The organism is Clostridium hydrogenum (assembly GCF_021432385.1).
In the GTDB taxonomy this organism is placed as follows: domain Bacteria; phylum Bacillota; class Clostridia; order Clostridiales; family Clostridiaceae; genus Clostridium_S; species Clostridium_S hydrogenum.
In genome coordinates this window covers 576,715-692,057 of the sequence record NZ_JAEACT010000004.1, presented here as the reverse complement: position 1 = coordinate 692,057, position 115,343 = coordinate 576,715, and the positions used below count along the sequence as shown (strand labels likewise).

Sequence of the window (115,343 nt, the reverse complement as noted above, 5' to 3'; positions counted from 1 at the left end):
GTGATGAAAAATATACTTCTCCACTTATTTTAGGAAGGTGGGGAGCATATGGAACAATAATAATTGTAATACTATTTTTTGTTATGAGCCTTAAAGTACAAGATTTTAGAATAGGATTTTATTCTGCAGCAATAATAACAGTTCTTATTAGCATCTCATATAAATTAGTTAAAAGATAAAAAACTTTTGTAAGCATATTCTCAATCTGTAATTGATATTGGCATTTGACAATAACTCTGATTAGATGTAATATGAAAATGGCAAATGCCAATATTGATTTAGGAGATGATGATGTGTCAGAGTGTAATTCATGCCCATCAAACGAAAAATGTTCAAAGGATAAACAAAGTTGTATGATTGAAAATAATTCTAAAAATAATGTAGGGAAAATTATTGGTGTTATGAGTGGAAAAGGTGGAGTAGGTAAGTCATCAATTTCAGTACTTATTGCAAAACATTTAAATAGCCTTGGATATAGAGTTGGAGTATTAGATGCTGATATAACAGGACCAAGTATTCCTAGACTTATGAATTTAAAAGATACAAAATGCGTTGCGATAGACAATATGATGATTCCAGCAAAGACTATTGATGGAATAAAGGTAATGTCTTTAAATCTAATGGTAAAAAATGAAAATGACCCTGTAATATGGCGTGGACCAATGATAGCAGGTGCAGTTAAACAATTTTGGACAGATACTCTTTGGGAAGAACTTGATTATTTAATTATTGATATGCCTCCAGGAACAGGTGATGTTGCTTTAACAGTAATGCAATCCATACCTTTAAATGGAATAGTTATGGTGTCTGTACCTCAAGATTTTGTTTCTATGATAGTTTCAAAAGCTATAAATATGGCAAGAAAAATGAACATCAATATTTTAGGTGTTATTGAAAATATGAGTTACATAGCTTGCCCAGATTGTGGTAAGAAAATTAAATTATTTAATGGAGAAGGTACTGACAAGTTTTTAGAAGAAATGGATTTAAAACTTTTGGGTAAGCTCCCTGTAATGACTACTATAAGTGGTTTGGCGGAGTATGGATATGAAAATGCAAATGAAAGTCTTGAGTTAATTTTTAATCCAATAGTAAAAAATATATTAGATGAGTTGGGGGAATAAAAATGAAGATAGCAATTTCAGCAACGGGAGAAACTAACGAAGCTTTACTTGATATGAGATTTGGAAGATGTAGATATTTTCAAATTTACGATACTGAAAATGGAGAAACTGTATCTTTGGAAAATAAGGGTATGACTTCTAGCGGTGGGGCAGGTATAGCTGCATCTAATCAGTTAGTTGATGAAAAAGTGGATGTTATAATAACAGGAAGTCTTGGGCCTAATGCTTTTGAAATCATTGAAAAGGCTGGAATTAAAGCATATAAATGTGGAAATATAGCCATAAGTTCCGTATTAGATAAATATAAGAATAATGAACTTTCTGAAATAAATACAGCTGGAGCTTCACATCAAGGGTAAATTACATAGATTGGAGGTGAATATATAATTGAATATAGCCGTTCTCAGTGGAAAAGGAGGAACAGGTAAAACTACAGTATCCACTAATTTAGCACTTGCATTAAAAGCAAATTATATAGATTGTGATGTAGAAGAACCTAATGGTTTTTTGTTTTTAAAGCCAGAGGTTTCTGAAGAAGAATCAGTTACCACAGAATATCCTTTTATAGATGATACTAGTTGTTCTAACTGCGGTAAATGTGCAGTTGTATGTCAATTTAATGCACTTGCAAAGGTAAGAGAAGATATTATGCTTTTTCAAAAGTTATGTCATGGTTGTGGTGCTTGCAAAATTGTGTGCCCGCATAATTCTATTACTTATAATGAAAGAGAAATAGGAAAAATTGAAAAAGGAACATCTAAGGGTATTAGCTGTCAAAGAGGAATTTTAAATATTAGTGAACCTATGGCAGTACCGGTTATTAAAAAATTACTAAAAGGATTGACAAATGAAGTAAATATAATCGATTGTCCCCCAGGAACTTCTTGCAATGTAGTAAATTGTTTAAACTATGCTGACGGCGCAGTACTTGTTACAGAACCTTCAGAATTTGGACTTCACGATTTAAGGATGGCAGTGGAAATTGTTAAAATGTATAAGATTCCTTTTGGTATAGTTATAAATAAAGATGATGGTACCGACAATATTATAAAGAAGTATTGTGAAAAAGAAGAAATAAAATTAATTGGAACGATTGATTACAGTAAAGACACAGCAGTACTTTATTCTAAGGGAGAAGTACTATATGATGATTTAAATCATAAAAAAGTATTTGATAAACTTTCCATTGGGGTAAAGGAGGTACTAGCTTGGAATTAACAGTTTTAAGTGGAAAAGGTGGAACAGGAAAAACTACTATTGTGGCAGCATTATCTGAACTTGCTGGAGATATAGTTAAAGTAGATTGTGATGTAGATGCCCCAAATCTTTATATGTTCTACAATGGAAAAGATATTGAAGAAAGTGAGTTTATAGGTGGTAAAAAGGCTGTAGTAGATAATTCAGTTTGCATTAAGTGTGGTAAATGTGAAAGTGTTTGTAGATTTGGTGCTGTAAAAAATTATTCTATAGATATGTTTTTGTGTGAAGGCTGCGGTGCATGTAAGCTTATTTGTCCACAAAATGCTATAAAATTAATTGATGAAAAGGCAGCAGATGCCTATATTACCGAACTTGATAAAGGAGTAATTTCAAGAGCAGAAATGAATATAGGTAGTGATGGCTCTGGAAAGCTTATAGCTTTTTTGAGGAGAAATGCTGAGAGATATAGTGAAGATGAAAAATTAACTATAATAGATGGTTCTCCAGGTATTGGATGTGCTGTAATATCCTCAATAACAGGTAGTGATGCAGCGCTAGTTGTTACAGAACCTACAAAGTCAGGCCTAGAAGATTTAAAGAGAGTTACAGCTTTAAGTGAGCACTTTGAAGTTTTTACAATGATTTGTATAAACAAATATGACATAAATGAAGATATGACAAAGAAAATAGAAGATTTTATATATGAAAAAAGATTGGCTTTGGTAGGCAAGATTCCATATGACGATACTGTTATGAAAGCCATAAATGAATTAAAGCCTATAACTTTTTATAAAGATAGTATAGCTGAAAAAGCTATCGAAAATATGTGGCATAACATAAAAAATACAATTTTTAGGAGGATTTAATATGAAAATAGCAGTTGCAAGTGAAGAAAAATATATAAGTGGTCATTTTGGACATTGTGGTGGTTTTACAATTTATGATGTGGATGGCAGCAAGATATTAAATCAGAGTTTTACTCCAAATCCAGGACACAAACCAGGATATCTTCCAGTATTTCTAAAAGAATTAGAAGTAAATGTTATTATTGCAGGTGGTATGGGTGAAACTGCACAAAAGTTATTTGAGGAAAATGAAATTAAAGTTGTAGTTGGTATTGAAGGCTTATGCGATGATGCTGTAAATAAATATATAGAGGGAAAATTACAATCTACAGGCAGTGTTTGCACGGAACATGAATATGAAGGACATTGCAATGAATAATTAATAAGGATAATATTATGGAAAATGATTTGATAATGTTTAAAAATTTATTATTACAAAATGGATATAAATTTACATCAAGTAGAAAACATATATTAAAAGCTATTTTAAATAGTGGAACACATTTAAGTGCAAAAGAAATATGTGAAAAGGTTAAAGAATATCATTTAGGACTTGCTACGGTTTATAGAGCTTTAAAGCTTTTTAATAAATTAGGAATAGTTAAAGAAATAACTTTAAGTGATAGGAGTTATTATGAATTAAAACTATTTAGTAAAAATCCCTTGCATATTCATTTTAAATGTTTTAAATGTAATAGTATAATTGATATAGATAGTCAGGATTTAAATCTTGACTATCTAAAATTAAGTAAAAAAGCAGAAACTGAAAATAATGTTGAAATATATGATTCTAATATAATGTTTGTGGGACTATGTAGCAAATGCAAGGGGGAAGTGAAATGCCAAGACGAACAAAATTTAGAAGAGTAGAGTTTTTCCCAGAGGATACTTATTTTGTTCCATTAGGAAAACCTAAATGTGAACTTGAAGAAATAGTTTTAAAAGTAGAAGAACTTGAAGCTATAAGATTAAAAGATATTGAAGGATTAAGTCAAGAAGAGTGTGCTGTGAAAATGCAAGTTTCAAGGCAAACTTTTCAGAATATTGTTGATGCTGCAAGAAAAAAGACAGCTAGTGCTTTAATAAATGGAAATGCCATAAGAATAAGTGGCGGAAATTATAAATCTAAGTTTTGTAAATTTAAATGTTTGAACTGTGGTAATGTATATGAACTAAATTATGAGCAAGATAAGCATATTTGTCCATCTTGTAGTTCGGACAAGGTTGTTTGCAACAAAAGAGCAGGCTTTTGTACAAAGTGGTGTAGATAGACAATGTATATATCCTTATTATCAAGTCATTAATTATATGAAAAGGAAGAATGTTTTATGAAAAAAATTGTAGAGAATATGAAATCATGTCTTCAACCAGCACCTAAGATATTAGTTTCTTGCAGAGATGCTGATGGTAGAAATAATGCTTTAGCAGTAGCATATTGCTGCAATTGTAGTTATGCTCCACCAATGATTATGGTAGGAATTGTACCTTCACGATACTCTTACAAAATGGTAAAGGAAACAGGTGCTTTTGCAGTAAATATTGTTACAAAAGATCAAAAAGAAATGTTTGATTATTTAGGCAGCCATAGTTGCAGAGATGAAGATAAATTTTCTAAACTTAATATTAAAGTTGAGGAAGGAATTAAAGTAAATGTTCCATTACTAGCAGATTGTCCTGTAAATATTGAATGTAAAGTAGTAGATTCTATAGTTACTGGTTCACATGAAATGTTTGTAGGCAAAATTGAATATGTACATGCTGATAGTGAAATAGTTGATGATAATGGAAACATTGATTTTTCAAAATTAGAACTTCTTTAGAAGCACTATAAATAGTTATTGAGGGGTGGTTTTCCACCCTTTATTTAGGTTATAAGTATATATTATTTTGGAATACAAAAATTAAATCTTATTAAAGGGAGAGAGAAATATGGCTTTAAGAAATATAACAAATTACAAAATAGATGACATATTGAGAAAAAAATCAAAACATGTCGATAAGATTGATAAGAGAACATTGAAGTTAATAGATGATATGGCAGAAACAATGTATAGTGCAGATGGAGTGGGGTTAGCGGCACCACAGGTTGGTATATTAAAAAGAATAATTGTAATTGATATTGGCAGTGGACTTATAAAACTTATAAATCCAGAAATAATAGAACAAGAAGGAGAACAAGTAGATACAGAGGGTTGTTTGAGTATTCCTGAAGTTATAGGAGAAGTTAAGCGTCCTTACAGAGTGAAAGTTAAAGGCTTTGATGAAAATGGTAAGAAGGTAGAAATTGAAGCTACAGAATTACTTGCAAGGGCATTTTGCCATGAAATTGATCACTTAGATGGTATTTTATTTATTGATAAGGCTATTCCAAACATTATTAACAACACTGATATATAGAGCGGATTGAGAAATATAGATATTAAATTAGATTGTATTTATTGTAATATGATAATGTAAAGGTGATTTAAAATGGATTTAAAAATAACAACTCTTATAGAAAATAAACCAAGTATTAATTCAGAACTTTATTATGAGCATGGATTGTCTCTTTATATAGAAACTGGCAAAATTAAAATTTTATTTGATACAGGCCAGAGCGGGGATTTTATAAGAAACGCGGAATTATTGAAAGTTGATCTGAGTAACCTTGATTATGTGCTGTTGAGTCATGGACATTATGATCACAGTGGAGGTTTTGAAAAGTTTGCTAACAAATTTAAAGAACCATACAAATTAATTGTTGGAAAAAGTTTTTTTGCAAAAAAATACAAGCTTGTAGAAAATGAAACTTACAAGTATAACGGAAATTCTTTTGATGAGAAATTTATTGATGAGAATAATATTTCAATAAAATATATTAAACAAGATATTTATTATATTTCGCCAAGTGTAATGGCTTTTTCAAATTTTAAAAGTAGCAATAATTTTGAATTGTTAAATCCAAAGTTTAAGATAAAGTTCAATGAAAACTACACAGTAGACGATTTCTCAGATGAAATAGTACTAGCAGTTAAACTTGATAAAGGATTAGTAGTTATAGTTGGCTGCTCACATGTAGGAATAGTTAATATTTTAGAAACCATTATGGAACGAACAGGCATGCCAATCTATGGGGTAATTGGAGGAACACACTTAATAGAAGCCGATGATTTAAGGTTAAATAGAACAATTGATTTTTTTAAGAAAAATGATATTAAAGTTTTGAGAATGTCACATTGTACAGGCGATAAAGCTATTGAAAAAATAAAAATGCAATTTAAAGAAAGCTTTATATATAATAATACTGGCAATGTTATTGAATTATAAAGTTAGTGAAAGTCTTAAAACAATGAAACTATAGATGTACAATTTGTCGAGCAGAGTACGGATGACAGAGTACAGAGTACAGTGAATGATGATTTACCTTTTGCTTCGCTTAGGTAAATCTTAGAACTTAATAGTGTTAGCTGCGCTAAGCACTATGTTTTACGCCATGCGCAAGCATTAAGTTTAAGATTTTTCAAAGCGATAGCGGAGAAAAATCATCCTAAACTGTCCTTTATCAATTGTCAAATGAGATAGATTCTAGCTTGTCAGTATAAACTTGAAATTTGAAATTTTCAAGTTCCAAGTTGTATATTTATTTAAAGACATTTCTACTAAGTTCTCTTTAAGTAAATATAAGGATTTTTAGGCTTACTTATATTTTTTTCACTTGTAACATCAATTATTGGAATTATTTTTTGATCACTATAATTTTTATCAAAATTTTCTACAGAATTTATTGTGCCGGTAACACTTATCCACTCATTATTTTTTAGGTCAACATTGCCTTTTATACGACAGGCTAGTCCAGTAATTTCAGCATCAGCAGCGCAGCATACTATAAGCATTCTTGAAATTGCAAAAGTATTTTTGGGGAAGTGCTCATCTTTGTATACAAAGCCTGAAATAGTTATTTCTTTACCCTTGTATTTATTTAAATTATAAGATATTTCATTTGTCATATCTGAAAAATTACTATCTGTAAGTGTTATTAAATTACTGATCTTATTTGAAGTAACATCTTTTTCAGTTGAATAAATATTTGAAGTTATACCTTTGTTTGCTGCAATATTTGAATTTAAACCTTGTGGGTTTATTATATATGCAAGAATTAATGGAACAAAAAATATTATAGAAACAGAGGTTGTATGCTTTTTATTAAATAAAATCTTTTTTAATTCAAGCAATGATAATACAAACAAAACTACCATTGAAAAAATTATGTAATTTGTCATTTTGGGATGAATAAATAAATATAATTTTTTGCTTGAAATTAGGTAGTACATGTAATATGAAAAGCCTATTAAAAATATGAACCATTTAAATTTATTTATCATTTATTAATCACCACCCATAAATCTATATAACTATGTTCAAAAAGTTAAATATAATTCCTATAAAAAAGCAAACCGTCATTACTATGCAGGTTAATTTAAATATAAACTTTCGATTAAAAACGTCACTAAGCATTAGGGTATTTTTTATGTCTATCATAGGACCACATATTAAGAAAGCTATTATGGAGCCGCTGGTAAATTGACCTACAAAAGTTTTTGCTATAAAAGCATCAGTTTCAGAACATACACACATTACATAAGCAAGTGCAATCATAGCTACAATAGACAATATTTTATGGCTGCCAATGGATAAAATATATCTTCTTGGAATAATAGTTTGCATTAAAGCGGATAAAAAAGCTCCAGCAATAATAAATTTACCCACTTCATTTAATTCAGAGCTTACATGTTCAAGAATATGAGAAATTGTGTGAATATGGTTTGTCTCATTATCGTGCTCATGGTGATGCTCATGATGACAGCAGTAGCCATGTTCATGTGAGCAGTTGTCATTTTTAGCAAGAGTAAAGTTGTAATAAAGAGGTCTTGTGTTTGAAGAATTATTTCTCAAACTAGAAATTCTATTGTGCTTGCGTTCTAAAATGCTTATTATAAAACCTATTAATATAGAGCTTGTCCAGCCTATAAAGCCTCTAAGCATTGCCATGTGCGAATCATTTAAAAAGGCATAATAAGTTGATGAAAGTACTACAGGATTAATTATTGGAACTGAAAGCATAAAGGTTACAGCAATATAAAGAGGAACGCCTTTTTTTAATAATCTCCTAGCTATAGGTACAATGGCACAGTCGCATACTGGAAATATTAAACCGATTGATGCGGCGGCTAGTAGACCTATGAATTTGTTCTTTGGTATTATTTTAGCTATGGTTTCTTCAGATACAAACATTTGAATAATGGAGGATATAAATACTCCAATTATGATAAAGGGAAAGGCTTCTAAAATTATACTTAAAAAAATTGTTGTGAAGCTTTGAAGAACACTATTTTGAAGCACGAAATTAAAGCTGTTCTTTAGTATATTTATATTTACAATAAACATAATTAAAATAGGCAATATAAGTATTAACATAGGAATAAAAAAAATTGATTTTTTATTTTCTTCCAAGGGGAAACCTCCTTTATAGATACCAAGGCTATTATGACAAATTACAATTTTTAGAGCAGAGTACAAAGTACAAAGTACAGAGTACAAAGAAGGATGATTTGCCTTTCGATTCTCTCAGGTAAATCTTAAACTTAAATGGTGTCAGCTTCGCTGACGCCATTTATGGCGCGATTGCGCAGCAATAAAAAAATAAGTTTTCAGATTTTTCGTAGTGCTAACGGAGAAAAATCCTCATTCATTGTACTTTGTACTCTGTACTTTGTACTTTGGCTTCTCCTCGACAAATTGTAATTTCCATTTTTTAAGTAGTATATCTATATGTAATATACATTTATATTATTACTAAATATATACCATCGTGAATTGTGAATTTTAAATTTAAGAAAATTTTACCTTAAATGATATTGACAAAGTAAGTTTAAGACATTAAGCTTAATGTAAATGCAATAAGTTTGCATTTACATAAATTCTGGGAGTGATAAAAAATGAAACAATCTAAATTAATTAAGAAGCATAAATACAACAAAATAGGATTATTAACAGTAGTTGCACTGTCTTTTATATTATCAGGCTGCGGTACAAGTAATTCTTCTTCAGTAACAGGAGGAAAGATAATTCAAGCTGTTGGAGCGGAAAATGAGTATGCAGATGTAATTAAACAAATTGGTGGGAAATATGTATCAGTTATAGGGATTATGAGTAATCCAAGTGCTGATCCTCACTCATATGAGGCAAATACGAAAGATTCAAGAGCTGTAAGCAATGCGGATTTAATTATTGAAAATGGTCTTGGATATGATGACTTTATGGACAAGCTAGAAGCAAGTTCTCAAAACTCAAATAGAAAAATAATAAATGTTGCAAAAACTCTTGGCTACGGAGACAATACAAAAAATCCTCATCTTTGGTATAAGCCTGATACAATGACAAGGGTAGCAGAAACTATTACAAAGTACTTCGAAACTAAGTTTCCAGATAAAAAAAGTTACTTTGAAAGCAATTTAACTAAGTTCAATGCTTCATTAAAACCTTTTAATAATGATATAAAACAAATCCAAGAGCAATATGCTAAAGCAGGAGTTGCGGTTACTGAACCAGTGTCAGATTATATGTTAGAAGCTGCCGATTTGGATATAAAGACTCCTTGGGCTTATCAAGCAGCTGTAATGAATGGAACAGACCCTTCACCACAGAATGTAAAAATTCAAGAGGATATTATGAAAAATAAAAAGGTTAAAGTATTTATTTATAATCAGCAAGCTATTGATGATTCCACCACTGCCTTATTAAAGCTTGCAAAAAGCAATAATATACCTATTGTAGGTGTGTATGAAACTATGCCTCCTAATTATTCGTATCAAAAATGGATGCAAACAGAGGCAGATAGTATAATAAAGGCTTTAAAATATGGAGTTTCTAGGGAGAAAATTTAATTATGGAAAATAGTAAATTAAGAAAAGATAAAGCAATATTATCTGTTGAAGATGTTGTTGTAAAATTTGGAGAACGTTCAGTACTTAATCATGTGAATTTTGAAGTTTATCCAGGCGAGTTTGTAGGGCTTATTGGAGCTAATGGAGCAGGAAAATCTACTCTGTTAAAAGTTATTTTAGGCTTATTATCGCCAACTAAAGGTAACGTAAAACTAACCGGGAGTAATGGTAAAACTGCAAAACATACAATTGGATACGTACCTCAAAAAATATTTTTAGAACCCAATATTCCATTAAGGGGACGTGATTTAGTTGCTCTTGGACTTGATGGACATAAATTTGGTATTCCACTTCCAAGCAAGAAAAAGGAAAAGCTCGTAAATGAAATATTAGAAGCAGTAGATGCCTTAAGATATGCAGATTCACCTATAGGAAAGTTGTCAGGTGGAGAGCAGCAAAGGCTTCTTATAGCTCAAGCTCTGCTTACAAATCCAGAAATATTAATTTTAGACGAACCACTGTCGAATCTTGATATTAAGAGTGCTTATGAAATAGTTAATTTAGTTTCAAGAATAGGGAGAGAAAGAAAAACTGCTGTTATTTTAGTGGCGCATGATATGAATCCTCTTTTAGGTGTAATGGATAGAGTTTTATATTTGGCGGATGGAAAAGCTGTTATGGGTCAGGTAAAAGAGGTTTTTCAAACTGATGTACTAAGCAAGTTATATGGTTATCCAGTAGAAGTATTACATGTAAAGGGAAGGATTATGGTGTTAGGAGGATTAGAACAAGAAAATATAAATGCCAACTTCAAAACCTCGGAGGTAACATCATGAAAGAAATCTTAAACTTTGTATTTGCACCAGGTTTTTTTCAAAGTACAGAAGTTAGAAATGCTTTAATACTTGGTACTATTGTAGCAGCGATATCTGGAGTTATTGGTGTATTTGTAATTATTCGTAATCAAACTTTTGCAGCTCATGCTATTGCTGATTTTGGAGGCGTGGGTGCTGCTATTGCATTTTTATTTGGAATCAATAATTTATGGGGATTTTTGGGATTTGGAGTATTAGCAGCTAGCGGAGTAGAATTTTTAGGAAATAAGGCAAAGGAGCGAGATTTAGCTACTGGTGTAATATTAGCTATTGCATTGGGAATACAAACTTTATTTTTATACTTGGATACACATTTTACTGGAAAAGCAAGTGCACCTATGATGATTTTATTTGGATCAATTTTTGTAGTGGATTTATCTTCAATTTATATTGTAATTTTGCTTACAGCAGTTACTGTAATTTTAATTTGCGTTTTTTATAGACAGCTTTTATTAAGTTCTTTAGATTTAGAAATTGCAAAAATAAGAGGAGTAAATGTTCGTCTTATAAGAATTATATTTGTAATTTTATTGGCGGTTGTAGTTGAAGAGGGAGCACTTATAACTGGTTCCTTACTTAGCAGTGCACTTTTAATTGGACCAGCTGCGGCAGCTATGAGAATTACACATAGAATGAATGCTGCTATGCTATTATCAGCAATTATTGGGGTTGCAGCTGTATGGCTTGGTGTTATTTTGTCTTATGATAGTTTTTATTGGCCACCGGAAGGAAAGGGATGGGCGGTAAGCTTTTTTATAACTATTCTTGTCATATTATTTTATATAATTTCTAGGATAAAAGAACAATTGCATAAGGCAAAAAATATTGAAAGTGAAAGGGTGATAGCTGATGAGTAGTGCTTGGATATTTACGGATACTTTCATGCTTCATGCCTTAGTTAGTGGTACTATAATAGCTGTACTTTGTGCTCTCGTAGGATTTTTTGTTGTTATAAGAGGAGATTCATTTGCAGCACATGCCTTGCCACAAGTTGGTTTTTCAGGAGGTGCAGGTGCAGTATTGTTAAATGCTAATCCTATGTATGGTTTGTTTATATTTGTAATTGGAGGTTCAATATTAATTGGAGTATTCAGTAAGAAAGAACGTAATGATATAGTAACTGCACTTTGTTTAGTTGGCGTGCTTGGGATTGGATCACTATTCTTAGGCTTAACGGATAAATATGCAGCGGGAGCTTATGGTCTCCTATTTGGACAAATTGTAGGTGTTAGCTATGCACAAGTAATTGAAACAGCAATTATAGGAGTAGTTTGTGTTTTTGCAATAATTTTTCTATATAGACCACTTTTATTAGTTTCGCTTTCTAAAGATATAGCTGAAGCAAGAGGAGTTTCTATTAGATTAGTAGAAATGCTTTTTATGATAGTGCTTGGATTAGTTTCAGCAGTGACAGTACCAATAGTAGGTGCATTGCTTTGTTTTAGTTTGCTTATTGTACCAACAGCGGCAAGCACTTATATAACAAGTAATCCTGTAAAGGGAATAATTATATCCATAATATTTTCTGTAGTTTCAATATGGCTATCATTAATTTTTGCATATTACTCAGATTGGCCTATTGGCTTTTTTGTATCAGTAATAACAGGAAGCATTTATTTACTTTCAAGACTATGTAGTAAAATTACTTCCAAGCTTTAAATATTCAAAGATAATGTATATAATTTTTAATGAGTCAATCTTGTGTGAATTGAAAAACATTACTAGAAGTAGCCTTGTAGCTAAACAAATTGTAGGGAGTATTGCAGCTTGTGCAGTATCTCGCTACAATTTGAATTATTTTAGCAGCCACCTGTGAAGGTGAAATATAGCAGTATTGCATTTAGTGATATTACGATAACAGCTATTAGTATGCCAAAAAATCTTGTGACGGTTTTATTTACAAGCGCTCCCATTAAATCTTTTCGTTTTGCTATAAGTAACATTTGGATAATGGGAAATGGCAGTATAAAGCTAAGCGCAACTTGACTTAAAACAAGAGCACTCATAGGATTTATTCCAATTGCTATAATAACTAAGGCTGGTATCATGGTTATGAGCCTTCTTACATTTACAGGTATACTTAAATTAACAAAGCCTTTCATAATAGTTTGACCTGCAAGAGTTCCTACCGCAGAGGAGGATAAACCAGAAGCTAGTAAGGCAATTCCAAAAGCTCCACTAGATAGTGAACCTAAAAGTGGTTTTAACGACATATGAGCTTGTTCTATAGTATTTACAACTAAACCGTTTTTATAGAATACTGCTGCGGATACTATTACCATAGCAGCATTAACAATAAATGCAAGATTCATGGCAATGAATATATCTAACTTTTCCATTTTAAAATGTTTTAGTTTGCCAGAATCAGAGGTATCTGTACATCTGTATTGTACCAAATGAGAATGAAGATATATGACATGTGGCATAACTGTTGCACCAAGCATTCCAACAGCTATTAATAAAGCTTCTTCATTAGGTATACCAGGGATAAGTGTATGAATTCCTACTTGAGGCCAATTAGGTTTTGCAAGAATTAGTTCTATTGAATAAGCTATACATATTACTCCTACAAGAATTGTGATAATGAGTTCTACTACCTTCTGCCCATATTTCTCCATATAACAAATCAAAAATGTAAGTAATCCTGTAAGAAGTCCAGCATAGATCATTGGAATTCTAAATAATAAGTATAATCCTAAAGTTCCACCAAGGAATTCTGCTAAATCTGTTGCCATAGCCCCTAGCTCTGCTATAATCCAAAATATCCAATTTGTACGTCTCCTAAATAATTTAGCACACATTTCTGGAAGGTTATGTCCTGTAGCTATTCCGAGTTTAGCTGACATGGTTTGAAGAAATATGGCCATTATATTGCTCCAAAGTATAACCCAAATTAAAGCATAGTTAAACTTTGAGCCGCCGCTGATATTTGTTGCAAAATTACCGGGATCTATATAGGCTACACTGACAACAAAGGCAGGTCCTAAAAATTTTAATAATCCTTTTGAACTTTTACCTGTTTTTTGTATATTTATAGAATTAAACTTTCGCGATTTTATCATAACATCTTGTCTATCCATTAAAATTCACCCTTCTTATTATAGATAAACTATTTGAAATAGAGTTTATCTACAGTTATTCTTAAATAAGTTTATTTATCTAATACAAAATATGAAGTTAAAGCTAAAAAAGTTACACTAAGGTAAATTATAAAAATTTTTGTGCATATAATGTAATAAGTAAATATTGTGTAAAATTTTTATAGATTTATAAAGCAGGTGAAAAATTATGGACAACAATGAATTTCATACTTTTAGTGAGTATATGAAAAACGAAGATAATAAGATTACAGCATCAATGGAGGATTATCTTGAGATGATATGGAGATTATCTAAAAATACAGGATTTACAAGAATTAATGAGTTATCAGAAGCACTTAATGTTCATCCTCCTTCTGCTACAAGAATGGTTCAAAGATTGGGAAAATTGGAGCTGCTTAAGTATGAAAAGTATGGTGTAATTATTCTTAAGGACAAGGGTACAAAATTAGGAAAGTTTTTATTAAAGAGACATAATACTATAGAATCATTTTTAAGAATATTTAATATACCAGAAGATAAGATTTTAACAGAAACTGAAAAAATTGAGCATACACTAAGCGAAGAAACTACTAAATGTTTTGAAGAATATATTTATTTTATAAAAGACAATCCGGATATAATTGATAAATTTAATGCATATAAAAATTCAAAGGTATAGAGGAGAAAACCAAAGTACGATGAAGGGGAACTACGCTAAGATAAGGTTTCTCTTCTTTTATTTTTAAAGTAATTTTGCATTGAATTGGCTATGTTTTAAAAGAATGTTGATAAGAGCTTGTGACATTAATGGGCTCTAAGAATTGCTCGTTTATAATTTGCTACCCATTTAGATGCATCGTCCTGATGCCTAAATGGCTTTGACCGTCCTAGTCAAAATTACGCAAATTATAAACGAGCAATCCTAAGAGTCCATAAAAGTGAGCATATCACATCAACATTCTTTTAAAAATAGCCCAAAATACTAAAGGAAGCTATGTTTTAAATAAGTGTGAAAATCAACACTTATTTAAAACATAGCCATTGAATTAAATGTATAAAACAATGCAAAAAAGAGATTACTAATAATAAATAGTTTTTTATAAGGAAACGTGATTAACATGAGAAGAAGAGTTGTAGATACCTCAAAACGAAAGCTGCATTATTCAAATTCACATTGTAAAAATAGAAAGACATCTACTTCTGTTGATGAAAGTCTAACAGCAATCAAAAATGAATTAGGAGATGGTATTGGTCTTGGTAAGGGCAAGTTTAAAGCCTTTGGGGGGCAGAAAGAAATAGGAATATTGTATGTGACAAGTTTATGCGATACAGAATTTATAAGTAATCAGGTTATTACACCGCTACTTAGAGGAAGAATAAATGATGAAATAGAAGATGATGATATAAGTAAATTGGTAGAGTCAAGTTTTGTTTCATCCGTAAATACTAAAATAGTAAGTCAAAAAAACAAGCTATAACGGAATTGCTAAAAGGAAATACGGTCATTTTTTTTGAGGACTGCAGCGATATATTTATAGTTGAAGCGCCGAAGGTTGAAAAGAGGTCCGTAGATAAACCAGAAAATGAAACTACTATTTTTGCAGCTAAGGATTCCTTTGTAGAAGATATAGATACAAATATAAGCCTAATTATAAAAAGGCTCCCTATACCAAATCTAAAAGTAGAACCTTTCACATTAGGAAAGCTTTCACGTACAAATTCAAAAGTTTTATGGATTAAGGGGCTTGCAAGTAATGAAATTGTAGGTGAAGTGAGAAGGCGTATGGAGGATGTTGATATTGATGTAGCAGATGGAACCAGTAATTTAGCTGAATTTATACAAGATAAACCTATTAATATATTTCCAACATATAGATTGACAGAGCGTCCAGATTTGGTTTCTAGGGCACTATCTGATGGGCGTGTTGCGATACTTTGTGATAATAGTCCATTTGCACTTGTAGTACCAGTGACATTTTGGGACAATTTTAAAAGCATGGATGATTACGCACAGATACCAATTGCAGCTTCTGTTTTAAGAATCGTTAGAATATTAGCTTTTTTTTTATCAAGTTTTATATCTCCTTTATACCTTTCTTTTGTTACATATAATCATACCATAGTTCCGCCGTCTTTAGCTTTAAATATTTCTCAAGGAAGAGAGGGGGTTCCGTTTCCTTCTGTAATAGAGCTTATTTTTATGACAGTAATAATAGATATAATTCGTGAAGCTGGAACGAGAATGCCAGGAATGGTAGGCTATTTTATAGGAACTTTAGGTGCGGTTATAATTGGTCAGTCAGCAGTAGCAGCTGGATATGTAAGTGTATCACTTATAATAGTGATAGCGGTTTCAGCTATAGCTTCATTTGCCATTGCATCAACTACACTTGTAAATACCTCAAGGATAATTAACTATTTCTTAATAATGTTAGCGGGAAGCTTAGGGATATTTGGGCTTTTTAGTGGCAGCTTTGTTATTTTATGGAGAATGTCTATTTTAGAATCATTTGGGGTACCATATTTGTATCCAGTTGTACCAATTGAGCCTAAAGCATGGACGGATATTTTTATTAGGGCGCCTTTTAAAATGCTTAAAAGTAAGTTAAGACTTACTACGGATATTGATAGAGATAAGCCTAAAAAGTAAAGAAGGTGAATTTGGTTGAGATATGATAGATTCACAAGGGAACAAATTATTTATCTTACATTTGCAAGTGGATGCAGTAGTATGGGCTTTAACGGAACTTGGGTGGCACATTTAGCAGGAAGAAGTGGCTGGATTACGTCAATTATAGGACCTTTATTAACAATCCCTTTTGTTATTGCTGTTTTACATTTAAGCAAAAATTATCCTGAACATAATATATTTGAAATTATAAATATTAGCTTTGGGAAGCCTTTTTACATAATTATAGTTATAATTAATGGAATAATAAACATTATTTTAGGAGTAATTGTTTTAAACTTTTTTACGGAAATGGTTAAGACATATTTTTTGCCAACGACGCCTGTATGGGTAATTATGCTTTCTATTGTTATAATAGCTTTCTTATTTGTAAATAACAAAATTATGCTTTTTGGAAGAACGGTTGAATTACTTACTGTATGGTATATAATCAATTATTTTACGGGTTTTTCATTTAGTTTTTTTAAGGAATTTCATTTTAAAAACATATATCCAATATTTGATACTAGCATTTTAAAATTTGGAAATTCACTGTTTTTTTCTTTAGGTTCAGCATCTGCAATAATTTTGTTCATATTAGTAATGACAGAACATATGCCGGAGACGGATGGTAATAGAAAAGGCATAATAAAAGGAATTGGATTTTGGGCATTTATATTGTCATTGGCGGTATTTATTATGCAAGGAATATCTGGTACAGAGTTACTAGAAAATGTTTCTTTTGCAGGTGTTGAAATATCGAGGGCTATATATTTTGGAGATTATATAAGAGGATTAGAATTATTTATTTTAGCTACTTATCAGCTTATTTGCACTACTGGAATAGCATTATATTTATATTGTACTTGGATTCCAATAAAAAAACTTATTAAAGAAAAATACTCTACTATTTTATTAATATTGATTTCCATAGCAATTTTAGTGTTTGCCGTAAAGTTGAATTCTTATAACAAGGCATTTTATCTTTCTTTATTTATGGATTATTATGTTTTACTGCCATTTGTAGTAATTGTTTTGATAATGGCTTTCGTGGGTATGCACATTATGAAAAAAGGTAACGGAAGTGACATAAGATGAAAAAGGGCATATTGTCATTACTCATATTAATTCTTGTATTGTTTCTTAGTGGATGTTGGGATTATGAGGAGTATGAGCAAATGACACAAATTTATTCTATAGGAATAGATTTAGATACCAAATCAGATAAAGTAACAGTAACACTTCAATTTATTCCCGTAAGTCAATCTTCATCAGGAAAACCAGGCGGTGGTTCAAGTAAAGGAACGGTTTATTCTGCATCTGCCAGTACTTTAATGGATGCATTTACAAAGCTTCAACAGGCAAGTCCCAACAAACTGTTTTATGGATACACTCAAGTTTTGATTATTGGTGAGGATGCAGCCAGATATATTATGGGGGATTTAGTTGAATATTTTGAACGTACTCCAGGAATTCGTAATTCTGTAAATTTAATAATTGTGCCAGGAAAAGCTGAAGGAGTAATTGCTACACGTGATCCTAATTCTACAACTTCATCAGGAAGAAAGATGCGTTTACTTTTAAGTGCATCTAAAAGTAATGGTACTGTAATTTCTGTAACCTTTCATGATTTTTTAATTATGATGGCGAGGAAAGGCGTTGAAGCAGTAGCACCAAGGATAATAACTACGTCATTCAATAATGGGGAAGGTAATCCAACAGGTGGAACACGGAATGATATTAGATTTGCTATAGAACAAGATGGTAATTTGATTGCTGATGGTATGGCAGTTTTTAAAAAGGATAAATTTATTGACTGGCTTGATGATAAGGAAACTTTGGGGTTAAATTGGATATTAGGTAACAAGATTATTTCTTATAAAACTTCTAATATAGATGATCCACGGTTTAAGAACAAAAATGAAGCTCAAGCTTTTGATGAATATAATAAAAGAATGCTATATTATTATATAACAAGATCAAGGAGTAAAATTAAGGTTAAAATAGAAAACAATACACCCGTTATATATGTAGACGTTAGTGTTGAGGCGGCTTTAAGAAAGTATTACAGCAGTGGAGGAAATGAATACATAACTTCAGCAACAATTAATTTGGCTGAAGAAAAGCTAGCAAACAGTATATATTCAGATGTTAAGGCTGCATTAAAAAAAGGCCAGGGTAAATTAAATACAGACATATTTGGCTTTGGCTTTGATCTTTATAGGCAGCACCCTAAAGAGTGGCATGAGTACTACGAAAAGTCTTGGAATGAAATTTTTAAAGAGGTTCCTGTAAAGGTAAATGTTCACGCTAAGATAAATAATACAGGAACAAATATTAAGAAATTTGAAACTAAATGATTTGTTATATAGGCTGAATTTGATTTATAATAAACTTAGTAATTATAAATTTTAGGAGGTAATAGGCTATGAATGAAGTTTTACAAAATATTTTAACAAGAAGAAGTATAAGAAAGTTTAAAGAAGAGCAAATAAAAGATGAGGAATTAGAATTAATTTTAAAGGCTGGAACATATGCACCAAGCGGTATGAACAAACAAAGTTGGCAATTTACTGTCGTTCAAAATAAAGAAAAAATTGATCTCCTTGCAAAGGTTGTTAGAGAAGCTTTGGGAAGAGATGAAGGCTACAATTTTTATAAACCAGCAACTTTAATTATGCTATCTAATGATAAAGAAAATACAAATGGACTTGCAGATTGTTCATGTGCATTAGAAAATATATTTTTAATGGCTCATTCTTTAGGTATAGGCTCATGCTGGATTAATCAGCTCAAAACTATCTGTGATGAAAAGGCAGTAAGAGAAGTATTAACAAGCTTTGATATACCTCAAAATCATGTGGTTTGGGGAATAGCAGCAATTGGATACCCAGATCAAGAAACAAAGGAACATGAAAGAAAAGCAGGAACTATTAAATTCGTAAAGTAAAATTATTGCGAACAAAGGTGTAGTGCAAAACAAAATAATAAGTGGGAACTCTGCATAAAAATGATGTGATTAATAGCATCTTGAAACCTTAAATAAAATTAATAAATCTAAGAGACTAAATCTCAAAATTCTAAGAACTTTCAATAACTCGCAAGAAGCAGCTCAAACAATTGAAATTTCTAAGACTTTTGCGATTTAGTCTCTAAGATTTATAAAATTTTATTTAAATGTTTCTTCAACGCTATTCCTCACATCATTTTTTTATGCAGAGCTCCCACTTATTATTTAAGTTTTTGTACTACACCCTTGTTTTTCCAAGTTTTTAATATCTATTAAAACTAGCTCAACTATCAAAAGTTCCTGTCCCTTGTTATTTGGTTTTGCACTACACTTAGTTCACAATATTTACTTTTGTGAATATTTTTTTTAGTAAGTGTAATAATATAGCTATGAAAGCGGGTTAAATCCTGATTATCCAAGTATTTCTCAATGTTATTTAAAGTTTTGTAAAATATACGAAAAATGATTGGAGAAATTTATTATGAAAATGAACAAAAAAGCTTTATTAATAACTAGTTTAACTGCGGCTGTAATAACGCTGTCGTCTAGAACTGCATATGTTGCATTTGCAGCGAATTCAAAAGTATCCGTTGCACAACCATCACTTGCAGCACAGGCTAAAATTAGTGTTCAACAAGTAAGTGATATTGTGGAAAAGAAAAATAAGGGATGCACCATTAATAAAATTGAACTTAGGACTAAACATGGAGTGGCTATTTATAAAATTGATATCACGAGCAGCAATAGAAAGAAATCAGAAGTAGTAGTGAACGCGAAAAACGGAACTATCATTCAAACAAGAGCCAAGGCTCATAAAAAAAATAGATGTGAGCGAAAAGCTGCAATACAATTACAACAACAAACATTAGATAAGAATTGGCCTTCCATGACAGCAGCACAAAGAGAACAGGTATGTGTTTTAAAGGATGCAGAATTTGATAGGCAAATTGCCAAAGTTAAATCTCATGTAGCAGCAGGCTGTAAGACTCAAGCAGAGGCTGACAAAATAGTAGCACAAATACAAAAACGAAAATCTGAAATGAGAGCAAGTGGCAAGGCTCCTAAATTCAGATGTATAGTAAAATTGCCAACTATTTCAAAGTAGTTCAATTTTTATGATAAAAAAAATGCGAACCATTATTTAGAGCAGAGAGTAGAGAGTAAAGAGTAGAGTTAAGGATGATTTACCTTTTGCGATGCTCAGGTAAATCTTAAACTTAAATGTTGTCAGCTTCGCTAAGCACCATATATGGTGCGATTGCGCAAGCAATCAAAAATAAGTTTTAAGATTTTCTGTAGTGAAACGGAAGAAAATCATCATTCACTCTACTCTTTACTCTTTACTCTCTACTCTGGTTTAATGCTTCGCATTAATTTTATATTGTGAGAATATAAAGTTACTTTTTTAAGCTTTTTGTATAAATTCTTATTATATCTTCTAATGTTACTTCTTCTGGATGATTTTTTAGTTTATTCTTATTCGAAACAAAGGATTTAGAATACTCTAGTATTTCCTCATCTGTTATTTGAATATCTACATTAACTAATTGTTTTAAAATTGTTTCAAGTTCTTCCAAATTACTTAATCCAAGAGCTTTTAGCATTTTTTCAAGTTTTGTTGTATCCTTAAAGCATTTTAAATATTCTATTGTCAAAACTCCATTTGCTAGGCCGTGAGGAAGACCTTTAAAGTATGTAAGGGGATAACCCATGCCATGAGGAAGTGAAGTTCCAGTTTGAGCTATTTGTATTCCACCTAAGCTTGAAGCAAGCATGACTTTGTTTCTAAATTCAGTATCTAGTTCCTTTTTAATTAGCTTTTTAAAGCAAAAATTAAATAATTCAAGGCCTTTTTCACCGTAAATGTCAGACATGTAAGTACTATTTGAATTTAAATAGCCTTCAACTAAATGTGTAAAGGCATCTATGGCTGTATTAACAGTTATATTATAAGGTAAATCAAAAGTGTACTTACTATCAAGGAAAGCGGCTGTGGGAAATACGAACTGTCCTAAATTCTTTTTTGTCTTTTCTTTATTTGAAGTTACAATACTGTATTGGGTAACCTCTGAACCTGTTCCAGAAGTTGTTGGTACAGCTGCTACAGGAATGCTTTCTAGTTGCTTTTGAGAGAAAATATTGTCTATATTTATTTTTGGGTTTTTTATGAAAATAGCAATTGCTTTTGAAGCATCCATAGGAGATCCGCCACCTATGCCTATAACAAAATCTACGTTATTTGCCTTTCCAACATTGCTGCCCTTTTCTATAGTTTCTAAAGATGGATTTTCTTCAACTTCATCAAAAAGAATATGTTCTATGCCCACCTCAGATAGTGCCTTTGCAACATCATTGTAGGATCCATTTTTTTTAGCAGAACTTCTTCCAGTTACAATTAAAGCTTTGCTGCCAAGGTTTTTAAACACTTCCTTATTTTTTAAAACTGCATCTTCGTCAAAATATATTTTTGTTGGCATCGCGTATTTAAAATTCATAAATATTCATCCTTTCTTAACTATATCATAGTGTATTTTATATCATATTTTTCATTATTTTGCAAAAAAAAATCAATTATCTACGAGCGAGGTGATAATTGTGGTAATATATAACTATATGCGAAATTAATATTGGGAGTGTTCATCGTGATAATTAATCATAACAATGCTGCAGTCAATACAAATAGAATACTTGAAATTAATAATAAAAAAATGTCAGAATTAATAGAGAAATTAAGTTCTGGATGTAGAATAAATAAAGCGGCTGATGATGCAGCTGGACTTTCTATATCAGAAAAAATGAAAGCCCAGATAGGGGGATTGGATCAAGGAGGCAAAAATTCACAAGATGGTATTTCATTATTGCAAACTGCTGATGGTGGAATGAAAGAAATTCAAGATATATTGCAAAGATGCAAAGAATTAGCGGTTCAATCCTCCAATGGAACCTATAATGATGATAATAGAAAAGCCATGCAATGTGAAATTGATCAGTTAATAAAAGAAGCAGATAATATATCTAATAATACAAAATTTAATGGACTTTCACTGTTATCTGGGGAGTATGATAAATATGGAAATGGAGGAGTAACTAATTCATTAGCTAAAGATGTGAATTATGTTACTACCAGTGGAGGCGTAACTGATAAATATACATATAATGGCAAACAATATGCAAGCGCTATTATCGATTTTAGTAATATCAATTCAGCTGCTGATGTGGCTAAATTAGTTGGTGAAGGAGTTCAATATACTTGCTGCACTTGTACAAAGACATATAGTATTAAATTTGTAAATGGAACTCCTGATACGTCACGTTTAAATGATGCTAATCCTGTAATGGAGGTCGATGTAAGTTCGATTACAAATGGTACTGATTTAGCAAATAAAATAATGGAAACAGCATACGGACAAGCAGGGTTTGTGTTTAATCCCGAATCTACGACAGTTATAAGTAATGGTGGGGAGCCTGTTCCACCAGATGTACCAAGCAATGCTACAAGTTTTGTAAATCATTATTCACAGTTAGCTGCAGATGGACCTAAACTATATGTTTATGATGATAGGCTATCAGAAGCTGGTTATACTTGGCCTAGTGGCGGAAGTGGGGTATTTCAACTTGGAGTATATGGTGAAGTACCAGCAGGAACAGATAAGTTTTTTTATGCAGACATACAAACAGCAGGTAATAAGAATGATGCCGTTAGGATATATGTGCAGAATGTAACACCAAAGGAAATTGGTATTGATGGCTTGCTAGTAGACACACAGCAAAATGCGAATTCTGCGATAGATAAGATTGATAATGCAATAGATATAGTATCATCAGCAAGAGCAGGGGTTGGTGCATATCAAAATAGGTTAACACACACGATGAGCCTGACAAATAATTCATCTGGAAATTTGCAAAGTGCAGAAAGTAAGATAAGAGATGTTGATGTAGCGAAAGAGGCTATGGAAAAATCTAAAACTAGTATACTTCAACAATCTGCAGAAAGTATATTGAGTCAAGCAAATAAAATGCCTGAAAGTGTTTTAGATTTAATGAAGCAGTGGGGACAGGGGCAAGGTTAAAGTTAGATAATATTTTTTATGCCATATTAGAATATTAACTGCACTTCAATCATGTATACAATTGTTCCAACTATTATACTAATTAAATTATTATGTTTCCATATATGTAAAATCGCTACTACTATAATTGCAATTGCTTCAGGTATTCCAAAAGGAAAGGAATATAATTTGATATTTCTTAAGCAATAAATTATGAGCATAGCCATTACAGCAGGAGGCAAATAATTACCTATGTAAACTACATATTTTGGCGTAGATTTTTTCTTACCAAATAAAATAAAAGGTGCCATTCTTATGGCAAATGTAATAGCGCCCATAACTAAAATAGCAAGTAGAGTATAACTAGTATTAACATGCATTTTTAACGCCTCCATTACTTCCTATGCAATTTTTCCTTTGTATTTGTTTAGAAAAAATCATCAAATTTATAACTATAAGTATCATTGATGGTAAAACTAAATTATTAGGCCCAAAAATTAAAAGAGATATAATAGTTGATAAAATTCCAATTATAACAGGAATATGAGTTTTATATGAAGACCACTGATCGATAAAAATAACTACAAATAAAGCTGTCATTGCAAAATCAATTCCTTTTGTATTGAATTTAATAAGTGAACCAACAGCAGAGCCAATAATCGTTCCAATTATCCAATACATCTGATTCAAAAATGATATACAAAAAAGAAACAAATTATTATTAACTCCTTCGGGTGCTTTTACAGAACATAATAAGGAGTAAGTTTCATCAGTAAGAGAATATATCATGTATGTTTTCTTTTTCCCCATATCTTTAAATTTATCTATAAAAGATAAGCCATAAAATAAATGTCTAAAGTTCACAAACAAAGTCATAAGTGCTATTTCAACAAAGCCTGTTCCACCTGTTAATAGATTAATAGCTATAAACTGCATAGAACCTGCATATACAACTGTACTCATTAAAATTGCCCACAATAAATTGTAACCCGACTTTTCAAATAGCAGTCCAAAAGCCATACCAACTGAAATATATCCAAGCATAACTGGTATTGTATTTGGGAATGCTGCTTTAATAGCTTTTTTCATATAAAGACCTCCCTCAATTACTGGCGTATTTTATATTATTAAATTGGATAAAAGTTAACAACTATAGCCTTAAGAGTATCTTTTCCACAACTTTTATACGTATGTGGATTTGTTGATGAAAAACATATTGAGTCCTCTTTTTTAACTAAATAATCCTCATTATTTATTGATAATAAAAGTTCTCCTTGAAAAACAGTAATGTATTCCTGAGATTTTTCAGTGTGTCCAATGGAAGTATATTCTGAACCTAAATCCAATTCAAGCAAAAACAATTCAAAATTTCTATGTGGTGTATCCCCATAATAACAATACACTCTGTATTTTCCATCTTCAGTAATTTGTTTTTCAGTTTCTAATTTTCTAATCACAGAAGTTTTGCTTTCATGTTTATCAATAAGTAGTGTATAAGGCACATTTAAACCCTTTGCAATTTTCCAAATAGTATTTATTGTTGGATTTGCATCTCACTTTTCAATTTGTGAAAGCATAACTTTACTAACATCGGATAATTGTGATAATTGACCTAAGCTTAAATTTCTTTCAAGTCTTAATCGATTAAGATTTTCTGCTATTATTGTACTTAAATTCACTTAGTAAGCCTCCTATTTATATTTAAATATATTTAGTTATTGTTAATTATAACTTACGTTTGTAATATATAATTTAATTTGTTAAATATATTATACATATAGTAAAATATATTTTCAAGTAGTATTGTTAAAATATTCAAAGAAAAGAATTATAAATTATTTTCATAATTATAGATAGACAACTTGAAACATTGAAATCATAAATAGCATAATATTTTTAATTCACAATTCACAGTTCACAATGCACAATGAAGGATGATTTTTCTACGCAAGCGTAGAAAAATCTCAAAACTTATTTTTTATTGCTTACGCAACAGCACCATATATGGTGCTTGCGAAGCTGACAATATTTAAATTTAAGATTTACCTGAGAGAAGCGAAATGTAAATCATCCTTCATTGTGAATTGTGCATCGTGAACTGTGAATTGAAAAATATTGCTGTGAGGATAAACTTGGAATTTCGAATTTTAATGTTCCAGATTGTATATCTCTAGTTTTGCAACTATATCAAACATTAATTTGTGTCCTTCAGCATTTGGATGTATGCCGTCGCTGTATAAGCTTTTAATATTATTTTTATTTAAAAATTCGTCATAAAAATTAATAAAAGTAACCTTAAGGGATTTCAACCAAGTAATATAGGCAGATAAGTTTAAATTAATTCTTTCATAATTTATTTCAGAATCCCAATAAATTTTCGCAAGTTCGCCTATTATGGGTGGCTGAAGGGCTATTATAGGTATTATATTATTTTCTTTTGCTTCTTTTATTAGTAATTCAATATTATCTTTAATTAACATTAAAGGATAGTCCATAAGAATGTCATTTGTTCCTGCCATAATGATTACGTAATTTGGTTTTTCGCATATAACATCTCTATAGGATCTTGAGAGAATTCCAGAAGTGGTATCTCCATTTATTCCTTTGTTTATTACATCCATATTAAAATGAGTTTTTAAAAGCTCTACCCAAGAGAATTTTGATGAAACTCCATATCCATAGGTTAAACTATCACCAATACAAACTAATTTCATTATATTCCTCCTCGTATGAAAACATATTACATATAAGTATACTATACTTGCAGCTAATTTAATTGATATGACTTAATACATAACTTATAATTATGGAGAAGTATTCTCAATAGTAGTGTAATAAAACTTTGCATATTAATAAACTTACGTCAGGTAAATCTTAAACTTAAATGTTGTCAGTTTTGCTGAAGAACATTGATGGTGCTTGGATTTGAAAAAATAAATTAGGATTATGAAGGGTGAACCATATCATAAGTAATATAATAAAATAGGATATAATGAATGGCGCATTTTTGTTTGAGAAAAATGTTGTAGCTTGATAGCCGGATATAATATATGATAATATTTAAATAGAATTTTCAGTTAAATTTTGGTATGGGGGTTATTAATACATATGTATATTGAGCAGTATAAAAATGAATATAAGCCAGCAATTAATGAACTTATTACAGACGATAGTTTTGTGAAACAAGATATAATTGCATGTTTAGAGCAATGGCCACAATATGGCATGATTGTTAAAAATGGAAATGAAATACTTGCTGTAGGTATATTTACTGGGGCAGATAAAAAGAGTAGCATGACTTTATATGTGAAGCCATCCGGAAGAAGAGAAGGAATTGGAACTATGCTTTTGAAAGCATTAGAGAATAGCATGAGAAATGCTGGAGTTGAGGAAATAGTATGTGATTTTAAGGATAATGAATTAGAAAAAACATTTTTATATAAAAATGGATACAAGAATTGGTTTTATTCAAATTTTATGGTTTATATTGGTAATAAACTTGCGATAGATAATTGTGAAATTAATAATTATGATGACAAGGATTATGATGAATGTCAAAAAATCTTTAGTGAGGCTTTTCATAAAATGCGTTTACTGGTAGGATTAGAATCCACATTGAGCCGTCCAAGTGAAAAACAGAAAAACGAATATAAAGAAAATGCAGAAAACATATTTGTATTAAGAGCATATAACAAAATAGTAGCTGTAGCTATAATTGATGATAATGAAATTGATGGAGTTGCAGTAGCTATAGAAAATCAAGGCAATGGATATGGCAAAACATTAGTAAGCTATTCTATAAATAAGTTGCTAGATAGAGGATGTCAAAAGGTTAGTCTATGGGTAGTTGAAGGAAATCCAGCAAAGTTCTTATATGAGAAATTAGGCTTTACAACAAAGCGTATGCATGAATTTGTTATTAAAAGTATAAAGTAGAAGGTGAGGCTTCTATAGTTGTTTAAATTTTATTCTTATAATTAAATGAAATAGTTAATATGATTTTTCAGATTTTATAAAAAATTTTAAAAATACAACACTAGAGAGGTTTATTTTTTATAAGAATTTGATATAATATAAATAAGAAAAGCTTAGTGCTACCAACACTAAGCAATCCTTAGAACATTTATTTTGTTTTAGGGCTATTGGATTAGATTTATGTTTTAATTATGAATCTTAGAAGAAGTGCTAATCTTTGCTGGATGGAGCACTTTTTTCTTTGCTTTTAACTTCTATATCAAGACCAAGAAATTTAATCTTAATTTTTAAATGATGTATAAAAAGATTATGTTTCAGAATTAATCTAATTACATAAACAACTGATATACACTTTATAACAGTATCAAACATATCCAATACCACCTCCTAAGCTACAGTGAAATAATTCACCAATAGCCCATAAGGAGGATAAAACGTTCAAAACCTCCGCAGCCATCCTACTACGGATTTCAAAATATCACTTTAGAATTATACCATAATTATGTAGAGTTTATACACAAGAATAAAATGGAAAAACCTCATTTAGAGTAGTTACGGAGAAACATATCATAAGTAAGTGGAATTTATAGTCTTAGACATTGATATGACTTGTCTAAGGCTATTTTTATAGGTGAAAATACTGTATCACAAGTAATTGTCGTTGCTTCTTTGTATGAATATGGTATAATAGACTTGTTTTATCAGAGGAATTGTAATCAAAAGATTATTTAAGTGGGATAGGATCCGAAAAGATCTTGTCCCACTTTTTTCAGTACAATATACTATCTTAACAACAACGCTGATTGTATTTTGCTGTGTTTATTACCAAATTAGAATTAGTACAACAGGATATAACTCAAGTGAAAATTAGAAGTAAATGAGATAATTATTAAATGCATTTGAAAACAGATAGATTGACAATTCGTGATTTTGAGAAAAAAGATACTGAGGGATTATATGAATACCTTAAGCACCCACCTGTGCATTGTTTTATGAGTGAAAAATTAAATTCACTTGATGAAGCAGAAAAAGAAGTTGAGCGAAGAGGCAAAGAAGGTGAAGATTTTGCTGTTTGCTTGGCTGATACAGATTTAATTATTGGGGATATTTTTGCCATAAAAGAGGAGCCTGATACATATAGCGTCGGATGGAATTTTAACTTAAAATACGGCAAGAGCGGTTATGCAACTGAAGCCGCAAAATCATTAATCGGCTACCTCTTCAATAACGATGCAAGGAGAATATATGCTTATGCTGAAGACGATAATATTCCATCCCAAAAGCTTTGTGAGCGACTTGGAATGAGAAAAGAAGGACTCTTTATGGAATTTATATCTTTCGTGAACAATCCAGATGGAACTCCGCATTATGAAAATACCTATCAATATGCCATTCTGAAAAGAGAGTGGATGGAGCCATAAATTCCAATTTATATTATGAAAATGAAAATTTTTAAACAGAAAAAATTATATAGGTTTATTTTTTATAAAAATTTGATATAATATAAATAAGAGTACAGAAAATAAAAATAGGGTGCTACCAACACCCTATAGTATACAATTCTAGTTGCATAGGCAACTGGTATCACTATAATTTAATATGATTAAAAATAGTAGCATCCAATTGCGAGTGGGGGCTACTATTTTTTTGACATTTTATCAATAAGTAACACTATAAATGTTAGTAGTGCTAATAAAAATAATCCTGCCTGAAATAGTAACATCAAAGTATTGTTACTCATATGTATCACCTCCCTTCAAAAGGGATGAGTGATATCAGTAGCCCACATTTAACTATAAAATTGTACTTTAGAATTATACCATAATTATGTAAAGATAAATATAAGAATAAAATGGAAAAACCTCACTTGCAGTGGTTACGGAGAACTTTATCACAAATAAATCGTGGTTAAGCCTTATACATTGATATAACTTGCATAAGGCTATTTTTATAGGTAAAAAACTGTATAATAATCAATAGTATATTTATAAAATATGTTATAATTGAATTAATATCTTTGGCGGGGGTGACATAGAATCAGGATTTTTCTATGGTGAAGGCAGTAGTTTACTTTGGGATGAATTATATGCTTTTCAGGGATTAGATGAAAAGGATATTCAAAATTATTTTTGTGTTTCAGAATATATTGCATGTCTAAAAAAGTTCGGCCTTCTTGAAAGTGTTATGTACTAAATTCCAATTTGTGAAATAATTACATAAAGCGATAATAGGTGTTGTATGCTTATATATCATCAAGATGGTATATAATTAAAGTAGAGGTAGGTGAGGATTATGCCACATGATGTTAAAGTAGAATTAAATAATTTAATAAAAGAAATATATAATGTTTTTGATATAAGTTCAATTTATTTATTTGGTTCATATGCATATGGAAATCCTAATGAAGACAGTGACTTAGATATATGTATAATAACTGATGATAAAAGTAAAAGAAAAGTTGAAATAATGAAGATTGTTAGAAAAGCTATGGCTAAGGTTCAAAGTATGCCTGTTGACTTGTTAGTTTATTATAGTGATGAGTTTAATGAGCGAGCTAAATCAGATTGCACTTTGGAAGGTAAAATTTTTCATGAGGGAGTAAAGATTTATGGATAATAATAAAATTTATGAAGAGTGGCTTGAATTTGCAAAAATAGATTTGGAGTCAGCTAAATTCTTAATAAATATGTATCCTAAACCTATAGAGATAATATGTTATCATTGTGAACAAAGTGCCGAAAAGTACTTAAAAGGTTATTTGGTTAAAAATGGCAACAAGATAGAGAAAACACATGATTTAGTATTGCTTAATAATAAATGTAAAGCAATTGATAGCAGTTTTAATATAATTGAAGATGAATGCATTGAGTTAGTACCATATGGTGTGCAAGTTAGGTATCCATATCAATTAGATGTTACAGCAGAAGATATGATAAGTGCTATTGAGTGTGCTGATAAAATTGAAAGGTTTATTAAGGGTAAAATAGAGAGATAATCTATTTTACCTTTTCGCATTTAAGGGGGATACGGTGAACTGTATCATAAATAACGTAGATCTTCTTTAAGATTGTTGATATTACTGGTTTTTAGTGAAGTAATGGATGTCAATGACATAGAAAAATTAAGGCTAATGGTTCTTAACTCTTAATTTTCTGTTTAAGTATCTTATAAAGATGATAAAATATGTCAAGTATTTATTATCTTTATAAGATATTATTTAGATATAAGGTAAGAGTGGGGGTGTTTTATGAGTTACTATATCAATATTCAAAAGGCAATAGACTATATTGAGAATAATTTAAAAGAAAATATTAAGCTAGAAGAGATAGCTAAAGTTGCAGGTTATTCTATTCCACACTTTTACAGGGTGTTTAGACCACTTGTTGGTTGTTCAGTGAAAGAATATGTTCGCAAAAGAAAGTTAAGCAATGCAATGTTTGATCTAGCAACTTCAAAACGCAGTGTAACAGAAATAGCTTTTGAATATGGTTATGAATCACATGAAGCATTTACAAGAACTTTTAAATTGGCTTATGGCGAATCGCCAAGTAGTTTTAGGAAAGTTAAAGCAGAGCTATGCCTGTTTGAAAGAATCAATTTACTTTCAAATAATAATAAAAATGGGGTGGTAATATTGAAACCAGAGATTATTTGTAAAGATGAGAGATTACTTTTAGGCATATCAAGAAAAATAAATCAGGGTGAGAATATAAAATTTGGACTTTTATCAAAAGTAAAAAACGAGTTCATGGAAATGACAGCGGAGATTGAAAATAGAGTAAATGCCGAGTTGTATTATGCAGCTTATGATTATGATGTGCAAGATATAATCAAAGAGAATGATGAGATTAATTACACTTATTTTTATGGTGTTGAAGTATCAGAATATAATGATATTTCTCAAGGTATGGTGAAGAAGGTTATACCAAAAGCTAAATATGCTGTTTTTAATTATGATATTAAGAATAATATTTTAAACGGTGAAAGTCTAAATCAATCTGTATATGACTATATTGATGGGATTTGGCTGCCTAATTCTGGATTCGAGCTTTCTACAACTTCTGATTATGAGGTTATTAACCAAAATAAAAACAGTATTGACTATTATATTTCAATAAAGTGAAACTATCTGAACTTTATAAAACATTTTTAATCAATTAAAATTTATATATGTAAGGAGAAAAAAGATGTTTTTTTATGATATAGAAACAGAAAGGTTATTTCTCAAAAACATATCCAGTGATGATAGAGAGTTTATATTTAGCCAGTTTTCAGATGATGTAGTCAACAGATATTTGTTTGATGCAGATCCATTAACTGATGTTGAAGGTGCAGATGAAATTATTGATTTTTATATACAGCATGAACCACGATTGCAACACCGTTGGATTATTATACGAAAATCAGATGGAGTTAAAATGGGTACATGTGGGTTTCATTGTTGGAATCATAAAGAGTGTAAGGTTGAAATCGGTTATGACCTTAAAGAAGAATTTTGGAGAAATGGCTACATGAAAGAAGCGATGAGAGAAATCATCACATTTGCTGCAAGAAATATGAATATAAAAGAGATACGAGCATGTATTGCTATTGATAATAAAAGATCAATCCGCCTAGTTGAGAATCTTGGATTTGTTTTATCTGGTTCAAGTTATGAAGTATTTAGAGGTAAAAAATATTTACATAATATATATTCACTTTATATATATTCACTTTTACTAGCTAGCTTAGAATAATTTACAGTTATAGAGTATACAAGATAAGGTTGGCGCTTATAAGACAACCTTATTTAAATGATTTTTAAAATTAGAAATCAAATTTAATTCATTCCTCGATAATATAAAAACTACTATCGAGGGTGGTATTATGCATTAACTTAGTCAAGTGTGAAATTCAAAATTCTTCTTATTAGAGTGAATAGAAGACTTCTTTACCTTCTAAAAAGTCTTTGCAAAGAGTATCACAATTTTTTAATGCACTAGTTTTTATCCAGGAATTCCTATCATTATCCCTCATAAATAAAACATAACTTATAAAAGTATCCATAAATATTTGTCCTTCTATATATTTTAGGTCATCAAAAGAAAATGAAGCTTTAGATGAATATCCTTGTAAAAAGGTTTGTCTTAATTTACTAGGGAAAATAGTTGCAGCACTGCCTAAATCGAATAAATAGTATCCAAAACCACAAAATCCTAAATCTATTAAACAGGGGTTATCATTGTTAACTACGATATTTCCCAGCTGTAAGTCTGCATGAATGATACCGAATGTATCTTCTCTTAAATTGAGCTCATTAATTTGGTCCTTAACTAAAATCAACACCTTTTTAATAATATCATAATGTTCCATACTAAATAGATTAACTTCAACACAATATTTTAGTTCCTCAATAGCAGTATCAATTCTATCAACATCATATATTGGTCTTGTGAAGTCTTTTGACGGTTTAAAATCTTTTAAACATTTATGAAATAATGCAAGATTTTGTCCAAGTGTAAAAGTGATTTCATTAATATTATCCTCCTTAAGAGTGAGAGTACAACCCTCTATCCACTCTAAAATTGTGGCATAACAAGGATGGTTAAAATTATCTAGATTATATTCAGTTATATACTCTCCGAGATTATTGGATATAGGCTTCTGTGCATAAAGTAACCCTTTATGGTTAAGTTTTTGCAGAATCTTAATTTCAGATTTTATACCTTCTAATGTATGCTGTAGACCAAATAGACCTTCAGTGATAGGTTTATGTATTCGCAGTAAATAATTCTTATTGTTTAATCCATCAGTTATTTTAAAAGTAATATTTTCATTATGTCTGATAAATTGAATTATCGGAGCAGAAATAGAGTATGATGTAAGAATTTCTTTAGCTATAATATTATAATCCATATTTTTTCTCCTCTCTATAAGTTAAAATGCTATATAATGACTTAATCTTAGACCAAGGTAATTTTCATTACTTATTAATAATAACATCTATATCTTTTGAAGGATAACCTAATACTTAATTCATAAACAAAAATGCGCCAACCAACATAAATTAGATAACACCTTATATGTTATCGATTTTATGTTTGAAAAAATAAATTAGGATTATGAAGGGTGAACCGTACCATAAATGAAGTAGACCTTTTCTTAAACTGTTGATGTGACTGGTTTTAAGAAAGGTGGTAGTGTTATATATTGTATCATATCCTAAATAAATTATAAAAGCAAATGTTTATATAAGTTCTGATATAATATAAATAAGAAAAGCTTAGTGCGTCAACACTAAGAAATCTTTGGAAAAATTATTTTGTTTTAGGGCTATTAGATAAAATTAATTGAAGCTTAATTAAGAAAAAGTGTTACTCTTTGTAGGATGGGGCACTTTTTTCTTTGCTTTTAACTTCTATATCAAGACCAAGGAACTTAATCTTAATTTTTAAGTAATGTATAAAAAGGTTATGTTTTAAAACTAAATTAATCACATAAACAATTGATGCACACTTTACAAAAGTATCAAACATATTCAATACTACCACCTAGCTATAGTGAGATAATTCACCAATAGCCCAAAGTCAAAAAGATATTTAATCTTAATGATGGGGGTTCTTCTTCTTTTAATCAGGTATCTTTTTATTATAATTTAGCAAATTAGGAACAGTTTTATTATATTTGCAATGTTATACTATAGTTACCACGTGGGGAAAGGGTTGGTGAGAATTTGAATTATAATGACGCAATAGTACTATGTATCGAATTTATTGAGGAAAATATAAAAAATGAATTAACACCAGAAATAATAGCTAATGAGTGTGGTTATTCTACATTTCATTTTTCAAGAGTGTTTAATATTAACCAAGGGATGACTTTAATGGAGTATGTAAAAAAAAGAAGACTTTCATTGGCAGCAAAAGATTTATTTAATGGTAAGAAAATAATAGATATAGCTTTAGAGTACGGATTTGACACTCATAATGGTTTTTCAAAAGCTTTTAAAAAAGAATTTGGATTTAGCCCTACACAGTATTTAAAGCGTATGGACAGGTGTTTGGGAAAGAAATTAATGTTAGAATTTGGAGGGGATTTTATGAATCCAACTATTATTAAAAAATCTGCATTTAAGGTTGCAGGATATGGTATTAAAACTAATATAACTAACGGTAACTATACAAAAGATGTAGCTTCTTTTTGGATTAATTATGATGGTGAAAATTTAGAAAGCAAAATGTATAAAATATTAAATCCACCAAAACACGGTGAGGTTGGTTTATGTATTCCATCAAGCAATGATAACGGAGAAGCAACTTATATGCTTGGAGTTATAGTTGATAATTTTAACGATGTTACTGATGATATGATTACAGTTGAGGTTCCAGAAGCAACTTATGCTGTATTTACAACTCCACCAGTTAATACAGGTACTGAAACTTTGAATAATGAGTTTGCTAATGTGATTAAACAAACTTGGAAATATATATTTGAAGAGTGGTTTAAAGATAGTGGATATATATTTGATGAAGCAAAATTAGATTTTGAATATTATGATGAAAGGTGTCATCCAACTATAGACACTGTAATGGATATTTATGTGCCAGTATTAGAAAAGGGAGTATAACTTCTATATAAAAATTTGGATATGTCTAGCTGCGCTTTTACAAAAAGATACAGAAATATTTCATAAGCAATAAGGAAAGATAATCCTCTAATAATGGGGAGGCTCCTTCCTTATTTTTGTTTACAATTAAAATATAGTAGGCTAAGACTTTAAATTAATCCATATATTTTAGCACAAAGGCATAGCTTAGTTAAGATATTTGCTTAATAACAAGTAGTCATATATTGGTAGTTAAAGCTGCTTTAAGGTTCTTACTATTAGGTCATGTTGAGGCAGATAGTAAGGATGGTGCATTAAATTATTTAGAAAGTGAGTTGGAAAAGATAAAATAACTAAGTCTACGTTAAATCCGTTACGGAGAACCGTACCATAAATGACGTAGGTTTTACTAAAAAGCATTGATATTAGTGATTTTAACACACGTAATAGGTATTTAAAATTGTATTATAACCTAAATAAATTATAAGTAAGATGACTATAAAAGATAAGAAGGATATTGTCAGTATATAAATATACTTTGATGAAAAACTGCAGAAATATTTCATAATTAATAAAGAAGGAAAACTACTAGCTGAGTGGGTTCTCCTTCTTTTGTTTGTTTAGAATTAAAATATGAAGTAATTATGTATATATTGAGTTGCATTCGACATCTATTATGGATGGAATAATAGATGTATAATATACGTTGACAGTAATAACTTAGATAAGTATAATAAAAATATAGTATTTTACGATTATCGTAAAATAAAAATGAGGAGGAATCGTGGATGAATCTATATAATGCGATAACTAATAGGGTATCAACAAGAAAATATTCTGGGCAACAATTAAGTCCGAAAATCTTACAAAAGGTTAAATTAATCCTACAGGGTTTAAAACCTTTAAATTCTAATATTAGTGTGAGGCTTGAGCTAATTACTGAACCACAAATTGTTAAAACAACTGGTATAGGTTTTATGGGAGGAATGATAAAAAATAATGCTCCACATTGTATTATTGGAATAACAGAAAGTAAAGATGGTTGCATGGAAAATATAGGTTTCGTTTTGGAGCAAGCTATTCTTGAATTACAAAATGAAGGAATAAGTACATGTTGGCTTGGTACTTATAATAAGGAAAAAATAAAGTCTATTTGTAAAGTAAATGGAAATGAAGAAATTGCTATTGTAATTGCTTTAGGTTATGCAGAAAAAAGCTTTTACAATAATGGAATGAGAAAATTACTGAGCACTACTAAAAGAAAGGATATTAGGGAAATTTGCTTTTATAAAGATTGGGAAAATGATTGTAGTACATATTTATTAAAAGAATCATCAATAAAAAAAATACTCTATATGTCATCACTTGCTCCATCGGCAGATAATGGACAGCCTGTACGTGTTATTATAGACGATAGCAATGCACTATTTTTTACAAAGATAAATAAAAAATCAGAATGTTATAAAATAGATGCTGGAATTTTTATAGCTCATTTTTACTTATCATGTATTGAAGAGGGGCGTAAACCTACTATTTGTATTGACCAAGAAGAGCCTAAGAACTATAATATTCCTGATAATTATATTTATATTGGGCTTATTAGATATTAAAATGAGGTGTAAAAGATGGGAGATAGTGGTATAGAGCAACAGGTTAAAGTACTAGCTGAACAGTGGGAAAAGCTTTTACAAAGCAATAAATTGAATATATGCACAAAGCAATTAGAAGGCGCTACGGTATTAGAAGTAAATATCTTAAAAATTGTAGGAAGAAACCCTGATATTATTCTTAGAGAAATTAGTAAATTATTAAACATTCCTAGTAGTACATTGACAAGTGCAGTAAATCGATTGGAAAGAAAACAATTATTAAAACGAATTATAAGTGAAAGAGATTTACGTTCATTTGGATTAGCATTAACTGACAAGGGGAAGCAGGCATTAGATGAACATTATAGAGAAGAAGTAGTAATAATAAACTCAATGTTACAAGTTTTTGATGATAGTCAGGAACGTGGAAATTTTATTAGACTATTTAAAAAATTGGTAGATAACATAATTTAATTTGAATAATAAACTTAATGAACTGTCAGCAGCATAAGAAGTCTACGGTATACCCGATACGGAGAACCATACCATAAATAAAGTAAGTTATATTTATCACAAGGATTCACTTTAATAAAGTTAGTCCTTGTGATAATTTTAATTAGCTATTACATTATAAATTTACAAAATTATTTGGCAGTTTTATGAACAATAGCTGCTATAATTTGAGTTGCTATTCCCAAAATACAAACTCCATACCATCCAAAGTGTGCATAATTATAAGAGCCTAAAAAGGAACCTAGTGAGCCTCCTAGAAAAAAGCTTACCATGTAAACAGTATTAATTCTGTTGCGCATTTCTTCATTTAAAGAATGAACTATGGTTTGATTGGAAATATTACCAGATTGAACGCCTAAATCAAGCAATATAACGCCTAAAATTAATCCTAATATTTTAAAGCCAAGAAAAAGAAATAATACATAAGAAATTATTACAATAGTTATACAAATTCCTGTGACAAATCTAGAACCTCTTTTGTCAGCCATTCTTCCAACTAATGGAGCAGCAAAAGCACCGACGATTCCGACTAAGCCAAATAAGCCGGCTACCTGAGACCCCATGTTATAATGGGAACTTCCAAGTAAGAATGTAAGTGATGTCCAAAATGCACTAAAAGCTGCAAACATCATAGCTCCGTTAATAGAAACTTTTCTTAAGAGTGATTCTGTTTTTATTAATCCTATCGTTGATTTTAATAACTCAATATAATTAATGTTAGAAACTGGTTTACTTACAGGTATTAATTTTCTTAAAGCAATCATAAGAACTATCATCATAATTGCTGCAATAATATAAACCATTCTCCATCCCAAATAACCACCCAAAATTCCACTGAATGTGCGTGACACTAATATACCAATTAATAAACCACTCATGACAGTTCCTATTATTTTACCTCTTTCCTTTGGGGGAGATAACTGAGCTGCCAATGGAATAAGAAGCTGAGGGATAATAGAAGTAAAACCAACTGCAAAAGAAGAAATTATTAGCATAGAGATATTATTGGAAAAAAACATACTTGTAAGGGAAAGTACTGAAAGTAAAAGCATTACTGTTATTAAATTTCTTCTTTCTTTTATATCTCCAAGAGGTAATATAAATATCATTCCAACTGCATATCCTATTTGTGTAAGCATTGCTGCAAAACCTACATTAACTTCACTGACATTAAATGTTTTAGCTATATCTGCAAGCAATGGCTGTATATAATATAAATTTGCTACAGTGACCCCACAAGCTATAGCCATAACCATAATTAATAAATTACTTAGTACAGGTTTATTTTCTATCTTATTTTTCACAAAATCATTATTTAAGCTTTCCATAATAATTCACTTCCTTTTCAATTTCATCAATAACTATTTTTATTCCATGATAAGTGTTTCCTGTCTTAACAGGACTTTCATTAAAAGCTACAACCTTCATTAAAAATTCCTCCTCGTTAAAAATTCAAATTTTTCATAATAAAAATAATTGCAGTTTTACATATAAATACTGAACGTTTAGTTTATATATTATATAATATACTAAACGTTCAGTATTGTAAAGTGTATTTTTAAAAATTTTTAATGTATAATATACGTATAGTTTTCAATATAACAGGAGGTATAATTTATGATGGATAAAAAATTAGGACGCCCTCGAAGTGAAAAAACAAAATCAGATATTCTTAATGCTTCATATGAATTATTAATTGAAAATGGCTTTGCAGGGATAACCGTTGAAAAGATTGCTGAAAGGGCTAATGTAAGCAAAGCTACTATTTATAAATGGTGGACTAATAAAGCAGCTGTTGTTATGGATGGATTTTTAAATGCTACTAATGTAGAACTTCCAATACCTAATACTGGATCAACCGTTGAAGATATGTTTATTCAGGTAGATAATTTTGTAAAGTTTTTAACGACCAGAAAAGGAAACGTAATTACTGAAATAATAGCTGAAGGACAATATGATCCTAAATTAGCAGATATATATCGTAATGCATATTTTACACCTCGCCGAAATATTTCAAAGCAAATTTTGGAACGTGGAATTTCAAGAGGAGAATTGAGAACGGATTTGAATGTAGAGGTAATTATTGATTTAATTTGGGGGCCTGTGTTCTATAGGTTATTGATAACAGGAGAAGTAATTGACAGTGCTTTTGTAAAAGAATTAATAAATTATGCATTTCAGGGAATTCAAATTAGACTTTAGAAAGGTCTATGTTATAAACACATGGTTAAACCATTATAATTTCATATTCTGTTTACGATATTCCGAGGGCTTACATTTTACATGTTTTAAAAATGAGCGGTTAAAATAACTGATGTTGTTGAAACCGCTCATATTAGCAATTTCAGTAATATTTAAACTCGTGTTTAGCAGTGCCTCACAGCTTTTTCTGATTCGAAATCGGTTTAAGTAATTAAAGGTGGTTAATCCAGTCAGTTCTTTAAAGTATCGACAAAACGTACCAGTGCATAAGCCTGACTGCTTGGACAGCAAGCTTATTGTCATATCGAATGAAAAATTTTCATGAATATATTCTATAGAAGGTTTCAGCTTACCATATAATTTTACATAGTTACTTGATAAAGAGACGGATGTCATATGATTTAAATAATACAGATTCCATAATTGATATAATAGCCCATGAAGCTCTAATTCCCAAGTATCAATATCCTGTCGTCCATAGAAGCATAGGATTTTTTTTAGCAAAAGTAAAGCCTTATTCTGCCAAGATATATTTGGTGAAAATTTAAAAAGATAAATAAGCCCATTATGTTTTAAAGGTTGTACAAAACGTGCATATGTAGCATTGGTGAAGGCTTCAGTAAATAAAACCTGGCTGAAGACCAAGGCAAAAAAGCTACATGTCTCATTATTTGTTTTTGTAGCCATGTGCAGCAGGTTTGGTGGTATAAGAAGGGCTTCACCTTCATGAATACAGAATTGGGTATCTTCAATGGCAAATTCAATTTCACCTTGTTCAAGATAAAAAATCTCAATCTCGTCGTGCCAATGCTGATATAACACCAGATTATTATTGGCTGCCACATGAGTTTGATGTATGGAATAAGGGCGGTTTTCAATTATGTGTGAGACGTTTTCCTTATAGGTATTATTTGTTAGTTTACTATGATTTATCATTTTGTAATGCTTCCTTCTATATATTTTCTCATTTATCTATGTTTTAATTCAGTTTAACATGTTGAAGCAAGATGTCAATATAGTATCAGTTTTAGTGATAATAAGTAAAGCGTATATCTGCAAAAAAAGATATAGTATACATATGGAGAAGCCTTATAAAGCTCTGCTAAAATTAAAACTTGTTTAAGATGCCTAAGGAGGATATTGTATGGGGAAAATAACATTATATGAGGATAAAATCATATTTGAACGTAAGGATGAGCTTACAGTGATTGAGGCGTATGGAGAAAACTGTTTGCGCTGCAGGTCAACTAAAAATGCTAAGCTTTCAGAGGAATCATGGACACTTTTGCCGCCAAAAACAGAGCATCAGTGTGTTGTTAGTGGTGATGAAAAAGAGGCAATTATTACAAACGGCATGGTTTCTGCAAAAATTGAAGCGGGAAACATTTGGTATGGAGGTATCATATCATTTTTCCGTAACGGTAAGCAGATACTTCACACTAAATTTGAAGGAGATTATACCACAAGAAATGTCCATCGTGAAGGTGATCATTATCAGGTTAAGGTAATTTTCGATGCAAATAAAGGTGAGCATTTTTACGGATTAGGACAGGAACAGGAGGATCAGTTCGATCGCAAAGGAAGTACCTGTAATTTGCTTCATTATAACACAAAGTCTGCCCTTCCAGTGGTGTATTCATCTTTGGGTTATGGATTCTTTTGGAACAACCCTTCTCCCGGACGCTGTGAGCTGACGAACAATCATACTATGTGGACATCATACAGTGCCTATCAGGCGGACTATCTTGTATACGCTGGTGAGGCTCCAGCAGATGTTATGAAAACTTATTGTGACCTAACTGGTTATGCTTCGGATTTTCCAGATTGGGCAGGAGGTTTCTGGCAGTGTAAGCTGCGTTATGAATCTCAGGAGGATTTGCTCCAGGTTGCACGTGAATATAAAAAACGAGGCATTCCCATTGATGCAATTGTGATTGATTATTTCCATTGGACACAGCAGGGAGAATGGAAGTTTGACCCTAAGTATTGGCCGGACCCTAAAGCTATGTGTGATGAACTTAAAGAAATGAATATTAAGCTCATTGTTTCTATATGGCCTACTATCAATCCTAAAAGCGAAAATTACTCAGAAATGAGCGAGGGTAATATGCTGGTTCGTACAGAAAATGGACAGTATGGTACCTTTGATTTCTATGGTCAGCAGACTTTTATAGATCCTATGAATCCCAAAACCGCAGAATTTGTATGGGAAAAGGTGAAAAAAAATTATTATGCTTATGGTATTCGAAACTTTTGGTTGGATGAAGCAGAACCAGAGGTCCACCCTCAGCAATTTGGGCATCTGAAATTTTATCTTGGCAACGGTGCACAAACGGCAATGCTTTATCCATATTATTATGTGAAAATGTTTTATGACGGTTTGAAATCGGAAGGAGAGGACAAAATAATCTCTTTGACACGTGCTGCATATCCAGGAAGCCAGAAGTACGGGGCAGCAGTATGGAATGGAGATATTATGTCCAGTTTTGAAGCTCTTAGAATGAGTGTTAAGAGTGGCTTATCCATGGCAATGAGCGGTATTCCGTGGTGGAATTCAGATATAGGTGGGTTCTTGTCTGGTAATATTGAAAGTGAATATTTTAGAGAACTAATTGTACGCTGGTTTCAATTTGGATTGTTTAGTCCTATTATGAGGCTTCACGGTTCAAGGATAAGAACAAAGAACCATGTTTCACGTCATCCTGGCATAATTGAGCCAAGCGGTGGAGACAATGAAATATGGTGCTTTGGAGAGGATAATTATCCTGTTCTTAAAAATCTTATTGAACTCCGTGAGCGTATGAAAACATATACGCAGAAGTACATGGACATTGCAAGCAAAACCGGAAAACCCATTATTAGACCCATGTTCTTTGATTATTATAAGGATGAGAATTGTTATACGCTAGAGGATCAATACATGTATGGTGAAGAAATCCTATTTGCACCAATTGTTGAACAGGGACAGGAACAGCGTGAGGTTTATTTGCCTCACGGCAACTGGATTCATGTATTTGATAGAAAGACCTATATAGGCGGTCAAGTCATAATGTGCCATGCAAAACTGCACGAGTTTATAGCATTCGTAAAAGAAGGAAGCGATGCCATAAAAATCTTTGATATATAGATAAACAACCTGAAACATTTAAATTGCAAGCACCAAATTCATCCTTATAATAATGCTTTCAATTCACAATCATTCATTGTGAATTGTGAATTGAAAAATATTGCTGTAAGGATAATCTTGGCATTTGCAATTTCAATGTTCCAAGTTGTACCTCTATATTAAAGTATATTTTTGTTGACATATTGTTTTATAATAACATAAATATATATATACCTAAATTATTATAGATATATTTATATTAAATCTATATTTATTAATTAATAAAATGATTATTCAATATAAATTTAAAAAGATTTAAACTATAAGAAAGTTGCTGTAAATCATATAAATAGAGGGATTTTCAGAAAAAATAATTGCAGCATGGCTAAATGAAGGTTTACATACATATAAATTGATTAAAGAAAAGTTAAAATAGTGTTGACTTGAAAACGTATACCGATTATAATGTAAATATGAGATTTAGGAAAACATAAAATAGTTTAAGTTAAATTAAATCAAATGGGGGAATGAAAGAAATGTTAAGAAGAGGGAAAAAATTAGCAGTACTAGGAATGGCACTTGTAATGACGACTTCACTTTTCACTGGCTGTGGTAGCAGCAACGGTAAAACAAGTGACGGGAAAATTGAAATTAGTTGGATGGCATCAACTCAACCACAGGAAAAAGTAATTTATCAAAAAATTATAAAGAAATTTGAGCAAAAATATCCAAACATTACAATAAAATTTATAACAGCGGATTCAGATACTTATAGTCAAAAGCTTACAGCAGCTGCATCATCAAATACTTTACCCGATGTTTATTATGTTGGTTCTGGAGATGTAAGAAAGTGGGCAGATAATAATCAACTTTTAGATATACAAAAGTATGTAGATAAATCTAAATTGGATGATATGTGGTCATCAGCACTTGATTCATATAGATATGATGGCAAGGAAATAGGAAAAGGTGATTTGTATGCATTACCAAGATCAACGGGACCATTCATAATGGCTTATAATAAAACAATGTTTGAAAAAGCAGGAATTCCACTACCAGATCCTAAGAAACCGTATACTTGGGATGAATTTGAGCAGATATCTAAAAAACTTACTAAGGATACAAATGGAGATGGAAAAATAGATCAGTTTGGTACAGGTTTAGCCGCACAATTTTCATTGCAGAGTTTTGTGTGGTCAAATGGTGGAGACTGGTTAGATAAAACACATAAAAAGGTTACAATAGATACTCCTGAATTTATTCAAGCTTTTCAATTCTTTGTTGATATGCAAAATAAATATAAAATAACACCATCTATTTCAGAAACCCAATCATTAGGTGGATATCAAAGATGGCTAAAAGGACAAATGGCATTTTATGCATGTGCAACTTGGGATATATCTACATTTAATAAGAGTTTACCTTTTGACTACGGCTTAATGACACCACCTGTTAGTCCTAAAACAGGAAAACCTGCAACTTGGATACAATCAGTTGGATTTGGTATTTCTGCAAAAACTAAACACCCTAAGGAAGCAGTTGAATTTATAACTTACTTGTCCGCTGATAAAGAAGGAAATAAAGAAGAAGCAGCTGAAGATTTACAAATGCCTAATGTAAAATCTGTAGCAGATTCAGATTATTTCAGCCAAACAAAGCCAACAAACATATCAGAATTTAAAAATGCAGTTGAAAATTATGGAAGAAGAATGCCAGCAGAATATACTTATACCTCAGCATGGTATGATGAATTCTTTACAAATATACAGCCTGTACTTGATGGAAAAGTTTCAGTATCAGATTATTGTAAAAAAGAACAACCTATAATGCAGAAATTATTAGATGATTCATATAAACAACAAGCAGCAGCACAGAAAAAATAGCTAAACTTACTAAAGAAAGCTATGCTTTAAATAAGTGTGAAATAAACACTTATTTAAAACATAGCCCAAAAATAAGAGTATCTATTGATACAAACTGATTTTGGTAGCTCAAATAGTTTATCAATACTTTGAATATAATGGGGTGAGAAATTTGCAAAATGTTGATATAAACACTAAAAAAAATATAAAGCTAAAGAAGCCTAAAAATAAAGGATTACATTATGAAGAATCAAAAACAGGATACTTATTCGTTTTGCCTCCCATACTAGGATTTTTTATATTTGCCTTAGGGCCACTAGTTTTTTCTGTAATTGCAGGATTTACTGATTGGAATGGACTTGGATCAATGCATTTTGTTGGCTTTGCTAACTATAAGGAAATATTTACTGACGGAAGATTTTGGCAGTCATTGTGGAATACTATATATATGATGATAGGAATACCAATAGGACTCATTCTTGCATTACTTCTTGCGCTAGCTATGAACAGGGATATGTTTGGAGCTAAAGCTTATAGAGTTATTTATTACATACCAGTTGTATCATCAGTAACTGCAATAGCTATTTTATGGAGATGGGTATATAACGGTGATTATGGTTTATTAAATCAAATTTTATATGATTTATTTAAAATAAAGGGACCAAATTGGTTAGCAAATGAATCTACAGTTAAAATATCAATTGTAATGATGATGGTGTGGAAGGGACTTGGATACACTATTCTACTTTATCTCGCAGCTATACAAGCTATACCTAAATCATATTATGAGGCTGCACAGCTTGATGGTGCTAATGCATTTCAAATTTTAAAGAATATAACAGTGCCTCTATTAAAACCTATTACTTTCTTTATTGTAATTACTGGGATTATAGGAGGGTCACAGGTTTATGTTGAGCCAAGTATAATGGTTGATAACGGAGGACCAAGTTATAGTGCCGCTACTATAGTATATTATTTATGGCAGAAAGCATTTAAAGAATCTAGAATGGGATATGCGTGTGCAGTGGCATGGATATTGGCGATGTTTATATTTGTGGTAACGTTTGTTCAATTTAGGCACAATATGAAGACTGACAGCGATACTAACATGGAATGATTTAGCTAAGGAGATGATAAAGAATGGTTTCACAAAAACGTAAAAAAAGAAATGTAGATATTATACTATTTATTGTTTTAGCACTAGGTGCGGTAACTATGCTTTTACCACTTGCATGGATGATTTCTACTTCATTGAAGCCTAAGACAGAAGTGTTAGCTATTCCGCCACAATGGATACCTAAAAATCCACAATGGGACAATTATATTAAGGTGTTTCAGATGACACCACTTTTAAATGGTTTTATAAATACTATCATAGTAGCATTAAGTGTAACTGTTGTCGGTACATTATCGTCTAGTATGGCAGCTTTTGCCTTTTCAAAATTAAACTTTAAGGGTAAGAATAAAATGTTTTTAGCTTTACTTGGAACTATCATGATACCCTTCCCGGTAGTAATGATACCTCAATTTGTATTGTTTACGAAGTTAGGATGGATAGATACCCTTTTACCATTAATAATTCCAGGTTTGTTTGGAAGTGTAATGACTATATTCTTTTTAAGACAATATATGTTTGGATTACCAAATTCGTTAATCGATGCGGCTAAAATAGATGGATGTTCATATACAAGAATTTTCTTTAAAATAATTTTACCATTAGTAAAGCCAGCCTTAGCAACGCAAATAATATTAGGATTTATGGGTTGTTGGAATGATTATCTTGGACCAAGTATTTATTTAAATACACCAGAGCATAGTACAGTACAAGTACTTATAGCTTCTTTTAACTCAATGTACGCTATTCAAAGTGATTACGGATTAATAATGGCGGCTTCTGTTATATCAATGGTACCAATATTAGTTATATTTGCATTATTCCAAAAACAGATAATAGAATCAATTGCAATAACAGGTATTAAGTAGTTATAAAAATTATTAATGCAAGGGAGAGGGACATGTTGGAAAGTTATAGCTATAAAAACCCAATTGTGAAACAAGCAGCAGATCCATTTGTGTATAAGCACAGCGATGGTTACTATTATTTCACAGCATCAGTGCCAGAATACGATAGAATTCAAATAAGAAAATCTAAAACTATTCAAGGTTTAGGAGATGATACGCCTACTGTAATTTGGAGAAAGCATAAGGATGGTGCAATGAGTGCATATATTTGGGCACCAGAAATCCACTTTATAGATAACAAGTGGTATATATATTTTGCAGCAGCCAAAGTTAGTGATATTAGAGGAGAAATGTTTGATCACAGAATTTATGTACTTGAAAATTCGTCAGCTAATCCTTTAGAAGGTGAGTGGATTGAAAAAGGACAACTTAAAACTAACTGGGAATCATTTGCTCTAGATGCAACAACCTTTGAACATAGAGGAGTAAGATATTTAGTTTGGGCACAAAAGGATCCCAAAATAAAAGGAAATTCAAATTTATATATTGCTGAACTTAGCAATCCATGGACAATTAAAGGAAAGCAGGTTATGTTATCAAAACCGGAACATCCATGGGAATGCATAGGGTTTTTAGTAAATGAGGGACCAGCAGTGCTTAAGAAAAACGGCAAAATATTTATAACTTATTCCGCAAGTGCAACAGACTATAATTATTGTATGGGAATGTTAACTTCTGATGAAACAAGTGATTTGTTAAATCCTAAATCCTGGACTAAATCGGAAGCTCCGGTATTTAGAACAGATTATGAAGTAGGTCAGTATGGACCAGGACATAATAGTTTTACTGTTTCAGAAGATGGCAAGAAAGATCTTTTAATTTACCATGCTAGAAATTATAAAGAAATAGTGGGAGATCCGCTTGATGATCCTAATCGTCATGCAAGAGCGCAGAAGATAGATTGGAAAGCTGATGGAACACCAGAGTTTGGAACACCTTTAGGAGATTAAAAAGAAAGTAAATGAAACTATGTTTTAAATAAGTGTGCAAAGCAACACTTATTTAAAACATAGCATATTGAAAAGAAGGTAATGCGTATGAAAAAGAAGTTCATAATGATATCAGGAATTTTAATTGCTCTTATTTTAATAGGTGCAATTTATTTTTATATATTTAAGTTACCAGTTATAAATAAGGAAAAGGGGATGGCAAAATTGAGTTTTCCAAAGAGTCCGGTAAAAGAAAAAATGTATGATGATACAATTTTGGATAATGAGAAAAAGTGGGGAAGCTTAAATGTGCATGATCCAGGCATATTTAAAGATGGAGATACGTACTATATATTTTCAACAGATTGTAAGGTAGGAGGAACACCAATGCCAGGAATTCAAATAAGAAAATCAAAGGATTTGATAAACTGGCAGTTTGTAGGTTATGCTTTTAATGATGGTGTACCTCAAACAGCAGTTGCTTGGACAGGCGCAACAACATTATGGGCTCCGGATATAGTAAAGAGGGGGGAGTATTATTATCTTTATTATGCAGCATCAAAGTTTGGAGTAAATAAGTCTTTAATAGGCATGGCAAGAAGCAAGTCAATTGAAGGACCATATGAAGATATGGGTGAAGTATTTAAAACTGATGAGACAGATGATGTAAATGCAATAGATCCTAATATAGTCACTGATAAGGATGGAAATGAGTGGATGTGTTATGGTTCTTTTTGGTCAGGAATATATATTTCAAGATTGGATAACAAAACTGGAAAGCTGCTTAAATATGGATATGGGACCAATATAGCAAGCAGAAATTCTAGTGTGGATAGAGCTATTGAAGGACCTTATATAACATATAATTCTAAGTATAATTATTATTATTTGTTTGTTTCCTATGGTTCTTTAATGAAGGATTATAATGTGAGAGTTGGAAGGTCTAAAAATATAGATGGCCCATATGTAGATTCAAATGGAAAGGATATGACGGATACAACAGATAATCCTTTTGACATAGGAAATAAGGTGCTTGGTGGATATAAATTTGGAAACGATGAAGGTTGGCAAGCTCCTGGTCATAATTCTATATTAAATGATGATGGTGAGTATTATATTGTACATCATGCTAGAGGCGGAAAGGATATTGATTGGCCTTATCTTAATGTTAGAAAAATATTATGGTCAGATGATGGATGGCCTATGGTATCACCAGAGAGGTATGCAGGAGAGAAAGAACAAACAATTGATAAAAACGTTATTCCAGGTGATTGGCAAGCCATGATTTTATCTAAAGTTGACAACTCTCAGATAAAATCAAAAGATATGGTTTTAAAGGAAAATGGAGAAGTTAAGTGGAACAATACAAATGGAAGTTGGAAGTTTACAGGTAAAAATACTCTTATTATAAATATTAAAGATGAAAATGATAAGAATCAGCAATATGAATGTAAGGTTATTCCATCCTGGGACTATGAAAATTGGAAGCCAACAATTGTATTTACTGGGATAAATAAAAATGGAGTTTCTATATGGGGTAAGATGATTAAATAGAACATTGCGAACCAATTAAACCAAAGTACAAAGTATAAAGTACAGAGTACAAAGAAGGATGATTTTCTTCCGCTTTGCTACAGAAAATCTTATAACTTATTTTTGATTGCTTACGCAATCGCGGCATTGCTGCTGTCGGCGAAGCTGACAACAGTTAAGTTTAAGATTTAGCTGACGCAAGGAAAGGTAAATCATCCTTCTTTGTACTTTGTACTCTGTACTTTGTACTCTGATTTATTGTGCGACAGTCGCGTTTTATGCTTATTTTATGAAGGTTTGGTTAATTTCAAAAAATATTTTCTTTTCTGCCATTAGAACAAAGTAGCAAGTTATGCAAGGTCCGAAGAAAAGGTATATAGTGGGAGCTTGTACAGAAACATAAGTAGTGATTAAAAATAATATTAAGCTAATTATTAAGATGTGAAATTTTTTTATTGAGTATAGTATAGAAAGTTTAATTAGGTTAATTGAAGATATTTCAAATCTTGATAATAGCGGATATATATACAAACTGATTAGGATTACTAAAATAGATAATATCATAAATATGTCGTATAAAATAAAAATTTTCTTTGCCATAAAAAATTTCATATCCAAATATAGTACAAATAAAAGTATACCTTGAACTCCTGATATTAGGATGCTCTGCCTAAAGTTTTTCAAATAGCCACTAAAAAACGTTTTAAAGATACCTGAATCTTGTTTCAATAATATCTTATTAATTACTAAAAATAAAGCGGTAACTGCAGGACCACAAAATATCCAAATCAGAGAAAGAATTCTTAAGTCAATTGTTTTAAAAAGAATAATATACAATGTAAGTGGTAAAGCAGCTAATAAAAAACATATATTAGCCACAAACATAGAACATATAGAACTTAGTAAGTCCATAAGCCTATTAGAGCTTAGATAGTCTCCATCAGCCAACATTATTACCTCCCTCATAAATTATCCTAACATGTATTCCTTGACTGTAGTTACCAAAATTTTGACCAAAAATTGTAAGACCGCCAACGTGATTTGTATTTTCAGGTACAGAAAATTTGAATTTTAAATCGCTTTTAAAATTTAAACCAATGTCATCTATAGTTACATCAGAAATTTTTAATCCATCTATAAAAGTACCAAACTTATTAATAGAAAGTAATTTTAAAAGGCCATATTGATTCCAGTTTGGAAACCACCATGAAGGTGTTAATATACCTTTAGTATCGGCATAGTCGCCAGGACTAACCCAACTTCCTAAACGTATATCATTTAAATCAAAGTGTATATCTGAAGGCCAAATATTGCAATTTCCAGGAGCTTCAGAACTTATTTCCATTGAAATTTGAATTTCCGAAAATTTTTGGTTTGGTTTTAGATAGTTTGGTATTCTATATTCAATAAACCCTTTAGTAAACCAAAGAATATCGCTATTAATTCTTTCTGGATCTGCAAAATAACTAGGATTATCAACTTCACCAATCAACTTATCCTTTGTTGCAATGCCGCAGGTTGGATAAATTTCATAAGCAGAATACTGACCTATACCTATTTCTAGTTCATATGAATTTTCAACCTCTGGCTTAGTTATGTCTATTACAAACTTATCTTCATGAAGATTGCAAATTTTTTGTATCCCGTGTTTTGCAGTAAGAGTTGTAATTTTAATAAGACCGCATTCTTCTAACTTCTTTACGTGCATTGTAATAGCACCGTTAGTTAAATTTAATTTTTCGGCTAATTCATTCATATTCAATTGTTTATATTCACTTAGTAATTCTAGTATTTGAATTCTAATATCTGAACTTAAAGCTTTAAAAAGCGGTAAACTATCATTTAAATTAGTAATGTGTATCATTGTTATTCTCCTCATTATAGATATATTGAAGGGGCTAGAGCACTAAGAATATTTAAATTTTGAGTATAAAGTAATATTAGTGCGGCAGCGCCATTTTTCTTTAAATATTAAGCATCTATGTTGTATTTATTATACCATATATTAAATATAAAATGTTAATTAATTTAATAAAAAATAAAACGATTTAGGACTTATTGTTTTAAGGAAGACCATTGGATAGCCACTTAATGGTAGTAGATACTAAAATATATGTTGGCTTTTACATAAATAGGTTTAAAAGATTGTAAAACAATACGAATTAAAAAACTATAATTATATCTTCACATGCCTTATTTTCTTCATTAATCAAAGCATAAAAACAACTAAGGAAGACTTACTGAATAAAAAATTTAATATGCCAAAAACACCTGTTTTAAAGGCGTTTTTGACATACATATTTTTAGAATACATATTTAAAACAATATAGAAAGTTATTTTACAAAAAACTTCACACGCTCACAGCATAATATTTTAAAATATTATGCTGTTTTAGAAATGTATTTATTAGGATCTTCTTTTATTTGTTCTTCTGTTACCTGTTCAACATAAGCATTTACCCTATAATTATCAGCTATATCAGCTACTTTCTTCCATTGGAAAATAGCTTCTTCAATACTAATATCCTTGATAATCCATTCTACATTAGAAATATCACCTATTATATTAAGTATGTTACCAAGATCAGCTACCAAAGCACCCCAAATTCCGTTCATTTTTTGAAGAACAGGTAAAAATAATGTATTTCAATAACCAATATTTGGATGTATAATAAATTTGAGATGTTAAATGTTTACAGTCACAAAAGTAAGTATAATGTTGCATTTTGAAAGGAAGTGATTATAAATATAAATCCAGCCTGAGGTAAAGTTTTAATAATATTATGGATAAACCGTTTTAATTAATGAAATCGGTCTATTTCTATAGATATACCATTTCAACTACCAAAATCAATTTGCATCATAATGCCTAGAAGACGACATTTTGATACAAATTAATTTTGAAGTTTCAAGCGGTCTATCACTATTAGGAGGTTAAAATGAAAATATCAATTAAGAAAACGTTTTCTATAATTACTTCTTTAATGTTCTTGGTAAGTATGTTTGCAGGAATGCCGTTAGAAGTGGTGCATGCAGATACAGCTCAAGCAAATATGTTACTATGGTACAAGTTTGATGCAAACAGTGGTACTGACGTTACTGATTATTCTGGTAATAATTATAGTGGTACATTGGTTGGAGGAGCAACTTGGACAGGCAATGGAGATTCTGTAACTTTTAATGGTACAGATGGATATGTGAAAATTCCAAATGGCATTCTTAAGGGGCAGAATAATGTAACAATAAGTTCCTTGGTTAAAATAAATAAAAGTGTTACTAATAGTTGGATTTTTGGTTTTGGAACTGATAGTAATAAATATATATTGCTTAACTCTCAAACGAAGGATTCAGGTGGCAGTGTGAGAGGGGCTATTACTACAGGTTCATGGCAGCAAGAACAGTGGGTTCAAAGCGCGACTACACTACCATTAAATGTTTGGGCAAATGTTACTTTGGTACTTTCAGGTGATACAAATACAGAAACTTTGTATGTAGATGGAACACAAGTTGGACAAAGCACCAATATGACTATAAGACCATCGGATGTATATGATGCAACTAAAGATTATAGTGGATATATTGGAAAATCATTATATAATGGAGATCCACTTTTAAATGGACAAGTAGCTGATTTTCGTGTTTATAATAAAGCATTGAGTGCCGATGAGATTAAATCAATGTTAGTCCAAACTCAGGCTCCAGTAGTTCCAACGGGATTAACAGCTTCAGCGGCAAATACAAGTGAAATAGGCTTAAACTGGACAGATTGTTCTAAGGCAGCAGGATATAATTTATATAGGGCAGTCGGTTCTAGCAGCACTTATTCAAAGATATATAGCGGAACGGCATTAACCTATCAGGATAAGGGATTAACTCCAAATACAACATATAGCTATAAGGTATCAGCATATAATTCTGCGGGAGAATCAGAATTATCAGATGTGGTACAAACTGATACCTATGCTTATAGTGCACCTACACATTTAAGATCAGATTCAATTAAGACTAATTCAGCATTGCTCAAGTGGCATGGAATAAAGGGTGATAAGGTTGTATATAATCTTACTAGATCTACCAGCTTAAATGGACAATATATTCAGGTTTATAGTGGTACAGATAAGAGTTTTAGAGATACAGGGTTAATTGCAGCAACTGCATATTATTATAAAATCAGTGCTATAGTAGATGGAAAGAAATCAACGATTTCAGAGCCACTTAGTTTAAGCACTAAGAGAATAGCTTTTACACCTGATACTGTAATGATAGATAAAGACGGTAATCCGATAGATGCGCATGGAGCAGGTATAACCTACGATTTAAATACAAAAAAATACTATTGGTATGGTGAATATCATGCGGGAACATGGCCATCAGCAGGAGTAAGTGTTTATTCTTCTACTGATTTGTACAATTGGAAAAATGAAGGCATGGCATTAACGGAGATTACATCAAAGGACCAGTTTAAGAATGATCCGCTGATTTCTAAACTTTATGCAGGCAGAACTGATACGGATAATATATGGGCCGATATCAGGATTGGCAGAGTTATTGAAAGACCAAAAGTAATTTATAATGATAAAACAAAAAAATATGTAATGTGGATGCATGTTGATGGAGATAAAGATCCTAATAACAATGCACAAGATTATGGAAAAGCTCAAGCAGGATGTGCTATAAGTGATTCGCCAGTTGGTCCTTTCGTATATCAGGCAAGCTATCGTATGGATCAATGTCCTGCTGGACAAACTGACTATCAGCCAGGTAACCCTGGAATGGCTAGAGATATGAACTTGTTTAAAGATGATGACGGTACAGCTTATCTTATTTACTCCAGCGAGGAAAATCGCACCATTTATATTTCAAAGCTTACAGATGATTATTTGGATGTTACAGGTTGGCACAAGGATGGTAATGTAGATAGCAATGGCAAGGCTGTTCGTGATACAACATACAAAGGTGTTTATGGCGTTGATTATACAAGAGTATTTCCAGGCTCTCAACGTGAGGCACCTGCAATGTTTAAATACAATGGAAAGTACTATTTATTAACTTCAAGTGCAACAGGATGGGCCGCTAATGAAAATGAATATACAACAGCAGATAGTATTTTTGGAACTTGGTCTACAATGCAGAATCCCTTCGTAAGAACATCAAGTTCAGATCCTGATCCAAACAAAGCCTTTAATAGTCAGACCGCATGTGTTATTCCTGTTGATGCTGAAAAAGGAAAATTTATTTATGTAGGTGACGATTGGAATGGAGGAAACTTTAGTGCTAATGGTGGTGCTAAATATGTTTTCTTGCCTATTGATTTTGGACAAGGAACTGATATGAGTATAAAATGGTACAATAGTTGGGATTTGAGTATATTAGACAATGCAGCAAGCATATCTGTTAATTCAGGTCTTTCACAAGCTTATACTACTGGGACAACCTTGAATTTACCAAGCACAATAAAGGTTACAACAAATGGAAAAGCAATAACAACACCTGTAACATGGAAATTAAATTCTGATACGATAACAAGCGTTATATTTTCAAACCCTGGTTTATATTCGCTGCAAGCTGTACTTACGCAATTGAATAATAAGACTGTAAACTGCAAAATTTATTCAATACCTAATAAAGTACAATATTTTGTAAATTGTAGTGGCTATTCAACAAGTGACTATAATCTTATGACATCATATATGCAGGATACCATTATTAATAAGAGTGTTGTCGATCAGCAGTATAGTTCCACTGATGCAATTCCATGGGGCTATGTAGGATCAAGCATTAAATCAGCAGGTTCAAGCAGTGGAGACATTTTTTCAACACTTAGATATCTAGATGGTGGAAATATAGCTAATTCTTCTGCAGGTACAGATCTTACCTACAGATTTACTGTAAAAAATGGTTCATATACTATTTATACAGGTTTCAATGATATATGGAACAATAGCAGTAGAAAAGCAGATTTGTATATAAATGGAGTCAAGAAAAATGCAGTCACGTTTATATCAAATACGGTATATAAAAATGATGTCGATGTAAGTGATGGAGCTATAAATGTAACAGTAAGAAATACTGCAGCTCAGGACCCACTGATAAATTGGATAATGATTGTTTATAATAATTAAATGCTATGTTTTAAAAGAATGTTGATATGAGCTTATGGCATTAATGGACTCTAAGAATTGCTCGTTTATAATTTGCTACCCATTTAGATGCATCATCCTGATGCCTAAATGGCTTTGACCGTCCTAGTCAAAATTACGCAAATTATAAACGAGCAATCCTAAGAGTCCATAAAAGTGAGCACATCACATCAACATTCTTTTAAAAATAGCTAAACTTACTAAAGGAAGCTATGTTTTAAATAAGTGTGAAAATCAACACTTATTTAAAATATAGCCTAATTAATAAGTTGCTTTTAACAAAGTTTTATGAGTAAAAAATTCTTAAGAATAGCAGCACTATTTGTACATGGGGCTGCTATTTTTTATATTAAGGCCTCTTAAAGAAAGAATAGTTATAATTGTTTTATATATTGTTTTCATATTCTATTTAGGCTAGACTATAGTTGTTTAGTTAGGGTATTAAGTATATATAATCAAGAAAAGATATTAAAAGGGGGAAGTTCATGATACAAGTAGAAAAAGTAACATCATCAGAAGAAAGATTTATTTTGGCTAAAGAGTATATTAAAACTTTAGCATCGCCAATAGATGGTTACTGGGAAAATGTAGTAATAGGCAATTCACAGTGTTATATAATTATTTATAATGGAAAGAAAGCAGGTCATTTTTTCGTCGATTCCAAAAAAACTTTAGTACAATTATATACTTTTACAGAGTATTTTACACATGCACCAGAGATTTTTGAATATATTATTGCAAATGATATTGTTGAAAATGCTGCTGTTTCTACTAAAGAGACAGAATTTCTATCTTTGTGTCTTGATTATCAGAAGAGTATATCTGTAGATTGTTATCTTTTTACTGATAACAAAAATATAAAATATGAATTGGCTAATTTTAAAGATGTGTCCTTCAAATTAGCTAAAAGCAATGATATAGCCGCTATAAAAACAAAATGTGACCCTGCATTTGAAGGTTATTATGAAGAGTTAATAGAAAACAATCAGCTATTCGTACTATATAGTGGTGACAGTCTACTAGGAATAGGTGAATTTAGAATATTTAAATCAAATGAACAATATGGGGATATAGGAATGATTGTGGCAGAGGAATATCGTAAAAAAGGCATCGGAACATATATTATAACTCAGCTAAAGGAACATTGCTATAATAATAATTTAAAGCCAATGGCTTGCTGCAATCCCCAAAATATAGCATCAAGAAAAACATTGGAAAAGTCAGGATTCATTAGCAATCATAGAATTATATATGTAACTTTAAAGTGACGTTCCAATGAATTATTAACTTAATTTAAGAAAAAAACTTTAAAAGCCTTAGAGATTTCAATTGTATGAGCATATTTTAAGCTGGTTATTGAAATTTCTTAGGCTTTTAAAGTTTTTTTACATTTATAGATATACCGGCTCAACTACCAAAATCAATTGGTATATCTTTATTTAATTATTCAAAGTTCAATGATTATCATATTTTTGATATAATTATAAGTGCTGTACATCTATTGAATTGATAGATTAATCTGAAGGGGTAAGTTGATTTTTGTTAATGATGAGTTTAATTTGAGGTGTATTTATGGTAAATAAAAAGGTAAGTGATTTAGTATCTACGAATTTATATAAAATATTAATTTCAATTATTTTGGGATTAATTGGTTTTGTTGGAACGTTTTTTACCTTGAGATTTAAAGTAAACAAGTTTTATTTAGATTTTGTTTGGAGTTTGATATTCCCAGCACTTGTCACTCAAGCATGGGGAATAAAATATGGAATTATAAGCGCATTTGCTGGATTAAGTATATTTCATCCTTTTTATCTTTGGGGTAATGAAGGCTGGGCATGTTTTGTTAATTTTTTCACTACTATTTTTTGGTTTGTATTGCATGGATATGGGGCAGAGAAGAGAAAAAAATCTAAAAAGTATTTTTATAATATTTATTTTATAGAGGTAGTTTGCTTCCTAATAGCTGTATTATCATACTTCTTTCTATTTCCATTAGTAATTAAATATAATACACATTTTTTGTACAAGCATGTTATTACACAAATTAGCATTGAGGATATTCATATATTTTTTATAAAAAGAATAATTCAAGATTTTTTTATACTTATTGGATGTGATGTATTGCTATTATTACCAGGTGTGAAAAAATTATTTCTATTTAATGTAGAAAGTGCATCAAGGTATAATGGTACTATATTGGTAAGAACTTTAATCATTGGTGTAGTATTTTGGTTTGTTTCAATATTTATAGAGTTTTTAATGCCTCTAAAAGATAATTTACAAGCAATATCAAAAATTATTGATGCAAGAGATATAATATATCTTATTATTCTTACAATGTTTTGCTGCTTTACAGCTAGTATTACTATACGTTATCTTGAGAAAAAACAGAAGGCAGAGGAACTTGTTAGAAAAAGTGAGAGAAAACAGGCTGAGGTTCAAGAAGAGTATAAGCTTATTTTTGATAAGATGCTTGAAGGCATGGTTATAGCTGAGTTTATGTACGATGAAGAAGGTGAGGCTGTAGACATGATGGCAATCAAAGCAAACCCAGCAATTGATAAGCAGCTTGGCTTGAAAGAATGTAATGCTATTGGGACTAAATATATAGAATCTTTTAGAGGAAATAAATCAACCCTAAAAAAGTTGTACAATATATTAAAAACTGATATGCCATTACAATGTGAGGCTTTTGCACACCGATTTAATAGATATTTATTAGTAAATGCTTTTAAAATTAATAGCAAACAGATAGGTGTTATGTTTCATGATATTTCTGAGTTAAAGCAATTAGAAGCAAATAAATTAGAAATGGCAGAGAAATTGGAAGCAGTTTTTGAAAGTACAGATGATATAATATATTCAGTAGACAGAGAATATCGTATTTTAAATTTTAACTCAGCCTTAAAGGCACATATGAAACGAAATTACGATGTAGAGGCTAGGAATGGTCAAAGTATACTAGAGTTTGTGCCAAATAATATTGCGCAAAGATGGAAGGGTTTTTATGATCATGCAATGAGCAATGGAAAATGTAATTTTGAGGATTATGTTAAAAATGAGAAAAGGGATATTGAAATATTTTTTAATCCTATATATCATAATGGAGAAATTTCTGGAACAGCCGTATTTGTAAAAGATATTACTAAGAGAAAGAAAGCGGAACAAATGCTTATAAAGATTAATCAAAAGTTGGAACAACTAGTTGAAGAGCGTACTATTGAGCTTAGAAATACAATAACAGAACTAGAAGCTTTTACTTGTACGGCTTCACATGATTTAAAATCTCCTTTAAGAGCAATTGATGGATATAGTAGAATAATTCTTGAGGATTATGGGGAAAAACTTGAAAAGGAAGCTATACATATGATAAGCAATATTTCTAATGTGAGCTGTGATATGATAAAACTAATAGATAAAATACTGCAATATTCAACTACTTCTAAGGCAATTATTCAAAAAGAAAAGGTAGATATAAAAGGTATATTTATAGATGCATTTAATGAATTAAAGTCAACCTGTTTAGAAAGAAATATTGAATTCAGTATAGAAACCACAATGCCAATTGTGAATGCAGATAGAATTCTCATAAGGCAGGTAGTTTATAATATACTTAGCAACTCTTTAAAGTTTACAAAGAACAGGGATATTGCTATTATCAATGTTGGATGCATACAAAATTGTAATGAACAAACTTTCTATGTAGAAGATAATGGGGCTGGCTTTGATATGAAGTATGTAAAGAAACTTTTTACTATGTTTCAAAGACTTCATAATAAAGAAGAATATGAGGGAAGCGGAATAGGATTAGCTATAGTAAATAAAATAATCAAAAAGCATATGGGAAGAACTTGGATTGAAAGTAAGTTAAATGAGGGTTCTAAGGTATATTTTACACTTCCTAGGGAATAAGGTGATAAAGTGTATAGGGTAATGATAGTTGATGATATGGAAATAGTGAGGCTACAATTAAAAAGGCTAAAGGTATGGGGAGAGGTTTCAGGGTTTAAAATAGTAGATGAAGCAAGAAATGGGCATGAGGCTCTCTTAAAACTTCAAAAGAGTAAAATTGATTTGATTATAACAGATATACGCATGCCTATGGTAGATGGAGTAGAATTACTTGAGAAAGTTATGAAAGAAAAATTAGCAGCTTGTGTAGTGCTTCTTAGCGAATATAGTGAATTTGAATATGCTAGGCAAGGGTTAGTGCTTGGTGCTTTTGATTATCTAGTTAAACCTGTAAATTTAAATGATATTAGCAAGTTACTTAAAAGAGCAAAATTGTTTATCTTGGAAAAGAAAGAAGAAGAGAAAAAACTAAGAGCATATGATCCTCTGTTAGATGTTACACAAATGCTAGAGCTGTTTGAAAGTGGAGCATCAATAGAAAATTTAGCTTATTCAATTTTTGATAAGTTAATTTGCAAAGAAGATGATAAAACAAGAATATATAATTTAATTGAAAGGCTTCCAGGGGAGATTTTGAAAGCAATTTATGATAATATGCCTTGGTTTATTAAGTTTTCTGATACCAATTGTGTTAAGAATTTGACTGATTGTGATTTAAATTCTTTAGAAAAACTGAGAGAAAATTATATTGGATGCATTCGAAACTTAGAAAGCCAAATTGTTTACTTGTATTTTGGCAAAAGCTACGGAAGTATAATAAATAAAACAAGTGTATTTGTTTTGCATAACGTGGAGAATGAGGTTAGCTTATCTGCAATTGCAAGCCACCTTCAGATGAATAAAAATTATTTATGTGAATTATTTAAGAAAAAAACAGGTATTTCACTTTTAGATTATATTACAAAGGTTAAAATGGAAAGAGCTAAAAAACTGCTTACGGAAAGTGAATATAAAAGTTATGAGATAGCAGATAGATTGGGTTATAATGATTCAGAGTACTTCAGTAAGTTGTTCAAGAAGTATTTGGGGATTTCACCAATACAGTATAGGAAACAAAAAACAATAAAATAAATTTTATCCCAAAAACTGAAGAAATTCGGGGTATAATAGCTTTTTTTTTCATTAAGTTTCAAGTTAAAACAATGTATTATTAAATATGCATTGTTTTTATTTTGTTTAAAATGAAGGCTATGTTTTAAAAGAATGTTGATATGAGCGTATGACATTAATGGACTCTAAGAATTGCTCGTTTATAATTTGCTACCCATTTAGATGCATCGTCCTGATGCCTAAATGGCTTTGGCCGTCCTAGTCAAAATCACGCAAATTATAAACGAGCGATTCTAAGAGTCCATAAAAGCCAACATATCACATCAACATTCTTTTAAAAATAGCTAAGCATACTAAAGGAAGCTATGTTTTAAATAAGTGTGAAAATCAACACTTATTTAAAACATAGCCAAAATAAAAAAAGGTACACATGGAGGGGTATAATATAATGAGAATTTTTAATAATTTGAAGATGTTATATAAATTAATGATATCTTTTATAATTATGATGATATTTATTGCAGTTGTCGGATTTGTAGGAATATCAAATATGAAAAAGATAAATTCAAATGTTTCAAATTTGTATAATATTGATTTAAAAGGCGTAAAGGATATAAATATGCTTAAAACTAATTTGATGGCTATTAGAGGGGATGTTTTGCAAATTTTAAATCCTAAAAATAGTAGCAAAATTGATAGTTTAGTTAATGATATTGATGAATTAACAGAGGATGATAAAAACTTAGCTAGGGATTATAAGAGTACAATTGTTATTAATACTGATAGAGAACAGTTTGCTCAATTTGAAAAGTTATTAGATGATTATAGAACTGGTCGTGACAAAATTATAGATAAAGTTAAAGCTTCAGATTATGATGGTGCTAATGCTATTTTTCCTAGTGTTTCTAAAGTTAGACAAGCTATGTTTGATGTATTAGACAAAGAAATAGCTTTGGATTCAAAGATTTCTGCCAATGAGTATAATAGTAGTAATTCAAGTTATAAAAGCTGTACAATAATTTCTATTATTATAATAGCAATAGCGATTGTATTTGCAATTATTTTAGCACTTTTTACATCTATTATAATAGCAAGACGATTAGATGATATTTTAGTATTCTCAGAAGCTATGGGAAGAGGAGACCTTAGAGCGACAATTAATATTGATTCAAAAGATGAGATAGGTAAGGTTGCTAAAGCATTAAATAAATCTAGAGAAAATATTAAGCGCTTAATAGGTGAAATAATGAACGATGCTGGAGATATGAGTTCGGCAAGTGAAGAATTATCGGCTACTGCAGAGGAAGTTTCATCCAAAATGGAAGTAGTAAGTGAATCGGTAGGACGAATAGCTAATGGTGTTCAAGTTTTAAGCGCAACTACAGAGGAAGTAAGTGCATCTACAGAAGAAATAAGTGCCAATACGAATGAACTTGCAAGTAATGCTCATGATTCAAAGGTATCTGTAAATAATATAAAAAAACGTGCATTTGATATAAAAGCTAAAGCTTCAAAAAATATAGAAGAAGGTACAGTGGTATATGATCAAAGTCGCTCAAATATTTTAAAGGCAATTGAAAAAGCAAAAGTTGTAGATGAAGTTAAGATTATGGCGGATTCTATTGGAGATATAGCACAGCAGACAAATTTATTAGCTTTAAATGCGGCAATAGAGGCGGCAAGGGCTGGGGAACAAGGAAAGGGATTTGCAGTAGTTGCAGATGAAGTGAGAAAGCTTGCAGAACAAGCTTCTGAAGCTGTTGTAGATATTCAGAATATGGTTGAAGAAGTACAAACAGCGGTCACAGAACTCTCAAAAAGTGGACAGGATGTACTTGAATTTATGGATAATAATGTTAAACCAAACTATGAATTACTTAAGAATATAGGTTATCAATATGAAAAAGATTCAGAATTTATGAATGATATTTCGGAAGGAATTTCTGAGTCTTCAAAACGAATGAGAGAAGTTATTGAGCAAATAAGTAATGCAATACAAAATGCAGCTATAACTGCAGAACAATCTGCCTCAAGCTCTGAAGAAATATCAAACAGTGTTAATGATGTAACGCTTGCCGTTAATGATGTTGCAAAGTCTGCACAAAGTCAAGCAGAACTTGCACAAAGGTTAACGGATATGGTTGGAAAGTTTAAAGTTTAAACGTTAATGAGGAACGTTTAAAGATAGAAAATTATAATTTATCTAGGAGAAAACAGAGTAAAGAGTAGAGAGTAGAGTGAAGGATGATTTACCTTTCGCGTTGCTTAGTTAAATCTTAAACTTAAATGGTGTCAGCTTCGCTGAACGCCATGCATCGCGCAATTGCGCAGCAATAAAAAACAAGTTTTGAGATTTTTGGGAGCGATAGCGGAGAAAAATCAACCATAACTCTACTCTCTACTCTCTACTCTGATTTAAGTTGTAATTGTGTTAGTAATAATTTGTGAAACATGGTATAATTTTAAACGTAAAATAGTAAATTAAGTATATTTTAGGCAAAAAATGTGTGTAGGAAAAATAATTAATGATTGGGATATGTGAACTGACATATATAATTATTAAACTAAGGAGAGTGAAAACATGGATATTTACAAGGAGTGTCCGATATACGAAAATCAGCGTATTTCATTAGTACAGACAACTATGGAAGATGCAGAAGAATTATTAAAGTGCTATTCTGATGAAAAGGCAGTAGAACTTTTTAATTCGGATAATTGCAATGGTGACAAATTTCACTATACTACACTTGAAAAAATGAAACAAGCAATTGAATTTTGGGATTTTTCTTATAAAAATAAATATTTTGTAAGATGGACAATAGTTTTAAATTCTACAAACGAAAGAATTGGTACAATTGAGATGTTACATAGAACTGCAGATGATGAATTTAACAACTATGGAGTTCTTAGAATTGATTTGCAAAGTAAGCATGAGAATAGGCAAATTATTGGAGAGATTTTAGAAATTGCTGATGAAAATTTTTATGACGCATTTGATGTTGAGGCAATTTTAATAAAGGCAATTACAAATGCTTCTGAACGAATTGTGGCGTTACATGAAAAGGGATATCGTCCGATAAATGAGAAACTTATGAAGATATATGATGATTATTTTGTTTCTAAAAGAGGTGTATACAATGAGTAAACAAATTAGAGTTGTGATGGAATATAATAAAGATGGCTATTTGCTATATGCTGAAAATTATTGCGGAGCGTTTACTCGCGGTAAGACCAAGCAGGAAGCAGTAAGTAAATTTCCCGATGAGATAAGACAATATGTTAAGTGGATTACAGATGGCAAAGAAGATTTAGAAGCTGATTATGAAATTATAATAGTACAGGAAAAAGAAAGTCAGTTGCAAATTTGTGATGCGGATTCTGATGTAATATTTGAAACTGAAAAGCTTCCAATTGGAAAAGAAGAGTTTGAGAATTTGAAAAAACTTGCTATTAAGTCTGCAAGAGATTTTAAAGAGTTATATAATTCTATACCAAATAAAAAGTTTAGTACCTTGGAAGAAAGAAAAACCTTTTATGGTACTATTCCGAGAACTGCTGATGAAATGTGTGAGCATACGAATAATGTGACTAATTATTATGTTGGAGAAATTGGTGTAAAAATAGATAACATAAAAGATATCTTTCAAAATAGAGTCCATGCCCTAGAATGTATAGAAAAATCGTCAAATTACTTAGAAAATATGGTTTTTCACGGAAGCTATAATGAAGATTGGTCTTTGAGAAAAGTTTTAAGGCGATTTGTTTGGCATGATCGAATTCATGCAAAAGCAATGTATAGAATGGCAACAAAAGTTTGGGACAAGAATATGATAAAAAATCCTTTTTATTTTGATTAAATACAATGGATATATTGGATTTCGTAATTTTTATAGTATTAAATGTTGGAATAATTTAGCTATGTCTTAAATAAAATTTTATTTAAGACATAGCTTGAAATAAAACCTTTTATATTTCCGATTCTAAGTATAATTCTTCTGAGTCATGGTCATAATTAAACATTTCTGCATATCTACCCCAATGAATTATAGAATCCATTACATTTTCAACTTCATCTTCTGGAAAATGATGCATAAATATTTCCTTGAAAAATTCTCTTTTCATAGTATGATTTTTTTTGTTACCTAAAACATTCATGATTAATCGGAAACTAGAAATTTTTTCAATTTGAGTTTTAAAAATAAGCTTTCCTTCATCTGTATCTGCTTCTACGAACGCTTTACCAAAATTAGTTATAAAAATATCTCCATCATTAACATTTACAAAATCTAATAGAGTTAAACCCTCAATGTTAGGAAACAAATCATCTATTTCCATCATCAAATCTCTTCCTAATTGATAAATATCCATCTTACCATTATTATCATCAATCATTTCTAATAATCCAGACATAACACCTATATGAACTTTAGGTATATGAACAGGCTTAACAATATTATCTTTGCTATCTTGTACAATATTTTCAACTTTTTCTTCTTCAAGTTCTGAAAATTTACCTTTTGTAAATACACTATAAATGCTATCTACTAAGCTTTCAAACTCAGGAGATTTTCTATTCCTTGGATGTGGAAGATCAATATTTATTTCTTTTATTATTCTTGCAGGGTGCTTACTTAAAATAATAATCTTATCAGCCATAAGAACAGCTTCTTCAATTCCATGAGTTATCATTATTATACTCTTTATTGGCATTCTCTTGTCAGTCCATAAATCTATAAGTTCAGTTCTTAAATTTTCTGCTGTAAGGAAATCTAAAGCTGAAAAGGGCTCATCCATACAAAGAAGCTTTGGTTCTACTGCTAAAGCTCTGGCAAATCCAACTCTTTGTTTCATTCCACCTGAAAGTTCTTTTGGATAAGCGTCCTCAAAACCATCAAGTCCTATTAAATCTATAAGTTCTTTAGCTTTTCTATTTGAATATTCTTTTGGAAAATTCTTAGCATTAAGGCCAAGCTCAACATTTTCTATAACAGTAAGCCAAGGATAAAGGGCGAAGGTTTGAAATACGATAGAAGCATAAGGATTTACGCCATTTACTTTTTTGCCATCGAAAATAATTTCTCCTTCTGATGGTTCCATTAGTCCTGTAATTGCTCTAAGTATTGTTGATTTTCCTGAACCTGATGGCCCAAGTATTGCTATAAATTCTCCTTCATTTATTGTTAAATTTATATCTTTAACTGTTGGCATTTCACTTTCGCCAAAATATTTTGTTAATCCATTTATTTTTATAAATTCTTTTTTCATCCCAAGCACCTCACTTATAATTCAATTTTAAATCTTTCTTCTGATAAACTATAAAGCCTTTTCCATAGGGTTTTATTTACACCAACAACAACGATGCACATCACAATAGTACTAACAATAAGTAATGGAAAATCTCCTTTTTCTGTTGCTTCGGAAATCAATGCCCCAAGTCCTGTTGTGCTTACTGTTTTCCTACCAAAGGTTACATATTCTGAGACAATACTAGCATTCCAACATCCTCCCGTTGCAGTTATCATACCAGTTAGTAAATATGGAAATATGGAAGGTAATATAAGCACTTTCCACTTTTTCCATCCCTTTAATCCATATATTTTTGCAGCCGATTTTAAATCTTCAGGTATTACCATTGCGCCTGCAACAACATTAAATAAGATATACCACTGAGTTCCCATAAGCATAAGAGCAATAGAAGCAATATTTAAGCCTCCAAATGCATTTATAAAAAATCCTAATACTACAGGAAATAGTGCCGTTGCAGGAATAGATGCTATAATTTGTATAATAGGCTGTAGTAAATTTGCAATTTTTTTATTCATTCCAATAGCGACGCCTACAGGAACAGTCCATGCTAATGCTATAATTTGTGCAACAGCTACCCTAAAAAAGGAATGTGCAACTGCAGGAAGTATTCTAGAAATATCATGACTAGAAATGCTTAAAACTAATTTTATTGCTCCATAGCTTGAATAAATTAAAAGTCCAATAAAAAGGATTCTTATGCACCATTTAGAAATATTTATTGTTTTATTTACTTTGCCTTTTTTGTTTTTTTCAATTTTGTCAGCAAATTTATCTATTTTTTCATTTATATTTCTTATAAAAGGAGTAAATATCTTTTCGGTTATAGTGTTCACTATCACTGATCTTCTCATTATGGTTAATATAAATGAATGAGGTGCATCATCTGATTCTGTGAGTTCAACTTTAAACTTATCTGACCAAGCAATTACTGGTCTCCAAATTAACTGATCTAATATTACAATTACTAGGACTAAAGTTACTATGCCCCAAAACAAAGCTTTACCGTTACCTTCATTTGATGCTGTTTGCAAATATGATCCTAATCCAGGTAATCTAAAATCTTTTCCTTTTAAAGTAAACATTTCACAAGCCATTAGGAAAAACCAACCACCTGCCCAAGACATCATGCTATTCCATACTAAGCCCATAATTGAAAAGGGAAGTTCCAAAGTTTTAAACTGACGCCATTTATTTAATTGAAAAGTATATGCTGCTTCTTTTAAATCTCTTGGAATAATTTTAGTTGAATTATAAAAACTAAAGGTCATATTCCAAGCTTGACTAGTAAAAATTAAAATAATACAAGCCAATTCAATACCAATGTTGCTATTAGGAAAAATAGCAATAAGTCCAAGTACTACTGCAGGTAAAAACGATAGTACAGGTATAGATTGTAAAATATCTAATATTGGTATCATTATTGCTTCAGCTCTTTTATTATGAGAAGCTATGTAACCATATACAAGTGTAAAAATTAAAGATAGAATATATGCTCCAGCCATTCTGCCAACAGATAATAATGCATACCTAGGAAGATTGCTCAATTTTGTAGATACTTCTATACCGCTTGGATTTATAGTTTTTCCTATATTGGGTGATATAATAAGAAAAAGTACCGCGGCTAAGCTTATAAAAATAATAATATCTATTACTCCAAATTTTTGTTTTAAATCAAATTTTTCTAATTTCATAGCATAAGCCCTCCTTAATTAAGAGAATGGCATTTTAAATTTTATTTTCCTTAAAACACACAAACTCTGTATATTATAACCACTATTCGCATCGTCCATATAACCATCACCTTTCATAAAAAAAAAAGAGCCCTTTAAAGGCTCTAAAATTCAACACAAAAAAACACTGTTAGCATTTTCTATTCATCGTTGAGCTTTAGCACTATGCAGCTTAGAGTTGTTCTCAGCTACATTAAATAAAACCTTAATTCGGTAATATCTGTTGACCCATTGGCATCTCTCGATGTTTTTGGGCAGTAGCGTATATCATACATAGGAGCCTCACCTAACAATACATTATTAAATTTTGTCTAAAAATGTTCTCTTTTGTAAGTATAAATTTTTATATTTAGTTTGTCAATAAAATATGCAATATATATTTGTTAAATCTTCTTTACATTATCAGACTTTGGACTCTGATTCGAATATTGATTTTTATTGGTGTTAATTACAAAACATGGTATAATTTAAAGTATATAATGATAAATTAATTATATTTTAGGAGAAGAAATACGGACAGGTAAAATGCAATAATTAATTGGAGGGATTAATCATGAAAAAAAGAGAAATTTTTTTATTATCAGCATTAGCATTTTCAGTAGGTACAGTTTTTGGGTTTTTGATTTCACCGACTAAAAATGGCATTAACAATAAAGCACAAAACTATTATGGTAAGATTGATACAAACAATAAGGAAGACTCAGCAATAATTGACGATACCTGCGAGAAAGTGCAGTAATTATTATATGTTTGCACTAAGCGATATCTATGAGCCAATTACAGCAGAACCTTTTATTAATAATGAAGCATATATTGAAATTAAACCTTGTGAAGAATTAAAGCCATACATACGCTGCTTCTGGGGAACCATAAAACCGCATGCAAGAAATACTAATTTTCAGATGAAAAGCGGACTAGTAACCCCCGATACATGTATGGATATTATTTTTGATATTGATATAAATAACAATAAGTTAGATGACCTATTCTGTGGAATAAATGATACTTCTTTTGTCACGAAAGGGCAAAGGGAATCCAGTACCACTTCATGTTTTGCAATTCGATTTTATTTTTGGGCTGTACCTTTATTTTCTGATGAAACCATGAATAATGCACTTAATGCATTTACCGAAACAGGAGCGTATTTTAAAAATATTAGGCGAGATTTCGAAAATATATTAATTGAAGCTTCATCGATACAGGATAGAATAGCAAAGGCAGAACAGTATTTTCTTAAAAAACTAAATTTAAATAGGCAAAACAATAATGTAATGAATGCTGTGTACAAAATAATGAAATCAAGGGGAACTTCAAGTATTCTTGAAATTTCAGAGTTTGGAGCCGTTAGTAAGAGGCAGCTTGAAAGGTTATTTTTAGAATATGTAGGTGTATCACCAAAGAAACTTTCAGGACTTATTCGTTATCAATATCTTTGGCAGGATATTTTAAAAGATAAGAATGGAGATATGCAGGATTTTGTTTGCAAATATGGTTATACGGATCAGGCACATTTGCTTAAGGATTTTAAGAAATATCATACAATGACACCTAGTGAAGCGATAAAGCTTGCTTATAGGTAAACAACTTGAAAAATTAAAATTGTAAATACCAAATTTATCCTTACAAATTACAATTTATCGAGGAAAAACAAGAGTAAAGAGTAAAGAGTAGAGAGTAGAGTGAATGATGATTTACCTTTCGATTCTCTCAGGTAAATCTTAAACTTAAATGGTGTCAGCTTCGGTGAACGCCATGTATGGCGCCATTGCGCAGCAATAAAAAAATAAGTTTTGAGATTTTTCATAGCGATAGCGAAGAAAAATCAACCATCACTCTACTCTCTACTCTTTACTCTCTACTCTGATTAAAGTTGCAATTTAACAGGATACATTTTGAGTTTGTAATTTCTATATTTGAAGTTGTACATCTATATAAAGATAAGTCGCATTTTTACAATACAGTTGCTATATTTTTGTATAAAATAGTTACGAGGTGATAATTGTGGAGAAGCTTACACAAGAACAATTTATGAAAATAAAGAAATGGATGTATAGAAATGCTAGACCTTTAGATATAGCAAGATGGAAATATCATTTTGAAGATGGAAGCAAAGAAGAGGTATTAAAGGCATTAGCTGCATATCAGAATTTAGATGGTGGCTTTGCACATGCACTTGAGGCAGATAGTTGGAATCCAAACTCTTGTCCTATGCAAACTTGGTGTGCCACAGAAGTTTTATATGAATTAGGTGTTACAGATAAGGAAAATGAAATAGTAAAAGGAATATTAGCTTATTTAGATAGCAAAAAAGATTTTCAAGATGGACATTGGCTTGCAGCAGTGCCTACAAATAATGATTATCCTCATGCTCCTTGGTGGTCTTATGGAGATAATGTAATTGAAAATTGGGGATATAATCCAACTATTTCTCTTGTTGGATTTGTTTTGTATTTTGCCGACAAAGAATCGAATTTGTACAAGCTAGCAGATGAAATAGCAAGGAAAGCAGTTGGGGTATTTTTGCAGGAAGGATATCCAGTAGAAATGCATGAAACACCAGGCTTTATCAGATTCTATGAATACTGTACAAAGGCTATGGTTACAGACATTTTTGATGTTGACAAAATGAAGGACAGTTTGAAAAAGGCTGTAAAATCATTAATTGAAGAGGACACGGAAAGATGGAAAAACGATTATATATGCAAGCCTTCACACTTTATGATTACTCCTGATAGCATGTTTTATCTAGATAATAAGAAGGTTTCGGATTATGAGGCAGAATTTATTGCTCAAACTATGAACCAAGATGGAACATGGAATATAACTTGGAACTGGAGTGATTATTTAAAGGAATGGGAATTAAGTAAAAATTGGTGGAAGGCTAATGTGATTTTGACTAATTTAAGATACTTAAAAGGCTTTGAGATGGGACTGCTGTAATTCACAACTTATAATTATTGCGAACCATTAAATCAGAGTACAGAGTACAGTTAAGGATGATTTACCTTTCCTTACGTTAGGTAAATCTTAAACTTATATGTTGTCAGCTTCGCTGAACAACATTAATGACACAATTGCGTAAGCAATTAAAAATAAGTTATAGGATTTTCTGTAGCAAGGCGGAAGAAAATCATCCTTCACTGTACTTTGTACTCTGTACTCCGTACTCTGTGTTTTGGTTCGCAATATTTAAATATTGTGAAACAAAGATGTAGTGGATTAATCAAAGAACCTTTGGTAGGTGTAGGAAAAAAATGATGTTAGTGAATAGTGGCGAAAAAATTTCTAAATAAAATTGTATAAAACTTAGTGGGAAATTTTCTAAAGCTTTAGAGCTTTAGATTGTCTGAGCGTATTTTTGCGAGTTATCGAAAGCTCTTAAGCTTTAAAAAATTTGCCGCTTAGTTTTATTAATTTTATTTAGGATTTTGAGCCGCTATTCACTAACATCATTTTTCTATACCTGCCAAAGGTTCTTTGATTTTGTACTACACTTTGCTTCGCATTATTTAAGATTATCTACGGCTGCTCTTTCAATAGGAAGTCCATTAGTGTAACGCTTCATGAATTCATCAAAGCCTTTAATATCATTAGGTGCTGGAGCGATTTTTGTGCCAACCTTTCCTGCAAATACTTTATTAGTTAAATACTCTTCTAGTGTTTCATTTTCAGTTTTGTTAAGCATATAAGCTGCAAGTAAGGCCATTCCCCATGCGCCACCTTCACCAGCAGTTTCCATAACGGAAACAGGAGCATTTATAGCAGCAGCCATAATTTTTTGACCTACTTCCTTAGTCTTGAATAAACCACCATGGCCTAACATTTCATCAACCTTAACACCTTCGTCTTTAAGAAGAATATCTAAGCCAGTTTTTAGTGCACCTAGTGATGTAAATAAGTTTACACGTATGAAATTAGCTAAGTTAAATTTGCTTTCAGGGGTACGTACAAATAAAGGTCGTCCTTCTTCAAAATTAGTTATATGTTCGCCAGAAAAGTAATTGTAAGCAAGTAAGCCGCCGCAATCAGGATCTCCTTCAAGGGCCTTGTTATATAGTGTTGCAAATAAATTGTCCATGTTTACATCTATTCCCATTGCAAGAGAGAATTCTTTAAATATGTTAACCCAAGCATTAAGGTCAGAAGTACAGTTATTACAGTGAACCATAGCTACTAGACTGCCAGTAGGTGTTGTAACTAAATCAATTGCATCGTATACTTTTGATAATTCTTTTTCAAGCACAATCATTGCAAAAACAGAGGTTCCAGCAGAAACATTACCAGTACGCTGTGCAACGCTGTTTGTTGCAACCATGCCTGTCCCAGCATCACCTTCTGGAGGACAAAGCGGAATTCCTGGCTTTAAATTACCGGTAACATCTAAAAGCTTGGCACCTTCAGCTGTAAGAACACCAGCATTTTCTCCTGCAAGCAAAACTTTTGGCATAATGTCTTTAAGCTTCCAAGAAAAATTTTTAGAAGCAACTAATTCGTCAAATTGTTCAATCATTTTTGAATTATAATTCTTAGTATTTATATCAATAGGGAACATTCCGGAAGCTTCACCAATGCCGATAACCTTTTCACCTGTTAGTTTCCAATGGACATAACCTTCCAAGGTTGTTTGGAAACTGATATCAGTAACATGTTCTTCACCATTTAAAATAGCCTGATAAAGGTGAGCAATACTCCATCTTTGAGGAATATGATAGTTAAAAAGTTTAGTAAGTTCTTCAGAAGCTTTTTCAGTAATAGTGTTACGCCAAGTACGGAAAGGTACTAAAAGTTCGCCAGCTTTGTTGAAAACCATGTAACCATGCATCATGGCACTAAAGCCAATTGCACCAATAGTCTCTAATGTTACTCCGTATTTTTCTTTTACGTCGTTTGCCATGTTCTTGTAACTATCCTGTATACCTTTCCAAACATCATCTAAACTGTAGGTCCAAATATTGTCTACATAACTATTTTCCCAATCATGACTGCCAGAAGCTATAGGAGTGTTATCTTGTCCAACTAGAACTGATTTAATTCGTGTTGAACCAAGTTCAATACCAAGTACTGTTTTTCCATTGATAATAGAATTTTTGATATCATTAATTGTAGTGTTCATTTTTATTCCCCCATCTAATTATAATACTTCTATTTGTACGTATAAATATTTGTACAAATATAGCGGATTGTAACGTATATATTATCTGCAGTTAATAAAATAGCATTCGTAATAAATAAAATTTGTACGTACAATTATATTATTATTGTACTATTAAAATAGAATGTAATCAATGTCATTTTTATTAAAATTAAGATTTTTTATCGAAAATAATTGTGATAAAATTTTAAAATTTACTTTTTATGGGTTTAAATGTGATATTATATTTAAAACATAGTTAATGAGTAAAGATATATAAAATGGGGGTGGATAGAATGGCTTCTAAATATAAAAGTTTTCGTAATCATAAAAATATAGCCATAATAATTTCTATAGTAGCTATAATGTTTTTTGGGGTATTGTATTATTGTAATATTTCCAATAAAGTCAAAGTTGCAGCAACTAATAAAATAAAAACGAATAATCCAAGTATTGCAGCCAAAGGGACAATTATGCTTAAAGGGCATAGCGATAATGAAAAATATTTTCCATCAATGTCAGAGATGATACTGCAGACGATTCAATGGAGAAATAATGGCATTTATATGTTAGATGGGAAAGCAGTATCAACTTCATTAAAACAGCAGATGGGAGAGCATATTGGAAATTATGTTAGTGGTGGGTGTAATTATGAATTATATTCAAAGAAAGGAACGGAAACAAATAAAAGCATAATCGTAAAAAATAATCAGATGTATTTAAAATATGATTTCTTGTTTGCAGATACTATTATTTTTAATGGACGTACTTACGTGGTAGGCAATTCTCAATCCCAATTCAAGAAAGGGAAAAAAATAGGAGCTCTAGGCAAGATTAATGTTTATGAAATAGAAGGAAAAGATTCTAAAAGGGTTATAGATGTATTTTTGGAAGGCTCCTCGGAGGCAGGGGAGTTTAAAGGAGACTTTACTGCATATAGTAATTAGCTCAGAGTACAGTGAAGGAGGATTTACCTTTCGCGCTACTCAGGTAAATCTTAAACTTAACTGTTGTCAGCTTCGCCGACAACAGTAATGCCGCTATTGCGGAAGCAATCAAAAATAAGTTTTAAGATTTTTCGTAACGCTAGTGGAGAAAAATCAACCATCACTCGGATTGGCCCCCCAGAATGGGAATAATTTATTCAAATACTCGCTAATTCTTAGAATTTCATTTTTTTGATATGGTACTGATTTTCAGTACCATATCAATATTATAATCTTACAACTAAATTCTCTTTAAAATTAGAATTTTTTAGATTGTAAAAACCATCAGGTGTTTTATAACCTATTGCTGAATGTATGCGTTTAGTATTATACCCATTAACATAGTTCATAATGGTTTCCTCAGCCTCTTTAAAGTTTTTAAATAGTTTTCCTGCAAGACACTCATCTTGAAGATATCTATGATATGATTCTATGTGAGCGTTGTAATTAGGACTTTTAGCTGGTATTCGCTCATGTGTTATTTTTTCACTAATGCACAGTTTTTCAAAATCATGTGCAATAAATTGAGATCCGTTGTCAGTGCGGATTATTAAGCTTTCTGATTTTCCTTTGATTTTGCGCGAATATAAGGCTTTTAACACTGCTTCTTTAGCACTTTCTGAGTTAGGTGATAAAGATAATACACATGAAATAATACTTCTGTCAAAGATGTCTATTATAGATGCCAAGTAGGCTACTTGTCGTGTCTCGGCTATATAAATGTACTTCGTATCCATTTCCCACAAAGTATTTGAAGTTTTAATTTCATGGTTTTTACATATACGCTTATAATGTTGTATATGCTTTCTTTGTGCCCTTAAAACACCCATTAGAGCCATCAGTCTATACACTTTCTTTTTGTTTATTTTTAGATTATATGTTTCCCTTAATACTGCTGTGACTTTCTTATATCCATAAAACTTTCCATATTGATCATTCAGAATGTCCTTAATGTATTTTTGAATATGAATGTCATAGACTTTTTTACAAAGTTCGTTATTGATATAACTAAATCCAGGTATGACTCCGTCATTCCTTTTAATTGGTTTGAATGGTTGGTCTATCAGGCTTCGCCAACGATAATATGTTGATGATTTTAATCCAATAATATTAAGCAACATTAAAGTTGGAGCTCCTGTAGAAATCCAGTCATTTGCAAAGATAAATGGATCAAAAAGATTCAAATCTTTTTTTTTAACATATCTTTTAATACAGCAATTTCTAGTTCTAGTTCCCTTTTTTCTTTCGTAAGCAATGCACATTGCTTTTTGTAATCAGGTATTGGACCATCAAGTTTTTTAGGCTTTTTTTGCATTAATGTTTGCCCATACTTGCGATAGCAAGACTTCCACCTAGAAAGTAGTCCAGGATTAATATTATATTTAGCTGCCACCAACGAATTGCTACCATATTGGAGAGCCTCTTCTACCATGTTCACTCTTTCTTCTTCTGTATATTTTCTTGTAAAATTCATAAAGACCTCCTCTTAAAGCTCTAAATTAATTCTAAATTATCTGAGTGAATTATTCCAGCTTTATGAGGGGGCCTATGAGCACTCTACTCTTTACTCTCTACTCTCTACTCTGTTTCAAGAAGTGTATCCATATGATAATATAGAAGCTAGGAGATGATGATATGAAACTAATATTAGATAGTGAAGGAAAAATAAATTATGATAATATAGATAAGAATTCAACGGTCAAAGATTTATTAGATGCAATCGATTTGTTTTTAAAAAATAATCAGCTTCCATGTGATAAGTGTGAAGAAAGCTGTTGCAAGAAATCCTGGTCGGTAGAAATGGATAATGTATGTGTAAATAGATTGGCAGAAGGTGATAATAAACTTGCCAATGAATTTGTAAAGAATAAGTTAGTTAAAAAGAGAAATTACTATAGAGAGTTTGACCAGTATGTAGTTAACAAGGATAAAGAATGTATTTTTATTACGGATGAAAATTTATGTACAATTTATGATAAGAGACCGATAATATGCAGACTTTACATATGCAGTGCTAAAAGCTATAGGTATAATGTGATTAGAGAACTTATTGGAAGTACATATTTGAAGGCATTGATTCTTGAAGATGAAATTAGAAACAATAATACAGATAATTATGAAAAAAATCCAGTACTTTTTGCTAAGGAATATGACATACTTTTGGAAGACATATTTGATTACGCTGAAGAAGAAGGCTGGCTTTATGAGGAGGATAGGGAGGAATTGTATATAGGGGTGTGATTATACTATGGTTAATTTTGAATATTACAAAGTGTTTTATTTTGTAGCTAAGCTTAACAGTATTACTCATGCTGCAGAGGAACTTTTTATTTCACAACCTGCTGTAAGTCAGATTATAAAGCAATTAGAAAATTCACTTGGAGGTAATTTGTTTTACAGGACTTCAAAGGGAGTTAGGCTTACTCCAGAAGGTGAAGTATTATATACATATATATCAAGAGGCTATGAGTACATGGCGCTTGGCGAAAGTAAGTTTAAGGAGCTACTTACACTTGAAACAGGAGAGATAAGAATAGGCGCAAGCGATATGACCTTGGAATTTTATCTGCTGCCATATCTTGAAGAATTTCATAAGTTATACCCTAAGGTTAGGGTTAAGGTAACTAATGTACCTACGCCTGAAACAATAGAATACCTAAAGAATGGGAAAATTGATTTTGGTATTGTAAGTGAACCAGTCAAGGAATATGTAGGAATAAGGGTTGTGCCTGTTTGCGATATTGAAGATGTATTTATTGCAAATAGTGGATTTTATGAATTAAAAGATAGAAATATAGAGCTTAAAGAACTTGAGAATTATCCAATTATTTGTTTAGAAAATAACACAAGCACAAGAAAATATGTTGATGATTTCTTAAAACAGGAAGGAGTTAGTCTTAATCCTGAATTTGAACTTGCGACCAGTGATTTAATTGTCCAATTTGCTGCAAGAAGCTTAGGCGTAGGATGTGTTGTAAGGAACTTTGCAGAAAAGCTAATAGAAAATGGAGAATTATTTGAACTTAGTTTAAAGCCTCACATACCAAAGAGAAGTATATGCATTGTTACACAGGATAAGATTCCAATTTCCCCAGCTAGTAAAAAGTTGCTTGAATTATTAAAGGATGATGTGAAAAAAGTGATATAAGTATAACTTATGACACTGATAAGTAATACAAATTTTATTTATGGATGCCTCTGTGATACGATTATCTTGTAAATTATGAATTGTAGATAAATCATTTCAAGGAGGTTTTTTTATTATGGTTAAAGCAATAGTTGGAGGTAACTGGGGAGACGAAGGAAAGGGAAAGATCACTGATTTATTAGCAGAAAAGTCAGACATCGTTGTAAGGTTTCAAGGGGGAGCTAATGCAGGGCACACTATAATAAACGAGTATGGTAAATTTGCATTGCACATTCTACCATCAGGTGTGTTTAGAAAAAATGTTACAAATGTTATTGCTCAAGGAGTTGCTTTTAATATTGAAGAGTTTTTTAGTGAGCTTGACAGCCTAATTGAAAGAGGAGTTCCTATGCCAGATATAAAAATATCAGACAGAGCTCAAATAGTTATGCCATATCATATATTGTTTGATAAATTAGAGGAAGAAAGGCTTGGTGCAAGCAGCTTTGGATCAACAAAATCAGGTATTGCACCATTTTATTCTGATAAGTATCTTAAAACCGGAATCCAAGTTTGTGATTTGTTTCATGATGAAATTTTGAAAGAAAAAATAGCTTCAAATTGTAATTTTAAAAATGAAATTTCAAAAAGTATTTATAAGTCTTCTTTTTTATTAAATTCTGAGGACATATACAATGAAATTACAAAATATAGGGAACGATTAAAGCCTATGGTTGATGATGTTGCTGTATATCTTAATAAAGCAATTAAGCAAAATAAAAATATACTGTTGGAAGGCCAGCTTGGAGCACTGAAAGATCCGGATAACGGAATATATCCATTTACTACATCGTCTTCACCACTTGCTGGGTTTGGTGCTGTTGGAGCAGGGATTCCACCTTATGAGATAAAAGAAATTGTAACTGTGGTTAAAGCATATTCTTCTTGCGTTGGAGCAGGTGCCTTCGTTAGTGAGATTTTTGGCGATGAGGCTAATACACTTCGTAACTTAGGTGGCGATGGTGGAGAGTATGGTGCAACAACTGGAAGACCTCGTAGAATGGGATGGTTTGATGCAGTTGCTACAAGATATGGCTGCATGCTTCAAGGAACAACAGCTATAGCATTATCCTTAATTGACGTACTTGGATATCTTGATAAAATTCCTGTTTGTACTGCGTATAATATTGATGGAATGGAGTGTAAAGATTTTCCTGTTACTCCGTTATTAAATAGAGCAAAGCCAGTATATACATTTTTGGAAGGTTGGAAATGTGATGTTAGCGGCATATCTAAGTATGAGGACTTGCCTCAAAATGCAAAAAAATATATTGAATTTATTGAAAGAGAAGTTGGTTATCCTGTTAAATATATTTCTAATGGTCCCAAAAGAGGAGATATAATTGTAAAATAGGAAATTATATCATATAATAGCATCATTATTAACTTATATATGTTTTTTATGATGTGAGGAGGAAAAATTATGGGACTATTCGGACCGAGCAAAAAGGAGATTTGGGAGCAGTTAGCAGCAGAAATTCATGCTAATTATGTGCCAGGTGGCTTTTGGAAAGGTGATAGAGTTGAGGCACGTGTAGATAATTGGATGCTTGTGCTTGATACCTACATAGTATCCACAGGTAAGTCTACAATAACTTATACAAGGATGAGAGCACCTTTTATAAATCTTAATAATTTCTATTTTAAAATATATAGAAGTGGGTTTTTTAGTGAAATTGGAAAACTATTAGGTATGAAGGATGTTAATATTGGTTATAAGAAGTTTGACGATGATTTTGTAATAAAAAGCAATAATGAAGAAAAAGCAAAAAGCTTATTTTCTAATGAAAGCATAAGGGCATTAATAGAAGAGCAACCTAGTATTAATTTACAGATAAAAGATGATGAGGGATATTTTAAAGAGCACTTTCCCAAAGGTGTTGATGAGCTTTATTTTGAAGTTACTGGTGTTATAAAGGATATCGAAAGGCTTAAAGAATTGTACGAGCTTTTTGCAGAAGTGCTTAAAGAATTATACAACATAGGTGTTGCAGGTTGGGAAAATCCTGATGTGGTTTTATAGATTCAGAGAGGTGAAAAGATGGATTTATTAAAAAGAATAAAGGAATTGGGTGATTTTCACGGTATTGACTTTATTGGTGTAGCAGGGATTACTCAAGTTCAAAATGAAATTAAAGAAATTAGCGGCTCTTTAATATATGATTTTCCAAGAGCAATATCTATTGGAATAGTATTACCGCAAAGTATTGTAGAGCTTTTAGAAGACAGAGATATATATGAAAATGTACTTCAAAACAAGATACATGCTTATGATGTAATAAACAATCGATTAGATAATTTTGCTTCAATTGTCAGTTCCTTAATTCAGCGTAATGGTTATAAAGTGATGCCTTTGCCAGCAGCAGAGCGCATAGATAGTGATAGGGTTTGTGCCTCATTATCGCATAAACTTACTGCTAGACTAGCTGGTTTCGGGTGGATAGGAAAGAATTGTCTTTTGATAACTCCACAGCATGGCCCTCGCGTAAGGTGGACTTCTGTATTAACGGATGCTCCTTTTGAAGAAAATAAAGAAATATTAGAAAGTAAGTGTGGCAGTTGCGATAGGTGTGCTAAAATATGTCCTGCTCAAGCTATACTTGGTAGAAAATATGTAAATGGGGAACCTCGTGAAGTAAGACTTGATGTAAAAAAGTGTGAAGAATATTTTGCTAAAATGGAGGCAGAAGGAAAACTCGAGATATGCGGTATGTGCTTGTATGCCTGCCCATTTGGTAAAAGTAATTAAATTTAGGGATAATCAAATGATATAGAATAAGCCAATGATATAAAAGTGTCATTGGCTTATGTTATAATATAAATAAACTTAGTGAAAGATTTGATACAATGATACTATTTAAAGAAGATATAGATAATATTAAAAATCAAATTGAGAAAATATTTAAAAACATATTGACACAGTATATCAAGGTGATATATCATAATTATATCAAGTTGATACATATCATAAGGATATTAAGTAAAATATATAGATGAACTATTACAACTACCAAAATTAATTTGCAGCATAATGCTAAGAAGATAGGATTTTCATACAAATTAATTTTGAAGTTTCAAGTGATTTATCTTTAAAAAGGTGAGATTAATATGGCAAAAGCAAATAAAACAAAATATGCTCTTTTAGGAGTATTGAATATAATATCTGGATCAGGCTATGACATTAAAAAATTCTGTGATTCATCTATAGGATTTTTCTGGAACGAAAATTATGGTCATATATATCCAATGTTACACAAGATGGAAGAGGAAGGCTTGGTAACAAAAGAAGTAGAGCAGACAGAAGGTAAGCCATCTAAGAATTTATACTCTATTACTAAAAAAGGTAAAGAGGAATTAGATAACTGGCTTAAACTTCCACCGGAGCATCAACCACTTAGATCAGAACTTCTTTTGAAGATATTTCTATCTAAGAATGTACCTGTTAAAGATATTATTTCAAATATGGAACAAATAAAAAAAGAATCTGAAGAACTTCTTTTACAATATACAAATGTAGAAAAAGTTATAAGCAGTAAAGCCAATCAGGTATCTAAAAAAGATTTGATGCTGTGGAATATAGTTCTTAGCAATGGAAAATTTAGCGAAGAAGCAAAAATCAAGTGGTGTGAAAAAACAATAGAAGATTTAAAAGGCATAGAGCATAATTAAATAACGGGAAATAAGCTAATGATAGTAAAAAATCATTAGCTTATTTTTATCTGAATTTTTTGAGGTTGAAATTATTGCCAGTTAATTTAATTGCTGATTCAATGGAAGTTAACGGCCATTTTTGTATTAGATCCAAATAAAATAAAAAAAATGAGGCTATGTTTTAAATAAGTGTTAAAATCAACACTTATTTAAAACATAGCCAAAAATGAAAAAATATATTGACATGGTATATCATAGTGATATATACTTATTATATCAGATTGATATATATCATAAATATATAAGGACAGAGAAAATGACACGAATGTTAAATATATAGAAGGTTTATAAAATTAATGTGTTAAAAATATAAATTGGGGGAATATGAAATGAAAATTTTAGCTTTAAATGGAAGCCCAAGAGGAGCAAAAGGAAATACAGAGGTTATCTTGGAAAAATTTCTTAATGGTTGTAGGAAAGCTGGTGCTGAGACAGAAGTAATTTATCTTAGTGAAAAAAATATAAAGCATTGCACAGGATGTTTTACTTGTTGGACTAAAACTCCAGGAAAATGTATTCATAGGGATGACATGGAAGAATTATTGATTAAGGTATATAAATCAGATGTAATTGTATATGCAACTCCACTTTACTACTATACAGTTACAGGTATTATGAAGGATTTTATGGATAGAATGCTTCCTCTAAACAATGGAGAAATAGTTAAGGCTGGTGATAAATACTCACATACTGAACGTATTAAAAGAGAAACGTCACAAAAAACTGTTTTAATTTCAAATTGTGGTTTCCCAGGAAATTATAATTTTTCAGGCTTAGTTGAAACCTTTAAGGTAATGGCAAAAGATAATTTAGCAGGTACAATTCTATTTTCACAGGGAGGAATACTCAATTCTGTTGATAAGCATGAAGGTCTTAAAAAACTGTTTAATCCATATTTTTCAGCTTTAGAAGCGGCAGGAGAACAAATAGTAAATGAAGGGTTCATAGAAACTGAAACACAAAAGATTCTTGATAAAAATGTTATTCCAGCTGAAATTTATTTAGAAAATGCCAACAAAAGTTGGGTTTAAGAAGGAGAGTATTGTTATGGAAAAATTATATTCATCAAATAAAAAAGGTTCTCTATTAAAGGTTGTGCTAAATAAAGATTTTGTTATAAGTGCAATTATTCCAATTATATTATTTGTAGGTTTTGATAAATTAAAGATGACACTTACAGGAATAGTACTATCAGCTTTATGGAGCATTGGAGTAATATTTATGGGTTTTGTGAAAGAACGCAGGATTAACGCTTTGGCAGCCTTCGCCGGAATTTTTGCAATAATAGGACTTGTCGGTACGCTTATTTCAAAAAATACATCCTTTTATTTTATAGCACCTATAATACAAGATATCCTGTTAGCAATAGTATTCTTTGCATCATTACTATTTAAAAGATCATTGGTTCAAGTTATAGCAGAACAAGTTTATCTTAAAAATGTACCTGAAGAAATTAAAAGAAACCCAAGATATAAATCAGCTTGGAGAATACTTACCGCTGCATGGGGGTTATTAAATGTGGCTCAAGCTTTAGGAAGAGTAATATTATTAAATAGCATGTCTAAAAGTTCATATTATACAATTAGCACTACTTACTCTAATATATCGACATCTTTATTAATAGTAGCTTGCATAGTTTTTCCAAAATGGTATTTTGCAAGAGAAAAAAAGCTGCTTAATTAATTTTAAGGGGTTGCTACATTAAAAAATTAATGTAGCAACCCCTATTGTCTAGAACTTAAAGTCATCTTACTACAACTCATAAATATAGTTACACACCCAAATAACCCTCTATACTTTTATTTAAGCATCTCATTACACTTATAAATCTTCATTCGACTTATTAACGTACCTTAAAAACTATATAAATATTTCAATTAATATAATCTTTAGTATTAACGGGATTAAGCCGTATAATACCTTCGGCACGTTAATAAATCTTCGCTTGACCATTATAAATATCTTAGAACCATATACAGTTTAATCTATATAAAGCTTTATGGACACTTGTAATAATCGTCCATTGATATGTATAAAACCTTGTAAACTAATTATTACTAAAAAGTAGTAATTGAATTTGATTTTAATCCTATACATATCGCAGGTCGAATAATTTCGAGCTTAAAAAATTAAACCCTAATTACTCTTCGCTCAACAACTTTAAATCCTTTGACAATATATATGATAACCAAATTGCTTTTTTATATGCGTAAATATTATAAAAATAAATTATCCACATTTGGATATAAATTCATGTAAATTATCCACAATAAATTCATAAACATTATTTAAGAAATCCTCAATGCTTGTTTTACTTTTATACATATCTTTAATTCTATCCATAATTGTGATACCGCCAATAGTTTTGGTGTAAAATTGTACATAGGCTTTATGCGCATATGGAATTATGGATTGTATACTAGATTCATTTAAAGTTGGATCTACGATGATTTCCTCTAAAAACCATATGGGATTAGGATAATTGTATTCAACATCTGTGGAGTTTTGGTGCATAGTTTTCCATTTTTCGTAAAGCATAAAATGATTTATTTCATGAGCAGCGCCCTTAATTATGTTTTCATCTTTTGAATTATAATTAACCCAAAATTCTTTGGTAAAAATATTTCTTGGAAATACAGGATAACAGCCTAGGTAGCAGGTTATTTCATGCTGCAAATTATCCCATTTTAGATTAAAAATATCCAAAAGGCTTGATAAAAATGGGACGACTAATTTATCAAATTTATTTTGCACGTATAGAATTCTTTTGTCTATTTCGTTAGATTTATATTCATTTTTTATTATGGCTTCAACTTGCTTTTGCACTTGTTCTTTTGTCATATTATCTCTTATAGCATATTTTAATTCTGGAAGGCGTCCGTAAACTCTATCTTTAAAAGGTAGACTTGTATTTTTACAATCAGTATTTTGTGGTGTAAGTAAGTCAGTTATGTAGTTTATATTAAAATTTATATCTGATTTTTTTACAGTTATTTTTGGTATAAACAAATTAATCACCTCAATATTAAATTTATTATAACACAACATGAAAATACAAAGTAAAGAGTAGAGAGTAGAGAGTAGAGAGTAGAGTGAAGGATGATTTACCTTTCGTTTTACTCAGGTAAATCTTAAACTTAAATGTTGTAAGCTTCTCTCTGCACCATACATGATGCGATTGCGTAAGCAATAAAAAAGTAAGTTTTTAGATTTTTTGTAGCGTTAGCGTAGAAAAATCAACCATCACTCTACTCTCTACTCTTTACTCTCTACTCTGTTTCAAATTCTAATTTATCAGGATACATTTTGCATTTGTAATTTCTGTATTTGAAGTTGCCTGTCTTATGCTATAATATATTTCAATATTGATAAATTTTTATAATGAAGAGAGGATATAAATTATGTCTCACATTTCAAATAAAGAGGCCTACAAAAGATTAGAAGAACGAATTAACAGATTCCCTCAAGGTGCACCGCCATCTAAAACACTGTATAAAATATTGAGCATGCTTTTTTCTGAAAAAGAGGCTGAACTAGTAGCAATGCTTCCTATTAAGCCATTTACAGTAAAAACGGCAAGTTCAATTTGGAAAATGGATGAGGTTCAAACAGAGAATATACTTCAAAAACTAGCATCAAAGGCTATTTTAATGGATATTGATTATGATGAAAAAAAGGAATACTGTTTACCACCTCCAATGATTGGATTTTTTGAATTTTCCCTTATGAGAACTAGAGATGATATTGATCAAAAAACTTTATCAGAGCTTTATTTTCAATATTTAAATGTGGAAGAAGATTTTATTAAGGATTTATTTTTAGGAACTGAAACTAGGTTTGGAAAAGTATTTGTGCAGGAAGGGGTGCTTTCGAGACAAAATGAGCTTGAGATAATGGACTATGATAGGGCAAGTAATATGATTAAAGAAGCTAGGTTTATTGCAGTTAGCATGTGCTTTTGCAGACACAAAATGCATCATCTTGGAAAGGATTGTTATGCACCTATGGAAACCTGCATGACCTTTGGAAATAGTGCTTATACTTTAAGTAAGCATGGATATGGAAGAGCTATAGAGGCTGCGGAAGCCTTGGACATATTAAATATGGCTTATGACTATAATTTGGTTCAATGTGGTGAAAATGTTAGAAGTGGTTCGGTATTTCTTTGTAATTGCTGTGGCTGCTGCTGTGAAGGTATGCAGGCTATTAAGAAATTTGGTTATCTTATGCCTATTCAAACTACACCATTTATCCCCAAAGTTGTGGAAGAAAGTTGTGTTGGTTGTGGAAAATGTGCAAAAGTATGTCCAATAGATGCCATGAAGGTTGATCCTATAACTCATAAGGCTAAAAACGATGAAGAAATATGCCTTGGCTGTGGAGTTTGTGTTAGAAACTGTCCTAAAAAGGCAATATACCTTAAAAATAGAGGAAAGCAAATAATAACTCCAGCAAATACAACCCACAGAATTGTGCTGCAAGCTATTGAAAAAGGGAAGCTTCAAGAACTTATTTTTGATAATAAGGCGCTAATGAGTCATAGGGCTATGGCAGCGGTGATATCAGCTATTTTAAAATTACCACCTATGAAAAAAGCTATGGCAAGTAAACAATTAAAATCGGTATATTTAGATAAATTACTTAGCGGAAAATAAGGGGATACAATGCGCTGTGAATTATGGAACGTAACTATGGCATGGGAATAATTTTAATTATATTAGACATAATAAGTTTGTAATTATATTCTAGGGGGAGGTTGGTGTGTCGATATTGAAATATTTAAATAGTAATGAAAAAGATAAAATTTCAAAACAAGATGAAGAAGAATTACCTAAAGAAATAAAACTCTCCTTAGACTTAACATCGAATATTGAAACGATAAAAAAGATAATGGGTTATGCTAGTGACATAATAATTAGAGAATTTACCATTGCTTCAGATATTAAAATAAAAGCAGCCGTCATTTTGATTAAGGGATTGGCAGAAAGAGAACTTATTAATGAACAAGTTATAGGACCATTGATGTCAAATGACAGGTTTAGTGGTGCCAAAGATAATATAGAAGTTTTTCAAAGAATAAAGGAATACGGTATACCCAATATTTATGTAAGTGAAGAATTTGATGCTAATAATATGATAAATGAATTGATTAGCGGAAACACAATTCTCCTTTTGGATAAAATAGATAGAGTGCTTATAGTAGGAAGCTCAGGGTGGAAAGACAGAGCGGTATCTGAACCAACTAGTGAAAATTCAGTAAGAGGAGCTAAAGATAGTTTTACAGAAAACATAGAAAATAATACTGCGCTAATAAGACGTCGTATTAAAAGTGCGGATTTAAGAATTGAAGCATTTAAAATAGGCACAAAAACCAAAACAACGGTATTAGCAGTTTATCTTAAAGGGATAGCAAAGGAAGATGTAATAAATGAAGTTAGAAATCGATTAAAAAGAATCAAAATTGATGGAATACTTGAGAGTGGTTATATTGAAGAACTGATAGAAGATACTCCCATGTCACCGTTTCCACAGATAGAACACAGCGAACGACCGGATAAAGTTTCAGCAGCACTTTTGGAAGGGCGTGTGGCTATACTTGTGGATACAACTCCTTATGTTCTTATAGTACCTACAATTTTTTTTCAGTTTGTCCAATCAGCAGATGACTATTATGAACGATTTCCAATAGCAACACTTACGAGGTTTATTAGAGCCAGTGCTTATATTATTTCGGTTATTCTTCCGGCGATGTATATTGCTTTAACAAGTTTTCATCAGGAAATGATTCCGACTACACTGGCATTGTCTATTGCAGCTTCTCGTGAGGGAGTTCCTTTCCCTAGTATAGGAGAAGCCTTTATGATGGAAGCTACATTTGAAATTTTAAGGGAAGCAGGTTTGCGTTTGCCAAAGCAGGCAGGCCAGGCTGTAAGCATAGTAGGAGGTCTTGTTATAGGTCAGGCTGCAGTTCAGGCAGGAATTGTTTCTCAAGCAATGGTAATTGTTGTAGCATTAACAGGAATTAGTTCCTTTGCTATTCCAGCCTTTAATGCCTCGATTTCAGGGAGGTTACTTAGATTCCCATTGATGATAATGGCCGCTGTACTCGGATTACCAGGGATTTTAGCAGGACTAAGTATAATAATTATTCATTTAAATAGCTTGCGTTCTTTTGGTGTAAGCTATATGGAACCGTTTACGTCAGCCGGTAAAAATAAGCATAAAGACATTATGGTAAGATCTCCATGGTGGAAAATGAATCGGCTTCCAAGTTATATTGCAAGCAGAGGATTTAGAAGAGTTGCACATGATGCAAAGCCTGAACCCAAAACAGATTCTGATAAAAGGAGTAATAACGAATAAGCTCTGTTTTTAAGGGAAAGGAGAGACACATATGAAGAGGAAGATAGCTTGTGTATTAGTTATTTTATTTTCGCTTTTACAAACTGGATGTTGGGATGCAAGGGAAATTGATGAACTTGCTTTTGTACTAAGCATTGGCTTGGATAAAGCTGAAAATGGATTTAAGGTAACTGCGCAAATTGCAAGTCCTGATACTTACAGCAAAACGCCATCAGGTTCTGGAACTCAAAAGGCTAAGCCTTATTGGATAATCTCTGGAACAGGCAAAACAATCTTTGAGGCAATACGTAATATGTCAGCGATATCTTCCAGGCGTATCTTCTGGTCCCATATTAAAGTAATAGTTATAGGTGAAGAACTGGCAAGATCTAATACTCTTGAGATATTTGATTTTTTTAGTAGAAATCCTGAAATACGTTTGAGGGCTCTAGTTGCAGTTACTCCAGGTGAGGCAGCAAAGACTATTGATATTATACCTGAAACGGAAAAGGATCCATCTTTATATATGGAAAAAATAATTGAAAACAGAAGCTTAAATGGTAAGTCATATATGGTAATGCTTAAAGATTTTCTTGAGGATTATCTTGACCCAAATGTAGGTTCAGTGACTTCAAGGATTACTTTGGATAAATCAAAATCACCACACTTTTTAAAGTCAAGTGGTGCATATATTTTTCACGGAGGTAAAATGTCTGGTTCCTTAACGGAAGGCGAGACGAGAGGACTTTTGTGGATAAAGAATCAAATGAAGGATTCTATAATGGTTGTTAATTGTCCTTATGATTATAAGCCTGTTACATTGGAAATTAAAAAAGCCAAGGCATCCTTGAAGAGTAATTTACACGATGGAATTCCAAGTTTTAAAATTGAGGTGAATGCTTCTGCAAATATAACTGAACAATCTTGTTACACCAATTTTAATGATGTGGAAAAATTAAATAAACTAGAAAAGGCTATGGAAGTATCCATTGCAAAGGATATAAAATCAACAGTAACAGCGGCAAAAAATGAACAAATAGATTTTATTGGTTTAAGTCGTACTCTTCACAGCCAGCATAAAGATGAGTGGCATAAAATATCTTCAAATTGGAATGAACTTTTTAAAACTTCCGAGGTAAATATAGCTGTAAAAGTAGATATTCGTCATGTATCATTAGCAAAACCGCTTCAACCAAGCAACTTGAAGTAAAGAGGTAAAATAATATGAAAAAAGAAAAGCTTGTCATTAATAATAATCAGTTTAGAGATATTATAATTTGTATTATGTGGCCTTCCACAATTAATTATGCAAGTGGCATGCTAGCAAGGGAAGTTGGGCGTGATATGTGGATAAGTGGCATTATAGGTGTACTTACTATACTGCCATTTGTTCTTCTTATTATTTATATAGGACAAAAATTTCCCAATAAGACAATAATAGAATACAGTGAAGAACTGCTAGGACCAGTATTAGGCAAGTTTTTGGGGGGAATTCTTGCAATATATTTTTTTGTTGCGGCGGCTAGTTCAATATCAATGTACATACATCATCTTAGTGATTTTCTACTTACAGGAACGCCTTTTCTGGTAATTATCACAATGCATGTTTTGGTAATATGTTATTTAGTATGGAAAGGACCCGAAGTTATTGCAAGAGTAGGGGTTATTGCTTTTAAAGCTGCTATAATTTTTTATTTAATGGTTTTTGCAGCTTCACTTAGTGAAATAGATATTGGTAGGATTAAACCTTTTTTTGATTCGGGAGTTGTGAATGTATTTAAAGCTAGTTTACAAGTTGATACATTTATTGGATTATCGCCTTTAGTTGTACCAATGCTTTTGCCAATGGTGCATGACAAAAAAAGTATTTTTGGTGCAGCTACTTCTGGGTTACTTATAGGAGGTTTGTTTTTCATATTTTATTTTATTGTAGAATTAATGGTTATGGGACCTCAGGTTGTAGCATTAATGCGTATTGCCAGTATGGATTTTGTAAGATCTATCCAAATTACTAAGTATCTTCACAGATTTGAATCATTTATGGTTGCATTGTGGTATTGGAGTATAATGATTCAAGCAGGAGTTTTGAGTTCCTGTTCCTTAGAGGCATTCGCGCAAACCACCAAAATAAAGAAAAGAAAACTATTAATTATTGCTTTTGGTTTAATAATGATAGTTGCTGCATATTATATGGCTAGCAATAGAGTGTTTTTTTTAAATTTAAGAGAACATATATGGAAGTACTTTTCTCTTCCAATTGATTTTGGAGTACCCTTAGTAATTACTTTGGCTTTGGGTGCAAGAAGAATACGCAATTACAAAGGACAGAAGTAAAGGGCAGGTTATATATAAACTTTCTCCAATTTTTTAAGTGTATTGAGCTGAAATAGGAGACTAGTGTAAAAAATTAATTGCTTTTTAGAATAGCTTTAATTGCGTTATTTATTTCTTCATAACCAGTACATCGGCAAATGTTTGATTGCAGCCATTGTTGTATTACATGGTCATTTGCATCTGGATGGATGGAAGCTAGAGCATGGCAAACCATTAAAAATCCAGAAGTACAATATCCACATTGAAAACCCCAGTTTTCCACAAAAGCTTTTTGTATTGGAGCATCTTTTAAGCCTTCAACAGTTACTATTTTTTTACCTATTGCTTCAACTGTGAGCATTAAGCAGGATTTTATTGGCCAGTCATCTACAAGGATAGTGCATGAGCCGCAGTCTCCATTTTCGCAGCCTGGCTTAGCTCCCGTAAATCCTAATTGATTTCGAAGGGTATTGAGCAGGATATCGGATGGCTTTGCGACAACTTCTTTGTTTTCTCCATTTACATTTAATATAATTATGGTTTTACCAGAGATTTTTAACATAGGTCTATCCCTCCAATTTTTTTAAAACTTCTATAAGCATTCTTTGCAAAATGAATTTTCTAAAATCAGCTGATCCACTTAAGTCAGTTAGTATTGAACCTGGTATGTTATCTATGGCATTGTTAATCTTTGCTTTGTTTTGAAGCTCAGGGTCATTTAAATAATTTTCAATTAAAGATGATCTAAATGGGTAGCTGCAAAGGCCACTAAATGCTATGTTTATCCCGTTACTGGCTTTAAGCGCTGCAAGTGTAATTAGAGGGTAGTCTATTTTATCACTTTTAGTTCTTTTTACATGGCAATATGGTAAAGAAAGAAAATAATCATCTATTAGTATGTTTACTATGAATTCACCGCAGTTTAGTTTAATTCTTTTATCAAAAATATCTTTTAATAGCACTTGTTTTGTTCCATTTGGACTTGCTATAATCGCTTCACTGTTAGATACTAAAAGAGGTAATACGGCTTCACGGTATATAATTGTACCTGCTATATTTCCGCCAAGTGTTATTTTATCTTGCATGGTATGATCTGCAATTCTTTGTACTGTTAAGGCTAGTAAAGGAAATAAATTTGCTTCAGCAATTTGAGTAAGAGTAACGGCGGACCCAATAATAAGCTTATTGTTTTTTAATTCTTGAACATTACATTCTGAAATGCCCTTTATATCGATGACGGCTTCAGTATATACATTGTAAGTTCTTGCCATGCTTATGATTTCAGTTCCGCCGCCATAATACAAAGGCTTTTTTTCTTTATTGCTTAAATCTAAGTATAATTTTGTGGCTTCTTCAATTGTATCAGGTTTATAATATTCAAAATCAAAGGGTATCATAATTTCCTCCAGTTTTTGTCTTCCAAATTGTTTCTGGTGTTATGGGAAGATTATCAAATTCACATTGAGTTGCTTTTGATATAGCGTTTGAAAATGCAGCTGGAATTGCTATTATTCCATGTTCTGCAAGACCACGCGCCCCAAAGGGTGCATCAATTTGTGGCGTTTCAATAAAGTCTACTATGTATTCAGGATTTTCACCAAATCGCATTGGTTTATAAGTTCTAAATGTAGTAGTTTGAAGTTTAGCATCAGCATCGTATTCAAAGGCTTCTCTAGTGGCTATTCCAAACCCCATATTTACTCCACCCATTATGAGGCCTTTTGAAGTTTTTGGGTTAAGTACTTTGCCTGCATCTATGACTGTAATGGCTTTTAAGAGTCTATATGTAAAATTCTTAGGATCATACTCTATTTCCACTGCTTGAGCTCCTACAGTCCAGGCTGGACCAGGTTTTCCTTTTCCGGTTTCCTCATCTATATCAGTAATATGGCTCATTATAAAGCTTCCACGGCCAAGTATTTGCCCATCAACTGCAAGCCCATTTGCTAATTTATATCCCCTAGCTAAATCTTTAAAAGAAACATATATTTCTGGATCCTGCCTTAAATACACTTTTTCTTCTTCAATATCTAAATCTTCTGGAGGGGATTTCATAACAGTAGCAGCTACACTTTTTAGTTGGCGTATAAGATCCTCCGCAGCCCTAAGAGTAGCTCTTCCAGCCATAAATGTCGACATGCTTGCAACAGTTTTCCAGTGTTCTGGTGAAACTTGAGTATCCACGCCCATAAATACATGAATTCTTGATACATCCATTTTTAATTTTTCAGCAAGGATTTGAGCTAAAGTAGTTTTTGTACTGGGACCAATTTCAACGGTTCCAGAATTGAGATTTAAACTTCCATCTGTGTTAAATGTTAGAAAAACACCTGAAACTGCATTTGTTGGTGAATCTGAGGTTTTCCAAAAACAAGCCATTCCCTTTGCTTTTATCATGCCATTTTTTGTTTTTAATACTTGACCTTTCTGCCATTTTGATAAATCTTTTAATTTTTTTAGACAAGCTGATAAATTACCTATGTTGCTTATAGTTGTTTTAACTTGTGTAGCTGTATACTCACCAGGTTTTATGGCATTTCTAATTCTTATTTCTAATGGATCAATACCAAGCTTTTCTGCTAATTTATCCATCAATCTTTCCATGCAAAAGGTATATTCTGTATGACCAAATCCACGAAAAGAGGTTGTATAAGTATGATTTGTGTAAACACATATGGAATCACACCATATGTTATCAATATTATATGGTCCTGAACAATCAACTGCTATTGCCTTAGCTATACGAGGACTACTATCAGTGTAGGCACCACTGTCAACCATGTACTTAGCCTCTAGAACTTTGATAATTCCATTTTTAGTTGCACCTATTTTTAAACTTGCTTCAAGACCTATTTTACAAGGTGAAGTTTTAATATCTTCTTCTCTTGAATTTGATATTTTAACTAATCTACCATTAACAGCTTTTGAAGCAATATATGCAAGAACTTCTAGGGCAATAGCTGCCTTTCCACCAAAACCGCCACCTACAAAAGGTACCTTAACGATGATATTCCCTTCAGGTATATTATAATATTTACTTAAAAGAGTTTTTACGGAATATGGTGCTTGAGAAGATGTATAAATTATCACTCTTCCATCAGTCATAATTTGCGCTTTGGCAGTTCTAGTTTCCATTGCAATATGGTCGGATTGTGGGAGAGAAAAGTTTCCTTCTGCAGTAACTTCGCTTTCTGACCAGCCTTTTGTCATATCACCTTTCCTTATTTGAATTCTATCTGAAATATTTGTGCCTTTTTCAGGATACACATCATGCACCGCATGTTTATATTGCATTAAATTTTCATGTATAAGAATTGCATTTGGCTTTAAGGCATCGTTTATTGAATTAACAACAGGGAGAGGTGTGTATTTTATATTTATTAGTTTTATAGCTTTCATTGCTTCTTGTTCGCTGTTTGCAACAACTATTGCCACTGGTTCGCCGTAGTAGCGAACTTTATCTCGTGCTATAGGGGGTCTATCTTTTATTACTGATCCGCATAGTGTAGGAAAGGAATCTCCTGTTAATATTGTTTGGATACCAGATGCTTTTTTGGCTGCGGATATATCTATTGCTTCAATTTTTGCATGTGCATAACGGCTTGTGAGTATCTTTGCGTGCAAAGTTCCTGGAAGTAGTGAATCATCAGTGTATTTTGCTGCTCCCGTAACTTTATCAAAAGCTTCTTTTCTTGGTATGCTTATTCCAATTCTTATTAAGTTGCTCAACTGGATTTCCTCCTTACTATATAAAAATAATATATATATTATTTTTGCCAATTAGGAAATAAGTATACAGTTTATTTTAAAGGTTATAAAAATTGAATTAAAAAAATAAAATATAAAGAATATTTTATTTTGGAGGATTTATATGATTGATTGGTTATTAAAATTACGTAAGAAGGAGAAACTTTGGAGAAATTTTTGTGCTGTTGTGTTTTGGGGGTCTATTTGGGGGATAGTTGAAGCTACACTTGGATACTTATTACATCGAATGAACCTAAGTGTTGGTTTTTTGATATGGTTTCCTCTTGCTTTTTATTTTTTAAATAAGATTTATAAGAAAACAGGAGAGGCTTGGTGCGTACTTTACGGAGGCTTGGTTGCAGCAGCAATAAAACTTACTGATTTGTTTATTGAGCCTAATGTTATTAAAGTTGTTAACCCGTCTGCTTCTATAATTTTTGAGGCTGCATCACTGCTTGCCTTGTATAAGATAATGGAAAGAAGGAATAAGAAGGCAGGAATTTTAGGTATAGCAGGAGTAAATGTTGCTTGGAGAGCAATTTTTTTAACATATGTTTTTTTGTTTATGCCAAGAGCAGTTATAGCCACCTCACAGCTTAGGGCATTAAATCCATTTTTACAATTCATGATACTTGAAAGTGCCGCAAACACAATCATTATTGAAGTGTATCTAATAGCAACAGAAAGATTTTCAAAAAAACAGGTAGAGGGGAAACAAGGCAGTATAGGCATAAAAATTGCTTTATCACTTGCAATGTTTTTATTTGCAATAATGATTAATAGATGCTTATGATTAATATAATTACCGGCAGCATTAATTCAGGAAAGTCAACGAAACTTGTTTATATTTACAAAAGTTTAGGCAAGGGAGACGGATTTTTTAATAAGAAGATATATAATAGAAATTCTTATATAGGACAGAAAATTGTAAGATTATCAACTGGTGAAAGCATAATATGGTCCTTAAAAGAAAAACGCCCAGACTTCTGGCAAGAGGAATACAACTATCAAACTTATAGTTTTTCCAAGGAGGCATTAAAGTTTGCCGAACAAATAATTAATTCACTGATTGAATCTAAAGAACCAATATTTATAGATGAAATTGGCCCTTTAGAACTTGAAAACAAGGGTTTCCACAAGTTGTTTCAGCGCTGTCTTATATTAAATAAGGAGTTATATGTTGTTATACGAAGAAGTTGTCTTAAGAGAATACTTGATAAATACAAGATAAAGAATTATAGAATTATGTAGGGCTACTTATATTACCTAAGAAATATTAATTGCAAATACTAAATTTATATTTATAAATTACAATTTGAATCAGAGTAGAGAGTAAAGAGTAGAGAGTAGAGTGATGGTTGATTTTTCTCCGCTATCGCTACAAAAAATCTCAAAACTTATTTTTTATTGCTGCGCAATAGCGCCATACATGGCGCTCAGCGAAGCTGACAACATTTAAGTTTAAGATTTACCTGAGAGAAGCGAAAGGTAAATCATCCTTCACTCTACTCTCTACTCTTGTTTCTGCTCGACAAATTGTAATTTATAGGTTTACATTTTGAATTGTTTTTAAAAGTTTTTCAAGATGATAGTTGTAAACTATACCAACTTCACTATTTTCGTATTTCTTATAATGAATTTCTTTAGAAAAAATTTTATTTATCATTTCTGAGTTTTCGGCATTTGGCGAGCCTGTGCTATCAATTGAATTTATAGTATTGAGTTCATCATATGCACATTTTAAATTTTCATAAATTGACGCCATTTCCTGTGATTTTATTTTCCAAGCTCTTTTAAAATGAATTTGATCTTTATAGATTGTCACCAAATCTTTAATGTTATTTATCTGTTTATATAGTGGCTCGATTTTAATTTCTACATTGGAAAAAATTTTATAGCTGATTGCTTTTAAAAAGTCATCATACAAAATTCTTGTGTTTTTTATGAATGAGGAATATATAGTTAATGAAAGCGTAAGAGTATTAACAGTAGCTGTAATTGCAATTCCAATAAAGGTATCAAGCAATCTATTAAGGCTGTAAAGCCATACTGTTTCGCCTTTAATTCCAACCATTATTGATACAAATATAAGACAAGCTATTGCAGCTGAGTTTTCCCAATTAATAAACTTGCAGGCATAAATAATTATCATAACTCCAATTCCAGTAAGCAAAGGATTTGTAGGTTCAATTAAAGATAATAAAATGCCAATTATTGCACCTATTGAACTTCCTATCAATCTGTTTCCACTTGCTTTTATAGTATCCTCAAGAGTTGAAGATATTGGCATAACAGCAGGAAGAATAACGAAAAAGGGATATTTAAGGTTAAGTAACTTTGTTGCAATCATACAAAGACACGCCGAAATTCCAGTTCTTAAAGCTTTATTTCCTAAACACATTTACAATCACCATCCTATCTATAGATTTACAACTTGAAACTTGAAATTTTTAATTTTTAAGTTGTATATATATTATATTTTTTGTTTCTTTGGGAAAAATATACACTATTAAATTAAAAGTGTATAGAGGTGGTATAGTGAGTATTGATGGCGTTATATTAGCAGCAGGATTATCCAGCAGGATGGGAAATTATAAAATGACTTTAGAATTAAGGCAAAAGACAATCATAGAAAATTGCATAGAGGCTATATATGATTATTGTTCTAATATCATAGTAGTTGGAGGTTACAATTACAATATGATTTGTGAGGTTTTGAAGCCATATAGAAAAATAACTACTGTTTTAAATGAAAATTATAAGGATGGCATGTTTAGTTCAATAAAAACTGGACTTAAAAATGTTAGAGGAAACCGGTTTTTTATAACGCCAGGTGATTATCCATTGATAAAAAAAGATACCTGTGAAAAAATGATTAAATGCAAGGCAGATATTGTTATACCAGTGTATGACGGAGAAAAAGGTCATCCTGTACTTATAAATAGTAATTTAATAAATGATGTATTGGAAAATGATAAATATGAATCAATGAAGGATTTTATAAACTCGCATAACTTTAAGACTGTTCCAGTAAAAGATAAGGGCATATTGATGGATGCGGATACTCCTGAGGATTACGCTCAAATTAGGATAGAGTGTCAATAGGCGTACTATGGGCGAATATGAAGCTGTCTTCGAATTAATAATTTCAAATGCCAAGTTCAGCTTGTTAAATTACAATTTGTCGAGGAGAAAAATCATCCTTAACTATCAATTATCAACTACAGTGTTCTGAAATATTATTTCTTCATTTTTTGTCTATGTTTTTATTTACATGGACTGTTTTTGTCCTAGATGCAGTTATATAATATACTTATGAAAAAGGAGGGGTAATGAAATAATAAATAGAAATGAGGCTAAAAGTGGAGCTGAGTCAAAAACTTATAGAATGTTAAGTCTATATGAAAGACTAAATAGAGGCGAAGTAAGAAACAAGCAAAATTTAGCAGTAGCATATGGAGTAGACGAAAAGACTATGCAAAGAGACATAAGGGATTTAAACAACTATTTGAGAAGCGACGATAAAAAAGTTTCCAGAATTGTTGTATATAATAAAAGTTAAAAAGGATACGAAATGATTAATCCACAAGGATTCAAATTTTCAGATAAAGATATTTTTGCACTATCAAAAATTATACTTGAATCAAGGGCGTTTTCAAATAATGAACTGAACAAGATATTAGCTATATTAAATTCTCAGTGCGAGGACAATGAGTTATTGAGGAAGATAATTGAAAATGAAAAATTTAATTATGTACCACCAAAACACAATAAAAATATAATTGATTTCATTTGGAAGATTAGTGTCAGCGTGCAAGAGCAAAAGTTAGTACATGCAAAATATCAAAGGCAGGATGGCAGAATTAAAGAGTACAAATTAAAACCATTAGGATTGGTATTTAGTGAATACTATTTTTATTTAGTTGGAGAGATTGTAGTAAAAAATGAAAACTATCCAATTGTATTTAGAGTAGATAGATTTGAAAAATATGACATAACGGAAGAAAAGTTTTCTATGCAATATAAAGATAGATTTGAAGAGGGGGAATTTCATAAGAAGATACAATTTATGTATACTGGAGAATTGAGGAGTATACAATTTAAGTTTTGGGGAGATTCCTTGGAAGCTGTTCTTGATAGATTACCTACTTCAAAAGTAATAAAATATGACGAAAAAGATAATAAGCCAATAATTCAAGCAGAAGTGTATGGTGAGGGAGTTAAAAGGTGGCTTTTATCTCAAAAGGAATTTTTAGAAGTTCTGAAGCCAGAGAGGTATAGAAATGAAATTAAAGACACAATAAGAAAAATGTATGAAATATATAAATAAATTTTTATATAAAAAGGGTTACCTTTTATCAGGAAAGGTAACTTTTTTTATATAGAAATATTTAAAAAGGTACAGAAAGTGTCCACTATACTAAGGTAATATAAGTACATAAATTAGGCCTAATTAAAAACATTTATTAAGGAGGAATTTAGTATGAATATAATAATTTATGGAGTTTCATTTATTTTAGGGGTTGTCATATTTGGATTTTTAAATAGCATTTTTGATATATACTATTTTGGATTTTAATGATAAGGCTATGCTTTAAATAAGTGTGAAAATCAACACTTATTTAAAACATAGCCAATGAAAAAAAATTTATTTACTAAATGCATCAATTCATTTACAATATATTACTTTTGTGGTATTATTAAATAAATATGTTTGGAAAAATGAGGTGGATTTGTAATAATGAAAAAAAGTCGGATAGTAGCGGATGGTGATAAGCTAAAATCAATTAGAAAAAAATATGGCTTAAAACAAGATGAGATTTCTGGAAATGACATAACAAGGAATTTAATAAGTGAAATAGAGACTGGTGCGGCAAATATGACTAAAAAAACGGCAGAAATCATTATAAAAAACTTAAAAGAAATGGCAAGCAAGAAAGGTTTTAAAATTACAGAAACTGTTGAGTACTTAATGGAAAATCAGATTGTACAAGCTACAAAAATACTTGATAATTATATAACGGAATTAAAGAAGTTATTGATATTTAAAGATGACAGCTTTATTGAAACACTTAGAGATGCAAAGAGTTTTTTAGCTGATTGGAATATAAATGAAAAGGCAACTACAATTTATGAAGTGGCAGGGGATTACTTTTATATCAAGAATGAGATGTATGAGAGTATTATGTATTATGAAAAGGCTTTGACAGCCGTAGGAAAATTACGTCCTTCTCAAGAACTATTACAAATTTTTTCAAAGATAACAAAAGCTTATATACATTCGGGTGAGTATAATAAGGCAATTGAAAACACCACATTCGTTATAGAACATTTTGATAACTTATCTTCAGTAGATATAATTGGTTTTAACTACAATCGTGCATGGACTTATTATTTGTTAAAAAAATATGAGTTAGCTTTAGCTGATATTGATAAAATAGAAAAACTACTTAATAAGAATGATACACAAACGTATTTTACCATATTAGACACAAAAGCTATATGCCTAAAAAAAATAGAACGTTATGATGAATCTATAGCCATTTACAGAAGTTTATTAGATGCTTTAAATGACAATCAGTTAGATAAAAAATTGGCATTACACATAAATATAACTGAAGCATATATGGCATTATCTGACCAAGATAGAATTAGTAAAGAGTTTACAATTGTGCAGAGGGAATTGCCTTATTTAAATAGCGATAGTCAATATGAAGCTGATATTTATTTTGAAGTTGCCAAGATATATGAATACTTGGACAAAAAAGAAGAAGCCAGCAAATATTATATTAAGGCTAAGGATGTTTCTAAGAAAAAGAAAAATTATGTTTTACTAAATAGTATACTTTATAAATTGATGAATGTGACAACTATGACTGAGAATGTGGACTTAATAAAAGATGAAGTATTTAAACTGTCTACAAAGCAGGACAAATTAACAGATAAACTTATTTATAAGCTTATGAATTTTTATATTGCGAATAATAATATTGATAGAGTAAAAGAAATAAATAATTTTGCTTTACAGTTCAATTAATATAAAGGGGGAGAAAGTAAATGTTATTAAAAAGAAAGTATAAATTATTAATGTTTTTAGGAGTATTATTTGTATTTTTGGTTGCCTTTGGTGATTTAAACTTATGCAAAATGGCTGGTGAAGTAGGCGGTGGCGTTCTTGAAAGTGTGCAAAAAACTGCATGCGTAGGGCAGCTGTTTATGTAATTCATTTGTATAATTGAAAGCAAACTAACTTATTTTGATGTAAAACTAGCTTAATAGTAAAAAAGGTACGCAGGATTTTTGAGTAGATTGTGATAAAAAACAATCTACTCTTTCATTTCAAGGTCTAAATTTTAGCATAAATACTAAGAAAATTAGTTTAAACAAAGTTCCTCACAAATAGAACAAGCCATTTCACGTATTTTAATATTTTCATGATTGCAGGAATTTATAATAAGTGGTTTATAAATTTCTTTATAGTTGTTACTCATATAACATAATGCATCTACCTTCCATTTCCAAAGATCTTCTGGCGATAAATAGAAAAATTTTGGCTGAATTCTTTCACGATAAAAATTTTCTTCCATATTCAAAATATTCTCTGGCGTTAATGAAGGAGATAAATCTTCAAGACCAGGAAAATCTTCATTGCCTTTCCACTTGCCATTATTCATAGGACAAGCATCCTGGCAAATTTCACAACCGTAAATACAGTTTCCAAAGGTTTTGCTTAATGGTTGCTGTTGCAAGTTGCGTCCACCGCCAAAGGTTGTAAGAAAAGAAATACATTCTGTAGGTGACATAGTATATGGAGCAGAAAGAGATTTTGTAGGGCATGATGCTATGCAGCGGTTACAGGATTTTGGACATTGCACAACATTATTTGTTTCTTTTAACTCCATTTCCCTGTCAGTTAACCAAGCTTCAAGATGAACCCATGAACCAGCTTCTGTATATAAAAAGTTATTTCTACGAATAATTCCAACTCCAGCTTGCAGAGCTGCCCAGCGCATTCCAACTACTCCAAATTTTCGGTCTGTGGCTACTTTTAAACCAAGCCCATGCATATATTTTTCTAATTCACGACTATTCTGATATTCTTTTGTATTTTTATCTATACGTGTATCAAATAAATAGGCTTTAGCTATGAGTCCATTTAATATTTTTGGAACCTTGTATTTCCCATAAGGTACTGTAAGGACTACAACAGATTTTGCCCATGGATATATTTCTTTGGGATTAACTAAACGCTGTTGGCTTTGGTAAAACATTTTTGATTTTGGAATTTTCTCAATACGTTCATTAAATTTTACGGCATATTCATCCATTAAATCGATTGGAATAATGCCACATTTTTCGTAGCCTAGCTCATAAGCCTTTTTTTGAATTATTCCCTCAATTGTATCCATAATAACTATCTCCTTTATTCTCTTTCGACTACAAGAGCTGTTCCTTGACCTCCACCAATGCATAAAGTAGCAAGACCTTTTTTGGCATCTCTTTTTTGCATAGCATAAAGTAGTGTTACTAAAATACGTGCACCAGAAGCACCAATTGGATGTCCAAGTGCTATAGCGCCACCATTAACATTAACTTTGCTCATATCTAAATTTAAATCCCTAGTTACTGCTATGCTTTGAGATGCATATGCCTCATTAGCTTCAATCAAATCTAAATCTTCAGGTTTTAAATTAATTTTATTTAGAGCAGCTTTAGTTGCATAAAATGCACCATATCCCATTATTGATGGGTCTAATCCAGCTGATCCATAAGAACTGATTTTAGCAAGTGGTTTTATTCCTAGAAACTTAGCTTTTTCAGCACTCATTATTACTAAAGCGGCTGCTCCATCATTTAAGCCAGATGCATTTCCAGCTGTTACAGTACCATTTTCTTTAAAAATAGGTTTAAGTTTGCTTAGGGCTTCAATGGTATTTCCGAATCTAGGAAATTCATCTTGCTGAAATACTATTTCACCTTTCTTGGTTTTTACAACTACAGGAACTATTTCATCTTTAAATTCTCCATTTTTAATAGCTCTTTCAGCTTTTTGCTGTGATAAAAGTGAAAATTCATCTTGTTCTTCTCTTGTTATATTCCACTGCTCTGCAACATTTTCCGCAGTCATTCCCATATGATATCCGTTGAAGGCATCCCATAACCCGTCTTTTATCATTTCATCAACGAGTTCATCGTGCCCCATTCTTTTACCCCATCTTTCATTATTAAGTAAATATGGTGCACTAGACATGTTTTCCATACCACCTACTACAATAGTGTCTGCATCTCCAGCTTTTATGATTTGAGCTGCTAAACTTACAGTTCTTAATCCTGAACCACAAACTTTATTAATTGTAAAAGCAGGTATTTCTACAGGCAATCCAGCTTTTACAGCTGCTTGCCTTGCTGGGTTTTGTCCTAATCCTGCTTGAAGTACATTTCCAAAAATAACTTCATTTATAGATTCAGGTTTTATATTAGCTCTTTTAACAGCCTCTTTTATTACGACTGCGCCCAATTCAACTGCTGGTACATCTTTTAAGGTTTTTCCATATGCTCCTATTGCTGTTCTAACGGCACTTACTATTACTACATCTTTCATAATTTATCTCATTCCTTTCGCTTCGCTCAAGGCACAAACAAGTTATGAAAAACTGTTGCACCTATCCTCCATTTGGTATAATATTTTTTATGGAATAGCAATATACTACAGAGCACGGGAGGAGAAGTGGCGAATTTATTTCGACCCCGTATAATTATATGTGCCGTCATCCTTTCAAGCACAAACAAGTGGGACATTGAGCCCGGACTCTTATCATTGGTAATAAACCATGTTTATTTAGTCGTAGGATGACAGTCAATGTTGCTATTTCCTTTTTATTTAGGTGGTGATGTTATTATGAGGCTTATTTACCCCATATGCTGTGGACTTGATGTCCACAAAAATGTTATCGTTGCAACTATTGTCTCTACTGATAAAAATAGAATATCTGAGTACAAACAAAAATCCTTTACTACCATCAACTCTGATATTCAGAAGTTTCACAACTGGCTAATTCAAAATAACTGCAAACATGTCTGTATGGAATCCACTGGTAAGTATTGGATTCCTATTTTTAATTATCTTGAAGCTGACATTGATGTGTGTTTAACACATCCCAAATATGTCAAAGCAATCAAGGGTAAAAAAACAGACAAAAAAGATTCCAAGTGGATTGCTGACCTTTATAAATTTGATTTAGTCAGATGTTCTTTTATTCCACCAAAAGATTTTCGTCAATTGCGTGAGCTGGCTCGCTATCGCTTTAAACTTGTTTGTATGAAATCTTCTGAAAAGAACCGAATTCAAAACTGTATGACTGTCTCAAATATTGGAATTGCAAGTATCTTGTCTGATCCTTTTGGTAGAACAGCAACAGAAATTATGACCTATTTGCTTGTAAACACTTCTGATACTATTGAAGATAAAGCAATTCGCAAACTTATTAAAAAAGGTGCTAATGCAAAATCTGACGAAATTATTAATGCTATCAAAGGGTACAATATAGAAACTGATCAAGCTAAAAAATTAAAACTTGCCAGATCTCATCTTGAATATCTTAATAATATGATTTCTCAAACTGAGATAGAGCTTTACGTACGCATTAAACCTTACTATGAATTTGTAAAATTCATTTCTTCTCTGCCTGGTATTACTGAACTTAGTGCCACAATAATCCTTGCAGAAACTGGTGTTAATATGGCTATCTTTGATGATGCTAAACACCTTTGTTCCTGGTGTGGGCTTTCCCCAGCTAACAATGAATCTGCTGGCAAGAAAAAATCTGTACGCATTGCAAAAGCAGGTGTCTACTTAAAACCTATGATGGTACAGTGTGCTCTTGCTGCAATTAAAAGTAAAAAGCAACCTTACTTTGCAATAAAATATGGACGCATTAAAAAACGTCGTGGACACAAAAAAGCTATTATCGCAATTGCCAGAATGATGATGGTATGCATCTACCACATGATTTCTGAAAAACAATCTTTTACTCCAACTGATTATACGGAATTGATGGATCCGCATTTTAATCAGCAAAAAGTAACTCTAAATGATACAAATGTTTTTGCTTACCTTGAATCTAAAGGATATGACACTTCCTTATTAGTTAAATGCAACGATAACTAATACTAATTTCTTAATACTGTAAAAAACAGGTTTTTAGGAACCTTTAGTTAAAGTCGCCTCAAAATTCAACTTATTTTTCACTCTTTTATTCCTCCTAAAATATATAATAGACTGGTTTGTTTATTTTAATGAAAATATTAAACAGAATTTTTAATTTTTCTTTTCACTCTTTATAGATATACTAGCTCAACTATTAAGATTTATGTGCACTAAAATGCCTATAAGACTGCATTTTGGTACAAATAAATTTTAAGTTTCACAGTGGTTTATCTTTAATCATCTCGAAATCATCATATACTTTTATAAGATCTGTCAGCATCATTCTTAAAGTGTCTATATCTTTACCAATTCGGTAATACACTAGATATCCTTCGTATATTGCCAAAGCACGATTTGATAAAATATGTGCTTTATCTTTAGGTACTCCCGAATATTCAAAAATTGAAGTAAATAAACCTATTAGTTTTTTTAGGGAATTGTAATAACGCTCTGAAAGCTCAGAATCTGAGAAAGCTATTTCTAGTCCTAATACAGCAAAAGGGCAACCATAATGAGTTCCGTTTTCCGCGCCTTCAATCATTTCTCCCATTAGACTTGTTATGAATTCTTTCCAATTTTTTTCTTTTGAATTTCTTAATATCCATCCTCCAAATTTTTTTTCAAAATACTCTGAAACGCTAATAGCTAAATCTTTCTTGCTTGCAAAATGAAAATAAAATGACCCCTTTGGTAAACCTGTACCTGCTAGAATATCATTAATACCAGTGGCATTATAACCATTTTTTAAAAATAAATCTGCAGCACATTCAATAAGTTTAATTTTTGATTGTTCACCTTTATTTGTTTTAGCCATTTTATAATCTCCTTACATTTAAGTTTCTAAATTAATAATAGACCATTCTGTTTATTTTGTCAATTGCTTTTTATAAATTTTGTTATTTACAAATATTAAAAATAATTATAAAATGGTTTACATGGTGAAAACTATTTACACAGTGTAAATGAAGGAGCGATGAGAAATGTCTAATTCAAAGAAAATGATTCCCTTATATATATTAATGGTTAATATATTTATTGCTTTATTAGGACAAGGAATGGTAATGCCTATTTTGCCAGATTATTTAAAGCAATTTAGTGCAGGAGGTTCTGCGGCAGGTTACTTGGTTGCTGTTTTTGGGGCGGCTCAATTTATATTCTCACCAATAGGAGGACAACTTTCAGATAAATATGGAAGGAAAAAGCTGATATTATCAGGTATGTTTCTTACTGTTATTTCTGATTTTATGTTTGCAATATCTCATGAATTAATACTACTATATATAGCAAGATTTATAGGCGGAATTGGTCTTGGACTTATGATACCATCAAATCTTGCATACGTTGCAGATAGTACCACAAAGGAAACTCGTGCAAAGGGTATGGGATATTTTAGTGCTGCTATGAATTTAGGAATGGTGCTTGGACCGGGAATAGGAGGCATGGTAGCTAAATTTGGCATTAGAGTGCCGTATTTTGGTGCGGCTTTTTTAGGATTTATTGCAACCCTATTGACCTTTATATTGCCAGAAACACTTACTGTAGAAAAAAGAAATGAGCTAAAAGCAGTAAAAAAACAAGAATCTGCACTAAAGCAGCTTATACAATCGGTTCATGGTTCTTATTTTAAATATTTAATGCTCATATTTATTATGACCTTTGGTTTACAAAACTATGAAACCGTATATTCTTTGTATGTAAAGCAAAAGTACGGATTTAGCTCTCAGGTTATTTCGGTTATAATTACTTTAGGAGCAATTATTGGAATTGTAGTTCAGGTAGGACTTATTGATAAAGTAATAAGACGTTATGGAGAGTATAAATTAATTAGATTTTCTTTATTTATGTCAGCAGTAGCTCTTGTACTTATGTTAGTGAAAGTAAATTTAATATATCTTTTAGCTGTATGTGCTGTATTTTTTGCTTTTAATTCATTTTTGAGACCAACAGTAAATACCATGCTTTCAAACGAAGCTGGTAATGAGCAGGGATTTGTCTCAGGTCTTAGCAATACATACACTAGTTTAGGAGGCATAATTGGACCTATAATGGCTGGAAATTTGTTTGACAAAAATATAAATTTGCCATATGCTGTAGGTGCTTTTATACTTCTTGGAACTATAGGACTAACTTTTCAAAGAAATAAAACGGATACGAAAGAGGTTTCTCAAAATGAGTGATTCATGGCATGAAAAAGTTAAAAATAAAAATCGTGAAGAAATTATAGAAGCAGGAAAAAAGCTGTTTTTAAAATATAATTTTATTGATGTTAATATTAAAGATATATGTAATGAGGCTTCAATAAGTAGAGTTACTTTTTATAAGCATTTTAAATCAATAGATGAGCTTGTTTTTGAAGTGCAAATCAATATTTTAAAGCACATGATGAAGTTTATACGAAATAATGATAAAGTACAATTAAGTGGCAAGGAAATAATACAGAGAATGCTTTATGCTTGGATAAATTTTGGAAAAGAGCATAAAGCAGAAATGAAGTTTATTTTTTTATTTGATTTCTATTATGGAGTTCATGACATAAATGAAGAATTAAAGTTAAAATATAAAGATTTTGTTTTTGAAGATAACAATTTTTTCAGTGAAGCAATTAACAAGGGAATCGAAGATAAATCTTTGAAGCCAAATTTAAATCCTGTAAAGGTTGGCTGCTGTATTTTTCAAACAATTATGGGTGTGCTTCAAAGAATGAGTTATACTACTTTACCTGTTAAGCACGATGAAGTAACAGATGATGATATTGCAAAGTCGGTTGTAGAAATGATAATAAATTCTATTGAAAATCAAATGAATTGATATTGAATATATGATATAATTACCAGTAAATAGTAATAAAAAATTAAATACGGCACAAAGGGGAATATAATATGATACTTCAAGATTTTTATGATGGCAAGGCATTTGATGCATACGAGTATTTTGGAGCACATAAGGAGAATAGCACATTTACTTTTCGTACATACGCTCCAGCTGCAAGGAAAGTCACGATAATTGGGGAATTTAATGGCTGGCAGGAGCAAGATATGTATCAGGAAGCACAAAGTGGAGTTTTTTCTATAAGTGGAGTTCCTGCAGATTATGGAATGATGTATAAGTACTGCATTTATGGAAATGATGGAAGTAGGCAAGAACATTGTGATCCATACGGATTTTTTATGGAACTAAGACCAGGGGCATGTTCTATAACTACGGACATTAAAAAATATCGTTTTCACGATGAAGAATGGATTCAAAGCCGCAGCGTTAACTATGATAAGCCGCTTAATATATATGAGCTTCATTTAGGCTCTTGGAAAAAGAAATCAGAAGAAGAAACTGGATGGTATTCATATTCTGAAATTGCAAATTTACTAATTGACTATGTTAGGGAAAATGGATATACGCACATTGAGGTTATGCCTATTTCAGAGCATCCCTTTGATGGTTCTTGGGGATACCAAAATACAGGCTTTTTTGCTCCAACTTCAAGATATGGAACACCTGATGAGCTTAAAGAAATGATAGATAAGTTGCATCAGGCTGGCATCGGTGTAATTTTAGATTTTGTGCCAGTTCATTTTGCAGTAGACGGATATGGTTTGAAAAAATATGATGGAACTTGTTTGTACGAGTACCCAAGTGAGGATGTAGGCACAAGTGAATGGGGAAGCTGCAATTTTATATATTCAAGAAGAGAGGTTAGATGCTTTATACAATCATCAGCTAATTATTGGATTAAAGAGTTTCACTTTGATGGACTTAGAATGGATGCAGTAAGTCGTCTTATTTATTGGCAGGGTGATGAAAGCAGGGGAGAAAATGGAGAATCAATAGAATTTCTTAAAGTGATGAATAAAGAATTAAAAAGGCTTCATCCTACAGCCATGATAATTGCGGAGGATTCTTCACATTATGAAGGCGTTACGAAATCAGTTGACATGGGAGGCTTGGGCTTTGATTATAAATGGGATTTAGGTTGGATGCATGATACTTTAGAGTATTTTCAGACAGGTCCAGAATATCGTCCAAGAGATTATCATAAATTGACTTTTTCTATGATGTATTTTTATAATGAAAGATTTATTTTAGCTTTTTCTCATGATGAAGGAGTTCATGGAAAGGCAACGATTCTACAAAAAATGAATGGGCAGTATGATAGCAAATTTCCACAGGCAAGGGCTATGTATTTGTATATGTTAATGCATCCAGGTAAAAAGCTTAATTTTATGGCAAATGAGATAGGGCAGTTAAGGGAATGGGATGAGAAGAGAGAACAAGATTGGGATATTCTTAAATACCCTATTCATGGTGCTTTTCATCAATATATGATAGGCTTAAATAAACTTTATACTTATTATTCAGCGCTGCAGGATGACTATAATATAAATAATTTTAGATGGGCAGATTGCAATCAAAATGATAGCTGCATTTATGCTATTATGCGATTTGGTGCTAAAGCGACTTTGCTTGCAATTTTCAATTTTTCAGACAAAGATTGCACGAGTTATAGTGTACCATTAAAAGAAGGGCAGAAAGCTAAATTGCTACTTAACAGCAATTGGGAGAGATTTAATGGTACGATTTCGCAAAGAAGAAGGATGCACAAAACTGAAAAGAACAATGGACACCCTAAATTAACTGTAAAAATCTCTGCATTTAGTGGAATGCTGTTTGAGATAAAGCAATTGAAACTTTAATATGCATTAAATTAAGCTGTACCAAAATGCCGTTTTCTAGGCATTATGATGCATATTGATTTTGGTAGTTGAAATGGTTTATCTATAGGTTTTACTATACCACACATAAAGTCTTATGAGCGGCTCGTAAAAAAGAATACCTATATTTTTCACATGCTCCTATATGTAAAAGCTCTGGTTTGAATTTTGAAAAGTGAGGCTATAAAAATTATGGATTTAAATGAAATAAAGTTAGAACGAGTAACAATGCAAACAAAAAATAAGCTAGAAAATTTAATGAACTTATATTTGCATGACCTGTCAGAGTTTGCAGATGATTTAAAACCTAATGAAGCCGGAAAATTTGAATACGAAGGTTTAAATCTATATTTTGCGAAAGAAGAACTAAATCCTTTATTCATAATTTACCAGGGTGAAACAGCAGGCTTTGTACTTTTAAATTCTGGAAAGTATGCAGGAAAAGACATTGATTATGTTATTCACGAACTGTTTATTTTAAAAGGATTTAGGAATAAGGGCATAGCAAGTGCTGCAATTGAAAATTTAATGAGCATATATAAAGGAAAATATAAAGTTGGACAAATAGTTAGCAATAAGAAAGCGGTTAATTTTTGGAAGATGTTTTATAACAAACATAACATTGAATATGAAGAATCAGAGGAAGCTTTTGATGGAATAGAATGTATTCAGCAGAAATTTTAAATATTGCGAACCCTTTTCAAAGTACAAAGTATAAAGTACAAAGAAGGATGATTTTCTTTCGCTTTGCTACAGAAAATCTTAAAACTTATTTGATTGCTTACGCAATCGCGGCATTAATGTTGTTCAGCGAAGCTGACAACATTTAAGTTTAAGATTTACCTGACGTAAGGAAAGGTAAATCATCCTTCTTTGTACTCTGTACTTTATACTTTGTACTTTGGTTTAATGCGTTTACTATTAAAAATAAAATTTTACATTAAAATATAGGCAAATAGGGCTGGTTTCAATAGTTTTGAAAGTAGTTTATTAAAATGCGTGGAATTGTTTGTTTTAAATGTAACAATATGGTTAGAATCCTAAACTTACAAGTGTTATAATAAATATTTGGAAGTAATATATTTGAACGGAGTGAAAGCTTAACTACAGTAATTAAGGGGAAGTGTTTTTTATATGAAAGTAAAACATAAACTTATCATAAGCTATTTGGCGCTAATTATAATTACCGTAAGTGTATTAGGAATTTTAATTACTAAAAAATCGCATGATGAATTCTTAAAAGAGGTAAATGAAAAAAACCGTCGTTTAACAGAATCCATTATAACAACTCTTAATGTGAGAAATGAGATGCTTGAAGAAGAATCTTATAGTGATTTAAATTTTGCGAGTACCATGCTCAACGATTTAAAAGTAGATTATGATGAAAATGTAAAAGTTGGAGGATTTAATTTGCCAGTTTTATATACGGGAAATCAAAGTTTATCTCTAGATAATACTGTGGTTAATAAGCTTAAACAGGCTACAGGTACAGCTGCAAGTGTATTTTTATTGCATAATAATAAATTTATAAGGGTTTCTAGTACAATTTTTAAGGATGATAATAAAGTACTAGGCACATATATACCTAGTAATTCCGATGCTTATAAGAAATTAATTAATAATAGCGAATATTCAGGTTGTATTGTAATAGATAACACTAGTTATGTAACAAGGATGAAGCCATTATTAGATAAAAATAAAAAGGTCATAGGTGCAATAGGTGTAGGAAACAAAATTATTAGCGACTACCTACAAAAAACATTAAGCAATATTAAGCTGGGTAAAACTGGTTATGCTTATATAGTGGATTCGGGAGGCAATTCAATTATTCATCCATATAAAAAAACAAGGCATAATAGACATAGTCATATTGCAAAAAAAATGCATTTAACTCAAAATGGAGCAATTACGTATACTCATAATGGAGTTAAAAAGGTAGGATATTATGAATATTTTAAGCCGTGGGGTTGGTATATATTTACTGCTGTTACCTATGATGAATTAAATGCTCCGTATAAGTCAATTTTTGTAATGTCAGTCTTTATAGGATTAATAATTATTGCTTTTGCCGGAATTACAGCAGTAGTGCTAACAAATAACTTAATTAATCCAATTAATAAGCTCAAGAATTGCATGGAGTTAGCAGGAAAAGGCGATTTTACAGTATCTTGTGATGTATGCAGTAAGGATGAAATAGGAGTTCTAGCAAGTAGTTTTAATAATATGCTATCGGAAAATAAGAGATTGGTAGATAAGACAATAGAATGTGATAGGTTAAAAACAGAATTTATCGCAAATATGTCACATGAACTTAGAACACCTTTGAATATTATTTTTTCAACAGTACAATTGCTTAATGTGATTATAGATAAGGGCGAAGATTTAAATACCGATAGGATAAAAAATTATACAGGCGGTATAAAACAAAATTGTTATAGATTAGTTAGACTTGTAAATAACTTAATTGATATAACAAAAATTGACTCTGGTTTTATGACGCTTGATTTAAGCAATCAAAATATAGTAGAAATTGCCGAGGAAATAACACAGTCTACGGTAGGGTATGTGCATCAAAGGGAGAGGACAATTATATTTGATACAGATGAAGAAGAAAAGATTATGGCCTTTGATTCAGAAAAATTGGAGAGAATTTTGCTTAATTTAATTTCAAATGCTGTTAAATTTACTAAGCCTGGTGATACAATTAATGTTACATTATATGATAAGAAAGATAATGTTATTATTTCTGTAAAGGATAATGGAAGGGGAATCCCAAAAGATGAATTGTCACAGCTTTTCCAAAGATTTAAACAAATAGATCCATTATTAAACAGAACCCATGAAGGCAGTGGTATAGGATTAACTATAGTTAAAGCACTAGTTGAATTGCATGGAGGAACAATAGAAGTAAAAAGTACATATGGTGAAGGTACAGAATTTATAATATGTCTTCCTGCTAAGATTGTCCCAGAAGAGCAAGATGTTAAAGTAAAAAGAGATTTTGCAAGTGAAGATAATGTTGAAAATATTAATATTGAATTCTCAGATATTTATAGTTAAATATTGCGAAGCGAAGTGTAGTGCAAAATCAAAGAACCTTTGGCAGGTGTAGAAAAATGATGTTAGGGAATAGCGGCTCAAAATCCTAAATAAAATTAATAAAACTAAGCGGCAAATTTTTTAAAGCTTAAGAGCTTTCGATAACTCGCAAAATACGCTCAGACAATCTAAAGCTCTAAAGCTTTAAAAAATTTTCCACTAAGTTTTATACAATTTTATTTATAAATTTTTTCGCCACTATTCCCTAACATCATTTTTTTCCTACACCTACCAAAGGTTCTTTGATTAATCCACTACATCTTTGTTTCACAATATTTAAATATTACAAACCAAAAGACAGAGTAGAAAGTACAGTGAATGATGATTTTATTTCGCCTTGCTACAGAAAATCTTATAACTTATTTTTTGATTGCTTACGCAATTGTAGTATTTCTTGTTTTTATTTTAAAATTCCGTAGGTACGGAGGAATTTTTTCCTTTAAAACCATGTACATTGCGAAGTAAGTGTGGTGTAGGATGATTTAAATAAAATTTTATAAATCTTAGGTAAAAAACTTCAAAAGCCTTAGATGTTTCAATTGTTTGAGCTTCTTTTCAGCGAGTTATTGAAACTTCTTAGGCTTTTAAAGTTTTTTGCCTTAGATTTATTAATTTTATTTAATATCCTGCAATACACTTACTTCGCAATAATTTTAAAATTTGAAGTTAGAGCCTTTAAGTTTTCAGAAATTTCTTTAGTGTCGTTTGTAATTTTTGAAACATCGTTTGATTTTTGTAAAATAACAGATGATTTATCTGCAATGTTTGTAGCACCAGAAGCCATTTCACTATTTGCAGAAGATATTTCATTTATAACATTAATCATAATATGCAGAGATGAACCTACTTCTTGTGCTCTATTACTAAAATTATTCACAAGATTTTCAACATAGTTCGCATCTTTAAAATATTGTTCGCCTATATCAACCATGGAAGCATAATCTTTTATTACAGTTGAATCTATAAAGTTTAAAATATTCTCTGAACTAGATTTTAAGCTTTCTACAGAAGATACTATTACACTAGTTATTTTTTGAATTTCATTGGTAATATTTGCTGAATCTTCTGCTAATCTTCGAACTTCTTCAGCTACTACAGCAAATCCTTTTCCAGCTTCGCCTGCTCTTGCTGCTTCAATTGCGGCATTTAAAGCCAATAAATTTGTTTGTGATGAAATTTCCAAAATAGATTCTGTGAGTTCATTAATTTGATTAACAGCCTTTGATTGATCTATTGCTTGTTTCAGACTAGTATACATATTATTTCTAATATCCTCGGCTGCTTTTTTAGAAGTAATTGCATCATCTTTAAGTTTTTGAGCCCTTTTGCTTATTTCTATTGAAGTTTCAGCGCCTTCTTGAGCTTTTTTTGATATGGTGTTTACTGTTTCTCCCAATTCGTTTGAAGAGGCATTTAATTCTTCGGATGATGCTGCGGTTTCCTCCATTCCAGCAGATAACTCTTCAGTAGTTGCAGATATTTCTTCAATTTGTTTTCCTAAATACTGCATATTTGTATTAGTTTCAGTAACTGAATCATCTAATTTTTTCGAGCCGTCAACTATGGTTTGCAGCATTGTACTAATAGAGTTTTGCATAATGTTTAAGGAAGTCATTAGTTCACCGGTTTCATCATTTATGTCCATTGATGACTTGGATATTTCTTTTGAAAAATCACCTGAAGCAAAATATTTTATATGCTGTACAGCTAATTTTAATGGCTTTGTGATATTTCGAGAGAATATTGATATTATTAAACTAGCTATAAGCAAACTTGCAATAAGAACAATAATTATACCAGTTCTAACACTGCTTATTGATGAAGTATATTGAGTTACAGGCATAAACGATACAATGAATAAATTTGTAACATCACTTTTTGTATAAGAAGCAATATATTTTACATTCTTAAAAGTAAAATAACCTATACCAGAACCTTTTGTCTTCATTGTATTATAAAAAGTAGACATACCACCTTTTTCTTTGCTAAAGTTAAGCTTTAAAATTTGTGTAGCATCTTCTGATGAAACTACAAGACCTGTAGGATCTATTAAAAAGGTATGCATATTATTACTAGAATTTGATTTAACAATATTTTTAGTTAAATTACCTAAGTCTATAGAAGTTAAATAAATTGCATCTAACTGTTTTGCATCCTTATCTACAATTGGTGCAGTTATTGTAGCAACAGCTCTTCCTGTTGCTGGAGAAACCATGAAGCTTCCAATTTTAGCATTAGGGTTTTCTACTAAAGCTTTTAATTTAGTTGGAGTAGATGGCATTTTTTGACCAACAGACTTTCCGCCTAGACTATCAACTACTGTTAATTTACTTGAATCGGCAAGAGGAACTTGAAAAATCATATTTTCATATAGCCCGTTAGCATTTTTGAATTTATCCTCTAAATTTGCGGACATACGATTTAATATGGCTGCATCAGGCTTATTAGTTTTGTTAAATTCTTTAAAATAATCTATAACAGAAGCTTCATTTGCAATAGATTGAGCTAAAGCTTTTTGATCATTAAAAGCTAAATCAATATAATTTTTTTTATCAGTAGTTATGCTAGTGAGTGAATTTTTTGCTTCACTGCCTAAAGAGTTTGATAGAGAAGTTACTGAATAGAAGCCGCTAATGAGTAATGGTGTAATAATGCATATCATAGCTACTATTAAAAACTTCATAAATAGGCTAGATTTTCTTTTCATGGAATCATCCCCTTAACATATATTTTAGTCTATTATTTAGATATAAATTTGTATGAAAATGCTATTTCCTAAGCTTTATGATATAAATTGATTTTGTTAGTTGAAATGGTATATCTATATACTACAATAATCGTAATATGTATTACCCACTTGACCTTTTTCGACAGAATACAAACGAATTCTCCCAAGTTTAAAAACTAAATTAAAGAAATAACATTTTTGCATTATTTTGATTTAATGTGATTAAATGAGTTGTTACATTAATGGTATTTAATATGTAAATTAGAAATATTGGTAAATATTAAAGCAAAGTGAAGAGTGTTGACAAATAAAATATTTTAAAATATAATTAGTTAGAAATCTAACAAAACTATGAGGTATAAAAATGAAAAATGAAGTGCGTATAGGTAAAGAAGTAATTAACCTTGCTAATCAGATAAAAAGGGAAATAGGTAAAGAATCCGCTGAGTATGGAATAACTTCTATTCAAGGTCGGATTATTGGTTTTTTGTATTGGGAGGCCAGTAAGAGAGATATTTTTCAAAAGGATATAGAAACGGAATTTAATATTAGACGCTCTTCTGTTACTAGTGTTCTTCAATTAATGGAAAAAAATGAATTGGTTAAAAGGGCAAGTGTTTCAGAGGATGCAAGGCTAAAAAAAATAATACTTACTGAAAAAGGTGTGGAAATTCAAGAGCACGTACATAAATGTATTGATAAACTTGAAAAAGAATTAAGTGAAGGATTTACTGATGATGAAATAAATGTATTTTTGCATTTTATTAATAGAGTATCAAAAAAAATTAGGGAGTAAACTTAATTTTTTTGGAGCTGTCGCACAAAATTATTTTAAGTTACGTATTAAACAACCTTAGTGCGATAGCCCCAAGTTAATAGTTAGAAAGCTAACAAAAGGGGGAAGCGTATGATAAAAAAGTTAATGGGCTATATTGGAGAATTTAAAAAAGAATCTATTATTACGCCTATATTTGTTGCCTTGGAAGTAGTAATGGAAGTACTTATTCCACTTTTAATGTCAATGATTATAGATAATGGTGTTACAAAGGGGAATATTAGGTATGTATGTATCGTAGGGGTAATAATGCTCTTAGCGTCATTTTTATCATTATCCTTTGGAATATTAAATGGTAAATTTGCTGCTAAGGCATCTACAGGATTTGCTAGAAATTTGAGAAGGGGTATTTATTATAATATACAAGAATATTCTTTTTCAAATATAGACAAGTATTCTACAGCAGGACTAATAACTAGATTAACTACAGATGTAACAAATGTTCAAAATGCATACCAAATGGTAATAAGAATGTTTGTAAGGGCTCCATTTATGATGATTTTTGCAATGGCTATGTCTTTTTACATCAATGCAAAATTGGCACTTATATTTTTAGCTGCAATAATTTTTCTTGGAATATTACTTTATTTTATAATGACTGGTGTACATCCATATTTTAAGGAAGTTTTTAAAAAGTATGATGGATTAAATGCTAGTGTTCAGGAAAATTTAACTGGAATTCGTGTTGTAAAGGCATATGTAAGAGAAGATCACGAAATAGAAAAGTTTCACGGTGCATCTAAAGTGTTATACGATTATTTTATAAAAGCTGAAAAAATCATAGTTTTTAATGCCCCTTTAATGCAGTTTACAGTTTATACTTGTATTTTACTTTTATCTTGGCTTGGTGCAAAAATGATTGTTGTAAAAGATATGACAACTGGTGAGCTTATGAGTTTATTTACGTATACAACGAATATAATGATTAGTCTTATGGTTATTTCAATGGTATTTGTAATGGTAGTAATGGCAAAATCATCAGCTGAGAGAATTGTTGAAGTGTTAGATGAAAAAAGTGACTTATCAAATAAGGAAAATGCTATTCATGAAGTAAAAAATGGTTCTATAGAATTTGAAAATGTTAACTTTAGCTACTCTAAAGATATGGAGAAATTAAGCTTA

At 31.1% G+C, this 115,343-nt stretch carries 106 protein-coding genes, 2 pseudogenes and 1 riboswitch (2 of these 109 only partly in view); of the genes and pseudogenes, 77 read left to right on the top strand and 31 right to left on the bottom strand.

Annotated elements, in window-relative coordinates:
• The 11 genes from CUEA01_RS21435 to CUEA01_RS21385 form a co-directional block, all read left to right on the top strand.
• Positions 1–179 carry the final stretch of an amino acid permease gene (locus tag CUEA01_RS21435; RefSeq protein WP_234124125.1) on the top strand. Its footprint begins 1,168 nt before the window's first position, so the window shows 179 of its 1,347 coding nt (coding positions 1,169–1,347); its start codon lies off the left edge, out of view; it ends in the stop codon at positions 177–179.
• A gap of 114 nt (positions 180–293) precedes the next feature.
• Positions 294–1,124, top strand: a complete 831-nt coding sequence (locus CUEA01_RS21430) for an Mrp/NBP35 family ATP-binding protein (protein WP_234124764.1) — start codon at positions 294–296, stop codon at positions 1,122–1,124.
• A 2-nt stretch (positions 1,125–1,126) separates the two neighbouring features.
• Complete coding sequence (locus CUEA01_RS21425; RefSeq protein WP_234124123.1) at positions 1,127–1,483, top strand: NifB/NifX family molybdenum-iron cluster-binding protein; 357 nt, start codon at positions 1,127–1,129, stop codon at positions 1,481–1,483.
• Positions 1,484–1,511: 28 nt separating this feature from the next.
• Entirely contained in the window at positions 1,512–2,342 is an 831-nt protein-coding gene (locus tag CUEA01_RS21420) for a P-loop NTPase (RefSeq protein WP_234124121.1), read from the top strand.
• Entirely contained in the window at positions 2,333–3,190 is an 858-nt protein-coding gene (locus CUEA01_RS21415; protein ID WP_234124120.1) for an ATP-binding protein, read from the top strand. Before CUEA01_RS21420 ends, CUEA01_RS21415 begins: the two co-directional genes overlap by 10 nt.
• Before the next feature lies 1 nt (position 3,191).
• On the top strand, positions 3,192–3,548 hold the full coding sequence (locus tag CUEA01_RS21410) for a NifB/NifX family molybdenum-iron cluster-binding protein (RefSeq protein WP_234124119.1): 357 nt from the start codon (positions 3,192–3,194) through the stop codon (positions 3,546–3,548).
• Between the two features lie 17 nt (positions 3,549–3,565).
• A complete protein-coding gene (locus tag CUEA01_RS21405) occupies positions 3,566–4,039 on the top strand; it encodes a Fur family transcriptional regulator (RefSeq protein WP_234124118.1) in 474 nt (157 codons plus the stop codon).
• Positions 4,009–4,440 carry a DUF134 domain-containing protein gene (locus CUEA01_RS21400; RefSeq protein ID WP_234124117.1) on the top strand — a complete coding sequence of 144 codons (432 nt, stop codon included), beginning with the start codon at positions 4,009–4,011 and terminating at the stop codon, positions 4,438–4,440. Before CUEA01_RS21405 ends, CUEA01_RS21400 begins: the two co-directional genes overlap by 31 nt.
• Positions 4,441–4,497: 57 nt before the next feature.
• Positions 4,498–4,989 carry a flavin reductase family protein gene (locus CUEA01_RS21395; RefSeq protein WP_234124116.1) on the top strand — a complete coding sequence of 164 codons (492 nt, stop codon included), beginning with the start codon at positions 4,498–4,500 and terminating at the stop codon, positions 4,987–4,989.
• Between the two features lie 109 nt (positions 4,990–5,098).
• Complete coding sequence (def, locus tag CUEA01_RS21390; RefSeq protein ID WP_234124114.1) at positions 5,099–5,566, top strand: peptide deformylase; 468 nt, start codon at positions 5,099–5,101, stop codon at positions 5,564–5,566.
• Between the two features lie 72 nt (positions 5,567–5,638).
• Entirely contained in the window at positions 5,639–6,475 is an 837-nt protein-coding gene (locus CUEA01_RS21385) for an MBL fold metallo-hydrolase (protein WP_234124112.1), read from the top strand.
• A gap of 332 nt (positions 6,476–6,807) precedes the next feature.
• On the opposite strand, the gene CUEA01_RS21380 is transcribed toward CUEA01_RS21385, so the two are convergent.
• Together CUEA01_RS21380 and CUEA01_RS21375 are read right to left on the bottom strand one after the other, a co-directional pair.
• Positions 6,808–7,530 (bottom strand): TIGR03943 family putative permease subunit, encoded by a 723-nt coding sequence (locus CUEA01_RS21380; RefSeq protein WP_234124109.1) that lies wholly within the window; start codon positions 7,528–7,530, stop codon positions 6,808–6,810.
• Between the two features lie 22 nt (positions 7,531–7,552).
• Positions 7,553–8,659: a permease gene (locus CUEA01_RS21375; RefSeq protein ID WP_234124106.1), complete on the bottom strand. Its 1,107-nt coding sequence runs from the start codon at positions 8,657–8,659 to the stop codon at positions 7,553–7,555.
• Positions 8,660–9,144: 485 nt separating this feature from the next.
• On the opposite strand from CUEA01_RS21375, the gene CUEA01_RS21370 reads away from it, so the two are divergent.
• Genes CUEA01_RS21370 through CUEA01_RS21355 form a run of 4 tightly spaced genes read left to right on the top strand, consistent with a single transcriptional unit; the run spans position 9,145 to position 12,626 of the window.
• Positions 9,145–10,092, top strand: a complete 948-nt coding sequence (locus CUEA01_RS21370) for a metal ABC transporter solute-binding protein, Zn/Mn family (RefSeq protein WP_234124104.1) — start codon at positions 9,145–9,147, stop codon at positions 10,090–10,092.
• 2 nt (positions 10,093–10,094) lie between these two features.
• Positions 10,095–10,928 carry a metal ABC transporter ATP-binding protein gene (locus CUEA01_RS21365; protein WP_234124101.1) on the top strand — a complete coding sequence of 278 codons (834 nt, stop codon included), beginning with the start codon at positions 10,095–10,097 and terminating at the stop codon, positions 10,926–10,928.
• The gene (locus CUEA01_RS21360) at positions 10,925–11,824 is read left to right on the top strand and encodes a metal ABC transporter permease (protein ID WP_234124099.1); all 900 of its coding nucleotides are present in this window, start codon (positions 10,925–10,927) and stop codon (positions 11,822–11,824) included. Before CUEA01_RS21365 ends, CUEA01_RS21360 begins: the two co-directional genes overlap by 4 nt.
• A complete protein-coding gene (locus CUEA01_RS21355) occupies positions 11,817–12,626 on the top strand; it encodes a metal ABC transporter permease (RefSeq protein WP_234124096.1) in 810 nt (269 codons plus the stop codon). The genes CUEA01_RS21360 and CUEA01_RS21355 overlap by 8 nt, the downstream gene beginning before the upstream one ends.
• Positions 12,627–12,766: 140 nt before the next feature.
• Here CUEA01_RS21355 and CUEA01_RS21350 read toward each other — a convergent pair whose 3' ends face one another.
• Positions 12,767–14,029 carry an Nramp family divalent metal transporter gene (locus tag CUEA01_RS21350; RefSeq protein WP_234124763.1) on the bottom strand — a complete coding sequence of 421 codons (1,263 nt, stop codon included), beginning with the start codon at positions 14,027–14,029 and terminating at the stop codon, positions 12,767–12,769.
• A gap of 226 nt (positions 14,030–14,255) precedes the next feature.
• Between CUEA01_RS21350 and mntR the strand changes: the two genes are divergently transcribed.
• From mntR to CUEA01_RS21315, 7 genes are all read left to right on the top strand, one after another.
• On the top strand, positions 14,256–14,726 hold the full coding sequence (mntR, locus tag CUEA01_RS21345; protein WP_234124094.1) for a transcriptional regulator MntR: 471 nt from the start codon (positions 14,256–14,258) through the stop codon (positions 14,724–14,726).
• A 439-nt stretch (positions 14,727–15,165) separates the two neighbouring features.
• Positions 15,166–15,525, top strand: coding sequence for a hypothetical protein (locus tag CUEA01_RS21340; protein ID WP_234124091.1), 360 nt, complete (start codon positions 15,166–15,168; stop codon positions 15,523–15,525).
• A 5-nt stretch (positions 15,526–15,530) separates the two neighbouring features.
• On the top strand, positions 15,531–16,697 hold the full coding sequence (locus CUEA01_RS21335) for a spore germination protein (protein WP_234124090.1): 1,167 nt from the start codon (positions 15,531–15,533) through the stop codon (positions 16,695–16,697).
• 15 nt (positions 16,698–16,712) lie between these two features.
• Complete coding sequence (locus CUEA01_RS21330) at positions 16,713–17,813, top strand: GerAB/ArcD/ProY family transporter (RefSeq protein WP_234124089.1); 1,101 nt, start codon at positions 16,713–16,715, stop codon at positions 17,811–17,813.
• The gene (locus CUEA01_RS21325; protein ID WP_234124088.1) at positions 17,810–19,075 is read left to right on the top strand and encodes a Ger(x)C family spore germination protein; all 1,266 of its coding nucleotides are present in this window, start codon (positions 17,810–17,812) and stop codon (positions 19,073–19,075) included. Before CUEA01_RS21330 ends, CUEA01_RS21325 begins: the two co-directional genes overlap by 4 nt.
• Positions 19,076–19,143: 68 nt before the next feature.
• Positions 19,144–19,665, top strand: coding sequence for a nitroreductase family protein (locus CUEA01_RS21320; RefSeq protein ID WP_234124087.1), 522 nt, complete (start codon positions 19,144–19,146; stop codon positions 19,663–19,665).
• 541 nt (positions 19,666–20,206) lie between these two features.
• Positions 20,207–20,830: a PepSY domain-containing protein gene (locus CUEA01_RS21315; RefSeq protein ID WP_234124086.1), complete on the top strand. Its 624-nt coding sequence runs from the start codon at positions 20,207–20,209 to the stop codon at positions 20,828–20,830.
• Between the two features lie 292 nt (positions 20,831–21,122).
• Here CUEA01_RS21315 and CUEA01_RS21310 read toward each other — a convergent pair whose 3' ends face one another.
• Positions 21,123–22,220 (bottom strand): iron-containing alcohol dehydrogenase family protein, encoded by a 1,098-nt coding sequence (locus CUEA01_RS21310; protein ID WP_234124085.1) that lies wholly within the window; start codon positions 22,218–22,220, stop codon positions 21,123–21,125.
• 147 nt (positions 22,221–22,367) lie between these two features.
• On the opposite strand from CUEA01_RS21310, the gene CUEA01_RS21305 reads away from it, so the two are divergent.
• Positions 22,368–23,795 (top strand): flagellin N-terminal helical domain-containing protein, encoded by a 1,428-nt coding sequence (locus CUEA01_RS21305; protein ID WP_234124084.1) that lies wholly within the window; start codon positions 22,368–22,370, stop codon positions 23,793–23,795.
• 26 nt (positions 23,796–23,821) lie between these two features.
• Here CUEA01_RS21305 and CUEA01_RS21300 read toward each other — a convergent pair whose 3' ends face one another.
• From CUEA01_RS21300 to CUEA01_RS21285, 4 genes and pseudogenes are all read right to left on the bottom strand, one after another.
• Positions 23,822–24,154 (bottom strand): branched-chain amino acid transporter permease, encoded by a 333-nt coding sequence (locus CUEA01_RS21300; RefSeq protein WP_234124082.1) that lies wholly within the window; start codon positions 24,152–24,154, stop codon positions 23,822–23,824.
• The gene (locus CUEA01_RS21295; RefSeq protein WP_234124080.1) at positions 24,144–24,863 is read right to left on the bottom strand and encodes an AzlC family ABC transporter permease; all 720 of its coding nucleotides are present in this window, start codon (positions 24,861–24,863) and stop codon (positions 24,144–24,146) included. Before CUEA01_RS21295 ends, CUEA01_RS21300 begins: the two co-directional genes overlap by 11 nt.
• Positions 24,864–24,901: 38 nt before the next feature.
• Positions 24,902–25,453 (bottom strand): annotated as a pseudogene (locus CUEA01_RS21290) (helix-turn-helix domain-containing protein).
• Positions 25,454–25,921: 468 nt separating this feature from the next.
• On the bottom strand, positions 25,922–26,488 hold the full coding sequence (locus CUEA01_RS21285) for an SGNH/GDSL hydrolase family protein (protein ID WP_234124078.1): 567 nt from the start codon (positions 26,486–26,488) through the stop codon (positions 25,922–25,924).
• A 394-nt stretch (positions 26,489–26,882) separates the two neighbouring features.
• On the opposite strand from CUEA01_RS21285, the gene CUEA01_RS21280 reads away from it, so the two are divergent.
• Complete coding sequence (locus CUEA01_RS21280) at positions 26,883–27,710, top strand: GNAT family N-acetyltransferase (protein WP_234124076.1); 828 nt, start codon at positions 26,883–26,885, stop codon at positions 27,708–27,710.
• A 249-nt stretch (positions 27,711–27,959) separates the two neighbouring features.
• On the opposite strand, the gene CUEA01_RS21275 is transcribed toward CUEA01_RS21280, so the two are convergent.
• The gene (locus tag CUEA01_RS21275) at positions 27,960–28,121 is read right to left on the bottom strand and encodes a hypothetical protein (protein WP_234124789.1); all 162 of its coding nucleotides are present in this window, start codon (positions 28,119–28,121) and stop codon (positions 27,960–27,962) included.
• 521 nt (positions 28,122–28,642) lie between these two features.
• Here CUEA01_RS21275 and CUEA01_RS21270 point away from each other — a divergent pair.
• On the top strand, positions 28,643–29,170 hold the full coding sequence (locus CUEA01_RS21270) for a GNAT family N-acetyltransferase (protein ID WP_234124074.1): 528 nt from the start codon (positions 28,643–28,645) through the stop codon (positions 29,168–29,170).
• Between the two features lie 218 nt (positions 29,171–29,388).
• Here the strand turns inward: CUEA01_RS21270 and CUEA01_RS21265 are convergent, their stop codons facing one another.
• A complete protein-coding gene (locus CUEA01_RS21265) occupies positions 29,389–29,490 on the bottom strand; it encodes a putative holin-like toxin (RefSeq protein WP_234124072.1) in 102 nt (33 codons plus the stop codon).
• A gap of 551 nt (positions 29,491–30,041) precedes the next feature.
• Here CUEA01_RS21265 and CUEA01_RS21260 point away from each other — a divergent pair.
• The 4 genes from CUEA01_RS21260 to CUEA01_RS21245 all read left to right on the top strand — a co-directional run bounded on the left by CUEA01_RS21260 (position 30,042) and on the right by CUEA01_RS21245 (position 32,485).
• A complete protein-coding gene (locus CUEA01_RS21260) occupies positions 30,042–30,365 on the top strand; it encodes a nucleotidyltransferase domain-containing protein (RefSeq protein ID WP_234124070.1) in 324 nt (107 codons plus the stop codon).
• On the top strand, positions 30,358–30,744 hold the full coding sequence (locus CUEA01_RS21255) for a HEPN domain-containing protein (RefSeq protein ID WP_234124068.1): 387 nt from the start codon (positions 30,358–30,360) through the stop codon (positions 30,742–30,744). The genes CUEA01_RS21260 and CUEA01_RS21255 overlap by 8 nt, the downstream gene beginning before the upstream one ends.
• A gap of 252 nt (positions 30,745–30,996) precedes the next feature.
• Positions 30,997–31,872 carry an AraC family transcriptional regulator gene (locus tag CUEA01_RS21250; RefSeq protein ID WP_234124066.1) on the top strand — a complete coding sequence of 292 codons (876 nt, stop codon included), beginning with the start codon at positions 30,997–30,999 and terminating at the stop codon, positions 31,870–31,872.
• 64 nt (positions 31,873–31,936) lie between these two features.
• Complete coding sequence (locus CUEA01_RS21245) at positions 31,937–32,485, top strand: GNAT family N-acetyltransferase (protein ID WP_234124064.1); 549 nt, start codon at positions 31,937–31,939, stop codon at positions 32,483–32,485.
• Between the two features lie 172 nt (positions 32,486–32,657).
• Here CUEA01_RS21245 and CUEA01_RS21240 read toward each other — a convergent pair whose 3' ends face one another.
• On the bottom strand, positions 32,658–33,644 hold the full coding sequence (locus CUEA01_RS21240; protein WP_234124061.1) for a phosphotransferase enzyme family protein: 987 nt from the start codon (positions 33,642–33,644) through the stop codon (positions 32,658–32,660).
• Positions 33,645–34,461: 817 nt separating this feature from the next.
• Between CUEA01_RS21240 and CUEA01_RS21235 the strand changes: the two genes are divergently transcribed.
• The 3 genes from CUEA01_RS21235 to CUEA01_RS21225 all read left to right on the top strand — a co-directional run bounded on the left by CUEA01_RS21235 (position 34,462) and on the right by CUEA01_RS21225 (position 37,397).
• The gene (locus tag CUEA01_RS21235; protein ID WP_234124059.1) at positions 34,462–35,355 is read left to right on the top strand and encodes an AraC family transcriptional regulator; all 894 of its coding nucleotides are present in this window, start codon (positions 34,462–34,464) and stop codon (positions 35,353–35,355) included.
• Positions 35,356–36,122: 767 nt separating this feature from the next.
• Positions 36,123–36,944, top strand: a complete 822-nt coding sequence (locus CUEA01_RS21230; RefSeq protein ID WP_234124056.1) for a nitroreductase family protein — start codon at positions 36,123–36,125, stop codon at positions 36,942–36,944.
• Positions 36,945–36,959: 15 nt separating this feature from the next.
• On the top strand, positions 36,960–37,397 hold the full coding sequence (locus CUEA01_RS21225; RefSeq protein ID WP_234124054.1) for a MarR family winged helix-turn-helix transcriptional regulator: 438 nt from the start codon (positions 36,960–36,962) through the stop codon (positions 37,395–37,397).
• Between the two features lie 170 nt (positions 37,398–37,567).
• Here the strand turns inward: CUEA01_RS21225 and CUEA01_RS21220 are convergent, their stop codons facing one another.
• Together CUEA01_RS21220 and CUEA01_RS21215 are read right to left on the bottom strand one after the other, a co-directional pair.
• On the bottom strand, positions 37,568–38,764 hold the full coding sequence (locus CUEA01_RS21220; RefSeq protein WP_234124052.1) for an MFS transporter: 1,197 nt from the start codon (positions 38,762–38,764) through the stop codon (positions 37,568–37,570).
• Between the two features lie 10 nt (positions 38,765–38,774).
• Positions 38,775–38,864 (bottom strand): annotated as a pseudogene (locus CUEA01_RS21215) (flavodoxin family protein); the annotation flags it as partial.
• 192 nt (positions 38,865–39,056) lie between these two features.
• On the opposite strand from CUEA01_RS21215, the gene CUEA01_RS21210 reads away from it, so the two are divergent.
• Complete coding sequence (locus CUEA01_RS21210) at positions 39,057–39,638, top strand: TetR/AcrR family transcriptional regulator (protein WP_234124762.1); 582 nt, start codon at positions 39,057–39,059, stop codon at positions 39,636–39,638.
• A 33-nt stretch (positions 39,639–39,671) separates the two neighbouring features.
• On the opposite strand, the gene CUEA01_RS21205 is transcribed toward CUEA01_RS21210, so the two are convergent.
• Positions 39,672–40,574 carry a helix-turn-helix domain-containing protein gene (locus CUEA01_RS21205; protein WP_234124050.1) on the bottom strand — a complete coding sequence of 301 codons (903 nt, stop codon included), beginning with the start codon at positions 40,572–40,574 and terminating at the stop codon, positions 39,672–39,674.
• Between the two features lie 208 nt (positions 40,575–40,782).
• On the opposite strand from CUEA01_RS21205, the gene CUEA01_RS21200 reads away from it, so the two are divergent.
• From CUEA01_RS21200 to CUEA01_RS21175, 6 genes are all read left to right on the top strand, one after another.
• The gene (locus tag CUEA01_RS21200; RefSeq protein WP_234124048.1) at positions 40,783–42,765 is read left to right on the top strand and encodes a glycoside hydrolase family 31 protein; all 1,983 of its coding nucleotides are present in this window, start codon (positions 40,783–40,785) and stop codon (positions 42,763–42,765) included.
• A gap of 506 nt (positions 42,766–43,271) precedes the next feature.
• Positions 43,272–44,627 carry an ABC transporter substrate-binding protein gene (locus tag CUEA01_RS21195; protein WP_234124046.1) on the top strand — a complete coding sequence of 452 codons (1,356 nt, stop codon included), beginning with the start codon at positions 43,272–43,274 and terminating at the stop codon, positions 44,625–44,627.
• Positions 44,628–44,778: 151 nt separating this feature from the next.
• Positions 44,779–45,723: a carbohydrate ABC transporter permease gene (locus CUEA01_RS21190; RefSeq protein WP_234124044.1), complete on the top strand. Its 945-nt coding sequence runs from the start codon at positions 44,779–44,781 to the stop codon at positions 45,721–45,723.
• A gap of 23 nt (positions 45,724–45,746) precedes the next feature.
• The gene (locus CUEA01_RS21185; RefSeq protein ID WP_234124042.1) at positions 45,747–46,589 is read left to right on the top strand and encodes a carbohydrate ABC transporter permease; all 843 of its coding nucleotides are present in this window, start codon (positions 45,747–45,749) and stop codon (positions 46,587–46,589) included.
• A 32-nt stretch (positions 46,590–46,621) separates the two neighbouring features.
• On the top strand, positions 46,622–47,578 hold the full coding sequence (locus CUEA01_RS21180) for a glycoside hydrolase family 43 protein (RefSeq protein WP_234124040.1): 957 nt from the start codon (positions 46,622–46,624) through the stop codon (positions 47,576–47,578).
• An 87-nt stretch (positions 47,579–47,665) separates the two neighbouring features.
• Positions 47,666–49,111: an arabinan endo-1,5-alpha-L-arabinosidase gene (locus CUEA01_RS21175; RefSeq protein WP_234124038.1), complete on the top strand. Its 1,446-nt coding sequence runs from the start codon at positions 47,666–47,668 to the stop codon at positions 49,109–49,111.
• A gap of 261 nt (positions 49,112–49,372) precedes the next feature.
• On the opposite strand, the gene CUEA01_RS25320 is transcribed toward CUEA01_RS21175, so the two are convergent.
• The 3 genes from CUEA01_RS25320 to CUEA01_RS21165 form a co-directional block, all read right to left on the bottom strand.
• Entirely contained in the window at positions 49,373–49,975 is a 603-nt protein-coding gene (locus CUEA01_RS25320) for a DUF624 domain-containing protein (protein WP_407929280.1), read from the bottom strand.
• A gap of 55 nt (positions 49,976–50,030) precedes the next feature.
• The gene (locus CUEA01_RS21170) at positions 50,031–50,954 is read right to left on the bottom strand and encodes an ArsR/SmtB family transcription factor (RefSeq protein ID WP_234124036.1); all 924 of its coding nucleotides are present in this window, start codon (positions 50,952–50,954) and stop codon (positions 50,031–50,033) included.
• Between the two features lie 518 nt (positions 50,955–51,472).
• A complete protein-coding gene (locus CUEA01_RS21165) occupies positions 51,473–51,706 on the bottom strand; it encodes a hypothetical protein (protein WP_234124034.1) in 234 nt (77 codons plus the stop codon).
• A 323-nt stretch (positions 51,707–52,029) separates the two neighbouring features.
• On the opposite strand from CUEA01_RS21165, the gene CUEA01_RS21160 reads away from it, so the two are divergent.
• From CUEA01_RS21160 to CUEA01_RS21130, 7 genes are all read left to right on the top strand, one after another.
• The gene (locus tag CUEA01_RS21160) at positions 52,030–55,212 is read left to right on the top strand and encodes a LamG-like jellyroll fold domain-containing protein (RefSeq protein ID WP_234124031.1); all 3,183 of its coding nucleotides are present in this window, start codon (positions 52,030–52,032) and stop codon (positions 55,210–55,212) included.
• A gap of 503 nt (positions 55,213–55,715) precedes the next feature.
• Positions 55,716–56,498 (top strand): GNAT family N-acetyltransferase, encoded by a 783-nt coding sequence (locus CUEA01_RS21155; RefSeq protein WP_234124029.1) that lies wholly within the window; start codon positions 55,716–55,718, stop codon positions 56,496–56,498.
• A gap of 304 nt (positions 56,499–56,802) precedes the next feature.
• Positions 56,803–59,142, top strand: coding sequence for an ATP-binding protein (locus tag CUEA01_RS21150; RefSeq protein WP_234124027.1), 2,340 nt, complete (start codon positions 56,803–56,805; stop codon positions 59,140–59,142).
• 21 nt (positions 59,143–59,163) lie between these two features.
• Complete coding sequence (locus tag CUEA01_RS21145) at positions 59,164–60,213, top strand: response regulator transcription factor (protein ID WP_234124025.1); 1,050 nt, start codon at positions 59,164–59,166, stop codon at positions 60,211–60,213.
• A gap of 427 nt (positions 60,214–60,640) precedes the next feature.
• Positions 60,641–62,353, top strand: a complete 1,713-nt coding sequence (locus CUEA01_RS21140) for a methyl-accepting chemotaxis protein (RefSeq protein WP_234124023.1) — start codon at positions 60,641–60,643, stop codon at positions 62,351–62,353.
• A 420-nt stretch (positions 62,354–62,773) separates the two neighbouring features.
• Positions 62,774–63,337: a GNAT family N-acetyltransferase gene (locus CUEA01_RS21135; RefSeq protein ID WP_234124021.1), complete on the top strand. Its 564-nt coding sequence runs from the start codon at positions 62,774–62,776 to the stop codon at positions 63,335–63,337.
• Positions 63,330–64,049 (top strand): hypothetical protein, encoded by a 720-nt coding sequence (locus CUEA01_RS21130; protein ID WP_234124018.1) that lies wholly within the window; start codon positions 63,330–63,332, stop codon positions 64,047–64,049. Before CUEA01_RS21135 ends, CUEA01_RS21130 begins: the two co-directional genes overlap by 8 nt.
• A 109-nt stretch (positions 64,050–64,158) precedes the next feature.
• Here CUEA01_RS21130 and CUEA01_RS21125 read toward each other — a convergent pair whose 3' ends face one another.
• Complete coding sequence (locus CUEA01_RS21125; protein ID WP_234124016.1) at positions 64,159–65,457, bottom strand: ABC transporter ATP-binding protein; 1,299 nt, start codon at positions 65,455–65,457, stop codon at positions 64,159–64,161.
• 14 nt (positions 65,458–65,471) lie between these two features.
• Positions 65,472–67,190 carry an ABC transporter permease gene (locus CUEA01_RS21120; RefSeq protein WP_234124014.1) on the bottom strand — a complete coding sequence of 573 codons (1,719 nt, stop codon included), beginning with the start codon at positions 67,188–67,190 and terminating at the stop codon, positions 65,472–65,474.
• 174 nt (positions 67,191–67,364) lie between these two features.
• Positions 67,365–67,530, bottom strand: a riboswitch (M-box (ykoK) riboswitch).
• A gap of 252 nt (positions 67,531–67,782) precedes the next feature.
• Here CUEA01_RS21120 and CUEA01_RS21115 point away from each other — a divergent pair.
• From CUEA01_RS21115 to CUEA01_RS21105, 3 genes are all read left to right on the top strand, one after another.
• Positions 67,783–67,968, top strand: coding sequence for a hypothetical protein (locus CUEA01_RS21115; protein ID WP_234124012.1), 186 nt, complete (start codon positions 67,783–67,785; stop codon positions 67,966–67,968).
• 7 nt (positions 67,969–67,975) lie between these two features.
• The gene (locus tag CUEA01_RS21110; RefSeq protein ID WP_234124010.1) at positions 67,976–68,809 is read left to right on the top strand and encodes a helix-turn-helix domain-containing protein; all 834 of its coding nucleotides are present in this window, start codon (positions 67,976–67,978) and stop codon (positions 68,807–68,809) included.
• A 448-nt stretch (positions 68,810–69,257) separates the two neighbouring features.
• A complete protein-coding gene (locus CUEA01_RS21105; RefSeq protein WP_234124007.1) occupies positions 69,258–70,169 on the top strand; it encodes a hypothetical protein in 912 nt (303 codons plus the stop codon).
• 565 nt (positions 70,170–70,734) lie between these two features.
• Here the strand turns inward: CUEA01_RS21105 and CUEA01_RS21100 are convergent.
• On the bottom strand, positions 70,735–72,342 hold the full coding sequence (locus CUEA01_RS21100; protein WP_234124005.1) for a xylulokinase: 1,608 nt from the start codon (positions 72,340–72,342) through the stop codon (positions 70,735–70,737).
• A gap of 314 nt (positions 72,343–72,656) precedes the next feature.
• On the opposite strand from CUEA01_RS21100, the gene CUEA01_RS21095 reads away from it, so the two are divergent.
• Positions 72,657–73,307, top strand: a complete 651-nt coding sequence (locus CUEA01_RS21095) for a hypothetical protein (RefSeq protein WP_234124003.1) — start codon at positions 72,657–72,659, stop codon at positions 73,305–73,307.
• Positions 73,308–73,573: 266 nt separating this feature from the next.
• Here the strand turns inward: CUEA01_RS21095 and CUEA01_RS21090 are convergent, their stop codons facing one another.
• Both CUEA01_RS21090 and CUEA01_RS21085 read right to left on the bottom strand, forming a co-directional pair.
• Entirely contained in the window at positions 73,574–74,530 is a 957-nt protein-coding gene (locus CUEA01_RS21090) for an IS3 family transposase (RefSeq protein ID WP_234117968.1), read from the bottom strand.
• Complete coding sequence (locus CUEA01_RS21085) at positions 74,527–74,820, bottom strand: transposase (RefSeq protein WP_234120546.1); 294 nt, start codon at positions 74,818–74,820, stop codon at positions 74,527–74,529. Before CUEA01_RS21085 ends, CUEA01_RS21090 begins: the two co-directional genes overlap by 4 nt.
• Positions 74,821–74,981: 161 nt before the next feature.
• Between CUEA01_RS21085 and CUEA01_RS21080 the strand changes: the two genes are divergently transcribed.
• The 8 genes from CUEA01_RS21080 (at position 74,982) to CUEA01_RS21045 (ending at position 81,927) form a co-directional block, all read left to right on the top strand.
• A complete protein-coding gene (locus tag CUEA01_RS21080; protein ID WP_234124001.1) occupies positions 74,982–75,587 on the top strand; it encodes a YkgJ family cysteine cluster protein in 606 nt (201 codons plus the stop codon).
• Between the two features lie 7 nt (positions 75,588–75,594).
• Positions 75,595–76,494 (top strand): LysR family transcriptional regulator, encoded by a 900-nt coding sequence (locus CUEA01_RS21075; RefSeq protein ID WP_234123999.1) that lies wholly within the window; start codon positions 75,595–75,597, stop codon positions 76,492–76,494.
• Between the two features lie 115 nt (positions 76,495–76,609).
• The gene (locus CUEA01_RS21070; protein ID WP_234123998.1) at positions 76,610–77,887 is read left to right on the top strand and encodes an adenylosuccinate synthase; all 1,278 of its coding nucleotides are present in this window, start codon (positions 76,610–76,612) and stop codon (positions 77,885–77,887) included.
• Between the two features lie 69 nt (positions 77,888–77,956).
• A complete protein-coding gene (locus tag CUEA01_RS21065; RefSeq protein ID WP_234123997.1) occupies positions 77,957–78,556 on the top strand; it encodes a DUF3137 domain-containing protein in 600 nt (199 codons plus the stop codon).
• Positions 78,557–78,574: 18 nt separating this feature from the next.
• A complete protein-coding gene (locus tag CUEA01_RS21060) occupies positions 78,575–79,282 on the top strand; it encodes a 4Fe-4S double cluster binding domain-containing protein (protein WP_234123996.1) in 708 nt (235 codons plus the stop codon).
• 359 nt (positions 79,283–79,641) lie between these two features.
• Entirely contained in the window at positions 79,642–80,202 is a 561-nt protein-coding gene (locus tag CUEA01_RS21055; protein ID WP_234123995.1) for a PadR family transcriptional regulator, read from the top strand.
• A gap of 371 nt (positions 80,203–80,573) precedes the next feature.
• A complete protein-coding gene (locus CUEA01_RS21050; RefSeq protein ID WP_234123993.1) occupies positions 80,574–81,275 on the top strand; it encodes a flavodoxin family protein in 702 nt (233 codons plus the stop codon).
• 16 nt (positions 81,276–81,291) lie between these two features.
• Positions 81,292–81,927 (top strand): septation protein IspZ, encoded by a 636-nt coding sequence (locus CUEA01_RS21045; RefSeq protein WP_234123991.1) that lies wholly within the window; start codon positions 81,292–81,294, stop codon positions 81,925–81,927.
• Between the two features lie 546 nt (positions 81,928–82,473).
• Here CUEA01_RS21045 and CUEA01_RS21040 read toward each other — a convergent pair.
• Positions 82,474–83,253: a hypothetical protein gene (locus tag CUEA01_RS21040; protein WP_234123989.1), complete on the bottom strand. Its 780-nt coding sequence runs from the start codon at positions 83,251–83,253 to the stop codon at positions 82,474–82,476.
• A 392-nt stretch (positions 83,254–83,645) separates the two neighbouring features.
• On the opposite strand from CUEA01_RS21040, the gene CUEA01_RS21035 reads away from it, so the two are divergent.
• From CUEA01_RS21035 to CUEA01_RS21020, 4 genes are all read left to right on the top strand, one after another.
• Entirely contained in the window at positions 83,646–84,899 is a 1,254-nt protein-coding gene (locus CUEA01_RS21035; protein WP_234123987.1) for a 4Fe-4S dicluster domain-containing protein, read from the top strand.
• Positions 84,900–85,005: 106 nt separating this feature from the next.
• Entirely contained in the window at positions 85,006–86,607 is a 1,602-nt protein-coding gene (locus CUEA01_RS21030; RefSeq protein WP_234123985.1) for a spore germination protein, read from the top strand.
• 31 nt (positions 86,608–86,638) lie between these two features.
• On the top strand, positions 86,639–87,796 hold the full coding sequence (locus tag CUEA01_RS21025; protein ID WP_234123983.1) for a Ger(x)C family spore germination protein: 1,158 nt from the start codon (positions 86,639–86,641) through the stop codon (positions 87,794–87,796).
• 14 nt (positions 87,797–87,810) lie between these two features.
• Positions 87,811–88,920 (top strand): GerAB/ArcD/ProY family transporter, encoded by a 1,110-nt coding sequence (locus CUEA01_RS21020; RefSeq protein ID WP_234123981.1) that lies wholly within the window; start codon positions 87,811–87,813, stop codon positions 88,918–88,920.
• A gap of 73 nt (positions 88,921–88,993) precedes the next feature.
• Here the strand turns inward: CUEA01_RS21020 and CUEA01_RS21015 are convergent, their stop codons facing one another.
• From CUEA01_RS21015 to CUEA01_RS21005, 3 genes are read right to left on the bottom strand one after another with little or no spacing between them, the layout of a single operon-like run.
• Positions 88,994–89,461 carry a (2Fe-2S)-binding protein gene (locus tag CUEA01_RS21015; RefSeq protein WP_234123979.1) on the bottom strand — a complete coding sequence of 156 codons (468 nt, stop codon included), beginning with the start codon at positions 89,459–89,461 and terminating at the stop codon, positions 88,994–88,996.
• Positions 89,462–89,465: 4 nt separating this feature from the next.
• Positions 89,466–90,296 (bottom strand): FAD binding domain-containing protein, encoded by an 831-nt coding sequence (locus tag CUEA01_RS21010; protein WP_234123977.1) that lies wholly within the window; start codon positions 90,294–90,296, stop codon positions 89,466–89,468.
• Positions 90,283–92,628, bottom strand: a complete 2,346-nt coding sequence (locus tag CUEA01_RS21005) for a xanthine dehydrogenase family protein molybdopterin-binding subunit (protein WP_234123975.1) — start codon at positions 92,626–92,628, stop codon at positions 90,283–90,285. Before CUEA01_RS21005 ends, CUEA01_RS21010 begins: the two co-directional genes overlap by 14 nt.
• A gap of 142 nt (positions 92,629–92,770) precedes the next feature.
• Between CUEA01_RS21005 and CUEA01_RS21000 the strand changes: the two genes are divergently transcribed.
• Entirely contained in the window at positions 92,771–93,439 is a 669-nt protein-coding gene (locus tag CUEA01_RS21000) for a hypothetical protein (RefSeq protein ID WP_234123973.1), read from the top strand.
• Entirely contained in the window at positions 93,436–93,897 is a 462-nt protein-coding gene (locus CUEA01_RS20995) for a nucleoside-triphosphatase (protein WP_234123971.1), read from the top strand. Before CUEA01_RS21000 ends, CUEA01_RS20995 begins: the two co-directional genes overlap by 4 nt.
• A gap of 292 nt (positions 93,898–94,189) precedes the next feature.
• Here the strand turns inward: CUEA01_RS20995 and CUEA01_RS20990 are convergent, their stop codons facing one another.
• Complete coding sequence (locus tag CUEA01_RS20990) at positions 94,190–95,047, bottom strand: FUSC family protein (RefSeq protein ID WP_234123969.1); 858 nt, start codon at positions 95,045–95,047, stop codon at positions 94,190–94,192.
• 137 nt (positions 95,048–95,184) lie between these two features.
• On the opposite strand from CUEA01_RS20990, the gene CUEA01_RS20985 reads away from it, so the two are divergent.
• The 5 genes from CUEA01_RS20985 (at position 95,185) to CUEA01_RS20965 (ending at position 98,868) form a co-directional block, all read left to right on the top strand.
• Positions 95,185–95,751, top strand: a complete 567-nt coding sequence (locus CUEA01_RS20985; RefSeq protein WP_234123967.1) for a nucleotidyltransferase family protein — start codon at positions 95,185–95,187, stop codon at positions 95,749–95,751.
• Between the two features lie 283 nt (positions 95,752–96,034).
• The gene (locus CUEA01_RS20980) at positions 96,035–96,208 is read left to right on the top strand and encodes a hypothetical protein (protein WP_234123965.1); all 174 of its coding nucleotides are present in this window, start codon (positions 96,035–96,037) and stop codon (positions 96,206–96,208) included.
• Positions 96,209–96,220: 12 nt separating this feature from the next.
• The gene (locus CUEA01_RS20975) at positions 96,221–96,976 is read left to right on the top strand and encodes a helix-turn-helix transcriptional regulator (RefSeq protein ID WP_234123963.1); all 756 of its coding nucleotides are present in this window, start codon (positions 96,221–96,223) and stop codon (positions 96,974–96,976) included.
• Between the two features lie 411 nt (positions 96,977–97,387).
• Complete coding sequence (locus CUEA01_RS20970; protein ID WP_234123961.1) at positions 97,388–98,683, top strand: helix-turn-helix domain-containing protein; 1,296 nt, start codon at positions 97,388–97,390, stop codon at positions 98,681–98,683.
• Between the two features lie 20 nt (positions 98,684–98,703).
• Positions 98,704–98,868, top strand: coding sequence for a hypothetical protein (locus CUEA01_RS20965; RefSeq protein ID WP_234123958.1), 165 nt, complete (start codon positions 98,704–98,706; stop codon positions 98,866–98,868).
• Between the two features lie 152 nt (positions 98,869–99,020).
• Here the strand turns inward: CUEA01_RS20965 and CUEA01_RS20960 are convergent, their stop codons facing one another.
• A complete protein-coding gene (locus tag CUEA01_RS20960; RefSeq protein WP_234123956.1) occupies positions 99,021–100,055 on the bottom strand; it encodes an epoxyqueuosine reductase in 1,035 nt (344 codons plus the stop codon).
• A gap of 14 nt (positions 100,056–100,069) precedes the next feature.
• Positions 100,070–101,248 carry an acetyl-CoA C-acetyltransferase gene (locus tag CUEA01_RS20955; protein ID WP_234123954.1) on the bottom strand — a complete coding sequence of 393 codons (1,179 nt, stop codon included), beginning with the start codon at positions 101,246–101,248 and terminating at the stop codon, positions 100,070–100,072.
• A gap of 294 nt (positions 101,249–101,542) precedes the next feature.
• Between CUEA01_RS20955 and CUEA01_RS20950 the strand changes: the two genes are divergently transcribed.
• Positions 101,543–102,814: an IS110 family RNA-guided transposase gene (locus tag CUEA01_RS20950; protein ID WP_456237148.1), complete on the top strand. Its 1,272-nt coding sequence runs from the start codon at positions 101,543–101,545 to the stop codon at positions 102,812–102,814.
• Between the two features lie 256 nt (positions 102,815–103,070).
• Here the strand turns inward: CUEA01_RS20950 and CUEA01_RS20945 are convergent, their stop codons facing one another.
• Positions 103,071–103,667 (bottom strand): TetR/AcrR family transcriptional regulator, encoded by a 597-nt coding sequence (locus tag CUEA01_RS20945; RefSeq protein ID WP_234123952.1) that lies wholly within the window; start codon positions 103,665–103,667, stop codon positions 103,071–103,073.
• A gap of 166 nt (positions 103,668–103,833) precedes the next feature.
• Here CUEA01_RS20945 and CUEA01_RS20940 point away from each other — a divergent pair, with 166 nt between their 5' ends.
• The 5 genes from CUEA01_RS20940 (at position 103,834) to CUEA01_RS20920 (ending at position 110,619) form a co-directional block, all read left to right on the top strand.
• Positions 103,834–105,030 carry an MFS transporter gene (locus tag CUEA01_RS20940; protein ID WP_234123950.1) on the top strand — a complete coding sequence of 399 codons (1,197 nt, stop codon included), beginning with the start codon at positions 103,834–103,836 and terminating at the stop codon, positions 105,028–105,030.
• On the top strand, positions 105,023–105,661 hold the full coding sequence (locus CUEA01_RS20935) for a TetR/AcrR family transcriptional regulator (protein WP_234123948.1): 639 nt from the start codon (positions 105,023–105,025) through the stop codon (positions 105,659–105,661). The genes CUEA01_RS20940 and CUEA01_RS20935 overlap by 8 nt, the downstream gene beginning before the upstream one ends.
• Before the next feature lie 71 nt (positions 105,662–105,732).
• Positions 105,733–107,541, top strand: coding sequence for a 1,4-alpha-glucan branching protein GlgB (gene glgB, locus CUEA01_RS20930; RefSeq protein ID WP_234123947.1), 1,809 nt, complete (start codon positions 105,733–105,735; stop codon positions 107,539–107,541).
• A 210-nt stretch (positions 107,542–107,751) separates the two neighbouring features.
• A complete protein-coding gene (locus CUEA01_RS20925) occupies positions 107,752–108,243 on the top strand; it encodes a GNAT family N-acetyltransferase (RefSeq protein ID WP_234123946.1) in 492 nt (163 codons plus the stop codon).
• A gap of 450 nt (positions 108,244–108,693) precedes the next feature.
• Complete coding sequence (locus tag CUEA01_RS20920; RefSeq protein WP_234123945.1) at positions 108,694–110,619, top strand: Cache 3/Cache 2 fusion domain-containing protein; 1,926 nt, start codon at positions 108,694–108,696, stop codon at positions 110,617–110,619.
• A gap of 676 nt (positions 110,620–111,295) precedes the next feature.
• Here the strand turns inward: CUEA01_RS20920 and CUEA01_RS20915 are convergent.
• Positions 111,296–113,365, bottom strand: a complete 2,070-nt coding sequence (locus CUEA01_RS20915) for a methyl-accepting chemotaxis protein (RefSeq protein WP_234123944.1) — start codon at positions 113,363–113,365, stop codon at positions 111,296–111,298.
• A 385-nt stretch (positions 113,366–113,750) separates the two neighbouring features.
• Here CUEA01_RS20915 and CUEA01_RS20910 point away from each other — a divergent pair, with 385 nt between their 5' ends.
• Both CUEA01_RS20910 and CUEA01_RS20905 read left to right on the top strand, forming a co-directional pair.
• On the top strand, positions 113,751–114,182 hold the full coding sequence (locus tag CUEA01_RS20910) for a MarR family winged helix-turn-helix transcriptional regulator (RefSeq protein WP_234123943.1): 432 nt from the start codon (positions 113,751–113,753) through the stop codon (positions 114,180–114,182).
• Between the two features lie 111 nt (positions 114,183–114,293).
• Positions 114,294–115,343 carry the 5' portion of an ABC transporter ATP-binding protein gene (locus CUEA01_RS20905; protein ID WP_234123942.1) on the top strand. 684 nt of this gene lie beyond the right edge of the window, so 1,050 of the gene's 1,734 nt are visible here — the first part of the coding sequence; the start codon lies at positions 114,294–114,296; the stop codon falls past the right edge of the window.

What these genes read in the sequence shown, in the direction of transcription:
- CUEA01_RS21425 (WP_234124123.1), top strand. Translation starts at nt 1,127, where the DNA reads ATGAAGATAGCAATTTCAGCAACGGGAGAAACTAACGAAGCTTTACTT.
- CUEA01_RS21410 (WP_234124119.1), top strand. Translation starts at nt 3,192, where the DNA reads ATGAAAATAGCAGTTGCAAGTGAAGAAAAATATATAAGTGGTCATTTT.
- CUEA01_RS21405 (WP_234124118.1), top strand. Translation starts at nt 3,566, where the DNA reads ATGGAAAATGATTTGATAATGTTTAAAAATTTATTATTACAAAATGGA.
- CUEA01_RS21400 (WP_234124117.1), top strand. Translation starts at nt 4,009, where the DNA reads ATGCCAAGACGAACAAAATTTAGAAGAGTAGAGTTTTTCCCAGAGGAT.
- CUEA01_RS21395 (WP_234124116.1), top strand. Translation starts at nt 4,498, where the DNA reads ATGAAAAAAATTGTAGAGAATATGAAATCATGTCTTCAACCAGCACCT.
- def (WP_234124114.1), top strand. Translation starts at nt 5,099, where the DNA reads ATGGCTTTAAGAAATATAACAAATTACAAAATAGATGACATATTGAGA.
- CUEA01_RS21385 (WP_234124112.1), top strand. Translation starts at nt 5,639, where the DNA reads ATGGATTTAAAAATAACAACTCTTATAGAAAATAAACCAAGTATTAAT.
- CUEA01_RS21380 (WP_234124109.1), bottom strand. Translation starts at nt 7,530, where the DNA reads ATGATAAATAAATTTAAATGGTTCATATTTTTAATAGGCTTTTCATAT.
- CUEA01_RS21370 (WP_234124104.1), top strand. Translation starts at nt 9,145, where the DNA reads ATGAAACAATCTAAATTAATTAAGAAGCATAAATACAACAAAATAGGA.
- CUEA01_RS21365 (WP_234124101.1), top strand. Translation starts at nt 10,095, where the DNA reads ATGGAAAATAGTAAATTAAGAAAAGATAAAGCAATATTATCTGTTGAA.
- CUEA01_RS21360 (WP_234124099.1), top strand. Translation starts at nt 10,925, where the DNA reads ATGAAAGAAATCTTAAACTTTGTATTTGCACCAGGTTTTTTTCAAAGT.
- CUEA01_RS21355 (WP_234124096.1), top strand. Translation starts at nt 11,817, where the DNA reads ATGAGTAGTGCTTGGATATTTACGGATACTTTCATGCTTCATGCCTTA.
- CUEA01_RS21350 (WP_234124763.1), bottom strand. Translation starts at nt 14,029, where the DNA reads ATGATAAAATCGCGAAAGTTTAATTCTATAAATATACAAAAAACAGGT.
- mntR (WP_234124094.1), top strand. Translation starts at nt 14,256, where the DNA reads ATGGACAACAATGAATTTCATACTTTTAGTGAGTATATGAAAAACGAA.
- CUEA01_RS21340 (WP_234124091.1), top strand. Translation starts at nt 15,166, where the DNA reads ATGAGAAGAAGAGTTGTAGATACCTCAAAACGAAAGCTGCATTATTCA.
- CUEA01_RS21325 (WP_234124088.1), top strand. Translation starts at nt 17,810, where the DNA reads ATGAAAAAGGGCATATTGTCATTACTCATATTAATTCTTGTATTGTTT.
- CUEA01_RS21320 (WP_234124087.1), top strand. Translation starts at nt 19,144, where the DNA reads ATGAATGAAGTTTTACAAAATATTTTAACAAGAAGAAGTATAAGAAAG.
- CUEA01_RS21315 (WP_234124086.1), top strand. Translation starts at nt 20,207, where the DNA reads ATGAAAATGAACAAAAAAGCTTTATTAATAACTAGTTTAACTGCGGCT.
- CUEA01_RS21310 (WP_234124085.1), bottom strand. Translation starts at nt 22,220, where the DNA reads ATGAATTTTAAATACGCGATGCCAACAAAAATATATTTTGACGAAGAT.
- CUEA01_RS21300 (WP_234124082.1), bottom strand. Translation starts at nt 24,154, where the DNA reads ATGCATGTTAATACTAGTTATACTCTACTTGCTATTTTAGTTATGGGC.
- CUEA01_RS21295 (WP_234124080.1), bottom strand. Translation starts at nt 24,863, where the DNA reads ATGAAAAAAGCTATTAAAGCAGCATTCCCAAATACAATACCAGTTATG.
- CUEA01_RS21285 (WP_234124078.1), bottom strand. Translation starts at nt 26,488, where the DNA reads ATGAAATTAGTTTGTATTGGTGATAGTTTAACCTATGGATATGGAGTT.
- CUEA01_RS21280 (WP_234124076.1), top strand. Translation starts at nt 26,883, where the DNA reads ATGTATATTGAGCAGTATAAAAATGAATATAAGCCAGCAATTAATGAA.
- CUEA01_RS21275 (WP_234124789.1), bottom strand. Translation starts at nt 28,121, where the DNA reads ATGTTTGATACTGTTATAAAGTGTATATCAGTTGTTTATGTAATTAGA.
- CUEA01_RS21270 (WP_234124074.1), top strand. Translation starts at nt 28,643, where the DNA reads ATGCATTTGAAAACAGATAGATTGACAATTCGTGATTTTGAGAAAAAA.
- CUEA01_RS21265 (WP_234124072.1), bottom strand. Translation starts at nt 29,490, where the DNA reads ATGAGTAACAATACTTTGATGTTACTATTTCAGGCAGGATTATTTTTA.
- CUEA01_RS21260 (WP_234124070.1), top strand. Translation starts at nt 30,042, where the DNA reads ATGCCACATGATGTTAAAGTAGAATTAAATAATTTAATAAAAGAAATA.
- CUEA01_RS21255 (WP_234124068.1), top strand. Translation starts at nt 30,358, where the DNA reads ATGGATAATAATAAAATTTATGAAGAGTGGCTTGAATTTGCAAAAATA.
- CUEA01_RS21250 (WP_234124066.1), top strand. Translation starts at nt 30,997, where the DNA reads ATGAGTTACTATATCAATATTCAAAAGGCAATAGACTATATTGAGAAT.
- CUEA01_RS21245 (WP_234124064.1), top strand. Translation starts at nt 31,937, where the DNA reads ATGTTTTTTTATGATATAGAAACAGAAAGGTTATTTCTCAAAAACATA.
- CUEA01_RS21240 (WP_234124061.1), bottom strand. Translation starts at nt 33,644, where the DNA reads ATGGATTATAATATTATAGCTAAAGAAATTCTTACATCATACTCTATT.
- CUEA01_RS21230 (WP_234124056.1), top strand. Translation starts at nt 36,123, where the DNA reads ATGAATCTATATAATGCGATAACTAATAGGGTATCAACAAGAAAATAT.
- CUEA01_RS21225 (WP_234124054.1), top strand. Translation starts at nt 36,960, where the DNA reads ATGGGAGATAGTGGTATAGAGCAACAGGTTAAAGTACTAGCTGAACAG.
- CUEA01_RS21220 (WP_234124052.1), bottom strand. Translation starts at nt 38,764, where the DNA reads ATGGAAAGCTTAAATAATGATTTTGTGAAAAATAAGATAGAAAATAAA.
- CUEA01_RS21210 (WP_234124762.1), top strand. Translation starts at nt 39,057, where the DNA reads ATGGATAAAAAATTAGGACGCCCTCGAAGTGAAAAAACAAAATCAGAT.
- CUEA01_RS21205 (WP_234124050.1), bottom strand. Translation starts at nt 40,574, where the DNA reads ATGATAAATCATAGTAAACTAACAAATAATACCTATAAGGAAAACGTC.
- CUEA01_RS21200 (WP_234124048.1), top strand. Translation starts at nt 40,783, where the DNA reads ATGGGGAAAATAACATTATATGAGGATAAAATCATATTTGAACGTAAG.
- CUEA01_RS21195 (WP_234124046.1), top strand. Translation starts at nt 43,272, where the DNA reads ATGAAAGAAATGTTAAGAAGAGGGAAAAAATTAGCAGTACTAGGAATG.
- CUEA01_RS21185 (WP_234124042.1), top strand. Translation starts at nt 45,747, where the DNA reads ATGGTTTCACAAAAACGTAAAAAAAGAAATGTAGATATTATACTATTT.
- CUEA01_RS21180 (WP_234124040.1), top strand. Translation starts at nt 46,622, where the DNA reads ATGTTGGAAAGTTATAGCTATAAAAACCCAATTGTGAAACAAGCAGCA.
- CUEA01_RS21175 (WP_234124038.1), top strand. Translation starts at nt 47,666, where the DNA reads ATGAAAAAGAAGTTCATAATGATATCAGGAATTTTAATTGCTCTTATT.
- CUEA01_RS25320 (WP_407929280.1), bottom strand. Translation starts at nt 49,975, where the DNA reads ATGTTTGTGGCTAATATATGTTTTTTATTAGCTGCTTTACCACTTACA.
- CUEA01_RS21170 (WP_234124036.1), bottom strand. Translation starts at nt 50,954, where the DNA reads ATGATACACATTACTAATTTAAATGATAGTTTACCGCTTTTTAAAGCT.
- CUEA01_RS21165 (WP_234124034.1), bottom strand. Translation starts at nt 51,706, where the DNA reads ATGAACGGAATTTGGGGTGCTTTGGTAGCTGATCTTGGTAACATACTT.
- CUEA01_RS21160 (WP_234124031.1), top strand. Translation starts at nt 52,030, where the DNA reads ATGAAAATATCAATTAAGAAAACGTTTTCTATAATTACTTCTTTAATG.
- CUEA01_RS21155 (WP_234124029.1), top strand. Translation starts at nt 55,716, where the DNA reads ATGATACAAGTAGAAAAAGTAACATCATCAGAAGAAAGATTTATTTTG.
- CUEA01_RS21150 (WP_234124027.1), top strand. Translation starts at nt 56,803, where the DNA reads ATGGTAAATAAAAAGGTAAGTGATTTAGTATCTACGAATTTATATAAA.
- CUEA01_RS21145 (WP_234124025.1), top strand. Translation starts at nt 59,164, where the DNA reads ATGATAGTTGATGATATGGAAATAGTGAGGCTACAATTAAAAAGGCTA.
- CUEA01_RS21140 (WP_234124023.1), top strand. Translation starts at nt 60,641, where the DNA reads ATGAGAATTTTTAATAATTTGAAGATGTTATATAAATTAATGATATCT.
- CUEA01_RS21135 (WP_234124021.1), top strand. Translation starts at nt 62,774, where the DNA reads ATGGATATTTACAAGGAGTGTCCGATATACGAAAATCAGCGTATTTCA.
- CUEA01_RS21130 (WP_234124018.1), top strand. Translation starts at nt 63,330, where the DNA reads ATGAGTAAACAAATTAGAGTTGTGATGGAATATAATAAAGATGGCTAT.
- CUEA01_RS21125 (WP_234124016.1), bottom strand. Translation starts at nt 65,457, where the DNA reads ATGAAAAAAGAATTTATAAAAATAAATGGATTAACAAAATATTTTGGC.
- CUEA01_RS21120 (WP_234124014.1), bottom strand. Translation starts at nt 67,190, where the DNA reads ATGAAATTAGAAAAATTTGATTTAAAACAAAAATTTGGAGTAATAGAT.
- CUEA01_RS21115 (WP_234124012.1), top strand. Translation starts at nt 67,783, where the DNA reads ATGAAAAAAAGAGAAATTTTTTTATTATCAGCATTAGCATTTTCAGTA.
- CUEA01_RS21110 (WP_234124010.1), top strand. Translation starts at nt 67,976, where the DNA reads ATGTTTGCACTAAGCGATATCTATGAGCCAATTACAGCAGAACCTTTT.
- CUEA01_RS21105 (WP_234124007.1), top strand. Translation starts at nt 69,258, where the DNA reads ATGAAAATAAAGAAATGGATGTATAGAAATGCTAGACCTTTAGATATA.
- CUEA01_RS21100 (WP_234124005.1), bottom strand. Translation starts at nt 72,342, where the DNA reads ATGAACACTACAATTAATGATATCAAAAATTCTATTATCAATGGAAAA.
- CUEA01_RS21095 (WP_234124003.1), top strand. Translation starts at nt 72,657, where the DNA reads ATGGCTTCTAAATATAAAAGTTTTCGTAATCATAAAAATATAGCCATA.
- CUEA01_RS21085 (WP_234120546.1), bottom strand. Translation starts at nt 74,820, where the DNA reads ATGAATTTTACAAGAAAATATACAGAAGAAGAAAGAGTGAACATGGTA.
- CUEA01_RS21080 (WP_234124001.1), top strand. Translation starts at nt 74,982, where the DNA reads ATGAAACTAATATTAGATAGTGAAGGAAAAATAAATTATGATAATATA.
- CUEA01_RS21075 (WP_234123999.1), top strand. Translation starts at nt 75,595, where the DNA reads ATGGTTAATTTTGAATATTACAAAGTGTTTTATTTTGTAGCTAAGCTT.
- CUEA01_RS21070 (WP_234123998.1), top strand. Translation starts at nt 76,610, where the DNA reads ATGGTTAAAGCAATAGTTGGAGGTAACTGGGGAGACGAAGGAAAGGGA.
- CUEA01_RS21065 (WP_234123997.1), top strand. Translation starts at nt 77,957, where the DNA reads ATGGGACTATTCGGACCGAGCAAAAAGGAGATTTGGGAGCAGTTAGCA.
- CUEA01_RS21060 (WP_234123996.1), top strand. Translation starts at nt 78,575, where the DNA reads ATGGATTTATTAAAAAGAATAAAGGAATTGGGTGATTTTCACGGTATT.
- CUEA01_RS21055 (WP_234123995.1), top strand. Translation starts at nt 79,642, where the DNA reads ATGGCAAAAGCAAATAAAACAAAATATGCTCTTTTAGGAGTATTGAAT.
- CUEA01_RS21050 (WP_234123993.1), top strand. Translation starts at nt 80,574, where the DNA reads ATGAAAATTTTAGCTTTAAATGGAAGCCCAAGAGGAGCAAAAGGAAAT.
- CUEA01_RS21045 (WP_234123991.1), top strand. Translation starts at nt 81,292, where the DNA reads ATGGAAAAATTATATTCATCAAATAAAAAAGGTTCTCTATTAAAGGTT.
- CUEA01_RS21035 (WP_234123987.1), top strand. Translation starts at nt 83,646, where the DNA reads ATGTCTCACATTTCAAATAAAGAGGCCTACAAAAGATTAGAAGAACGA.
- CUEA01_RS21025 (WP_234123983.1), top strand. Translation starts at nt 86,639, where the DNA reads ATGAAGAGGAAGATAGCTTGTGTATTAGTTATTTTATTTTCGCTTTTA.
- CUEA01_RS21020 (WP_234123981.1), top strand. Translation starts at nt 87,811, where the DNA reads ATGAAAAAAGAAAAGCTTGTCATTAATAATAATCAGTTTAGAGATATT.
- CUEA01_RS21015 (WP_234123979.1), bottom strand. Translation starts at nt 89,461, where the DNA reads ATGTTAAAAATCTCTGGTAAAACCATAATTATATTAAATGTAAATGGA.
- CUEA01_RS21010 (WP_234123977.1), bottom strand. Translation starts at nt 90,296, where the DNA reads ATGATACCCTTTGATTTTGAATATTATAAACCTGATACAATTGAAGAA.
- CUEA01_RS21000 (WP_234123973.1), top strand. Translation starts at nt 92,771, where the DNA reads ATGATTGATTGGTTATTAAAATTACGTAAGAAGGAGAAACTTTGGAGA.
- CUEA01_RS20995 (WP_234123971.1), top strand. Translation starts at nt 93,436, where the DNA reads ATGATTAATATAATTACCGGCAGCATTAATTCAGGAAAGTCAACGAAA.
- CUEA01_RS20990 (WP_234123969.1), bottom strand. Translation starts at nt 95,047, where the DNA reads ATGTGTTTAGGAAATAAAGCTTTAAGAACTGGAATTTCGGCGTGTCTT.
- CUEA01_RS20980 (WP_234123965.1), top strand. Translation starts at nt 96,035, where the DNA reads ATGTTAAGTCTATATGAAAGACTAAATAGAGGCGAAGTAAGAAACAAG.
- CUEA01_RS20975 (WP_234123963.1), top strand. Translation starts at nt 96,221, where the DNA reads ATGATTAATCCACAAGGATTCAAATTTTCAGATAAAGATATTTTTGCA.
- CUEA01_RS20970 (WP_234123961.1), top strand. Translation starts at nt 97,388, where the DNA reads ATGAAAAAAAGTCGGATAGTAGCGGATGGTGATAAGCTAAAATCAATT.
- CUEA01_RS20965 (WP_234123958.1), top strand. Translation starts at nt 98,704, where the DNA reads ATGTTATTAAAAAGAAAGTATAAATTATTAATGTTTTTAGGAGTATTA.
- CUEA01_RS20960 (WP_234123956.1), bottom strand. Translation starts at nt 100,055, where the DNA reads ATGGATACAATTGAGGGAATAATTCAAAAAAAGGCTTATGAGCTAGGC.
- CUEA01_RS20955 (WP_234123954.1), bottom strand. Translation starts at nt 101,248, where the DNA reads ATGAAAGATGTAGTAATAGTAAGTGCCGTTAGAACAGCAATAGGAGCA.
- CUEA01_RS20945 (WP_234123952.1), bottom strand. Translation starts at nt 103,667, where the DNA reads ATGGCTAAAACAAATAAAGGTGAACAATCAAAAATTAAACTTATTGAA.
- CUEA01_RS20940 (WP_234123950.1), top strand. Translation starts at nt 103,834, where the DNA reads ATGTCTAATTCAAAGAAAATGATTCCCTTATATATATTAATGGTTAAT.
- CUEA01_RS20935 (WP_234123948.1), top strand. Translation starts at nt 105,023, where the DNA reads ATGAGTGATTCATGGCATGAAAAAGTTAAAAATAAAAATCGTGAAGAA.
- glgB (WP_234123947.1), top strand. Translation starts at nt 105,733, where the DNA reads ATGATACTTCAAGATTTTTATGATGGCAAGGCATTTGATGCATACGAG.
- CUEA01_RS20925 (WP_234123946.1), top strand. Translation starts at nt 107,752, where the DNA reads ATGGATTTAAATGAAATAAAGTTAGAACGAGTAACAATGCAAACAAAA.
- CUEA01_RS20920 (WP_234123945.1), top strand. Translation starts at nt 108,694, where the DNA reads ATGAAAGTAAAACATAAACTTATCATAAGCTATTTGGCGCTAATTATA.
- CUEA01_RS20915 (WP_234123944.1), bottom strand. Translation starts at nt 113,365, where the DNA reads ATGAAAAGAAAATCTAGCCTATTTATGAAGTTTTTAATAGTAGCTATG.
- CUEA01_RS20910 (WP_234123943.1), top strand. Translation starts at nt 113,751, where the DNA reads ATGAAAAATGAAGTGCGTATAGGTAAAGAAGTAATTAACCTTGCTAAT.